Origin of the sequence: Terrabacter ginsenosidimutans, from assembly GCF_039539425.1 — a bacterium.
GTDB classification, from domain to species: Bacteria; Actinomycetota; Actinomycetes; order Actinomycetales; family Dermatophilaceae; genus Terrabacter; species Terrabacter ginsenosidimutans.
Genome location: NZ_BAABDC010000004.1, coordinates 1 through 115,343 on the forward strand (window position 1 = coordinate 1; position 115,343 = coordinate 115,343).

The 115,343-nt window shown below is 71.7% G+C and carries 103 protein-coding genes, 1 tRNA gene, 1 pseudogene and 1 riboswitch (1 of these 106 running past the window's edge); of the genes and pseudogenes, 94 read left to right on the forward strand and 11 right to left on the reverse strand.

What is annotated here, in order from left to right:
* The 14 genes from ABD831_RS12830 to ABD831_RS12895 all read left to right on the forward strand — a co-directional run.
* A partial coding sequence (locus ABD831_RS12830) for a tetratricopeptide repeat protein (RefSeq protein ID WP_344946949.1) occupies positions 1-1,290 on the forward strand: 1,290 nt, incomplete at its 5' end.
* A 110-nt stretch (positions 1,291-1,400) separates the two neighbouring features.
* Positions 1,401-2,459, forward strand: coding sequence for an HAD-IIA family hydrolase (locus tag ABD831_RS12835; protein ID WP_344946952.1), 1,059 nt, complete (start codon positions 1,401-1,403; stop codon positions 2,457-2,459).
* Between the two features lie 63 nt (positions 2,460-2,522).
* On the forward strand, positions 2,523-2,831 hold the full coding sequence (locus ABD831_RS12840; RefSeq protein WP_344946955.1) for a hypothetical protein: 309 nt from the start codon (positions 2,523-2,525) through the stop codon (positions 2,829-2,831).
* The gene (locus ABD831_RS12845) at positions 2,828-3,628 is read left to right on the forward strand and encodes a TlyA family RNA methyltransferase (RefSeq protein ID WP_344946958.1); all 801 of its coding nucleotides are present in this window, start codon (positions 2,828-2,830) and stop codon (positions 3,626-3,628) included. Before ABD831_RS12840 ends, ABD831_RS12845 begins: the two co-directional genes overlap by 4 nt.
* Entirely contained in the window at positions 3,625-4,569 is a 945-nt protein-coding gene (locus ABD831_RS12850) for an NAD kinase (RefSeq protein ID WP_344946961.1), read from the forward strand. The genes ABD831_RS12845 and ABD831_RS12850 overlap by 4 nt, the downstream gene beginning before the upstream one ends.
* Before the next feature lie 9 nt (positions 4,570-4,578).
* A complete protein-coding gene (gene recN / locus ABD831_RS12855) occupies positions 4,579-6,351 on the forward strand; it encodes a DNA repair protein RecN (protein WP_344946964.1) in 1,773 nt (590 codons plus the stop codon).
* Positions 6,352-6,458: 107 nt separating this feature from the next.
* Positions 6,459-7,637 carry a putative cytokinetic ring protein SteA gene (steA, locus tag ABD831_RS12860; RefSeq protein ID WP_344946967.1) on the forward strand — a complete coding sequence of 393 codons (1,179 nt, stop codon included), beginning with the start codon at positions 6,459-6,461 and terminating at the stop codon, positions 7,635-7,637.
* Positions 7,634-8,584, forward strand: coding sequence for a copper transporter (locus ABD831_RS12865; protein ID WP_344946970.1), 951 nt, complete (start codon positions 7,634-7,636; stop codon positions 8,582-8,584). The genes steA and ABD831_RS12865 overlap by 4 nt, the downstream gene beginning before the upstream one ends.
* Positions 8,581-9,507 carry a hypothetical protein gene (locus tag ABD831_RS12870; RefSeq protein ID WP_344946973.1) on the forward strand — a complete coding sequence of 309 codons (927 nt, stop codon included), beginning with the start codon at positions 8,581-8,583 and terminating at the stop codon, positions 9,505-9,507. The genes ABD831_RS12865 and ABD831_RS12870 overlap by 4 nt, the downstream gene beginning before the upstream one ends.
* Positions 9,504-11,219, forward strand: a complete 1,716-nt coding sequence (murJ, locus tag ABD831_RS12875; protein WP_344946976.1) for a murein biosynthesis integral membrane protein MurJ — start codon at positions 9,504-9,506, stop codon at positions 11,217-11,219. The genes ABD831_RS12870 and murJ overlap by 4 nt, the downstream gene beginning before the upstream one ends.
* The gene (locus tag ABD831_RS12880; protein ID WP_344946979.1) at positions 11,216-12,403 is read left to right on the forward strand and encodes a glycosyltransferase family 4 protein; all 1,188 of its coding nucleotides are present in this window, start codon (positions 11,216-11,218) and stop codon (positions 12,401-12,403) included. The genes murJ and ABD831_RS12880 overlap by 4 nt, the downstream gene beginning before the upstream one ends.
* A complete protein-coding gene (gene pyrG, locus ABD831_RS12885) occupies positions 12,361-14,193 on the forward strand; it encodes a CTP synthase (protein ID WP_344946982.1) in 1,833 nt (610 codons plus the stop codon). The genes ABD831_RS12880 and pyrG overlap by 43 nt, the downstream gene beginning before the upstream one ends.
* 7 nt (positions 14,194-14,200) lie before the next feature.
* The gene (locus tag ABD831_RS12890; RefSeq protein ID WP_344946985.1) at positions 14,201-14,878 is read left to right on the forward strand and encodes an NUDIX domain-containing protein; all 678 of its coding nucleotides are present in this window, start codon (positions 14,201-14,203) and stop codon (positions 14,876-14,878) included.
* The gene (locus tag ABD831_RS12895; RefSeq protein ID WP_425582821.1) at positions 14,875-15,312 is read left to right on the forward strand and encodes a YchJ family protein; all 438 of its coding nucleotides are present in this window, start codon (positions 14,875-14,877) and stop codon (positions 15,310-15,312) included. Before ABD831_RS12890 ends, ABD831_RS12895 begins: the two co-directional genes overlap by 4 nt.
* Here the strand turns inward: ABD831_RS12895 and ABD831_RS12900 are convergent.
* Positions 15,214-16,251 (reverse strand): EamA family transporter, encoded by a 1,038-nt coding sequence (locus tag ABD831_RS12900; protein WP_344946988.1) that lies wholly within the window; start codon positions 16,249-16,251, stop codon positions 15,214-15,216. The two genes, ABD831_RS12895 and ABD831_RS12900, sit on opposite strands and share 99 nt — an antisense overlap.
* Positions 16,252-16,324: 73 nt before the next feature.
* Here ABD831_RS12900 and ABD831_RS12905 point away from each other — a divergent pair, with 73 nt between their 5' ends.
* Positions 16,325-17,233, forward strand: a complete 909-nt coding sequence (locus ABD831_RS12905; RefSeq protein ID WP_344946990.1) for a LysR family transcriptional regulator — start codon at positions 16,325-16,327, stop codon at positions 17,231-17,233.
* On the opposite strand, the gene ABD831_RS12910 is transcribed toward ABD831_RS12905, so the two are convergent.
* The gene (locus tag ABD831_RS12910; RefSeq protein ID WP_344946993.1) at positions 17,226-18,299 is read right to left on the reverse strand and encodes an acyltransferase family protein; all 1,074 of its coding nucleotides are present in this window, start codon (positions 18,297-18,299) and stop codon (positions 17,226-17,228) included. The genes ABD831_RS12905 and ABD831_RS12910 overlap by 8 nt on opposite strands.
* 127 nt (positions 18,300-18,426) lie before the next feature.
* Between ABD831_RS12910 and aspS the strand changes: the two genes are divergently transcribed.
* The 4 genes from aspS to ABD831_RS12930 all read left to right on the forward strand — a co-directional run bounded on the left by aspS (position 18,427) and on the right by ABD831_RS12930 (position 23,008).
* Entirely contained in the window at positions 18,427-20,256 is a 1,830-nt protein-coding gene (aspS, locus tag ABD831_RS12915; protein ID WP_344946996.1) for an aspartate--tRNA ligase, read from the forward strand.
* Between the two features lie 145 nt (positions 20,257-20,401).
* Complete coding sequence (locus tag ABD831_RS12920) at positions 20,402-22,087, forward strand: peptide-N4-asparagine amidase (protein WP_344946999.1); 1,686 nt, start codon at positions 20,402-20,404, stop codon at positions 22,085-22,087.
* 24 nt (positions 22,088-22,111) lie between these two features.
* On the forward strand, positions 22,112-22,564 hold the full coding sequence (locus ABD831_RS12925; protein ID WP_344947002.1) for a helix-turn-helix domain-containing protein: 453 nt from the start codon (positions 22,112-22,114) through the stop codon (positions 22,562-22,564).
* A 9-nt stretch (positions 22,565-22,573) separates the two neighbouring features.
* Positions 22,574-23,008 (forward strand): VOC family protein, encoded by a 435-nt coding sequence (locus ABD831_RS12930; protein WP_344947005.1) that lies wholly within the window; start codon positions 22,574-22,576, stop codon positions 23,006-23,008.
* Between the two features lie 18 nt (positions 23,009-23,026).
* On the opposite strand, the gene ABD831_RS12935 is transcribed toward ABD831_RS12930, so the two are convergent.
* Both ABD831_RS12935 and ABD831_RS12940 read right to left on the reverse strand, forming a co-directional pair.
* On the reverse strand, positions 23,027-23,791 hold the full coding sequence (locus tag ABD831_RS12935; protein ID WP_344947008.1) for a GNAT family N-acetyltransferase: 765 nt from the start codon (positions 23,789-23,791) through the stop codon (positions 23,027-23,029).
* Positions 23,788-25,983 (reverse strand): MMPL family transporter, encoded by a 2,196-nt coding sequence (locus ABD831_RS12940; protein ID WP_344947011.1) that lies wholly within the window; start codon positions 25,981-25,983, stop codon positions 23,788-23,790. The genes ABD831_RS12935 and ABD831_RS12940 overlap by 4 nt, the downstream gene beginning before the upstream one ends.
* Before the next feature lie 20 nt (positions 25,984-26,003).
* Here ABD831_RS12940 and ABD831_RS12945 point away from each other — a divergent pair, with 20 nt between their 5' ends.
* The 15 genes from ABD831_RS12945 (at position 26,004) to aroQ (ending at position 43,582) form a co-directional block, all read left to right on the forward strand.
* On the forward strand, positions 26,004-27,404 hold the full coding sequence (locus tag ABD831_RS12945; RefSeq protein WP_142178580.1) for an AAA family ATPase: 1,401 nt from the start codon (positions 26,004-26,006) through the stop codon (positions 27,402-27,404).
* A gap of 338 nt (positions 27,405-27,742) precedes the next feature.
* Positions 27,743-28,774 (forward strand): ABC transporter permease, encoded by a 1,032-nt coding sequence (locus tag ABD831_RS12950; protein ID WP_344948206.1) that lies wholly within the window; start codon positions 27,743-27,745, stop codon positions 28,772-28,774.
* A gap of 94 nt (positions 28,775-28,868) precedes the next feature.
* The gene (locus ABD831_RS12955; RefSeq protein WP_344947014.1) at positions 28,869-30,620 is read left to right on the forward strand and encodes an ABC transporter substrate-binding protein; all 1,752 of its coding nucleotides are present in this window, start codon (positions 28,869-28,871) and stop codon (positions 30,618-30,620) included.
* A 115-nt stretch (positions 30,621-30,735) separates the two neighbouring features.
* Entirely contained in the window at positions 30,736-31,722 is a 987-nt protein-coding gene (locus ABD831_RS12960; protein ID WP_344947017.1) for an ABC transporter permease, read from the forward strand.
* Complete coding sequence (locus ABD831_RS12965; RefSeq protein WP_344947020.1) at positions 31,719-32,789, forward strand: ABC transporter ATP-binding protein; 1,071 nt, start codon at positions 31,719-31,721, stop codon at positions 32,787-32,789. The genes ABD831_RS12960 and ABD831_RS12965 overlap by 4 nt, the downstream gene beginning before the upstream one ends.
* Complete coding sequence (locus tag ABD831_RS12970; RefSeq protein ID WP_344947023.1) at positions 32,786-33,832, forward strand: ABC transporter ATP-binding protein; 1,047 nt, start codon at positions 32,786-32,788, stop codon at positions 33,830-33,832. The genes ABD831_RS12965 and ABD831_RS12970 overlap by 4 nt, the downstream gene beginning before the upstream one ends.
* Positions 33,833-34,208: 376 nt before the next feature.
* Positions 34,209-36,881, forward strand: coding sequence for an alanine--tRNA ligase (gene alaS / locus ABD831_RS12975; RefSeq protein ID WP_344947026.1), 2,673 nt, complete (start codon positions 34,209-34,211; stop codon positions 36,879-36,881).
* Between the two features lie 2 nt (positions 36,882-36,883).
* On the forward strand, positions 36,884-37,390 hold the full coding sequence (gene ruvX, locus ABD831_RS12980; RefSeq protein WP_344947029.1) for a Holliday junction resolvase RuvX: 507 nt from the start codon (positions 36,884-36,886) through the stop codon (positions 37,388-37,390).
* Positions 37,387-38,622: an endolytic transglycosylase MltG gene (mltG, locus tag ABD831_RS12985; RefSeq protein ID WP_344947032.1), complete on the forward strand. Its 1,236-nt coding sequence runs from the start codon at positions 37,387-37,389 to the stop codon at positions 38,620-38,622. The genes ruvX and mltG overlap by 4 nt, the downstream gene beginning before the upstream one ends.
* Positions 38,623-38,636: 14 nt before the next feature.
* The gene (locus ABD831_RS12990; RefSeq protein ID WP_344947035.1) at positions 38,637-39,479 is read left to right on the forward strand and encodes a shikimate dehydrogenase; all 843 of its coding nucleotides are present in this window, start codon (positions 38,637-38,639) and stop codon (positions 39,477-39,479) included.
* On the forward strand, positions 39,476-40,177 hold the full coding sequence (locus ABD831_RS12995; protein WP_344947038.1) for a prepilin peptidase: 702 nt from the start codon (positions 39,476-39,478) through the stop codon (positions 40,175-40,177). Before ABD831_RS12990 ends, ABD831_RS12995 begins: the two co-directional genes overlap by 4 nt.
* An 88-nt stretch (positions 40,178-40,265) precedes the next feature.
* On the forward strand, positions 40,266-41,486 hold the full coding sequence (aroC, locus tag ABD831_RS13000) for a chorismate synthase (protein WP_142178278.1): 1,221 nt from the start codon (positions 40,266-40,268) through the stop codon (positions 41,484-41,486).
* Entirely contained in the window at positions 41,480-42,010 is a 531-nt protein-coding gene (locus tag ABD831_RS13005) for a shikimate kinase (RefSeq protein WP_142178277.1), read from the forward strand. Before aroC ends, ABD831_RS13005 begins: the two co-directional genes overlap by 7 nt.
* Positions 42,007-43,134 carry a 3-dehydroquinate synthase gene (aroB, locus tag ABD831_RS13010; RefSeq protein WP_344947047.1) on the forward strand — a complete coding sequence of 376 codons (1,128 nt, stop codon included), beginning with the start codon at positions 42,007-42,009 and terminating at the stop codon, positions 43,132-43,134. The genes ABD831_RS13005 and aroB overlap by 4 nt, the downstream gene beginning before the upstream one ends.
* 10 nt (positions 43,135-43,144) lie before the next feature.
* On the forward strand, positions 43,145-43,582 hold the full coding sequence (gene aroQ / locus ABD831_RS13015; RefSeq protein WP_142178275.1) for a type II 3-dehydroquinate dehydratase: 438 nt from the start codon (positions 43,145-43,147) through the stop codon (positions 43,580-43,582).
* A 180-nt stretch (positions 43,583-43,762) separates the two neighbouring features.
* Here aroQ and ABD831_RS22245 read toward each other — a convergent pair.
* Positions 43,763-44,242: pseudogene (locus tag ABD831_RS22245) on the reverse strand (GNAT family N-acetyltransferase); the annotation flags it as partial.
* A 113-nt stretch (positions 44,243-44,355) separates the two neighbouring features.
* On the opposite strand from ABD831_RS22245, the gene ABD831_RS13020 reads away from it, so the two are divergent.
* The gene (locus ABD831_RS13020) at positions 44,356-44,649 is read left to right on the forward strand and encodes a hypothetical protein (RefSeq protein WP_344947051.1); all 294 of its coding nucleotides are present in this window, start codon (positions 44,356-44,358) and stop codon (positions 44,647-44,649) included.
* A 34-nt stretch (positions 44,650-44,683) separates the two neighbouring features.
* Here ABD831_RS13020 and ABD831_RS13025 read toward each other — a convergent pair whose 3' ends face one another.
* Positions 44,684-46,798 (reverse strand): HelD family protein, encoded by a 2,115-nt coding sequence (locus tag ABD831_RS13025; RefSeq protein ID WP_344947054.1) that lies wholly within the window; start codon positions 46,796-46,798, stop codon positions 44,684-44,686.
* A 197-nt stretch (positions 46,799-46,995) separates the two neighbouring features.
* Here ABD831_RS13025 and efp point away from each other — a divergent pair, with 197 nt between their 5' ends.
* The 36 genes from efp (at position 46,996) to ABD831_RS13205 (ending at position 81,240) form a co-directional block, all read left to right on the forward strand.
* Positions 46,996-47,559, forward strand: a complete 564-nt coding sequence (gene efp / locus ABD831_RS13030) for an elongation factor P (RefSeq protein ID WP_344947057.1) — start codon at positions 46,996-46,998, stop codon at positions 47,557-47,559.
* Between the two features lie 16 nt (positions 47,560-47,575).
* Positions 47,576-47,989 (forward strand): transcription antitermination factor NusB, encoded by a 414-nt coding sequence (nusB, locus tag ABD831_RS13035; RefSeq protein WP_142178269.1) that lies wholly within the window; start codon positions 47,576-47,578, stop codon positions 47,987-47,989.
* Between the two features lie 244 nt (positions 47,990-48,233).
* A complete protein-coding gene (gene pyrR, locus ABD831_RS13040) occupies positions 48,234-48,836 on the forward strand; it encodes a bifunctional pyr operon transcriptional regulator/uracil phosphoribosyltransferase PyrR (protein ID WP_344947063.1) in 603 nt (200 codons plus the stop codon).
* Entirely contained in the window at positions 48,833-49,843 is a 1,011-nt protein-coding gene (locus ABD831_RS13045; protein WP_344947066.1) for an aspartate carbamoyltransferase catalytic subunit, read from the forward strand. The genes pyrR and ABD831_RS13045 overlap by 4 nt, the downstream gene beginning before the upstream one ends.
* On the forward strand, positions 49,840-51,177 hold the full coding sequence (locus ABD831_RS13050; RefSeq protein ID WP_344947069.1) for a dihydroorotase: 1,338 nt from the start codon (positions 49,840-49,842) through the stop codon (positions 51,175-51,177). Before ABD831_RS13045 ends, ABD831_RS13050 begins: the two co-directional genes overlap by 4 nt.
* Positions 51,174-52,385, forward strand: coding sequence for a glutamine-hydrolyzing carbamoyl-phosphate synthase small subunit (carA, locus tag ABD831_RS13055; protein ID WP_425582822.1), 1,212 nt, complete (start codon positions 51,174-51,176; stop codon positions 52,383-52,385). The genes ABD831_RS13050 and carA overlap by 4 nt, the downstream gene beginning before the upstream one ends.
* Entirely contained in the window at positions 52,385-55,717 is a 3,333-nt protein-coding gene (gene carB, locus ABD831_RS13060; RefSeq protein WP_344947072.1) for a carbamoyl-phosphate synthase large subunit, read from the forward strand. Before carA ends, carB begins: the two co-directional genes overlap by 1 nt.
* Positions 55,714-56,604, forward strand: coding sequence for a dihydroorotate dehydrogenase electron transfer subunit (locus ABD831_RS13065; protein ID WP_344947075.1), 891 nt, complete (start codon positions 55,714-55,716; stop codon positions 56,602-56,604). Before carB ends, ABD831_RS13065 begins: the two co-directional genes overlap by 4 nt.
* Positions 56,604-57,590 carry a dihydroorotate dehydrogenase gene (locus tag ABD831_RS13070; RefSeq protein WP_344947077.1) on the forward strand — a complete coding sequence of 329 codons (987 nt, stop codon included), beginning with the start codon at positions 56,604-56,606 and terminating at the stop codon, positions 57,588-57,590. Before ABD831_RS13065 ends, ABD831_RS13070 begins: the two co-directional genes overlap by 1 nt.
* Positions 57,591-57,623: 33 nt before the next feature.
* The gene (gene pyrF, locus ABD831_RS13075; protein ID WP_344948212.1) at positions 57,624-58,466 is read left to right on the forward strand and encodes an orotidine-5'-phosphate decarboxylase; all 843 of its coding nucleotides are present in this window, start codon (positions 57,624-57,626) and stop codon (positions 58,464-58,466) included.
* Between the two features lie 82 nt (positions 58,467-58,548).
* Positions 58,549-58,935, forward strand: coding sequence for a hypothetical protein (locus tag ABD831_RS13080; protein ID WP_344947080.1), 387 nt, complete (start codon positions 58,549-58,551; stop codon positions 58,933-58,935).
* 185 nt (positions 58,936-59,120) lie between these two features.
* Entirely contained in the window at positions 59,121-59,438 is a 318-nt protein-coding gene (gene mihF, locus ABD831_RS13085; RefSeq protein ID WP_030201881.1) for an integration host factor, actinobacterial type, read from the forward strand.
* Positions 59,438-60,061: a guanylate kinase gene (gene gmk, locus ABD831_RS13090; protein ID WP_344947084.1), complete on the forward strand. Its 624-nt coding sequence runs from the start codon at positions 59,438-59,440 to the stop codon at positions 60,059-60,061. The genes mihF and gmk overlap by 1 nt, the downstream gene beginning before the upstream one ends.
* Before the next feature lie 101 nt (positions 60,062-60,162).
* Positions 60,163-60,426 (forward strand): DNA-directed RNA polymerase subunit omega, encoded by a 264-nt coding sequence (rpoZ, locus tag ABD831_RS13095; RefSeq protein WP_030201887.1) that lies wholly within the window; start codon positions 60,163-60,165, stop codon positions 60,424-60,426.
* 26 nt (positions 60,427-60,452) lie between these two features.
* Complete coding sequence (gene coaBC / locus ABD831_RS13100) at positions 60,453-61,691, forward strand: bifunctional phosphopantothenoylcysteine decarboxylase/phosphopantothenate--cysteine ligase CoaBC (protein WP_344947088.1); 1,239 nt, start codon at positions 60,453-60,455, stop codon at positions 61,689-61,691.
* An 80-nt stretch (positions 61,692-61,771) separates the two neighbouring features.
* Positions 61,772-62,995, forward strand: a complete 1,224-nt coding sequence (metK, locus tag ABD831_RS13105; RefSeq protein WP_344947091.1) for a methionine adenosyltransferase — start codon at positions 61,772-61,774, stop codon at positions 62,993-62,995.
* 16 nt (positions 62,996-63,011) lie between these two features.
* Positions 63,012-65,054, forward strand: a complete 2,043-nt coding sequence (locus ABD831_RS13110; protein ID WP_344947094.1) for a primosomal protein N' — start codon at positions 63,012-63,014, stop codon at positions 65,052-65,054.
* A gap of 42 nt (positions 65,055-65,096) precedes the next feature.
* Entirely contained in the window at positions 65,097-66,410 is a 1,314-nt protein-coding gene (locus ABD831_RS13115) for a saccharopine dehydrogenase family protein (RefSeq protein ID WP_344947097.1), read from the forward strand.
* Positions 66,411-66,443: 33 nt separating this feature from the next.
* Positions 66,444-66,983 carry an ArsR/SmtB family transcription factor gene (locus tag ABD831_RS13120; protein ID WP_344947100.1) on the forward strand — a complete coding sequence of 180 codons (540 nt, stop codon included), beginning with the start codon at positions 66,444-66,446 and terminating at the stop codon, positions 66,981-66,983.
* Positions 66,980-68,254: an MFS transporter gene (locus tag ABD831_RS13125; protein ID WP_344947103.1), complete on the forward strand. Its 1,275-nt coding sequence runs from the start codon at positions 66,980-66,982 to the stop codon at positions 68,252-68,254. The genes ABD831_RS13120 and ABD831_RS13125 overlap by 4 nt, the downstream gene beginning before the upstream one ends.
* A gap of 41 nt (positions 68,255-68,295) precedes the next feature.
* Positions 68,296-68,841, forward strand: coding sequence for a peptide deformylase (gene def, locus ABD831_RS13130; RefSeq protein ID WP_142178254.1), 546 nt, complete (start codon positions 68,296-68,298; stop codon positions 68,839-68,841).
* Between the two features lies 1 nt (position 68,842).
* Positions 68,843-69,799 carry a methionyl-tRNA formyltransferase gene (gene fmt / locus ABD831_RS13135; protein ID WP_344947108.1) on the forward strand — a complete coding sequence of 319 codons (957 nt, stop codon included), beginning with the start codon at positions 68,843-68,845 and terminating at the stop codon, positions 69,797-69,799.
* A complete protein-coding gene (locus ABD831_RS13140; RefSeq protein WP_344947122.1) occupies positions 69,792-71,357 on the forward strand; it encodes an RsmB/NOP family class I SAM-dependent RNA methyltransferase in 1,566 nt (521 codons plus the stop codon). Before fmt ends, ABD831_RS13140 begins: the two co-directional genes overlap by 8 nt.
* Before the next feature lie 61 nt (positions 71,358-71,418).
* Positions 71,419-72,198, forward strand: a complete 780-nt coding sequence (locus tag ABD831_RS13145) for a class I SAM-dependent DNA methyltransferase (RefSeq protein ID WP_344947125.1) — start codon at positions 71,419-71,421, stop codon at positions 72,196-72,198.
* A 30-nt stretch (positions 72,199-72,228) separates the two neighbouring features.
* Positions 72,229-72,885, forward strand: coding sequence for a ribulose-phosphate 3-epimerase (gene rpe / locus ABD831_RS13150; RefSeq protein WP_344947130.1), 657 nt, complete (start codon positions 72,229-72,231; stop codon positions 72,883-72,885).
* Between the two features lie 120 nt (positions 72,886-73,005).
* Entirely contained in the window at positions 73,006-73,908 is a 903-nt protein-coding gene (locus tag ABD831_RS13155) for a GNAT family N-acetyltransferase (RefSeq protein WP_344947133.1), read from the forward strand.
* A 62-nt stretch (positions 73,909-73,970) separates the two neighbouring features.
* Positions 73,971-74,483 carry a P-loop nucleotide/nucleoside kinase family protein gene (locus ABD831_RS13160; RefSeq protein ID WP_344948215.1) on the forward strand — a complete coding sequence of 171 codons (513 nt, stop codon included), beginning with the start codon at positions 73,971-73,973 and terminating at the stop codon, positions 74,481-74,483.
* A gap of 119 nt (positions 74,484-74,602) precedes the next feature.
* Positions 74,603-74,731: riboswitch (FMN riboswitch) on the forward strand.
* Positions 74,732-74,848: 117 nt separating this feature from the next.
* On the forward strand, positions 74,849-75,607 hold the full coding sequence (pnuC, locus tag ABD831_RS13165; protein ID WP_344947136.1) for a nicotinamide riboside transporter PnuC: 759 nt from the start codon (positions 74,849-74,851) through the stop codon (positions 75,605-75,607).
* A gap of 3 nt (positions 75,608-75,610) precedes the next feature.
* Positions 75,611-76,675, forward strand: a complete 1,065-nt coding sequence (gene ribD / locus ABD831_RS13170) for a bifunctional diaminohydroxyphosphoribosylaminopyrimidine deaminase/5-amino-6-(5-phosphoribosylamino)uracil reductase RibD (RefSeq protein ID WP_344947139.1) — start codon at positions 75,611-75,613, stop codon at positions 76,673-76,675.
* An 8-nt stretch (positions 76,676-76,683) separates the two neighbouring features.
* On the forward strand, positions 76,684-77,289 hold the full coding sequence (locus tag ABD831_RS13175; RefSeq protein ID WP_142178245.1) for a riboflavin synthase: 606 nt from the start codon (positions 76,684-76,686) through the stop codon (positions 77,287-77,289).
* Positions 77,286-78,530 carry a 3,4-dihydroxy-2-butanone-4-phosphate synthase gene (ribB, locus tag ABD831_RS13180; RefSeq protein ID WP_344947149.1) on the forward strand — a complete coding sequence of 415 codons (1,245 nt, stop codon included), beginning with the start codon at positions 77,286-77,288 and terminating at the stop codon, positions 78,528-78,530. The genes ABD831_RS13175 and ribB overlap by 4 nt, the downstream gene beginning before the upstream one ends.
* Positions 78,527-78,994 (forward strand): 6,7-dimethyl-8-ribityllumazine synthase, encoded by a 468-nt coding sequence (gene ribH, locus ABD831_RS13185; RefSeq protein ID WP_142178243.1) that lies wholly within the window; start codon positions 78,527-78,529, stop codon positions 78,992-78,994. The genes ribB and ribH overlap by 4 nt, the downstream gene beginning before the upstream one ends.
* A 44-nt stretch (positions 78,995-79,038) precedes the next feature.
* A complete protein-coding gene (locus ABD831_RS13190) occupies positions 79,039-79,302 on the forward strand; it encodes a phosphoribosyl-ATP diphosphatase (protein WP_028785574.1) in 264 nt (87 codons plus the stop codon).
* Between the two features lie 14 nt (positions 79,303-79,316).
* Positions 79,317-80,162 carry an ATP phosphoribosyltransferase gene (gene hisG / locus ABD831_RS13195; RefSeq protein WP_142178242.1) on the forward strand — a complete coding sequence of 282 codons (846 nt, stop codon included), beginning with the start codon at positions 79,317-79,319 and terminating at the stop codon, positions 80,160-80,162.
* Positions 80,163-80,185: 23 nt separating this feature from the next.
* The gene (locus tag ABD831_RS13200; RefSeq protein ID WP_344947186.1) at positions 80,186-80,698 is read left to right on the forward strand and encodes a PH domain-containing protein; all 513 of its coding nucleotides are present in this window, start codon (positions 80,186-80,188) and stop codon (positions 80,696-80,698) included.
* Complete coding sequence (locus ABD831_RS13205; RefSeq protein WP_344947189.1) at positions 80,695-81,240, forward strand: flavin reductase family protein; 546 nt, start codon at positions 80,695-80,697, stop codon at positions 81,238-81,240. The genes ABD831_RS13200 and ABD831_RS13205 overlap by 4 nt, the downstream gene beginning before the upstream one ends.
* On the opposite strand, the gene ABD831_RS13210 is transcribed toward ABD831_RS13205, so the two are convergent.
* The 4 genes from ABD831_RS13210 to ABD831_RS13225 all read right to left on the reverse strand — a co-directional run bounded on the left by ABD831_RS13210 (position 81,228) and on the right by ABD831_RS13225 (position 87,597).
* On the reverse strand, positions 81,228-81,719 hold the full coding sequence (locus ABD831_RS13210; protein WP_344947192.1) for a globin domain-containing protein: 492 nt from the start codon (positions 81,717-81,719) through the stop codon (positions 81,228-81,230). The two genes, ABD831_RS13205 and ABD831_RS13210, sit on opposite strands and share 13 nt — an antisense overlap.
* A gap of 76 nt (positions 81,720-81,795) precedes the next feature.
* Positions 81,796-85,656 carry an IPT/TIG domain-containing protein gene (locus ABD831_RS13215; RefSeq protein ID WP_344947195.1) on the reverse strand — a complete coding sequence of 1,287 codons (3,861 nt, stop codon included), beginning with the start codon at positions 85,654-85,656 and terminating at the stop codon, positions 81,796-81,798.
* Positions 85,657-85,810: 154 nt separating this feature from the next.
* Positions 85,811-87,010, reverse strand: coding sequence for an MFS transporter (locus tag ABD831_RS13220; RefSeq protein WP_344947198.1), 1,200 nt, complete (start codon positions 87,008-87,010; stop codon positions 85,811-85,813).
* Positions 87,010-87,597, reverse strand: coding sequence for a uridine kinase family protein (locus ABD831_RS13225; RefSeq protein ID WP_344947201.1), 588 nt, complete (start codon positions 87,595-87,597; stop codon positions 87,010-87,012). Before ABD831_RS13225 ends, ABD831_RS13220 begins: the two co-directional genes overlap by 1 nt.
* A gap of 44 nt (positions 87,598-87,641) precedes the next feature.
* On the opposite strand from ABD831_RS13225, the gene hisF reads away from it, so the two are divergent.
* The gene (gene hisF, locus ABD831_RS13230) at positions 87,642-88,415 is read left to right on the forward strand and encodes an imidazole glycerol phosphate synthase subunit HisF (RefSeq protein ID WP_142178237.1); all 774 of its coding nucleotides are present in this window, start codon (positions 87,642-87,644) and stop codon (positions 88,413-88,415) included.
* 24 nt (positions 88,416-88,439) lie between these two features.
* On the opposite strand, the gene ABD831_RS13235 is transcribed toward hisF, so the two are convergent.
* A complete protein-coding gene (locus ABD831_RS13235; RefSeq protein ID WP_142178236.1) occupies positions 88,440-89,081 on the reverse strand; it encodes a TIGR03085 family metal-binding protein in 642 nt (213 codons plus the stop codon).
* A 76-nt stretch (positions 89,082-89,157) separates the two neighbouring features.
* On the opposite strand from ABD831_RS13235, the gene ABD831_RS13240 reads away from it, so the two are divergent.
* The 22 genes from ABD831_RS13240 to ABD831_RS13345 all read left to right on the forward strand — a co-directional run.
* A complete protein-coding gene (locus tag ABD831_RS13240; RefSeq protein ID WP_344947208.1) occupies positions 89,158-90,189 on the forward strand; it encodes a GNAT family N-acetyltransferase in 1,032 nt (343 codons plus the stop codon).
* A gap of 37 nt (positions 90,190-90,226) precedes the next feature.
* Positions 90,227-92,119: an ABC transporter ATP-binding protein gene (locus ABD831_RS13245; RefSeq protein ID WP_425582823.1), complete on the forward strand. Its 1,893-nt coding sequence runs from the start codon at positions 90,227-90,229 to the stop codon at positions 92,117-92,119.
* Complete coding sequence (locus tag ABD831_RS13250; protein ID WP_344947213.1) at positions 92,116-93,927, forward strand: ABC transporter ATP-binding protein; 1,812 nt, start codon at positions 92,116-92,118, stop codon at positions 93,925-93,927. Before ABD831_RS13245 ends, ABD831_RS13250 begins: the two co-directional genes overlap by 4 nt.
* Positions 93,928-94,048: 121 nt before the next feature.
* Positions 94,049-94,456, forward strand: a complete 408-nt coding sequence (gene hisI / locus ABD831_RS13255; protein WP_344947216.1) for a phosphoribosyl-AMP cyclohydrolase — start codon at positions 94,049-94,051, stop codon at positions 94,454-94,456.
* A 78-nt stretch (positions 94,457-94,534) separates the two neighbouring features.
* The gene (locus ABD831_RS13260; protein ID WP_344947219.1) at positions 94,535-96,118 is read left to right on the forward strand and encodes an anthranilate synthase component I; all 1,584 of its coding nucleotides are present in this window, start codon (positions 94,535-94,537) and stop codon (positions 96,116-96,118) included.
* Complete coding sequence (locus ABD831_RS13265) at positions 96,115-96,729, forward strand: Trp biosynthesis-associated membrane protein (protein WP_344947221.1); 615 nt, start codon at positions 96,115-96,117, stop codon at positions 96,727-96,729. Before ABD831_RS13260 ends, ABD831_RS13265 begins: the two co-directional genes overlap by 4 nt.
* Before the next feature lie 71 nt (positions 96,730-96,800).
* Positions 96,801-97,070, forward strand: a complete 270-nt coding sequence (locus ABD831_RS13270; RefSeq protein WP_344947224.1) for an HGxxPAAW family protein — start codon at positions 96,801-96,803, stop codon at positions 97,068-97,070.
* Between the two features lie 5 nt (positions 97,071-97,075).
* Positions 97,076-97,903 (forward strand): indole-3-glycerol phosphate synthase TrpC, encoded by an 828-nt coding sequence (gene trpC, locus ABD831_RS13275; protein WP_344947227.1) that lies wholly within the window; start codon positions 97,076-97,078, stop codon positions 97,901-97,903.
* A gap of 2 nt (positions 97,904-97,905) precedes the next feature.
* Positions 97,906-99,168, forward strand: a complete 1,263-nt coding sequence (gene trpB, locus ABD831_RS13280) for a tryptophan synthase subunit beta (RefSeq protein WP_344947230.1) — start codon at positions 97,906-97,908, stop codon at positions 99,166-99,168.
* Positions 99,165-99,965 (forward strand): tryptophan synthase subunit alpha, encoded by an 801-nt coding sequence (trpA, locus tag ABD831_RS13285; protein WP_344947233.1) that lies wholly within the window; start codon positions 99,165-99,167, stop codon positions 99,963-99,965. Before trpB ends, trpA begins: the two co-directional genes overlap by 4 nt.
* Complete coding sequence (gene lgt / locus ABD831_RS13290; protein WP_344947236.1) at positions 99,962-101,017, forward strand: prolipoprotein diacylglyceryl transferase; 1,056 nt, start codon at positions 99,962-99,964, stop codon at positions 101,015-101,017. Before trpA ends, lgt begins: the two co-directional genes overlap by 4 nt.
* 199 nt (positions 101,018-101,216) lie before the next feature.
* Positions 101,217-105,782 carry a glutamate synthase large subunit gene (gene gltB, locus ABD831_RS13295; protein WP_344947239.1) on the forward strand — a complete coding sequence of 1,522 codons (4,566 nt, stop codon included), beginning with the start codon at positions 101,217-101,219 and terminating at the stop codon, positions 105,780-105,782.
* Complete coding sequence (locus ABD831_RS13300; protein ID WP_344947242.1) at positions 105,775-107,232, forward strand: glutamate synthase subunit beta; 1,458 nt, start codon at positions 105,775-105,777, stop codon at positions 107,230-107,232. The genes gltB and ABD831_RS13300 overlap by 8 nt, the downstream gene beginning before the upstream one ends.
* A gap of 176 nt (positions 107,233-107,408) precedes the next feature.
* Positions 107,409-108,866 carry a pyruvate kinase gene (pyk, locus tag ABD831_RS13305; protein WP_142178223.1) on the forward strand — a complete coding sequence of 486 codons (1,458 nt, stop codon included), beginning with the start codon at positions 107,409-107,411 and terminating at the stop codon, positions 108,864-108,866.
* A 158-nt stretch (positions 108,867-109,024) separates the two neighbouring features.
* Positions 109,025-109,107, forward strand: a tRNA-Leu gene (locus ABD831_RS13310).
* A gap of 122 nt (positions 109,108-109,229) precedes the next feature.
* Entirely contained in the window at positions 109,230-109,916 is a 687-nt protein-coding gene (locus ABD831_RS13315) for an ANTAR domain-containing response regulator (protein ID WP_425582824.1), read from the forward strand.
* A gap of 153 nt (positions 109,917-110,069) precedes the next feature.
* On the forward strand, positions 110,070-111,212 hold the full coding sequence (locus ABD831_RS13320; RefSeq protein ID WP_344947245.1) for a branched-chain amino acid ABC transporter substrate-binding protein: 1,143 nt from the start codon (positions 110,070-110,072) through the stop codon (positions 111,210-111,212).
* Positions 111,213-111,322: 110 nt separating this feature from the next.
* Positions 111,323-112,312, forward strand: a complete 990-nt coding sequence (locus ABD831_RS13325; protein WP_344947248.1) for a branched-chain amino acid ABC transporter permease — start codon at positions 111,323-111,325, stop codon at positions 112,310-112,312.
* Positions 112,309-113,457, forward strand: a complete 1,149-nt coding sequence (locus ABD831_RS13330) for a branched-chain amino acid ABC transporter permease (protein ID WP_344947252.1) — start codon at positions 112,309-112,311, stop codon at positions 113,455-113,457. The genes ABD831_RS13325 and ABD831_RS13330 overlap by 4 nt, the downstream gene beginning before the upstream one ends.
* A 166-nt stretch (positions 113,458-113,623) precedes the next feature.
* Positions 113,624-114,457, forward strand: coding sequence for an ABC transporter ATP-binding protein (locus ABD831_RS13335; protein ID WP_425582828.1), 834 nt, complete (start codon positions 113,624-113,626; stop codon positions 114,455-114,457).
* Positions 114,447-115,166, forward strand: coding sequence for an ATP-binding cassette domain-containing protein (locus ABD831_RS13340; RefSeq protein WP_142178567.1), 720 nt, complete (start codon positions 114,447-114,449; stop codon positions 115,164-115,166). Before ABD831_RS13335 ends, ABD831_RS13340 begins: the two co-directional genes overlap by 11 nt.
* A 172-nt stretch (positions 115,167-115,338) precedes the next feature.
* Positions 115,339-115,343: the 5' portion of a GNAT family N-acetyltransferase gene (locus tag ABD831_RS13345; protein ID WP_344947255.1), read on the forward strand. Its footprint extends 577 nt past the window's final position; only the first 5 of its 582 coding nucleotides appear in the window; the start codon lies at positions 115,339-115,341; its stop codon lies beyond the right edge, outside the window.

Consider the following 115,343-nt stretch of genomic DNA (forward strand, 5'->3'; position numbering starts at 1 on the left):
GATGACCGCAGCAGTTCCCGTTCCGATGACCGCCGCTCCAGCGGTGGCAGCGATCGTGGCGGCTACCGCTCCGATGACCGCCGCTCCAGCGGTGGCAGCGATCGTGGCGGCTACCGCTCGGACGACCGCCGCTCCAGCGGTGGCAGCAGCGACCGTGGCGGCTACCGCTCCGATGACCGCCGCTCCAGCGGTGGCAGCAGCGACCGTGGCGGCTACCGCTCGGACGACCGCCGCTCCAGCGGTGGCAGCAGCGACCGTGGCGGCTACCGCCCTTCGGGCACCGGCCGCGATGACCGCAGCAGTTCCCGTTCCGATGACCGCCGCTCCAGCGGTGGCAGCAGCGACCGTGGCGGCTACCGCTCGGACGACCGCCGCTCCAGCGGTGGCAGCAGCGACCGTGGCGGCTACCGCGCCGATGACCGCCGCTCCAGCGGCGGCCGTGATGACCGTGGTCCCCGACGTTCGGACGACCGGCCCCGTGGTGGCGCCGGCCGTCCTCAGGACGACGACCGTCGTGGGGGTCCCCGACTGACGCCGAAGTCCCCCCGCAAGCCCGAGCCCGCGATCCGTGAGGGCGTCACCGGCCAAGAGGTCGACCGTGGCGTCAAGAACCAGCTGCGCACCCTGTCCAAGGAGAACGCGGAGGGCGTCGCTCAGCACCTCGTCATGGTGGCCGAGCTGCTCGATGTCGAGCCCGAGGCGGCCCTGGCGCACGCCGAGACCGCTGTGCGCCGCGCCGGACGCGTTCCGGCTGCGCGGGAGTCCCTGGGTCTGGTCGCCTACCGCCTCGGCGACTGGGCGCGTGCGCTGGGCGAGTTCCGCACGGTGCGCCGGCTGTCCGGATCGAGCCATCTCCTGCCGCTCATGGTCGACTGCGAGCGGGCGCTCGGACGCCATGACAAGGCGCTCGAGCTCGCTCAGTCGGACGACGCCAACACCCTGGCCATCGACGACCGGGTGGAGCTCGCGATCGTCGTCTCCGGCATCCGCCGCGACCTCGGACAGCTCGATGCCGCGGCCGCCGGCCTCAGCGACCTCGTCAAGCGGATCAACCCGAACCGCCCGTCGGCGGCGCGCCTCTACTACGCCTTCGCGGACGCCAAGCTCGCAGCCGGCGACCTCGAGGTCGCGCGTGACTGGTTCGCCCGTGCCGCCGATGCGGACCACGAGCTGACCACGGACGCGGCCGAGCGGCTCGAGGAGCTCGACGGCGTCGATGTCACCGACCTGCTGGGCGACGAGGACGATGACGAGGCCATGTCGGCCGAGGACGCGGACGACAGGAACTGAACGCCAGCACGCGAATCGGGCCCGACCGGCAAGGTCGGGCCCGTTCTGCGTTCCGGACGAGCGGCGCCGGGGTCGTGCCGTGACCGTAGGGTCGTGGCAAGGAAGGTGACATGGACGTGCACGAGAGCGACGAGCCCCTGATCGCGGGCTATGACTCAGTGGTCTGCGACCTGGACGGTGTCGTCTATCGCGGCGCCGACGCGGTGCCCGACGCCGCCGAGTCCCTCCAAGGCCTGGTGGCTCGTGGGGTACGGGTCGTCTACGCCACGAACAACGCGTCGCGCGTCCCGGCCGAGGTGGCCGAGCAGATCGCCGGCGTAGGAGCGCCGGCCACCCCTTCTGACGTCGTGTCGAGCGCCCAGGCCGGAGCGGCCCGGCTCGCCGAGGTGCTCGACCCCGGAGCTTCGGTGCTCGCTCTCGGCGGTGACGGAGTCGACGCTGCCCTGCGGGACGCTGGCCTCCTGCCCGTCTCCCCGGGAGCCTCGGACCGCGAGCTCGAGGGCGTCTCGGCCGTGCTCCAGGGGTACGGCAGACAGCTGCGGGTGCGTGACTTCGAGACGGCGGCCCGGCTGCTGACGACGGGGCTCGTCTGGGTCGCCAGCAACGACGACGCGACCTTGCCGCTGCCCTGGGGGCAGTCGCCGGGCAACGGTGCCTACATCGACCTGTTGGCCACTGCTGTGCAGCGGCGCCCAGACGTCGTCGGCAAGCCGCATCCTCCGCTCTACCGGCTCGCGCTCGAGCGCCTCGGCACGGACCCCGCCAGGACGCTCGCGGTCGGGGACCGCCTGGGCACCGACATCGTCGGCGCGCAGGCGGCCGGTCTCGACTCGGCGTGGGTCCTGACGGGTGTCGACCGCCCCACCGACCTCGTGGCGGGCTCGGCGTCCCCGACCTACGTCCTTTCCTCGCTCGCCGACCTCCTGCGTCCGTATGCCGTGCCGACTCCGGACGCGGACGGGTGGCGGTGCGGGGGCGCCCGGGTCTCACCCGGCGCCGACGGGCTGCGCATCGAGCAGGACGGCGCGGCCGCCATCGAGGTGGTCCGAGCCGGCCTGGCCGCCCTGCGGGTCCTGCGCGACGAAGGTGGCACGGCGGAGCAGCTGCGCAGGGGAGCCGAGATGCTCGAGAGAGTGCTCGACGATGCCGGACCGACTCCTCTCCGTTGAGGTGTCGGCGCCGCCCACCCGGTAGCGTGACCGCAGCAGACCAACCACGGGCACGGAGGCAGCATGTTCGGCGACAGCGACGCTCGACGCGAGGACCTCGTGACAGGCGAGCCGTCCGCGCCTGAGAACGAGCCTGAGAACGAGCCTGAGAACGCGTCCTGGTCGGACGCCGGGGACCTCGGCCACGGCGGAGACGACGACGTTGCCTCCGCTGAGATCCCCACGCCGCCGGTCACCGGCGACGAGGCCGTCGACGAGGCGATGATGCGCCTGGCCGAGTCTCAGGCCGGGTCCTTCGCCGAGCGCATCGAGGCGGGGGAGCACGCCCACCGCAGCCTGCAGGGCCGCCTCGGCGGTCTCGGTGGGGCGTGACGCGTCGTCTCGACGTCGAGCTCGTTGCGCGCGGTCTGGCCAGGTCACGCACCCAGGCCCATGAGCTCGTCACCGGGGGAGCGGTCCTCGTCGACGGCAAGCCGGCCCGCAAGCCCGCTCTCCCCGTCGAGGAGTCGTCGACGGTCGAGCTGACCCGGGAGCCGGACCGGTGGGTGGGGCGCGCCGCTCTCAAGCTGCTGCACGCCCTGGAGACGTGGCCGGTCCGCGTCGAGGGGCGACGCTGCCTCGACGTCGGCGCGAGCACGGGCGGCTTCACCCAGGTGCTCCTCGAGCGAGGTGCCGCGCACGTCACGGCCCTCGACGTGGGCCACGACCAGCTCGTCCACTCGATCGCCACGGACCCGCGCGTGCGCGACCTGCCCGGCACCAACATCCGCGACGCCGACGTATCGGGTATCGGTGGCCCCTTCGACCTCGTGGTCTCCGACCTCAGCTTCATCTCCCTCCGGATCGCCCTGCCGGCCATGCGTCCCCTCGTCACCGACGACGGCGACCTGGTCGTGCTCGTGAAGCCACAGTTCGAGGTCGGTCGTGAGCGGCTCGGTCGCTCCGGCGTGGTCACCTCGGCGCACGAGCGCCGGCGGGTGCTGAGGGAGGTGGCTGGTGTCGTCGCCGACCAGGGCCTGCACCTGCACGGCGCCACTGCCAGCCCGATCGCCGGTGGTGACGGCAACCGCGAGTTCCTCTTCTGGCTGGCACCGAGACCCGTCCCGGGGGCATCCGTGACGGCCGTGGATGACATGCTGGGGGCCATCGACCTGGAAGGAGCCCCGTGACGCGCCGGATCCTGCTCGTGGCCCACCCGAGGCGCCCCGAGGCGCTGACGGTCGCCAAGGGCGTCGTCCAGCGTCTCACCCACCTCGGCATCGACGTGTCCCTGCAGGCCGACGAGGCGAAGGCCCTGGACCTCAAGGACAGCTCGCGCGTGCACATCGGCGCCGAGGAGCAGGTGGCCGAGGGGTGCGACCTCGTCGTGGTCCTCGGCGGTGACGGCACGATCCTGCGAGGCGCCGAGTTCGCCCGCAGCGTGGACGTGCCGCTGCTCGGCGTCAACCTCGGGCACGTGGGCTTCCTCGCCGAGGCGGAGCGCGACGACCTCGACGCCACGGTCGAGCACATCGCGAGCAACAACTACGCCGTCGAGGAGCGCATGACGCTCCATGTCGACGCCAAGCTGCACGGTGACCTCATCGCGACCAGCTGGGCCCTCAACGAGGTGAGCGTCGAGAAGGCCTCACGCGAGCGCATGCTCGAGGTCACCATCGAGGTCGACGGCCGGCCGCTGTCGAGCTGGGGCTGCGACGGCGTCATCGTGTCGACGCCCACGGGCTCGACGGCATACGCCTTCTCGGCCGGTGGACCGGTCGTGTGGCCGCAGGTCGAGGCGATGCTCCTCGTGCCGAGCGCTGCTCACGCGCTCTTCGCCCGGCCGCTCGTGCTCGGGCCCGACACGCATCTCGCCGTGGAGATCAAGGCGGCCACCGAAGGGGCCGGCGTCATGTGGTGCGACGGTCGGCGACACGTCGACCTGCCCCCGGGGGCCCGCATCGAGGTGCGCCGAGGGTTGCGACCCCTGCGCCTCGCCCGCCTGACCAGCGCACCGTTCACCGACCGGCTCGTCGCCAAGTTCGACCTGTCGGTCGCGGGCTGGCGCGGCAACGGCGACGGCGTCGCCCCCGTGGACGACGTCGCCGGCGGTGAGGGTGCTCGGCCCTAAGGTGGTCCCGTGTTCAGCCAGATGAGGATCCGTGGGGTCGGCGTCATCGACGACGCCGTCCTCGACCTGAGCCCGGGGCTCAACGTCCTCACCGGCGAGACCGGCGCCGGCAAGACCATGGTCGTTTCGGGCCTCGGCCTGCTGCTGGGCGAGCGCGCCGACTCCGGGCTCGTGCGCAACGGCTCGTCCTCGGCGCTCGTCGAGGGCGTCGTCCAGCTGCCCCTCGGCCACCCGGCCCTCGTCCGGGCCGATGAGGCGGGCGCGGACCACGAGGACGGCGAGCTCGTCATCGCCCGCACGATCGCTGCTGCCGGGCGCTCGCGCGCCCACGTCGGCGGACGCACCGCCCCCGTCTCGGTGCTCGCCGAGCTCGGGCAGATGCTCGTCGCCGTGCACGGCCAGGCTGACCAGTGGCGGCTCAAGCAGGGTGACGCCCACCGGGAGGTCCTCGACGACTTCGGCGGCCCGGAGGTCACCGTCCTGCGCGAGCGCGTCGCCGACCTCTACGACGGCTGGCGCGACTCCGCCCGCGAGCACGCCCGACTCGTGTCAGAGGCCCGCGAGCGCGCCCGCGAGATCGACTCGCTCACGGCGTCGCTCGAGGAGATCGAGGCAGTCGACCCCCAGCCCGGCGAGGACACGATGCTGCGGGCCGAGGACGAGCGGCTCGCGCACGCCGACACGCTTCGGCTGGCTGCCGCGCAGGCCCTCGCCGACCTCAGCGGCGACGAGTACGCCGCCGACCCGGCTCCCAACGTGCGCGACCTCATCGGGGCGGCGCGGGGGGCGCTCGCCCCGGCGACCTCCCACGACCTCGCACTGGCAGGTCTCGACGAGCGGCTCCACGAGGTGGGCACGCTGGTCACGGACCTCTCGGCCGACCTGACGGCATACCTCCAGGACGTCGACCTCGACCCCGAGCGCCTCGGCTACGTGCAGGAGCGCCGGGCGGCCCTCGGGGTGCTCACGCGCAAGTACGGCGAGACCGTCGACGAGGTGCTCGAATGGTCCGGTCGCGCCGCCGCCCGTCTCGACGAGCTCGTGACCGCCGACGACCGGGTCGAGCGGTTGGGCGCGGAGGTGGCCGAGCTCGAGGCTGCCGTCGTGGCCGCGGCCGTGGCCCTGTCCGAGGCCCGTCGCGCGGCTGGGGAGGACTTCGGGGTCAGGGTGTCCGAGGAGCTGGCCCACCTGGCCATGGGCAAGGCCGTCGTGCACGTCGAGCTCGGCCGTCGCGCCGACCCCGACGGCATCGCGCTTCCCGGCGGGGAGCGTGTCCGGCTCTCGCGGCACGGCATCGACGACGTCGAGATCCTGCTCGCTGCCAACCCCGGTGCCACGCCGCGCAGCGTGGCCCGTGCGGCATCCGGCGGGGAGCTGTCGCGCGTCATGCTCGCTCTCGAGGTGGTGGGCTCGCGAGGCGCGTCCGGCGAGACCGCGAGCGGTCCGCCCACGTTCGTCTTCGACGAGGTCGACGCCGGCGTCGGAGGTCGTGCGGCTCTCGACGTCGGCGCGCGCCTGGCGGCTCTCGCCGAGCATGCCCAGGTCATCGTCGTCACGCACCTGGCTCAGGTCGCCGCGTTCGCCGACCGACACCTCGTGGTGCACAAGGCCGACGACGGGCGCATCACCTCCAGCAGCGTCTCCGTCGTCGACGGGGACGCCCGGTTGCGCGAGCTCTCGCGAATGATGGGCGGTGACCCGGACTCCGAGGCCGGTCTGGCGCATGCCGGTGACCTGCTCGAACAGACCGGTGGCGCGCGGACCGGCCAGCGCCGGCGCTGAGACGTGCCGGGCTTCACGGTGTCCGGCCCCGGGGTCGGGGTCGTGCTCGTCGCGCACGCGGACCGATGGGCTCGGGCAAGCGAGGGCGTGGCACGATTGGGGCCATCATGGCCCTCTCCATCCGTCGTCCCCGTGCGCGGGACTCCGGTCCCGGCGTCAACGGCAGCGCACGCGTCGACCGCCGGACCAAGACGCTGACCAAGCGCCTGCAGCCCGGTGACATCGCCGTCATCGACCACTCGGACCTCGACAAGGTCAGCGCCGACGCGCTCGTCGCGGCGCGTCCTGCCGCGGTGGTCAACGCCAGTGCCTCGATCAGTGGTCGCTACCCCAACCTCGGCCCGCAGATCCTCGTCGAGGCCGGCATCCCGGTGCTGGACGCGGCCGGTTCCGAGGTGATGGCTCTTTCCGACGGCCAGGCGCTCCGCCTCGACGGTCCCGACCTGTGGTCGGGCGAGACCAAGGTGGCGACGGGCACGCCGCTCGACGCCCAGGCCGTGCAGGCCCAGATGCACGAGGCGCGCGCCGGTCTCGCCGTCCAGATCGAGGCGTTCGCGACCAACACGATGGAGTTCATCCGCAAGGAGCGCGACCTGCTCCTCGACGGCATCGGCGTGCCACCGATCACCACCGAGATCGACGGGAGGCACTGCCTCATCGTGGTGCGCGGCTACCACTACCGCGAGGACCTCGAGGCGCTGCGACCCTACATCCGCGAGTACCGTCCCATCCTCGTCGGCGTCGACGGCGGGGCCGACGCCATCCTCGAGTCCGGTCACAAGCCCGACCTCATCGTCGGCGACATGGACTCGGTCTCCGACAAGGCACTGCGCTGCGGCGCCGAGATCGTCGTTCACGCCTACCGGGACGGGAGGGCCCCGGGGCTGGCCCGCGTCGAGGCGCTCGGGATCGCTCCGGTCGTCTTCCCTGCCGCGGGCACGAGCGAGGACGTCGCGATGCTCCTCGCGGACGACTCCGGGGCCGAGCTCATCGTCGCCGTCGGCACCCACGTGACCCTCGTCGAGTTCCTCGACAAGGGCCGTGACGGCCAGGCCTCGACCTTCCTGACCCGCCTGCGCGTCGGCGGCAAGCTCGTGGACGCCAAGGGCGTCAGCCAGCTCTACCGCGCCAGGATCCCCGGTCGCCTGCTCGTGACCATGCTGCTCGTCGGCATGTTCGCCTTCGTCGCGGCCCTCGCGTCGACCCCTGCGGGCCAGGCATGGCTGCAGGTGCTCGCCGCGCGGTGGGACGACCTCTGGACCGCCATCGTTGGGATCTTCACGTGATCGACTTCCGCTACCACCTCGTCTCGATCATCTCGGTGTTCCTCGCGCTCGCCGTGGGCATCGTCCTCGGAGCCGGTCCGCTGCAGGCCAACCTCGGTGACCAGCTCAGCGACCAGGTCGCGGCGCTGCGCACCGAGAAGCAGGCCCTCAACGACAAGCTCACGGTGAGCGAGAAGCTCGTCGATTCCTCCGACGAGTACGCAGCAGCCGTCCAGCCGCGAGTCGTCCGTGGCCGCCTGACGGGCCACCGCGTCGTCGTGCTCGTCATGCCGTCCGCCGACGGCACCATGGTGAGCAACCTCGAGGCGGTCGTGCCGCAGAGCGGGGCGGCTCTCGCCTCGACCGTGACGATCAGCCCCGACTGGTTCGACCCGAGCCAGACAGCCGACCGGGGCCAGGCGGCCCGTGAGGCGGCGACCGCGCTCGGGCTCAGCTCCACCGCCACCGGCGACTCCCTCCTGCTCGAGGTGCTCACCGAGCTCACGGTCTCGACGACCGCGACCGTGACCGGCACCTCGGCGCAGCGCTCCGCCGCGCTCAAGGTGCTCGTCGACGCGAGCCTGCTCGACAGCACGGTGGCCGACTTCGCGCCCGGGGACCTCGCCATCGTCGTGTCCGGCGACTACGCCGGCACGGACTCCGTCGTCACCGCACGGTCCGACGCCATCCGGTCCCTCGTCACGTCCCTCGCCGGGTCGTCCCGGGCCACCGTCGTGGCCGGGGGCGAGACGCTGGCCGCAGCAGGCCAGGCCGCCACCTCCAACGCGGTGCAGGCGGTCCGCGAGAAGTCCGAGACCGCCCAGCTCGTCTCCACGGTGGACCATGCCCGGGCCGGCGAAGGTCCAGCGACGGTGGTGCTCGCGATCGAGGGCGCCCTCGACGAGAAGGTCGGTCACTACGGTGTGTCCGCGGGGGCGACCGCCAAGGTGCCCCGGGTGCTTCCGTGACGCACCACCCCCGCCCTGCGGGGTCCGCCGCCGCGACGGTCGCCTCCCTCGTCGGCTCCGCAGCGACGTCCTGGGCGCTGCTGCGGCTCGGGCGACGCCTGCCGCCACGGGTGCGGGACCCGTGGGAGCGCACGAACCACGCAGGAGCCGCCGTCACCCTCCTCGAGGGTCCGGCCTGGGTCGGAGGAGCTGTGGCGGGAGCCGCTATGGGTGCCGCCGTCGCGCGCGCCGCGTCTCGTCCTGCTGGCGTGCACGCCCGGGGATCCGCCAGTGCCACGGCGGTCGTCGCTCTTGCGGCCGGGGCGCTGGGGGCTCTCGACGACCTCGTCGGGGGAGCGGCGGACAAGGGGCTCAGGGGCCATCTGCGCGCGCTGGGCCGGGGTGAGGTCACCACCGGAGCCGTGAAGATCGTCGGCCTCGCCGCGGCCGGGCTCGTCGGTGCGGCTCTCGTCGACGTGCGCGGCATCCAGCGACTCGGGACGTCCAGGACGGCCGGGCGATCCGACGCCGCCCGCGTGGTGTCCACGATGGTCGGCGGTGCGGTCGTCGCGGGAGCGGCCAACGCCGTCAACCTCTTCGACCTGCGGCCGGGACGAGCGCTCAAGGTCACCGTCGCCGCGGGACTCCCGATGGTGAGCGGTGCGGCCGGTGGGCTGGCGGCGGCCGCGGCGGTCGGGTCCGGCCTCGGCGTCGCCCGTGACGACCTGGCCGCATCCTCGATGCTCGGCGACACCGGCGCCAACGCGGCGGGCGCCCTCCTGGGGCTGGCCCTCCTCGAACGCACCGGCCTCGTCGGGCGCACGGTCGCCCTCGCGGCCCTCGCCGCGCTGACCCTGGCGTCCGAGCGGGTCAGCTTCACCCGGGTCATCGAGGCCCACCCGGTGCTGCGCCGTATCGACGAGTGGGGCCGGGAGTCCCGATGAGCGCCTCTGGGACAACGAGCCGATCCCCTTCCCGCCGTGGGCTGTTCGCCGCTGCGGGCACCATCGCCGTCATCACGCTCGTCGCACGGGTCGTCGGTTTCGGACGATGGTTCGTCTTCTCGCACTCCGTCGGCGCCACCTGTGTCGGGAGCGTCTACCAGTCGGTCAACGCCGTCCCCAACGTCCTCTTCGAGATCGCGGCCGGGGGCGTGCTCGCTGCCGTCGCCGTGCCCCTCGTCGCCGGCGCCCTCGCGCGTGGCGACCGGGGAGGTGCCGACGCGACCGCGTCCGCGCTGCTCACCTGGGCGGTCGCGGTGCTCGTGCCGCTCGGCGTCGTCGTCGCGCTCGCAGCACGTCCGATCGCCGGCGCGCTGCTGGGGACCGGGTGCGCGGGAGAGGTCGCTCTCGGCGCCGACCTGCTGAGGATCTTCGCGGTCCAGGTCCCGCTCTACGGCGTGGCGATCGTCATGGCAGGCGTGCTGCAGGCCCACCACCGGTTCGTCGGCGCCGCGCTGGCGCCGCTGTTGTCGAGCGTCGTCGTCATCGCGACCTACCTCGCCTACCGCACGCTCGCCGTCGATCCTGCAGCCACGATCGACGAGATCCCGCCCAGCGCCCTCGTCGTGCTCGGCGTCGGCACCACTCTGGGCGTCGTCGCCCTCGCGCTCCCGCTCCTCGTGCCGGTGCACCGCGCCGGCGTGCGGCTGCGTCCGCGCCTGCGCTTCCCGGACGGTGTCGGCAGCCGGGTGCGTGTGCTGGCCGCCTCGGGCCTCGTCGCCGTCGCTGGGCAACAGGTCGCCACCCTCGTCGTCATCCGCCTGGCGAACGACCGCGGCGGCGCCGGCACCCTCAACGTCTACACCTACGCCCAGGCCGTCACGCTGCTGCCGTATGCCGTCCTCGCCGTCCCGCTCGCGACCGCCGCGTTCCCGTCGTTGGCCGGCGCGCACGCTGCGCGAGCGGAAGAGGCTGCGAGAGGCCACGAGCCCTCGCACGGGCAGGACGCCCGTGACCTCGCGGGCTCCACGCTGCGACGGGCGTGGCTCGCGACCCTGGTCGTGACGCTCATGGGTGCCGCGACGCTCGTCGCGGTCGCCGTCCCCGTCGGCACGTTCTTCAGCGCGCTCGACGTCGGTGCCGGGAATGACGCCTCGCTCGAGACCCTGGCCGCGATGGGCGACGCGGTGACGCTCTTCGCCCCGTCCGTCATCGCCCTCGGCGTCATAGGGCTCCTCTCGAGGGCGTCCTACGTGCGTGGGTCGCCCCTCGTGGCGGGTGGCCTCGCGGCGGCGGGCTGGGTCGGCACCGTCGTCGTGCCGCTCATCGTGCTCGACTCCTCCGGCGCCGGCGGCCCCGACACCCTGCGAGCGCTGGCCATCGGCTCCAGCACCGGTCTCGCCGTCGGGGCCTCGCTGCTCGTCGTCCTCGTCGGACGCACCTGGGGTTGGCACGCCCTCGCCCTGCCGGTCCGTCCGCTCGCCGCGGCGCTCGTCGGAGCTGTCGCCGGCGCCGCGGCCGGACGCGGGATCGCGTCGTGGCTGTCGATGCGTGGGGTCGGGCAGTCCGTCGGCTCGAGCATCGCCTCAGGGTTCGGCGCCGGCGTGGTGGCCCTGCTCGTCATGGTGGGGCTGGCCGTCGCGATCGACCCGTCCGTCGTGAAGCGGGTGAGGCGGCAGCGACGAGCTCCCGCCGCAGCGGACGTGGTCGCATGAAGGTCCTCATGGTGCTCGGCCGGTCGGCCGGCGGGATCGGTGCGCACGTCGACAGCCTCGTGACCGGCCTGCGCGAGCTCGGCCACGACGTCCAGATCGTCACGGCGGACTCCACGGCGCAGACCTTCGGCTGGCCCGACGCGCACCGCCTGTGGCCCGTCCACCACGGCTCACGCGCCCCTCGTGGGCTCGTGGACTGGCACCGCGTCATGCAGCTCGCGGGCGCGGTCGACGTCGTGCACGCCCATGGACACCAGGCGGCCGTCGTCGCCGCCGTGGCCGTCGCTCGGGCCCGGCCGCGGCCGCGGCTCGTCGTGTCGCTCCACAACGACCTGCCACGGACGTCACCGAGCCCGTCCAGCCCGTCCAGCGCGCCGTCCCGGTCGAAGGCCTCCTCCTCGGTCTCGCGGGCGCAGGCGGCGGTCGCACGCCACCTGCTCGCCAGGTCCCTCCGTCGCGCCGACCTCGTGACGGGGGCGAGCGCCGACCTCGTCGAGCTCGCGGAGTCGCTCGGCGCCCGCAGGACCGAGCTGGCCCTGGTGCCGTCGGCGGCCGTCGTCGACCTCCTGGCGTCCGAGCGCCTGACGCCGCCCGAGCGCGACGCACTCCTCCGCGAAGCCGGCGTGCCGACGGACCGACCCCTCGTGCTCACCGTCTCGCGGATCGCGCCGCAGAAGGACCTGCCGACGCTCGTGGAGGCCGCCCGGCTCTCGCGCGTGCCTGCGACGTGGCTCGTCGTCGGTGACGGTGACGAGCGGTTGCGCGCCCGCCTCGAGCAGGAGGCGGACGGCATACGCCGGCGTGGTGGGGACGGCCCGGTCGTCCGGTTCGTGGGAGCCCGCACCGACGTGAGCGCGTGGCTGCGGGCCGCCGACCTCTTCGTGCTGACGAGCCGTTGGGAGGCTCGTGCGCTCGTCGTCCAGGAGGCCATGGCAGCCGGTCTCCCCGTCGTGGCCACCCGGACCGGTGGCCTGCCCGACCTCGTCCGCGACGCGGGCTCCCTTGTCGCCGTGCGCGATCCATCCGCCGTCTCCGCCGAGGTGGATCGCCTCCTCACCGACCCCGAGGCGAGGGCCAGGTTGGGTGCCACCGCGCGTACCGTCGCCGCCGGCTGGCCCACTCCCGACGACGAGACGCGCCGATGGGTGGACCGCTACGCCACGGACGCCTCCGGGATGACGTAGACTCGAAGCCCGTGGTGGAAACGACGAAGCACATCTTTGTGACCGGGGGCGTTGCCTCCTCTCTCGGCAAGGGCCTGACGGCCTCGAGCCTCGGACGACTTCTCAGATCGCGTGGCCTGCGGGTCACGATGCAGAAGCTCGACCCTTACATCAACGTCGATCCTGGGACGATGAACCCGTTCCAGCACGGCGAGGTCTTCGTGACCGACGACGGGGCGGAGACCGACCTCGACATCGGTCACTACGAACGCTTCCTCGACGTGAACCTCGTCGGCAGCGCGAACGTGACGACCGGGCAGGTGTACAACCACGTCATCGCCAAGGAGCGTCGTGGTGAGTACCTCGGCGACACCGTCCAGGTCATCCCGCACATCACCAACGAGATCGTCGCCCGCATGCGCGCCCTCGCCACCGGAGGTCCGGACGCCCCGGACGTCATCATCACCGAGATCGGCGGCACGGTCGGCGACATCGAGTCGCTGCCCTTCCTCGAGGCCGCGCGTCAGGTGCGCCACCTCATCGGCCGCGACAACAGCTTCTTCCTGCACGTCTCGCTCGTGCCCTACCTCGCGCCGAGCGGTGAGCTCAAGACGAAGCCGACCCAGCACTCCGTCGCCGCGCTGCGGCAGGTGGGCATCCAGCCGGATGGCCTCGTGCTGCGGGCCGACCGCGACATCCCCGACCCGATCAAGCGCAAGATCTCGCTCATGTGCGACGTCGACGTGACCGCGGTCGCCGCGTGCGTCGACGCGCCCAGCATCTACGACATCCCGAAGGTGCTGCACCGCGAGGGTCTCGACGCCTACGTCATCCGGCGCCTCGGCCTCGGCTTCCGCGACGTCGACTGGACCGAGTGGGACCAGCTCCTCGAGCGGGTCCACGACCCGGAGCACGACATCGAGATCGCGCTCGTCGGCAAGTACATCGACCTGCCCGACGCCTACCTCTCGGTCACCGAGGCCCTCCGGGCCGGCGGCTTCCACCACGACGCCAAGGTCAACATCCGCTGGGTCGCCAGCGACGAGTGCCAGACCCCGGCAGGGGCCCAGAGGGCGCTGGGCGGCGTCGACGCCGTCCTGGTCCCCGGCGGCTTCGGCGTGCGTGGCATCGAGGGCAAGCTCGGGGCCCTCACGTGGGCCCGCGTGAAGCAGGTGCCGACTCTCGGCATCTGCCTCGGGCTGCAGTGCATGGTCATCGAGTACGCCCGGACGGTGCTCGGCAACGAGGACGCCAGCTCGACCGAGTTCGACCCCGACACCGAGCACCCCGTCATCGCCACGATGGAGGAGCAGAAGGCCTTCGTCGAGGGCGCCGGCGACCTCGGCGGCACGATGCGCCTCGGTCTCTACCCCGCCGCCCTCAAGGACGGCAGCGTCATCCGCGCGGCCTACGGCGAGGCCGAGGTGCAGGAGCGCCACCGCCACCGCTACGAGGTCAACAACTCCTACCGCGCCGACCTAGAGAAGGCGGGCCTCGTCTTCTCCGGCACCTCGCCCGACGGCAGCCTCGTCGAGTTCGTCGAGCTGCCGCGCGACGTCCACCCCTACTACGTGTCGACGCAGGCGCACCCCGAGTTCCTCTCGCGCCCCAACCGCGCCCACCCGCTCTTCGCGGGACTGGTCGGGGCCGCCCTCGAGCGCCAGCGCAGCGAACGCCTCGTCGAGGTGGAGCGCCACCGTGCAGCAGTCGACGCCGGGCAGTCGACGGACGGCCGGGACCCCGCCGAGCGCGACGCGGGCGACGCGTACGCCACGGTGTCCTCGTCCGGTGCCGGCACGGACGTCGACTGAGCCGCGGGTGAGCCTGGACGCACCGCGCGGCACGGGGGCCGACCTCGTCGAGGAGTGGACCGCGGAGCCGGTCCTCGAGTCGACGACCCCCTTTCGGGGGATCATCTTCGACGTCGTGCGCGAGCGCGTCGATCTCGGCGCCGGGGGAGTCGTCACGCGTGACCTCGTGACGCACCCCGGCGCCGTCGCCGTGCTCGCCCTCCGCGAGCTCGACGACGAACCTCACGTGCTGATGATCCGGCAGTACCGCCACGCGAGTGGCGGACACGTGTGGGAGCTGCCCGCCGGGCTGCTCGACGTCGACAGCGAGCCTCCGTGGGAGGCAGCCGCGCGCGAGCTGGCCGAGGAGGTCGACCTGACGGCCGACACGTGGCACGTGCTGGCCGACGACGTCACGTCCCCGGGCGCCTTCCCCGAGACCGTGCGCATCTTCCTGGCCCGGGGCCTGCACGAGGTCCCAGCCGCGGACGCGCACCAGCGCACGGCTGAGGAGCTGACGATCCGTCCCCTCTGGGTGCCGCTCGACGACGCCGTCGACGCCGCCCTCGCGGGCCGGATCAGCAACTCCGCGACCCTGGTCGGGCTGCTGTCCGCCGGACTGTCCCGCACCCGCGGCTGGTCGACGCTGCGGCCCCACGATGCACCGTGGCCCGCCCGCGCCGCCCAACGGGCAGCGAGGTCGTGAGCACGGCCTTCGGGACGAGCGTCTCGGGTCCCTGCCCGTGCGGAGGCGGTCCCGAGATGCTGCCGTATGCCGTGTGCTGCGGGGCGCTTCACCGCGCGGAGCGCTCGGCAGCCACGGCGGAGGAGCTCATGCGGTCGCGCTACGCGGCGTTCGCCGTGGGCGACGACGCCTACCTGGTGCGCACGTGGCATCCCCGCACGAGACCCCCGCGTCTCGATCTCGACTCCGCGACCCGCTGGACCGGGCTCACCGTGCTGCGCACCGAGCGCGGCGCCGTCGACGACGAGGACGGCCTGGTCGAGTTCGTCGCGCGGTGGACCGAACCCGCGGCGCCGTCAACGAGCACCGGGCGACGTCGGGGCCAGCTCCACGAGGTCAGTCGCTTCGCCCGTCGAGCCGGCCGGTGGTTCTACCTCGACGGCGAGCAGCGCTGACGCCTCCGTCGGCGCCGGGGGAGCAGCGGGCTCTGCGGCACGCGGCTTCGTGGACGCCACCGCACCCGCCTGTGCACGTCGGCGCGTGACCGCGACAGCCACACCGACGAGCAGCACGAGACCACCGGCCAGCTCCAGCGGGTGTGGCCGCTCGTCGAACGCCACCGCGGCTGCAGCCATGCCGAAGACCGGCACGAGCATCGCGAACGGCGTCACCTTCGCCACCGGGTAGCGACCGAGCAGCGTGTTCCAGATCCCATAGCCCACGAGCGACGACAGGTACGCCGTGTAGGCGGTGGAGGCGAGGGCCTGCCACTGGAGGTGGCTCAGGGCCTCGCCGACGGCGGCGGGCCCCTCGAAGGCGAGGGAGAGTGCGAGGGCAGGCACGGGCACGACGAGCCCCGACCAGACGGTCACCCCGAGGCCCGCGCCCGGTCCGGTGAGAGCTCCCGACCTCCGCGTCAGCACGTTTCCGACGGCCCACGACACCGCCGCCAGGACAAGGACAACGAGGGGCAGCAGGGGCGCGCTCAGCCCACGCCCGACGGCGATCGTGACGAGTCCGGCGCCGCCGAGGGCCACGCCTGCGCGCTGCAGAACGGACGGGCGCTCCCGTAGCCAGACGGCCGCGATGACGACGGTGAGCAGCACCTGGGCCTGCAGGACGAGCGACGAGAGACCCGGCGGCATGCCCAGGTGCAAGGAGAGGTACAGGAGGGCGAACTGCCCCAGGCTCGTGAAGAGCCCGATGAGTGCGAGGTCGCGCCACGGCAGGGCGGGTCGGCGCACGAGGAACACCGCCGGGAGGCACACGACGGTGAAGCGCACTGCGAGGAAGAGCAGCGGCGGGACCGAGTCCAGCCCGGTGCGGATGGCGACGAAGTTCGTGCCCCAGAGCAGGGCGACGAGGACGGCGAGGGCGGTGTCACGGCGGCGCATGACGCCATCCTCATGGCGCACGACCGTTCACGTCCATCGAACTGTCGTTGCCCTGACTGTGTAGCATCGCTGCATGATCGACCCGGTCGCGCTCCGTTCGCTCGTCGCCGTCGAGGCCCACGGCTCCGTCGGCGCCGCGGCGGCCGCGCTCGACTACACGCCGAGCGCCGTCTCCCAGCAGATCAAGCGCCTCGAGACCCAGACGGGAGTCCAGCTGCTCGAGCGGCAGGGCCGCGGCGTCCTGCTCACCGAGGCGGGCCGCACGCTCTCGGAGTCGGCGCGGGACCTGCTCGCCCACATGGAGCGCCTCGAGTCACGGATCCACGGCGCGAGCGGCGAGACGGTCGGCACCGTGCGGCTCGCCACGTTCGCCACGGCCTACCGAGGCGTCGTCGTGGGCGCGATCGGGAGGCTGCGCGCGGTCGCACCGGACGTGACCCTGCGGCCCGACGAGATCGACCCGTGGGACGCGGTGGACGCGGTCGCGGCCGGCACGCACGACCTGGCCCTGGTGCACAACTGGGAGCCGCTGCCCCTCGCCATCCCGGACCATCTCGAGGTGCGCGACCTCGGCCGGGACCGGGCCGACGTCCTCGTGCACGAGGACCACCCGCTCGCCACGCGTGACAGCATCGGCGTCACCGACGTGCTTGACGAGGCCTGGGCCAGCGTCGCCCCCGGCTCGATCTGTCACCAGTGGCTCCAGAAGATGTACTTCGACGTCGGCCGGGCGCCCCGGATCGCCCACGTGGCCCTCGAGTTCGCCACCCACGTCGCGCTCGTCGCGCAGGGTGAGGCCATCGCCCTCGTGCCACGCCTCGGGCGGGGACCGCTGCCCCCGGGCGTCGTCGCGGTCCCCATCGTCGAGCCGGTGTCCGAGCGGACCGTGAGCCTGGTCTGGCGCCGCACCATGACCGACCGTCCGGCGCTCGCGGCGACCGTCGAGGCGCTCGCCGCCGAGGCCGCCCTCGACCTCAGCTGACCGACGCTGGAGCGGCCTGCCGCTCGGCGAACTCCTGCTGTCGGCGCGAGGGCTGGTCGAGACGGAGGCGTCCGCGCAGTCGACCCACCGGCCGCTCGACGAGGACCCACGACAGCCAGGACACGAGGACGGCTGCCGCGATGAGCGTGAGGTTGCGCGGCGTCGAGTGCTCGCCGAGCAGCCGGCTGTTGATGAACGTCTGGTGCCACAGGTAGAGCGCGTAGCTGACGGTGCCGAAGAAGACCATGACGCGGGAACCCACGACGCGCGAGTGACCCGACACCGCGGCATACACCAGCCACACACCGAGCACGGCGTAGACGGCACCCAGAGGGCGGAAGAGCGGGTGGTCCACGGCGAGGCCGTGCCCGGGGAAGGCCGACACGGCGACCATGACGACGAAGGGCACGAGCGGGCTCGCCGACGGCAGGTCCCAGCCGCGGGCGCGGACCCCCGCCAGGGCAAAGGCCAGGGCCACGCCGAGCAGCAGGGCGAAGGCGTTCGTCTCCGTCGAGATGTCGAGGCGGATCGCCGTCCCCTGCGTCCAGACCGAGTAGAAGGTCGCGAGCGCTGCGAGGCTGAGCACCACCGCCAGCGCGCGGCTGCGCAGCCACGTCATGAGGACGATGAAGATCACCGGCCAGACGACGTAGAACTGCTCCTCGACGGAGAGCGACCACAGGTGGTTGAGCACGCCGAGGTCCGTGCCGGCGATCCGCACCCAGTTGCCGACGTAGAAGAGCGAGGCCAGCGCAGCGGTCGGGTAGCTCGACAGCTGGTCGTCCCCGGTGGCCCAGAGCAGCACGGGAGCGAGCGCCAGCAGCAGCACGAGCGCGGGCAACAGGCGCAGCGCCCGGCGGCCCCAGAAGCGCCACAGGCTGATCGAGCCCCACCGGCCCCACTCGCGGATGAGCAGGCTCGTGATGAGGTAGCCCGACAGCACGAAGAAGAGCGTCACGCCTGACAGGCCGCCCCACCGGACCGGGAGTCCCGAGTGGGCTGCGACGACGAGGAGGATCGCGAGGCCTCGAACGCCGTCGAGGTCGCGGTTGCGGGAGTGCTGCACGGCGAAGAGCCTAGGTGCAGGCGGTCTAGGATTGGTCCTCGGTGCCCGCTGCCGCCTCGTGCGACAGGGCACCTGCCTCGACTCGGTGGCCCCGCGCCGCCCGACCCCCGTCCCGGAAGGACCCTCCGTGCTCCGCACTCACGAGGCCGGCACACTCCGTGCCGACCACGCAGGCCAGACCGTCACCCTCACCGGTTGGGTGGCGCGGCGTCGAGACCACGGCGGGGTCGCCTTCCTCGACCTTCGCGACGCGTCCGGCGTCGCCCAGGTGGTCGCGCGCGACGAGGTGCTGGCGCAGGGCGGCGCCCACGACGTGCGCAACGAGTTCTGCGTCAAGGTCACCGGCGAGGTGCGCGAGCGCCCCGAGGGCAACGCCAACCCCGACCTGCCCACCGGCGACATCGAGGTCATCGTCAGCGACCTCGAGGTGCTCAACCCCGCGGCGCCGCTGCCCTTCCAGATCGACGAGCGTGTCACCGTCGGCGAGGAGGCCCGCCTCAAGCACCGCTACCTCGACCTCCGCCGCCCGGGTGCCAGCTCCGCCGGCGCCGCGATCCGCCTGCGCTCGAAGGTGAACGCCGCTGCCCGCGCCGTGCTCGGCGCCCGCGACTTCGTCGAGATCGAGACCCCGACCCTGACGCGTTCGACCCCCGAGGGCGCCCGCGACTTCCTCGTGCCCGCCCGCCTGGCGCCGGGCTCGTGGTACGCCCTGCCGCAGAGCCCGCAGCTGTTCAAGCAGCTGCTCATGGTCGCCGGCATGGAGCGCTACTACCAGATCGCGAGGTGCTACCGCGACGAGGACTTCCGCGCCGACCGCCAGCCGGAGTTCACCCAGCTCGACATCGAGATGAGCTTCGTCGACCAGGACGACATCATCGAGCTCGGCGAGTCCATCATCGCGGCGCTGTGGCGCCTCATCGGTGTCGAGCTCGACGCGCCCTTCCAGCGGATGACCTACCACGAGGCGATGGCCCGCTACGGCTCCGACAAGCCCGACCTGCGCTTCGGCAACGAGCTCGTCGAGTGCACCGAGTACTTCAAGGACACGACGTTCCGTGTCTTCCAGTCCGACTACGTCGGCGCCGTGGTCATGCCGGGCGGCGCGAGCCAGCCGCGCAAGCAGCTCGACGCCTGGCAGGAGTGGGCCAAGCAGCGCGGTGCCCGAGGTCTCGCCTACGTCCTCGTCCAGGAGGACGGCGAGCTCGGCGGCCCGGTGGCCAAGAACCTCACCGACGGCGAGCGAGCCGGCCTCGCCGCACACGTCGGCGCGCAGCCGGGGGACTGCATCTTCTTCGCGGCCGGCGCGGCCAAGGCCTCTCGGGCCCTCCTCGGCGCGGCCCGGCTCGAGATCGGCCGTCGCTGCGGCCTCATCGACGAGGACGCGTGGAGCTTCCTCTGGGTCGTCGACGCGCCGCTCTTCGAGTCGGCCGCCGACGCGACGGCCTCCGGTGACGTCGCCCTCGGGTACAGCGCCTGGACGGCCGTGCACCACGCCTTCACCTCGCCCAAGCCCGAGTTCCTCGACACCTTCGACACCGATCCCGGCCCGGCGCTCGCCTACGCCTACGACATCGTCTGCAACGGCAACGAGATCGGCGGCGGCTCGATCCGTATCCACCAGCGCGAGGTCCAGGAGCGCGTCTTCAAGGTCATGGGGATCTCCGACGAGGAGGCCCAGGAGAAGTTCGGCTTCCTGCTCGACGCCTTCGCCTTCGGCGCCCCGCCGCACGGCGGCATCGCCCTCGGCTGGGACCGCATCGTCTCGCTCCTCGCGCACACCGACTCGATCCGCGACGTCATCGCCTTCCCGAAGTCCGGTGGTGGCTACGACCCGCTGACCGCTGCGCCGGCGCCGATCACGCCCGAGCAGCGCAAGGAGGCCGGTGTCGACGCGAAGCCGGCCGCCTCGACCCCCGCCCCGCAGGGCGCCCCCGAGGTCAGCCCGTCGCGGAGCTGACCACCGGGACTCCCGTCCGTGGAGGGTTGTCGTCTCCGTCTTCCCGGTGACGACGACCCTTCACGCGTATCCAGCTGCCGGTCGTATGCCGTCAGCAGCCGTGCGCTTTGCCCTACCTTGACCGGCCCCGCCCTAGCGTGCGGTCATGCGCATCCCACGCCTGCTTCCCCTGACCACGGCGTTGCTCGGCGCCGTCCTCGCCCTGACCGGCGCGAGTGCGGCCGCGGCCGTTCCCCCGACGGGTCTGGCGGCCGGCCCGCCGGCGGAGTTCGGCAGCGACTGGGACGACCCCCGGACCCCGGAGCCACCCGTCTCCGTGCCGGGAACGCGCCACTGCACCGTGCGGGTCGTCGACGACGCGTTCGACGACTTCGACGTGCACGCGCGGGGGTACACCCCGCCGACGGGCTGCGCAGGTCCGTGGTCGAAGGTGGTCATGAGGCTCGAGGGCTCGGTGGCCGGGCGACAGTTCGACCGTCTCGGTCACGTCGACGTCGGCGGAGTCCGGATGCTCACGCTCTCGACGCCCGAGCCGAGCGTCGACGGAATCAGCTGGCACGTCGAGAAGGACGTCACCGACCTCGCACCGCTCCTCGCCCGCCCGCAGCAGGTCGAGGCCGTCATCGGCAACGTCGTCGACTCGACGTACACCGGAGTCATCCACGTGACGGTCGATCTCGACTTCTACACCACCGGACGCGGCGCCCCTGCGGCGCAGACGTCCGACGCCGTCCTCCCGCTCGCCGGCACCCACCGCGACGGCACCGACCTCGTCGGCTCGCTGACCGTGCCGCGCAACTCGACCCGACTGGTCGCCGACGTCTTCGCCACCGGGTCCGGCGGTGGTTGCGAGGAGTTCTGGGACACGAGCGCCCCTGCGAGCACGGGCTACTCGTGCCCGGACGGTCTGCCCTACCGGGAGGTCGACGTGCGCATCGACGGCCGGCTCGCCGGTATCGCGGCGCCCTACCCGGTGGTCTACACGGGCGGCTGGAGCAACCCCTTCCTCTGGTACGCGATCCCCTCACCGAAGGCGTTCGACATCCCGCCGCTCGGCTACGACCTGACGCCGTTCCTGGCCCGTCTCAACGACGGCGAGCCGCACGACGTGCGCCTCTCGGTCGTGGGCCTGCCCTCTGGGCAGGGCGGCTGGACCATCGCGCCTCGCTTCCGCGTCTGGCGCGACGCGGGCCGCAGCGTGGTGTCAGGGACGACCGGGACGGCATACGCACCCGAGCCGGTCGTCACGAGCTCGGTCGCCGGGACCGGGGACCGGGCAGGTCACGTCGACCTCGACGCGACCCGCGAGTTCCGGGTCAGCGGAACGCTGTCCACCTCGCGTGGACCCGTCACCACCACGGTCACGCGGATCCTGGGCAACACCTCGACGCACTCGTGGACCGACGACGAGGCCGACGACACGCTCAAGGCGTCGTGGACCGACTCCCAGGCGGTGGCGACCGGCCCCGGGAACGGGACCCCGACCGTCGAGCGCACGGAGCACCGTTGGGACAAGGACGACGTGCTCGGCTTCCACCCCCGCACCGACACCGCGGGTGCCTACGACGTGACCGGTGACCTCGAGATCTCCTGGGAGCGCACGACGTCGACCTCCCGCGGCGGGGCGGCGTTGTCGAGCCGTACCGAGAGCTCGACCTTCGACGGCCGCGCCGCGTGGATCTACGGCGTGCCCCGCGACCAGCGGCACGCGACGGCCGACACCCGTGCCCGCGCCACCGCCACCGAGCGGATCCTCGGCAGGGTGGCGACGTCGTGGGACCACCGTCTCCGCGCGGTCAACGGCACGTTCGTCACCGACTCGGTCGGCTGACGGCCCGGGGGCGACAATGTGGGAGTGACCACCGTGGACCGACGTGCGCCCGACGACGTCCTGGTCCACCTGCGTCGCGCTCGAGACCACGCGGACCGCCACTACGCGGAGCCCGTCGACCTCGATGAGCTCGCCGCGGAGGCGCGGCTCTCGAAGTACCACTTCCTCCGGCTCTTCCGGGCGACCTACGGCGTGACGCCGCTCGATTACGTCTCGAAGCGGCGGATCGAGCGGGCCCAGGACCTGCTGCGTTCCTCGAACCTCACGGTCACCGAGGTGTGCCACGCCGTGGGCTTCACGAGCCTCGGGTCGTTCAGCAGCCGCTTCCGCGCGGTCGTGGGGGAGACGCCGAGCAGCTTCCAGGCCAGGTATGCCGTGTCGGGGGGACCGCACATCCCCGGCTGCGTCATCTTCATGTGGGGCCTGGCCGAGCGCTGCGCAACCGAGGAGAAGCCCTCCGGGACGGACGCGTCCTAACGTGGCTGCATGATCACGAACATCTCCATCGTCAGTGTCTTCGTCAAGGACATCGACGAGTCCAAGCGCTTCTACGTCGACGTCCTCGGGTTCGAGGAGAAGGACGACATCACCCTCGGGGACGGCTACCGCTGGTGCACCGTCGTGCACCCCAACCAGCCCGAGCTGCAGGTCAGCCTCGCGATCCCCGGTCCGCCCTTCCCGGACGAGCTCGTCACCGCGATGAAGCGGGCCCTGGACGCCGGCGGTCTCAACGGTCTCGGACTCTCGGTCGACGACTGCGAGAAGACCTACGCCGACCTGACGGCCAAGGGCGTGGAGTTCCTCCAGCCACCCTCGGCGAGGCCCTACGGCACCGAGGCCGTGTGCCGCGACAACTCGGGCAACTGGGTGGTCCTCGTGCAGGAGGCCGACCGGAAGGTCGTGGCCGCGGACTTCGCCTGAGACCCGCTGAGCGGCACCTCAGCGGTCGATGACGACCGGCCGGCTCGACCACGCGCACAGGCGGTCGTAGCCCAGTGAGAGGTACAGGTTGCGCGCCGCGACGTTGTGGGAGTACATCCCGAGGGTGCACACCCCGCGCTCGAGCACCGCGCGCCGGGTGACGGCACCGACGATGGTGCGGCCCAGCCCGTGCCCTCGCAGGCTGGTGTGGACGGCGACCGACGACAGGTGTGGCGCTCCGGCGCGAGTCGTGCCCCACGCGGCGACCGCGCGGAGCGTCCCGTCGTCGTCCTCGACCGCGAACCAGTGATCGCCCTGACCCGGTTCGGTGTCGGCCGTGGGGGAGTGCGCCTCGAGGAACGCGCGCACCTCGGCGGCGCGGTGGACGTCGTCGAGGGGCCGCACGCGCTCGTGGGACGCGTGCTCGTCGGGGGCCGTCGTCGTGTGGAACCACTCCCAGTCGCCCCCGTCCAGCACGCGGTACCGTTCGCGCAGCCGGGGCTCCAGGTGCTGGGGCACGCTGACCGAGAAGGCCCGTCGTTCGGGTGAGACCGTCGCCGCGATCTCCGGGAGGTGGTCGAGCAACGCCGTGACCCCGGCGTCGCCGCCGAGGACGTTGACGGTGCGGCGCACCGCCTTGCGGGTGCGCTGGAAGGCGACGGCGTCGGCCGACCTCCACCACGTCTCGGCGAGCCCGTCCGTCACCTCCCACCTGACGAAGGGGTGCCCACCGGTCGCCGCCAGCAGGTCCTCGATCCCGTGCCCGGTGACGACCGCCGTCACTCGGTGATCCCGAACCGGTCGTGGAGGCGCCGCAGGGGCGCGGGCGCCCACCAGTTCCAGCGCCCGAGAACGGTCATCGTCGCCGGGACCAGGAGCATGCGGACCAACGTCGCGTCGATGGCGACGGCGGCCACGAGCGCTACTCCCATCTCCTTGATGATGAGGATGTCGCCGGCGACGAAGCCGCCGAAGACGATGATGATGAGCAGGGCCGCCGAGGTGATGATCCGACCGGTGCGCTGCAGGCCCAGGGAGACAGCACGGTCGCTCTCCACGCCGTGCCGGTGGAACTCGACGATGCGCGACAGCAGGAAGACCTCGTAGTCCATCGACAGTCCGAAGCCGAAGGCGAGCACGAGGAAGGGCACCATCGACTCGACCGCCCCGACCGACGAGAAGCCGAGCAGTCCCTCGAGATGTCCCTCCTGGAAGATCCAGACGACGACGCCGAGGGCTGCTCCGAGAGAGATGACGTTGAGCAGCAACGCCTTGACGGGAAGGACGACCGAGCCCGTCATGAGGAAGAGCAGGACGAACGTGCCGAGCACGACGAGCCCCACGGCATACGGCGCCCGGGCGGACATGGAGTCGAGGAAGTCGATCTGGCCCGCAGCCTGACCGGTCGTCAGGGTCTCGAACGGCGCGTCCGTGGCGCGGATCGTCGTCACGAGGTCCTGCGCCTCGTCGGACGTCGGCCGGCCGGCGACCCGGATGTTGACCCGCTGGTGCTCGGTGCCCAGCGGTTGCACCGTGAGTGCCTCGACGCCCGGCCGACTGCGGAACTGCTGGGCCCACGAGGTCACGGCAGCGGTGTCGGTCGAGCCCGCGACGACGGTGACCTCAGGGGCGGAGAGGGCCGGGTAGTCGCGGTCGAGCTGCTCGAAGAAGACCCGCTGCGGAGCGTCCGTCGGGAGCAGCTCGGTGCCTGACGACGTGAGCTTCATCGACAAGGTCGGCAGGGCGAGCGTCACGAGGACGACGACGACACCGACGATGACGACGACCGGGCGCCGCTGCACCCCGACGGCAAGGCGTGAGAAGACACCCACGTCGGAGGTCTGCTCGACTGCCTTGCGGGACAAGCGTTTTGCGCCGACGACACAAAGGGCGGGAACGAGCGTGATCGCCACGACCATCGCCACGAGCACGACGCTGACTCCGGCCACACCGATGGCCCGCATGATCGAGGCCTCGAAGACGAGCAGGCCGGCCAGGGCGATCGCGACCGTGAGCCCGGAGAAGAGGACGGTGCGCCCGGCCGTGGCCACCGTGCGCTCGGTGGCACGCTCGACCTCCTCCCGTGTCGGCACGTCGTGCTTGCGGTGCGCGAGCTCCTCACGGAAGCGGCTGACCGTGAGCAGTCCGTAGTCGATGGACAGGCCGAGGCCGAGCAGGGTCACGATGTTGACGACGGTGGCGTCGAGCTCGACGACGTGCGAGGAGCCGAAGAGCGAGAGCAGGGCCCCGCCGATCGAGACGACGGCGCCGACGATCGGCATGCCTGCCGCGACGAAGCCGCCGAAGACGAAGAACATGACGAGGAAGGTGAGCGGCAGGGCGATGCCCTCGCCGCGGAGCAGGTCGCGCTCGACGGTGCTCGTGATCGCCTTGATGACCTTGCTCGTGCTGCCCACGGACCCCTGGGCATCCATCGCCGTCGCCACGGCGAGCAGGCGGGCCTCGGCCTGGGACTCGGCGGTGCCCTGCGCGGCCTTGTCGAGACCGGGCACGAAGTCGACCACCGTGACGAAGCCGCCCGCGGCCGGGGTGCCGCCCTTGAGCAGCGGCGCCACCGACGGGTCGGTGACACCCTTCGGCGCGAGCAGGGGAGACCGGACGGTCTTGACGCCGGGGACCTTCCCGACCTCATGGGTCGCTGTCGCGCCGTCCTGGAGGGTGGTCGCATCCGTGAGGTCGGCGCCGGTCACCTGCATCGTCAGCGTCTCGAGGGCGGGCTGGCTCTCGGAGATGACGTCCTGCGCGCGCGAGGACTCGGACTCGACGGTCGGGGCTCCGGAGTGGAGGCGCTCGAAGAGGGACTCACCGGTGACCCCTCCGACCGCGACGGCGAAGCACGCGACCGCGATGACGGCCCACACCCCCACCCAGCGGAGCGGGTGGCGCGCGATGAGGGCTCCGAGACGAGCCAGACGAGTGCGGGGCGCCGGGCCCGCGGCTGAGGGGTTCTGCACGCGGATAGCCTTCCACAGTGATGTCGAACAGCCCGGAGGACCTCTTCGGCGCGGCCTCCGCCGCCGACCGCGGTGAGCAGCCGGCCTCGGCCGGGGTCGCCCCGCTCGCCGTACGGATGCGCCCGCGCTCCCTGGACGAGGTGCGCGGGCAGGCCAAGGTGCTGCGACCCGGCAGCCCGTTGCGGCGCCTCATCGAGGGATCCGGCGGCGCCGCCGGCCCCTTGTCCGCGATCCTCTGGGGGCCGCCCGGCACGGGGAAGACGACGCTCGCGCACCTCGTGGCGACGGCTGCCGAGCGACGCTTCGTCGAGCTGTCCGCCGTCACCGCCGGGGTCAAGGACGTCCGGTCCGTCATGGAGTCAGCGGTCCGTGAACGCGATCTCTACTCACGCCAGACCGTGCTCTTCCTCGACGAGATCCACCGGTTCACCAAGGCCCAGCAGGACGCCCTGCTCCCCGGCGTCGAGAACCGCACCGTGATCCTGGTGGCGGCCACGACCGAGAACCCGTCCTTCAGCATCATCTCGCCCCTGCTCTCGCGCTCGGTGCTCGTCACCCTCGAGTCGCTGTCGGACGAGGAGATCGCGCAGCTGGTCGGCGCCGCCCTGACCGACGAACGGGGCTTCGACGGCGAGCACACCCTGGCGGACGACGCCACCGACCACCTGGTGCGGATCGCCGGTGGGGACGCCCGGCGGGCCCTGACCTCGCTGGAGGCCGCGGCCGGTGTCGCCCTGGACGCCCAGCCGGCCGGACGCCTCTCCGACGACCCCGTCGAGATCACGCTCGCCCACGTCGAACAGGCCGTCGCGCAGGCGGCCGTCCGCTACGACCGCGCCGGCGACCAGCACTACGACGTGGCCAGCGCCCTCATCAAGTCGATGCGCGGAAGCGATGTCGACGCCGCCCTGCACTACCTCGCCCGGATGCTCGAGGCCGGGGAGGACCCCCGCTTCATCGCGCGCCGCATCGTCATCTCCGCGAGCGAGGACGTGGGCATGGGCGACCCGACGGCCTTGCAGACCGCCGTCGCCGCGATGCACGCCGTGGCCCAGATCGGTATGCCCGAGGCGCGGATCATCCTCGCCCAGGCGGTCGTGCACAACGCCATGGCACCCAAGTCCAACGCGGCATACCTCGGCATCAACGAGGCGATCGCAGACGTGCGAGCGGGGCGCGGTGGCGTCGTACCGGCGCACCTGCGGGGGAGCGGCTACGCCGGCGCCGAACGGCTCGGCCACGGCAAGGGCTACGTCTACGCCCACGACGAGCCCGACGGGGTCGCCGCGCAGCAGTACCTCCCGGACGACCTCCACGACGCCGTCAGCTACTACCGCCCCACCGACCGCGGCTTCGAGGAACGCCTCCGGACCCGCTGGGAGTGGCTCTCGGGGCGGCTGGGACGCACGCGTCGGCAGTGACCGGACGTCGGTCGGAGGACGGCCGGAGGACCGCCGGAGGACCGTCGGAGGACGGCCGGAGGACCGCGCGAGGACGCCTGTCGGAGCTCGCGGACGCGGATTGTTTCGGGGCTCGCGGGGCGTGGACGGACATTGTGTCGCGTACGTGGTGCTCGGTAACGATTTGTCATCCATGCACGTCTCGACGCTTGGACACCGCTGGACTCTGTGGCAGGCTCACGACGTCCCGGCGGGGGTGGCATCCGGAAGATCTGGTGTGCCCCCCGAGGGCGGCTCGGGTGACGCAGACCCCGGGTCGGATGTGATCCCCCAAGGATGGAGACAACGCGTTGAACGCAATGCCGGAGCCCTCAGCAGGAACGCTGACCGAGGTATCCGAGGAGAAGTCTGCGACGACCGCCCCTGAGCACAAGGACGTCCGCACCGGCCGGTCTCCCGGCCAGGTCGCCTGGGCTCGGCTCAAGCGGGACAAGGTCGCGATCGTCTGCTCCGTCATCATCCTGTTCTTCCTGCTCGTCGCGATCTTCGCGCCGCTGCTCGTCTCGCTCGAGGCCGTCGACCCCATCACGGGGGCCAAGGCCGACGTCGGCACCGTGCACACCGAGCTCGTCGACTTCAACGGTCTGCCCACCGTCGGTGCCAGCGCGGCGCACTGGCTCGGTGTCGAGCCGCGACTCGGGCGCGACCTCTTCGCCCGCTGGGCCTACGGCGCCCGCCCGTCGCTCGTCATCGGCTTCGTCGCCGCGTTCGCCTCGACGCTCATCGGCGTCACGCTCGGCCTCGTCGCCGGCTACCTCGGCGGAGTGGCCGACAAGATCATCTCGTGGATCATCGACTTCTTCCTGTCGCTGCCGATCCTGCTGCTGGTGCTCGCGATCATCCCGATCATGCAGAAGCGCCTCGCGGCCGGCGGCGACCTCTCCGCCGAGGAGACCTCGACGGTCCGGTTCTGGGTGCTCATCGTCATCCTCGTCATCTTCGGGTGGATGGGTCTGGCCCGCCTCGTGCGCGGTGAGGTCAAGAGCCTGCGCGAGCGGGAGTTCGTCCAGGCAGCGCGCGCCATCGGCGTGCCGACGCGCTCGATCCTCTTCCGCGAGATCCTGCCCAACCTCGTCGGCCCGATCATCGTCTCGGCCTCGATCGCGGTGCCCGCCTACATCACCTACGAGGCGACGCTGAGCTACCTCGGCGCCGGACTCGTGGAGCCCACCGCGTCGTGGGGTCGCACCATCGCCGACGCGCAGAACCTCTTCGCCACGTATCCGCTGTGGCTCTGGCCCTCGGTCATCGGCCTCTCGCTGCTCGTCCTCGCCCTGAGCCTGCTCGGCGACTCGATCCGCGACGCGTTCGACCCCACCAGCCGCCGCTGACCCCACACGGGTCTCGGCCACCAGATGTTCCCGGCAAAACGCCGGGACAAGCACAAGGGAGCAAACAACAATGCGCTGGACCAAAGTCCTGACCGTGGGAGCCGCGGCTTCCCTCGGCTTCGTCGCTGCCTGCGGCGCCCCGGCCGCCAACAACGGCACGCCGGGCGGCACCAACGGCAACGGTGGAAAGGTCGACCAGGCGGGCGCCGCCCTCGACCCGAACGCCAAGGGCCCGGCCCCGGAGATCCCCGGAGCGAAGAAGGGCGGCATCCTCACGGTGCCGTACGCCTCGACGCCGGCCAACATGGACCCGAGCGACCAGTTCTACCAGGACACGGCCGTCATCTTCTCGCTGACGAACCGCGCGCTGACGACCTACGTCAGCCGCAACGGCAAGCAGGTGCTCGTTCCGGACCTCGCCACCGACCTGGGCAAGCAGTCCGAGGACGGTCTGACGTGGACCTTCACGCTCAAGGACGGCATCAAGTACGAGGACGGCACCCCGGTCAAGGCCCAGGACATCGTCTTCGCGGCCAAGCGCTCGTTCGACCCCGACCTCGCAGCCAACGGTCCGACGTACCAGAAGGAGTTCTTCAAGGGCGGCGCCGACTACACGGGCCCCTACAAGGGCGACAAGAACTGGAAGGGTGTCGAGGCCACCGACGACAAGACAGTCGTCTTCCACCTCGAGAAGCGCTTCGAGACGCTGCCGTACTTCGTCTCCTTCAACCAGTTCACGCCGATCCCCGAGGCGAAGGACAAGAAGGCCGACTACCAGCTGCACCCGCTCGCCACCGGCCCGTACATGTTCGACAAGTACACCCCGGGCACCGAGCTCGTCCTCAAGCGCAACCCCAACTGGGACCCCGCCACGGACGCGGCGCGTCACAACTACCCCGACGGCTTCCACTTCAAGTGGGGCGTCGACACCATCAAGACGCAGACCGCCATCCTCGCCTCCAACGGCGACGACGCGACGAGCCTCAACTGGGACCCGATCGACTCCTCGCTGATCCCCCAGATCGAGGGTGACAAGAAGGCCCAGTTCGAGGAGGGCCCCTCCTCGTGCGTGCTCATGGTCAACATGGACGCCCGCAAGATCCCGCTGCCGGTCCGCAAGGCGATCGCCGTGGCGTACCCCTTCGACTCCATCCACAAGGCCGGCGGTGAGACGACGCACTCGTTCTCGCCCGCCAGCACGATCATCCCGCCGCAGATCGCCGGTCACCTCGACTACACGGCCGAGGCTGCCCCGGGCTTCAAGATGAACGGCCAGGGCGACGGCAACGCCGACGAGGCCAAGAAGATGCTCGCCGCCGCCGGCTACGGCGCCGACAAGCCCTTCGAGCTCATCTACTACTACACGAACGACGACGACATCGCGCAGAAGGTCAACCAGGTCCGTAAGCAGAAGCTCGAGGCCGCCGGCTTCAAGGTTCAGGACATCGGTGTGCCGGCTGCCGAGCGTCGCAAGCTCGTCGGTGACCCGAAGGGCAAGTACAACATGCTCCAGTCGCCGCGTGGCTGGTGCTTCGACTGGCCGTCCGCCGACTCGATCATCCCGCCCACCTTCGGCACGATCGCCCTCTCGCAGGGTGGTACGACCTTCGGCAACTTCTCCGACGCCAAGATCGACGCCGAGATCAAGCGCATCCAGCAGCTCTCGATCACGGAGCAGGGCCCGGAGTGGGGCAAGATGGACAAGTGGCTGACGGAGAACTACCTCCTGGCCATCCCGGACAACAACGACAAGGGCAACTCGGTCTTCGGTACGAAGGTCAAGAACATCCACAACAACCCGAACAAGGGCATGCCGGACCTCACGGACGTGTGGCTCGACTCCTGAGTCGGCAGTGACGGCTCCCCCTCGGGTGAGCAGGACCTGATCTGACAGCCGTGGTGGGGGTCCGGGATTTCCCGGGCCCCCACCACCGGCGCCCACCCCGTTTGGAAGGCAAAACGTGCTCACGTACATCCTCAGGCGGTTGGCTCTCGCCCTGAGCGTCATCCTGGCCACGCTGGTCTCGGCGTTCCTGCTGTTCTTCGCAGGGCCGTCCGACCCCGCCCAGGCCATGTGTCCAGAGACCCGCTGCAACGCCACTCGACTCGCCGCCATCACGACGAGCCTCGGACTCGACAAGCCCCTGACCGTCCAGTTCTACGAGTACTTCAAGGGCTTGTTCGTCGGTCGGGACTTCGTCTACGCGGGCGACACCGTGCACTGCGGCGCCCCCTGCCTGGGCTTCTCCTTCGTGACGCGCCGTTCCGTCAACGAGGAGCTCTTCACACGCTTCCCGAACACCATCGTGCTGGCCCTCATGGCCGCCGTCGTGTTCGTCACGGTCGGCGTGACCCTCGGCGTCATCGCCGCCGTCCGTCGCGGCTCCGCGACCGATCGCGGGCTCGTCGGCTCCTCCCAGGTGCTCGGCTCGATCCCGTACTACGTGCTCGCGCTGCTCGTGGCTCTCTACCCCGTGATCCTCTGGAACGTGCTGCCGCAGTACTCCGCCTTCTCGGCAGGGGTCGGCCCGTACTTCATGGGCATGCTCGCCCCGGCACTGATCCTCGGCCTCGTCACGTCGGCGTCCTACGTGCGCTACACGCGCAACTCGATGATCGAGACCCTCTCGATGGACTACATCCGCACGGCCCGCTCGAAGGGCATCAACGAGCGAACCGTCCTGTACAAGCACGGGTTCCGTGCCGCGATGAGCCCCATCGCGACCATCCTCGGCCTCGACATCGCCGCACTGCTGACCGGCACGCTCATCACCGAGCAGATCTTCGGTGTCGACGGCATCGGCCGGCGCGGTCTGGCCGCGCTGAAGTCCTTCGACCTGCCGGTCATCATGGGGACCGTGCTCATCGGAGCCGTCGTCGTCGTCGTCATGAACCTCGTCGTCGACATCGCGTACTCCTTCATCGACCCGCGAGTGAGGCTGTCGTGACCGCGATCCTGAACACCATCTCGACCCAGACCGCAGAGGCCAGCAACGCCGGTGACGTCGTCCTCGACGTCAGCGACCTGTCGGTGGCCTTCCCCACCGAGGAGGGCGTGGTCAAGGCGGTCTCCAACCTCAACTACCAGGCCCGCCTCGGACGCACCCTCGCGATCGTCGGGGAGTCCGGGTCCGGCAAGTCCGTCAGCAGCATGGCCGTGCTCGGCCTGCACAACCCGAAGCGGACGCAGATCACCGGCAGCATCAAGCTCGACGGCATCGAGCTCGTCGGTGCCCCGGCCTCGACGTTCCAGAAGATCCGCAGCACCAAGGCTGCGATGGTCTTCCAGGACCCGCAGAGCTCGCTCCACCCGTTCCACAAGGTGGGCAGCCAGATCGCCGAGGCCTACCGGGCCCACAACAAGGTGAGCAAGCAGGTTGCGCTCAAGCGGGCCGTCGAGATGCTCGACCTCGTCGGTATCCCGAACCCCCAGCGGCGGGCGAACTCCTATCCGCACGAGTTCTCGGGCGGCATGCGCCAGCGCGCGATGATCGCGCTCGGCCTGGTCAACAACCCGAAGCTGCTCATCGCCGACGAGCCGACGACCGCGCTGGACGTCACCGTGCAGGCCCAGATCCTCGACCTCGTCAACGACCTCCAGAAGGAGTTCGGCTCGGCGGTCATCCTCATCACGCACGACCTCGCCGTCGTCGCCGAGACGGCCGACGACATCCTCGTGATGTATGCCGGTCGCGGCGTCGAGAAGGGCAGCGCCAAGGAGGTGCTGGCCCAGCCGTCGCACCCCTACACCTACGGCCTGCTGCGCTCCCTTCCCTCGCACTCCGAGGACCTCGAGGAGCTCCGGGCGATCAAGGGCACGCCGCCGAGCCTGCTCAACCTGCCGTCGGGCTGTTCCTTCCACCCGCGCTGCGAGTTCAAGTCGCAGGTCGAGGGGGACACCTGCTGGACGGTGCTGCCCGAGTGGCGCCAGACGCCGGGACTGGTCAACCGCGAGATCCGCTGCCACCTGGCCGATCCCGTGACCACGCTGAAGCACGACGAGGGAGCCCGATGAGCGACAAGACCCTGCTCAAGGTCACCGACCTCCAGCGCCACTTCCCCTTCCGCGAGGTCCAGGGCCTGCGGATGGTGCGCGCGACGGTCAAGGCCGTCGACGGGATCAGCTTCACGGTCAAGGAGGGCCAGACCCTCGGCCTGGTCGGCGAGTCCGGCTGTGGCAAGTCGACGACGTCGCGTCTCGTGACCCGGCTCGACGAGCCCACCGCCGGAACCATCGAGTTCGGGGGGCGTGACATCACGCACCTGAAGGAGCACGAGCTGCGCGACATCCGCCGCGACGTGCAGATGATCTTCCAGGACCCGTACTCCTCGCTGAACCCGAGGCAGACGGTCGGTGCGATCCTCAGCACCCCGCTGCGCGTGCACGGTCTGCACGCCGGCAAGGAGAAGGCGCGCGTCCAGGAGCTGCTCGAGCTCGTCGGTCTCAACCCCGAGCACATCAACCGCTACCCCTCGGAGTTCTCCGGCGGGCAGCGCCAGCGCATCGGCATCGCCCGCGCGCTGGCGGTGGAGCCGAAGCTCATCATCGCCGACGAGCCGGTCTCGGCCCTCGACGTGTCGATCCAGGCGCAGGTGATGAACCTGCTGGCCAAGCTGCGCAACGAGCTCGGTCTCGCGTTCATCTTCGTCGCGCACGACCTCGGCGTCGTGCGGCACTTCTGCGACCAGGTCGCGGTCATGTACCTCGGCAAGATCGTGGAGTACGGCGACAAGAAGAAGATCTACGAGGCTCCCGAGCACCCGTACACCCAGGCACTGCTCTCGGCGGCTCCCGACATCAACGTCGCCCGCGGCATCGCCCCCAAGGAGCGCATCCGCCTCGTCGGAGACGTGCCGAGCCCCATCGACCCGCCGAGCGGCTGCCGTTTCCGCACACGGTGCTGGAAGGCGCAGGACATCTGCGCCCAGCAGGAGCCGCCGCTCCTCACCGCGACGGCCGACGCGTCGACCCGGACCTTCCGCGAGGGCGGCGTGCACCTGCAGGCCTGCCACTTCCCGGAGGTCAAGACCGACCTCGTGGCGGAGGTCCCGGCCTGACGGTCGCACCTTTCGCACCATCCGCACGAGCACGTATGCCGCTGGGCCGGCTCCCACACCGGGGGCCGGCCCGGCGGCATACGTGCTGTTTCGTGCCCAATGGGGTCAAAGGTGGTGGGCCGGGGCTCCCGGGGTCCGTTAGGGTTGAAGGACCTCGGCGTGAGCGTGCGCCGACGACCGAAGGACGATGAACGTGGCCCACAAGGGACCCAGGCCGAGCCGTCTCGGCGGCCTGCAGCCGGCGAGGCGAGCTCCCCGGGGGTCAGCCGCGCCCCAGTGAGGCGCGAGGCTGACCCCGCCCCGCCTGCCCGTCCTGCCTTTCCGCTCCGGAGGACGGGCCTCCCGCAGACCACACCGTCGACCCCAAGGACTCATCATGGAAACCGCTGAGATCAGGCGTCGCTGGCTCTCGTACTTCGGCAGCCGCGGCCACACCGTCGTGCCGAGCGCCCCGCTGGTGCACGAGGACCCGAACCTGCTGTTCGTCAACGCCGGCATGGTCCCGTTCAAGCCCTACTTCCTCGGCCAGGAGACCCCGCAGTTCAGTCGCGCCACGAGCGTGCAGAAGTGCGTGCGCACCCTCGACATCGAGGAGGTCGGCAAGACCACGCGGCACGGCACGTTCTTCCAGATGAACGGCAACTTCAGCTTCGGCGACTACTTCAAGGAAGGCGCCATCCAGCTCGCATGGGACCTCATCACGCGCAGCCAGTCCGAGGGCGGCCTGGGCTTCGACGAGAAGGACCTCTACGCGTCGGTCTACCACGAGGACGACGAGGCGATCGCGCTGTGGAAGAAGGTCGCGGGCCTGTCCGACGACCGCATCGTGCGTCTCGGCCGCAAGGACAACTACTGGAACATGGGCGTGGCCGGACCCGGCGGCCCGTGCTCCGAGATCCTCCTCGACCGTGGCCCGCAGTTCGGTGCCGACGGCGACTGGGAGGCGGGCGACCGCTACCTCGAGTTCTGGAACCTCGTGTTCATGCAGTACGAGCTCGAGAACGTCCGGTCCAAGGAGGACTTCGACATCGTCGGGGACCTTCCCAAGCGCAACATCGACACCGGCATGGGCCTCGAACGCGTCGCCTTCCTGCTCCAGGGCGTCGACAACATCTACGAGACCGACGAGGTCTTCCCCGTCATCGCGGCCGCCGAGGACCTGACGGGGCGCCGCTACGGCGCCGCCCACGACGACGACGTCCGCTTCCGGGTCGTCGCCGACCACGTGCGCTCCTCGCTCATGCTCATCGGTGACGGCGTGACACCCGGCAACGAGGGCCGCGGCTACGTCCTGCGTCGCCTGCTGCGCCGCGCGGTGCGCTCGATGCGCCTGCTCGGGGTCGACGCCCCGACCCTCGAGCAGCTGCTGCCCGTCAGCATGGAGCGGATGAAGGCGTCCTACCCCGAGCTCGAGACCGACTTCAGCCGGATCAGCCAGGTCGCGTATGCCGAGGAGGAGGCGTTCCGCCGCACGCTGAGCTCGGGCACGACGATCCTCGACACCGCGGTCGCACGCGCCAAGTCCTCCGGCGCGACGACCCTGGGCGGAGCCGAGGCGTTCGCGCTGCACGACACCTACGGCTTCCCCATCGACCTGACGCTCGAGATGGCGGCCGAGCAGGGCCTGCAGGTCGATGAGCCCGGCTTCCGCCGGCTCATGGGCGAGCAGCGCGACCGGGCCAAGGCCGACGCCCGCTCCAAGAAGTCGGCGCACGGCGACACGAGCGTCTACCGGCAGCTGTCCGACACCCTCGGGCACGACGTCGAGTTCACCGGCTACGACCAGACGCTCACCGACACGCGCATCCGCGGCCTCATCCGCGACGGCGTCGTCGTCGACCGCGTGGGCGCCGGCGACGAGGTCGAGATCGTCCTCGACCGCACCCCGCTCTATGCCGAGTCCGGCGGCCAGCAGGCCGACCACGGCCGCATCCGCCTCGCGAACGGCGCCCTCCTCGAGGTCACCGACGTGCAGCGCCCCATCACCGGTCTCGTCGTGCACCGGGCCACGGTGCTCGAGGGCGAGGCGGGTGTCGGGGCGGACGCCGAGGCCGAGGTCGACGTGGCGCGCCGCCGGTCGATCTCCCGCGCCCACACCGCGACCCACATGGTGCACCAGGCGCTGCGCGACGAGCTCGGGGACACGGCGACGCAGGCCGGCTCGGAGAACTCTCCCGGCCGGCTGCGCTTCGACTTCAAGTCGCTCCAGGCGGTCCCCGCCGCGGCGATGGGCGAGATCGAGGGCCGGATCAACGCCGTGCTCCTCGACGACCTGCCGGTCACCGCCGACATCATGAACATCGACGCGGCGAAGAAGCTCGGCGCCATGGCGCTCTTCGGCGAGAAGTACGGCGAGCGTGTGCGCGTCGTGTCCATCGGCGAGTGGTCGCGCGAGCTCTGCGTCGGCACGCACACGCCGCGCGTCGGCCAGATCGGCGTCGTCAAGCTGCTCGGCGAGAGCTCGATCGGTTCCGGCGTGCGACGCGTCGAGGCGCTCGTGGGAGCCGACGCGTACTCCCACCTGGCGCGCGAGGCCACGATCGTCAGCCAGCTCACCGACACCCTCGGCGTGCGCCGCGACGAGCTGCCCGACCGGATCGCGGCGATCCTGGGTCGCCTGCGCGACGCGGAGAAGGAGATCGCAGCAGTGCGCCAGAGCCAGGTGCTCGGCGCGGCTGCTGGTCTGGTGCAGTCGGCGCGCGACATCGGCGGCGTCACCTTCGTGAGCCACGACGCCGGAGACGGTGTCACCGGCGACGACCTGCGCAAGCTCGTCACCGACGTCCGCGGCCGCCTCGGCAACGACCGACCGGTGCTCGTGTCCATGGCCTCCGTCGCGGGCGGGCGTCCCGTCGTCATCGTCGCGACGAACGAACGCGCTCGCGAGGCCGGCCTCAGGGCCGGGGCCTTCGTCAAGGTCGCGGCCCAGGCGCTGGGTGGTGGCGGCGGCGGCAAGGACGACCTGGCCCAGGGCGGCGGCACCGACCCGACCCGGGTCTCGGCGGCGCTCGGCGCCGTCGAGGACCAGCTGCGCAACCGGGGCGCCTGACCTTGACCGACCCACGATCCCGCACCGGGGCACGTGTCGGCGTCGACGTGGGCAACGCCCGCGTCGGCGTCGCCGCGTCGGACGCCTCGGGCGTCTTCGCCCACCCGGTGCGCACGCTGCCGCGGGACGCCGAGGGCGACAGCGACGTCGAGGCGATCGTGGCCCTCGTGGACGAGCTCGCCGCGATCGAGGTCGTCGTGGGCCTGCCCCGCCTGCTCTCCGGCGAGGAGGGCGAGGCCGCGCGCATCGCGCGGGACTACGCCGGTCGGCTCGCAGCCCGACTGGGTACGGTGGAGGTGCGGATGGTCGATGAACGCTTGACCACCGTGGACGCGCACCGCAGACTACGCGACAGTGGCGTCCCGGGTCGGGGGCAACGGGCCGTCGTCGACCAGGCCGCCGCAGTGCTCATCCTGCAGTCGGCTCTCGACACGGAGTCGCTGTCGGGCCGCCCACCGGGGGAGACCGTCACGCCGGGGGGCAAACGGAAGAAGGAACGTCGTCGATGAAGGACCATCTCGAGTCATCCATCTTCGGCGACCACGAGGACACCGCCGAGCACGTCGAAGAGGTGCACGCCGCACCCCCGACGAGCCGGCGCGAGATCCGTGAGCTGGAGCTGGCGGCGCGCAGACGCGGTGGCCGGGGCAGCCGCAAGGGCCGGGGCGCCAAGGGCGGCCCCGGTACGCCGAAGGGTAAGCCCTCGATCTTCCGTCGCCTGCTCGTGATCGTCCTCGCGCTCGCGGTCATCGGTGGCGGCGTCGCCGTCGCCTACAAGGCCCTGCGACCCGTCGTCGAGGGGTTCCTCGAGTCCAACGACTACCCGGGCCCCGGCACGGGGGAGGTCCGCGTGACCATCGACAAGGGATCAGGCGGCACCTCGATCGCCAAGACCCTCGCCGAGCAGGACGTCGTCAAGTCGAGCAAGGCCTTCATCGAGGCCGCGAACAACGACCCGAAGAGTGCCGGCATCCAGCCCGGGATCTACACGATGAAGAAGCAGATGAAGGCCTCGGACGCCCTCGCGCTCCTCGTCGACCCCAAGAACCGCCTCATCACCCGCGTCACGATCCCCGAGGGCCTGTGGGCGGACGAGATCTACGCCAGGCTGTCGAAGTCCTCCGGCATCCCGGTGGACCAGTACGTCGCGGCAGCCAAGCAGGTGGACGAGCTCGGGCTGCCGCCGTCGGCCAAGGGCAACATCGAGGGCTACCTCTTCCCGGCCAGCTACGAGTTCGGCCCCACCGCGACGGCGCTCGACCAGCTGAAGCAGATGGTCGCCGAGTCGACGAAGCGGCTCGAGGCCCTCAACATCGCTCCCGACCAGATGGAGCGCGTCGTCACGGTCGCGAGCCTCGTCGAGGGGGAGGCCCAGAACGAGGCCGACCGCTCCAAGGTCGCCCGGGTCGTGGAGAACCGGCTCGCGACCAAGATGTCGCTCGGGTTCGACTCGACGGTCAACTACATCTTCAAGAAGCGTGGCGTGCCGACGCAGGAGATGCTCGACAGCAACAACCCCTACAACACGCGCCGCTTCCCCGGCCTGCCGCCCGGCCCCATCTCCAACCCGGGCGAGAGCGCGCTGAAGGCGGCCGCAGCCCCGGTCGCCGGTCCGTGGCTCTACTTCGTGACCGTCGACCTCGACACGGGCGAGACGAAGTTCGCCGCCACCTACCCGGAGCACCAGCGCAACGTGGCGCAGTTCCAGAAATGGTGTGCCGACAACAAGGGGAAGTGCTGAGCGAGGGGAGCGGGGTGGCCCGGCACTGTGCGGTGTGGGGCAGCCCGATCGGGCACTCGCTCTCACCTGTGCTGCACCGCGCTGCCTACGCGGCTCTCGGTCTGAGCGGCTGGTCCTACGACCGTCGCGAGGTCGACGTGGCCGCGTTCCCCGAGGCGCTCGCCGCTCTCGACGACAGCTGGCGAGGGCTGTCCCTGACGATGCCGCTCAAGGAGGCGGCCCTGGCTGCGGCCAGCGTCGTCGACGCGGCTGCACGGGACACCGGGTCGGCCAACACCCTGGTCGCCACTCCGGCCGGGTGGCACGCCCACAACACCGACATCCACGGCATCGAGATGGCTCTGCTCGTGGCGGGATGTGTCGACACCACCGAGGCGCTCGTGATCGGCAGCGGGGCGACGGCGCGCTCCGCCGTCGCCGCTCTCGCGGCGGCGGGCACACGGCAGGTGACCTTCATGGTGCGAGGGCGTCCGCGGCCGGAGACGGTCGCGCAGGCCGAGCGCGCCGGGCTCGTCGTCGAGACCGTTCCTCTCGGTGTCTGGCCCCGCGCCGACGTCGTCGTCAGCACCGTGCCCCCCGACGCGGTCACGGGCCTGGAGGCGTTCCCCGGGTCCGACCGTGACGAGAGTCCGCGGACGGTGCTCGACGTCGTCTACGGCCATGGCCCGACCCCGTTGCAGCGCCGCGCCCGGGTCCGGGGCTGGACCCTGGCCTTCGGCACGGACATGCTCGTGCACCAGGCGGCCGCACAGGTCGCGCTCATGACGGGGCAGCCCGCGCCGCTGGACGCGATGGCGTCCGCGCTCGCGGCCTTCGTCGACCCCGAGTGGGGCACGCCCCTCGGCACGACCTCATGACCTGGGTTCCGTTCCCCACCACCCCGTGGTGGTTCGTGGCCCTGCTCGGCGTCGCGGGCGCACTGGTCGGGGAGGTGCTCCGCCGCCGGCTCGCGACGGGGGGCTACCGTCTCGACGACGAGACGGGTCCGCTTCCTCGGGTGTCGTCGCGGATCGTGCCGGTCGCGCTGGCGCTGCTCTGGGCGCTGCTGGCCTGGCGCTTCGGACCCCTCGCGCAGTGGGCGCTCAGCCCCGCCTACCTCGGTTTCGCGTTCGTCGCGGTGGCGCTCGCCTGGATCGACGCCGACGTGCACCGGCTGCCCCGGGGGCTGACGCGCCCGGCCTACCCGCTGCTCGTCGCCCAGCTCGCCCTGGCCTCGCTCGCGTCGGGGGACTGGGAGGCGTTGCGTCGCGCGGCGATCGCCGGAGCCGTGCTGTGGACGATCTACTTCGTGCTCGCGCTGGTGGCCGCCCTGCTCGGCAGCGGCTTCGGCTACGGCGACGTGACGCTCGCCGGTCTCGTCGGCCTGGCGACGGGCTACGTCAGCGTGTCGACGACGCTCGTGGCGTCGTATGCCGCGTTCATCCTCGCGGGCGTCTACGGCGTGGCGCGTCTGGTGCTGCGTCGCGGCTCGCGCAAGGACGACATCGCCTTCGGGCCGTGGATGCTGCTCGGCCTGCTCCTCTCGCTCGTCGTGCAGGTCCGCCCGCTGTTCTGAGTCGCGCCCATCGCGCGCGGGGCGCCCCGGCGGTCCCGCGGAGCGGGCGGCGCGGGAGTCGCGCCGGACCGCGTGGGAGGATCGGGGCATGTTGCGTTGGTTGACGGCCGGTGAGTCGCACGGGCCCGCACTCGTCGCCATGATCGAGGGCCTCCCGGCGGGGGTCGAGGTCGGCGCCAAGGACCTGCAGGCCGCTCTGTCCCGCCGGCGCCTCGGCTACGGTCGCGGTGCGCGGATGAAGTTCGAGCAGGACGAGGTCGAGTTCCTCGGTGGCCTCCGACACGGGCTGACGCTCGGTTCGCCCGTCGCCGTCCGCATCGGCAACAGCGAGTGGCCCAAGTGGACCACCGTGATGAGCCCCGAGGCCGTCAGCGACGAGGCGTATGCCGCGTCCGACGACGTGAACGCGGAGAAGGAGGTCGCGCGCAACAAGCCGCTGACCCGCCCGCGGCCCGGGCACGCCGACCTCGTCGGCATGCAGAAGTACGGCCACGAGGACGCCCGCCCGGTGCTCGAGCGCGCCTCGGCCCGCGAGACCGCTGCGCGCGTCGCGCTCGGCGAGATCGCCGCCCGCTTCCTCGAGCAGGCCTACGGCATCCGCCTCGTCTCCCACACGGTCTCGATCGGCACGGCCGGCGTGCCGGAGGGTGCGGCGCTGCCGACGCCCGACGACGTCGAGCGACTCGACGCCGACCCGGTGCGCGCCTTCGACCCGTCCGGCTCCGCGGCCATGGTGGCAGAGGTCGACGCGGCCAGGAAGGACGGCGACACCCTCGGTGGCGTCGTCGAGGTCCTCGCCTACGGTGTGCCCCCGGGCCTGGGGTCGCACGTCCACTGGGACCGCAAGCTCGACGGCCAGCTCGCGCAGGCGCTGATGAGCATCCAGGCGATCAAGGGCGTCGAGGTCGGCGACGGCTTCGAGACCGCGCGCCGCCGTGGTTCCGAGGCGCACGACGAGATGGAGCTCGTCGACGGCGTCATCACCCGACGCACCGGTCGCGCCGGCGGCACCGAGGGCGGCATGTCGACCGGACAGGTGCTCCGCGTCCGTGCCGCCATGAAGCCGATCAGCACGGTGCCGCGGGCCCTGTCCACGGTCGACGTCGCCACGGGCCAGGCGGCCACCGCCATCCACCAGCGCTCCGACGTCTGCGCCGTGCCGGCTGCCGGCGTCGTCGCCGAGGCGATGGTGGCGCTCGTTCTCGCCGCATCGTGCCTCGAGAAGTTCGGCGGCGACTCGGTCACGGAGACGGCGCGCAACCACACGGCATACCTCGACGGCATCCGTAAGGGGCTGCGCACATGGTGAACGAGACCTCCCCGCGACCCGTGGCCGTCGTCGTCGGCCCGCCCGGAGCGGGCAAGACGACGGTCGGGCGAGCGCTGGCGACCCGGCTCGGCGTCCCGTTCCACGACGTGGACGCCGCCATCGAGGCGGCCCAGGGCAGGTCGATCTCCGACATCTTCGTCGACGACGGCGAGGCCGTCTTCCGCGACCTCGAGCGCGCTGAGGTCGTCCGCGCGCTCGCCGAGGAGCCGGGCGTGGTCTCGCTCGGTGGGGGAGCCGTCATGGACCCGCTCACCGAAGCGACGCTCTCCGGCCACGCGGTCGTCTTCCTCGACGTCGCCATCGCCGACGCCAGCAAGCGCATCGGCTTCGACCGCTCGCGTCCGCTGCTGTCGGTCAACCCGCGTGCGTCGTGGGTCCGGATGATGAACGAGCGCAGGCCCACCTACGAGCGCGTGGCGACCGTGCGGGTGGACACCGGGGGACGCACGCCCGAGCAGGTCGTGGACGTCGTCGTCGCCGAGCTCGCGGCGGCCCGGGCGTGAGCGGTCCGGACACTCCGACGACCATCTCCGTCGGGGGGGACTACGACGTCGTCATCGGGTCGGGTGTGCTGGGGAGGGTCGCCGACCTGCTCGGCGCCGACGTCCAGCGCGTGCTGGTCGTCCACCCACCGACGCTGCCGGAGCTGACGTCACGGCTGACCGGCGCCCTCGAGGCACAGGGTTACGCGGTGCACGTCGCCGAGGTCCCCGACGCCGAGGCCGCCAAGACGGCCGCCGTCGCAGCAGACCTCTGGTCGCTGCTGGGTCGGGCCGGCTTCACCCGCACCGATGCCGTCGTGGGGCTCGGCGGGGGCACCGTCACCGACCTCGCCGGGTTCGTCGCAGCGTCATGGCTGCGCGGGGTGGGCGTCGTCCAGGTGCCGACGACGCTGCTCGGCATGGTCGATGCGGCGGTCGGCGGCAAGACGGGCATCAACACCGCCGAGGGCAAGAACCTCGTCGGCGCGTTCCACCCGCCGGCCGGCGTCCTCTGCGACGTCGACGTGCTCTCGACCCTGCCGCAGGCAGACCTCGTGGCCGGGCTGGCCGAGGTCGTCAAGTGCGGCTTCATCGCGGACCCCGTCATCCTCGACCTCGTCGAGACCGCCGTCGCCGACGATGCGGCACGTGCCCGTAGCGCCGGGAACCCACACCTTCGCGAGCTCATCGAGCGAGCCGTCCGCGTCAAGGCGGAGGTCGTCGCAGCAGACCTCCGCGAGAGCTCGCTGCGCGAGATCCTCAACTACGGACACACCTTCGGGCACGCCATCGAGCAGGTCGAGCACTACACGTGGCGGCACGGCGAGGCGATCGGTGTCGGCATGGTCTACGTCGCGGAGCTCGCCCGCCTCACGGGTCACCTCGCCGGTCCGGAGGGAGATGCGCTCGTGGCCCGGCACCGTTCGGTCCTCGAGTCGCTCGGTCTCCCGACGACGTATGCCGCAGGCCGCTGGGACGAGCTGCTCACCGCGATGCGCCGCGACAAGAAGTCGCGCGGCTCGACGCTGCGTCTCGTCGTGCTCGAGGGACTGGCCCGGCCGACCCGTCTGGTCGGCCCGGACGACGCACTGCTGCAGGCGGCATACGGCCTCGTGTCGCGCCGCGCCGACGCCCCCGCTCACTAGACTCCCCGACATGACGGCACCCACGGTCTTCGTCCTGTCGGGCCCCAACCTGAACCGCCTCGGCACGCGTGAGCCGGAGGTCTACGGCTCCGACACGCTCGACGACGTGCACGCGGCGGTGCAGCGCGAGGCACGCGACCTCGGGCTCGTCGCCGACTGCCGCCAGACCAACCACGAGGGCGAGCTCATCGACTGGCTGCACGAGGCCGTCGACGTCGGCGCCGACGTCGTGCTCAACCCCGGTGCCTTCACGCACTACTCGTATGCCGTCCGCGACGCCTGCGCCATCGTGACGACGAGCGGTCGAAGCCTCGTCGAGGTGCACCTGAGCAACCCGGCCGCCCGCGAGGAGTTCCGGCACACGTCCGTCGTCGCGGGAGTGGCGACGGGCACGGTGGCGGGCTTCGGGCTCCAGTCCTACCTGCTCGCGCTGCGCGCGCTCGTCTGACCCGACGCGTGCCGCGTCAGACCAGGGGCAGCATGGCGTGGCACGCCGCGAGGCCGTGGAGCCCGATGTCGTCGCGGCGTCGCCCTTCCCAGGCGTCCCTGGTGAGCCGCCACCGGTCAGCAGGGCCGGCTCGCCCTGGCGCGTCGCCCAGTCGAACCCGTTGGGCTCGTAGCCCAGAGCTCGTGAGACGGCGTTGGAGCCCACGTTGTCGACGAACGCGTCGCTGCTCGCCTCCTTGGCCCCGAGGCCCGCGAACGCGAGGTGCAGGACGGCGGCCCGCATCTCGTGTCCGAGCCCACGGCGGCGCAGGTCGGTGGACAACCACGAGAAGGTCGTGACGGTGCCGAGCGCGGCGAAGTCCACCCCGGTCAAGGTCTGCTCGCCGACCGGCCGCCCGTCGACCATGACCACGAAGTAGAGCCGCCACATCCCGGGCTCGACCGTGCCGCGCCGGCGCCAGATGGCGCGGAGCCACCCGGCGACCCTCAGGTCGGGGTCGGGCTCGTAGAACGACATCGGGTCGTCGTACGGTGCGGGGTCGGCATGGGTCTTGCCGGCGCGCACGGTCTCAGCGAGCTCGTCGAGCAGTTCGTCTGTGGCCGCACGCAGCTCGAGGGTGGGGGTGCTCACGCGCAGGTCGAGCAGGGGGTAGCTCTTCATGGTCTCTCGTCACTCTGCTTCCACGGTCGAGGCTGCGGCGGATGGGCGGTCGGCGAGGCGGACCGCGGGGGCGTCTGACCGGTCCCGAGGCGGTCGCGTGGCAGTCTGCTGGGATGAGCGGAGACGAAGAGGTCGTCGTCAGCGCGCTGGCGATCAACGTGACCATTCCCGAGACGTTGCGGTGGACCGACGTGCGCCGCGGCCAGACGTTCCGGCTCGACACCCTCAACGTGCGGATGCTGCCCGACGGACACCTTGCTGCCAAGGCGTACGGCCGTCCGGTCGAGGGAGGCCGCGGAGCGTACGTGTCGTTCACGGTGCCGGACCGGCCCGAGCTCGCTGCGCTCATCGGCGCGGCCGCCGACCGCGCCGGAGCAGTCTGGGCCGCACACCGCGGGCTTCGGTGACGCCATCCTCGCCGCGCTGCCCGGACACACGGTTTCAGGCCGTGCCGACCTGAGCGGCGACCTCCGTGTCGACGTCTGCACCGAGGACCTCTGGCAGTGGCTCTGCGTGCACGATGGTCAGCTCGGACACCGCGCGGGTCAGCACGACGTAGAGACGGCGGAGCCCGGTGCGTTCGTCGGGCTCCGCCGCCGCGATGGCGGCCGGCTCGACGACGACGGTCCGGTCGAACTCGAGGCCCTTCGCGACGCTCGCCGGCACGACCTCGACCTGGTGGTCCTCGTCGTCACCGTGATCCCGGTCCAACCGGCCGTGGGCGACGCCGGCGGCGGCGAGCGCCGTCGAGACGCGCTCGACGTCGGCGTCGGGTGCGATGACGCCCACCGACCCGGGAGCTGCCGCCGTGCCCACCACCGCGCGCACGACCTCGAGATCGCGGTCGGCGGCATCGACGCGGCGGATGTCGAGCCGGCCGGGGTTGTCCCGAACCGACACGGGTGCTCCGAGACCGGGGGCCATGACGGGCAGCAGGCGCGCGGCGTACTCGATGACGACGGCCGGCACGCGGAAGCCGCGGTCGAGCACGACGAGGTCGTGGTCGTCCTTGCCGAGGTGGCGCATGGCCTCGTCCCAGGACGCGGTCGCCCACGGCGTCGTGCCCTGCGCGATGTCGCCGAGCACGGTCACCGACCCGGTCGAGCAGCGTCTGCCGACGGCCCGCAGCTGCATCGGTGAGAGGTCCTGCGCCTCGTCGAGCACGACGTGCCCGAGGCTGGGGACGCGTCGCAGCAGGTCGTCGACCTCGTCGAGCAGCGCCATGTCGGCCCGCGACCAGCGGGCCGCGCCCTTGGTGCGAGCGGGCCTGTCCCACAGCAGCGTCGCCTGCTCGTCGTCGTCGAGGTCGTCGCCCGCCGCCGCCCGGAGCGCGTCGGCGTCGGACCAGAGCCGGTGCAGGACCCCGGCGGGGTCGAGGGCGGGCCACACCGACGAGACGTACTTCTTCACCGCGGGGGACTTCGCCACGGCGTCCTGCACGCGGTCGTCGGGGGCGTCGCCGGCCCGCTCCATCTCGAGGAGCACGTGGTGCGCGAGCCGCTGGGGAAGCAGGTCGCGCGCGGCCGAGTAGCGCACGCCCCGCGCGGCCAGCTCGTCCATGATGTCGGCCACCTCGTATGCCGGCACGCGCCACTTGCGCACGCCGCGCGGGACCACGAGCGCCTCCGAGGGCCGCACGAGGCTCGACCACACGGCACGGCGCAGCACGGCGGCGAGCCGCGCGTCGCCCTTGAGGGTCGCGACGGCGGCCGGCTCGTCGGCCCGGACCCGGCCGTGGTCGAGGAGGGTCTCGATCGTCGCGTGGCCGACGCGCACCTCGCCAAGGGACGGGAGCACCGCGCCGATGTGGTCGAGGAAGGCCCGGTTGGGCCCGACGACGAGGACCCCGGAGCGGTCGAGGCGCTCGCGGAAGGAGTAGAGCAGCCACGCCGCGCGATGCAGACCGACCGCGGTCTTGCCGGTGCCGGGGGCGCCCTGCACGCAGACGCTGACGGCGACGTCGCTGCGGACGATCTCGTCCTGCTCGGGTTGGATCGTCGAGACGATGTCGCGCATCGGGCCGGTGCGAGGACGCTCGATCTCGGCGGCGAGGATCGAGCCCGGCGACCCGTCGCCTTCCTCAGCGGGAGCACCGTCACGCAGGTGTTCGTCCTCGAGAGCGGTCAGATGCCCGCGGTCGACGCCGAACCTGCGCCGCAGGACGACGTCCATCGGCTCGAGCCTCGAGGCCCGGTAGAACGCGGTCGAGATCGGGGCGCGCCAGTCGACGACGACGGGGTCTCCCGCCTCGTCCGACACGTGCCGACGCCCGATGTGGAACTGTTCTGCCGGGCCCTCCTCGGGCTCCACATCGATGCGACCGAAGAAGAGCGTCGTGCGCGGGTCGTCCTGCAGCGAGGCGATGCGCCGCGCCAGCACCCAGCCGAGCACCTCGCCGGAGACGGCGTCGCTCGCCTTGGACGCGTCGAGCGACTCCGCCAGCTCACGCATCCTGGTCAGCTGGTCGCGGGCGTCCTCGAGGTAGGCCTGCTCCCGTGCCAGCTCACGGGCCGGCTCACGGGCGAGCTCGGTGTCGAGCCGGTCGGGCGAGCGCACGCGGAGGCCTCTCTCGTCGGGGGAACGGGTCAGGGTACACCGGCCTGGGGGGCGGCGGTCACGCGCGATTCCGCGATCAGGTGGCTGCCCGGCTAGACTCGTGCGGCAACTCCCCAAGACAGATGAACGTCCGGGGCTCAGGTGTGCCCGAGGGGCGCCCGACCGAGCCGGCCGGCATACGAAAGTGGTTTGTGACGATGGCTTCGACCAACGACCTGAAGAACGGCATGGTGCTCAACATCGAGGGACAGCTCTGGTCCGTCGTCGAGTTCCAGCACGTGAAGCCCGGCAAGGGCCCCGCGTTCGTGCGCACCAAGCTCAAGGCCGTCCTGTCCGGCAAGGTCGTCGACAAGACGTTCAACGCCGGCACCAAGGTCGAGACCAGCAACGTCGACAAGCGCACGATGCAGTACCTCTACAAGGACGGTACCGACTTCGTCTTCATGGACACCGACACCTACGACCAGCTCAACGTGTCGGAGGCCGTCGTCGGAGACGCCGCCAACTACCTCCTCGAGAACCAGAACGCGCTCGTCGCCACCAACGAGGGCCTGCCGCTCTACGTCGAGCTGCCCGCGTCGGTCGTCCTCGAGATCACCCACACCGAGCCGGGCCTGCAGGGCGACCGCTCGACCGGTGGCACCAAGCCGGCCACGCTCGAGACGGGCGCACAGATCAACGTGCCGCTCTTCCTCGAGGCCGGCACGCGCGTCAAGGTCGACACCCGTGACGGGTCGTACCTCGGCCGCGTCAACGACTGAGCGGACGCGAACTCCCTTGGCAGCACGCAGCAAGGCCCGCACCCGGGCCCTCGACATCCTCTTCGAGGCGGACCAGCGCGGCCTCAACGCCGAGACCCTGCTCGACGAGCGCCTCGGCGACAGCGAGTCGCGGGCGGCCAACAACCCGTACACCGCCGACCTCGTGCGCGGCGTCGTGGGGCACTGGAACGACATCAACGCAGCGCTGACCGACTACAGCCAGGGCTGGACCCTCGAGCGGATGCCGGCCGTCGACCGTGCGATCCTGCGGCTCGGAGCCTGGGAGGTGCTCTGGAACGACGAGATCCCGGACGCCGTTGCGATCTCCGAGGCCGTGGCCCTCGCCACCGAGCTGTCGACCGACGAGTCGCCGTCGTTCGTCAACGGGCTGCTCGCCCGCCTGGCCGAGGTCAAGGCGACCATCGTCTGAACGACGCCCCTGACAGCACCGGCCGGCAAACCGCCAGCAACAGCGGGCACCGGTCACCGGCTCCGCACGAAGCCACCCGCAGGCGCGGGTGGCTTCGTCCGTCCCATGGCCTGGTGCACTCCCGAAGGCTCGCCGTGCCGAGGAACGGACCGGTGACAGGCCGGCGCCGGGGCCGGGTTAGACTCCCTCGCGAAGACATCCTTTAACCACCGTCCTGTGAGGCGGGGAAGGAGGTCCAGCGGCGATGTCCTGCCCTGACCTGAATGCATCTGCCCAGTCATCGACGGACCGCTCGAGCATCCCTGAGGACGCTCGCGACGTCATGAGCGAAGGCGACATCGCCCGGGCGCTGCGGCGCATCGGTCACGAGGTGATCGAGCGCAACAAGGGCAGCGAGGGGCTCGTGCTCCTCGGAATCCCTTCTCGCGGCGTGCCGCTCGCACGACGTCTCGCAGCCGGCATCGAACAGGTCGAGGGCAGTGCGGTGCCGGTCGGCGAGCTCGACATCACGCTCCACCGTGACGACCTGCGCCGCAACCCGGTGCGCACGGCGCACCGCTCACGCATCCCCGACGGCGGCATCGACGACAAGGTCGTCGTCCTCGTCGACGACGTGCTCTACTCCGGCCGCACCATCCGCGCGGCGCTGGACGCGCTGTCCGAGCTGGGCCGGCCGCGCGCCGTGCGTCTCGCGGTCCTCGTCGACCGCGGTCACCGCGAGCTGCCGATCCGCGCCGACCACGTCGGCAAGAACCTCCCCACCTCGCGCGACGAGCGGGTGCACGTCCGGGTCGCCGAGGTCGACGGGCTCGACGTCGTGCGCATCAGCGGGGGAGAGGCCCGATGACGAAGCACCTCATCTCCTCGGCGGACCTCAGCCGGGCCGAGGTCGAGGACATCCTCGAGACCGCGGCCTCGATGCACGACCTGCAGCGCCGGGAGGTCAAGAAGGTGCCGACCCTGCGCGGTCGCACCATCATCAACTTCTTCTTCGAGGACTCGACCCGCACCCGCAGCTCCTTCGAGATCGCGGGGAAGTGGATGTCGGCCGACACGATCAACCTCTCGGCCAAGGGCTCCTCGACCTCCAAGGGCGAGAGCCTGCGCGACACGGCCATGACCGTCGACGCCATGGCCGTCGACGCGCTCGTCATCCGTCACAACGCCTCGGGCGCCTGCCACCAGGTCGCGCAGTGGGTCCGGTGCAGCGTCATCAACGCGGGGGACGGCACCCACGAGCACCCCACCCAGGCCCTGCTCGACGCGTACACGTTGCGCACGCGCCTCGGTGACCTCGACGGCAAGCACGTGGTCATCGTCGGTGACCTGACCCACTCGAGGGTCTTCCGCAGCAACGTCATCACCCTCAAGACCCTCGGCGCCCGCGTCACGGTCGTCGCGCCGCCCACCCTCATGCCGAGCGGCATCGGCGCGTGGAGCGCGGCCGACGGCTTCGCGACGAGCTGGGACCTCGACCCGGTCCTCGACGGCGAGGGCGAGCACGGCCCCGTCGACGCCGTCATGATGCTGCGCGTCCAGCGCGAGCGGATGAGCGGCGGCTACTTCCCGACGGCTCGCGAGTACACGGTGGGCTACGGGCTGACCCGGGACCGGCTCGAGCGGCTCGTCGCCCGCAACGACGGCGTCCTCGTGCTGCACCCCGGCCCGATGAACCGCGGGCTCGAGATCGCCCCCGAGGCGGCCGACTCGCCGCAGTCCGTCGTCCTCGACCAGGTCTCTGCCGGGGTCGCGGTCCGGATGGCCGTGCTCTACCACCTGCTCGCGGGCGACGACACGCCCGCGCCCGTCCCCGCCGCAGTCCCGGCCGGTGCGACCGAAGGAGCCGTTCGATGAACCGCCTCGTGATCCGCGGCGCCCGCCTTCTCGGCGCACACGCGGCCGACCTGCTCGTCGAGGACGGGATCATCACCGACGTCGGCTCGGTCTCGGCACCTGCCGACGCCGAGGTGCTCGACGCTGACGGCCTCGTCGCCCTGCCCGGGCTCGTCGACCTCCACGTGCACCTGCGCGAGCCGGGCCGCGAGGACGCCGAGACGATCGCCACCGGCTCGGCAGCGGCGGCTGCCGGTGGCTTCACGGCCGTCTTCGCGATGGCCAACACGAGCCCCGTCACCGACACGGCCGAAGCCGCCGAGCGCGTGCTCGACCTGGGGCGTGCGTGTGGCCTGACCGAGGTGGTCCCCGTCGGGGCCGTCACCAAGGGACTCGAGGGCGCCGAGCTCGCCGAGCTCGGGCTCATGGCGCGCTCCCGGGCCCGGGTCCGCGTCTTCAGCGACGACGGACACTGCGTCCATGACGCCCGGATCATGCGGCGGGCGCTCGAGTACGTCAAGCCCTTCGGCGGCGTCATCAGCCAGCACGCCCAGGACCCGCGCCTCGCCGGCCGCGAGGCCTGCTGCCACGAGGGCGAGGTGTCGGGTCGTCTCGGGCTGCCGGGGTGGCCCGGCATCGCCGAGGAGTCGATCGTCGCGCGCGACGTCATGCTCGCCCGCCACACCGGCTCCCGCGTGCACGTCGCGCACGTCTCGACGGCCGGCACCGTCGAGGTCATCCGGTGGGCCAAGGCGCAGGGCATCGACGTCACCGCCGAGGTCACGCCGCACCACCTGGCGCTCACCACCGACCTGCTGCTCGGCTACGACCCCGTCTACAAGGTCAACCCGCCGCTGCGGCCGACCGAGGACGTCGAGGCGCTCCGCGCCGGTCTGGCCGACGGCACCATCGACGCCGTCGCGACCGACCACGCGCCGCACGCCCGTCACGACAAGGAGCACGCCTTCGTCGACGCGGCATTCGGCATGCTCGGCCTCGAGACGGCGCTGTCGGTCGTCAGCGAGGTCATGGTGCGCCCGGGCCTGCTCGGCTGGGCCGACGTCGCCCGCGTCATGTCGAGCGCACCGGCCCGCATCGGCGGACTGGCCCACCAGGGAAGGGAGCTCGCCATAGGCAGCCCCGCCCACATCACCCTCGTCGACCCCGACCGCGAGGTCACGGTCGACGCCGCCGCGAGCCGCAGCCGCTCGCGCAACAACCCGTGGCACGGGCACACCCTGCGCGGAGCCGTCCTCGCGACGGTCCACCGGGGCCGTGTCACCCACGACGTCCGCAACGACGCGGGCACCCGACGAGAACTGACGAACGCGACCACCTCGGGAGCAGACCTGTGACCACCCAGACACCCCTGACCGTGCCGAGCCGCGAGGGGAGGGAGCGTCGCGAGCGCTTCGCGGCGACCCTCGTCCTCGAGGACGGCCGCACCTTCCGTGGGGCGTCCTACGGCGCCCTCGGCGAGACGGTCGGCGAGGCGGTCTTCTCCACCGGCATGACCGGCTACCAGGAGACCCTGACCGACCCGAGCTACCACCGTCAGGTCATCGTCATGACGGCGCCGCACGTCGGCAACACCGGCGTCAACACCGAGGACGACGAGAGCACCCGGTTCTGGGTCGCCGGCTACGTCGTGCGTGACCCCGCGATCCGCGCGTCGAACTGGCGCGCGACCCGCGACCTCGAGGACGAGCTCGTCGACCAGGGCGTCGTCGGCATCTGCGAGATCGACACGCGCGCCCTGACCCGTCACCTGCGCGAGCGCGGCGCGATGCGGGCCGGCATCTTCAGCGGTGACGCGGCCGCCCGGCCCGAGGCGGAGCTGCTCGAGGCGGTGCGGACGAGTCCCCAGATGGCGGGCGCGGCACTGGCCGCCGAGGTCACCACCACCGAGCCGTATGCCGTCACGGCCGTCGGCGAGAGGCGCTTCACCGTCGCGGCGCTCGACCTCGGCATCAAGGCCATGACTCCGGCGCTCATGGCGCAGCGGGGCATCGAGGTGCACGTGCTGCCCGCCACCGCGACCATCGAGGACGTCCTCGCGGTGGGGGAGTCCGGCCCCGACGGGGTGTTCTTCTCCAACGGTCCCGGCGACCCGGCGAGCGCCGAGCACGAGGTGGCGCTGCTGCGCGAGGTACTCGACCGGCGGATCCCGTTCTTCGGCATCTGCTTCGGCAACCAGCTGCTGGGCCGGGCCCTCGGCTTCGGCACGTACAAGCTGAAGTACGGCCACCGCGGCATCAACCAGCCGGTCATGGACCGCACGACCGGCAAGGTGGAGGTGACGGCTCACAACCACGGCTTCGCGGTCGACGCGCCCCTCGACAAGGACAGCGACACGGCATACGGCCGCGTGCGCGTGTCGCACGTGTGCCTCAACGACCACGTGGTCGAAGGGCTGGAATGCCTTGACCTGCCTGCCTACTCGGTCCAGTACCACCCGGAGGCGGCGGCTGGCCCCCACGACGCTGCCTACCTCTTCGACCGCTTCCTCGAGCTGATGACCACCAGACAGACGACCAACGAGACCATGGAGGTCCACTCCTGATGCCCAGGAACGACAGCATCAAGAGCGTCCTCGTCATCGGCTCCGGCCCGATCGTCATCGGCCAGGCCTGCGAGTTCGACTACTCCGGCACCCAGGCCTGCCGCGTGCTGCGCGAGGAGGGCATCCGCGTCATCCTCGTCAACAGCAACCCGGCGACGATCATGACCGACCCCGAGTTCGCCGACGCGACCTACGTCGAGCCGATCACGCCGGAAGTCGTCGAGGCCATCATCGCCAAGGAGCGGCCCGACGCGGTGCTCGCGACCCTCGGCGGCCAGACGGCCCTCAACTGCGCGATCTCCTTGCACGACAACGGAGTTCTGGAGAAGTACGGCTGCCCGCTCATCGGCGCGAACGTCGACGCGATCAACCTCGGCGAGGACCGCGAGAAGTTCAAGGGCGTCGTGGAGCGCTGTGGCGCCGAGTCGGCCCGCTCGATCATCTGCCACACCATGGACGAGCTGCTCGCGGCCGCCGACGAGCTGAGCTACCCCGTCGTCGTCCGGCCCTCCTTCACCATGGGCGGCCTCGGCTCCGGCTTCGCCTACGACGAGGCCGACCTGCGCCGCATCGGCGGCCAGGGGCTGCAGTACTCCCCGACGACCGAGGTGCTCCTCGAGGAGTCGATCCTCGGCTGGAAGGAGTACGAGCTCGAGGTCATGCGCGACCACGCCGACAACGTCGTGGTCGTCTGCTCGATCGAGAACCTCGACCCGATGGGCGTGCACACCGGCGACTCGATCACCGTCGCTCCCGCGCTCACCCTCACCGACCGCGAGTACCAGCGGCTGCGCGACATCGGCATCGCGATCATCCGCGAGGTCGGCGTCGACACCGGCGGCTGCAACATCCAGTTCGCCGTCAACCCGCAGGACGGGCGAATCATCGTCATCGAGATGAACCCTCGCGTCTCGCGCTCGTCGGCCCTGGCGTCCAAGGCGACCGGCTTCCCCATCGCCAAGATCGCCGCGAAGATGGCCATCGGCTACACGCTCGACGAAGTGCCCAACGACATCACCCGCGAGACGCCGGCGAGCTTCGAGCCCTCGCTCGACTACGTCGTCGTCAAGGTGCCGCGTTTCGCGTTCGAGAAGTTCCCCGCCGCCGACCCGACGCTGACGACGACGATGAAGTCGGTCGGTGAGGCGATGGCGATCGGCCGCAACTTCACCGAGGCGATGCAGAAGGCACTGCGCTCCCTGGAGAAGAAGGGTGCGAGCTTCCACTGGGACGGTGAGCTGACCAAGCTCCACGCGGAGCGCGCCCTCGAGGAGGCCAGGGTCCCGACCGACGGCCGGATCGTCCTCGTGCAGCAGGCCCTCCGCGGTGGCTGCACCGTCGAGGAGGTCCACGAGGCCACCGGCATCGACCCGTGGTTCCTCGACCAGATCGCGCTCATCAACGACGTCGCGGCGATGCTCGCGGACGCCGACCAGCTGACGCCCGACCTGCTCCGCCTCGTCAAGCGCCACGGCTTCAGCGACGCCCAGGTGGCCTCCGTCCGGCGTATGCCGGAGGCCGTGGTCCGTGGTGTGCGCCACGCCCTCGGGGTGCGCCCGGTCTACAAGACCGTCGACACGTGCGCGGCGGAGTTCGCGGCCACGACGCCGTACCACTACAGCTCCTACGACGAGGAGACCGAGGTCGAGCCGCGCGAGCGGCCGGCCGTCATCATCCTCGGCTCCGGCCCCAACCGCATCGGGCAGGGCGTCGAGTTCGACTACTCCTGCGTCCATGCCTCGTTCTCCTTGCGCGACAAGGGTTTCGACACGGTCATGGTCAACTGCAACCCCGAGACGGTGTCGACCGACTACGACACGAGCAGCCGGCTCTACTTCGAGCCGCTGACTCTCGAGGACGTGCTCGAGGTGATCCACGCCGAGAGCCAGGCCGGCCCCATCGCCGGTGTCATCGTGCAGCTGGGTGGCCAGACCCCGCTCGGCCTCGCGCAGGCCCTCGAGGACGAGGGAGTGCCGATCGTCGGCACGTCACCGAGCGCCATCCACCTCGCGGAGGACCGCGGTGCCTTCGGTCAGGTCCTCGCCAAGTCCGGCCTCATCGCGCCCAAGCACGGCACGGCCTACAGCTCCGACGAGGCGCTCGTCGTGGCCCGCGAGATCGGCTACCCCGTGCTCGTCCGCCCGTCCTACGTCCTGGGCGGCCGCGGCATGGTCATCGTCTACGACGACGACACGCTCGTGACCTACGTCGAGAAGGCCACCGAAGCCTCTTCCGACCACCCGATCCTCATCGACCGCTTCCTCGACGACGCGATCGAGATCGACGTCGACGCGCTCTTCGACGGCGAGGACATGTATCTCGGCGGGATCATGGAGCACGTCGAGGAGGCCGGCATCCACTCGGGCGACAGCTCGTGCACCCTGCCGCCCGCCACGCTCGGCGACGGTGAGCTCGAGCGGGTCCGGGTCGCCACGCGCAAGCTCGCCGAGGGCATCGGCGTCCGGGGCCTGATGAACGTGCAGTTCGCCCTGGCCCAGGACATCCTCTACGTCATCGAGGCCAACCCCCGCGCCTCGCGCACGGTGCCGTTCGTCGCCAAGGCCACCGGCGTGCCGATCGCCAGCGCCGCGGCCCGGGTCATGCTCGGCGCCACGATCAAGGAGCTGCGCGAGGAGGGCATGCTGCCCCCGACCGGTGACGGTGGCCGGATGCCCGACCACGCCCCCGTCTCGTGCAAGGAGGCGGTGCTGCCGTTCAAGCGCTTCCGCACCAAGGAGGGCCTCGCGGTCGACTCGCTCCTCGGTCCGGAGATGCGCTCGACGGGCGAGGTCATGGGCATCGACGTCGACTTCGGGTCGGCGTTCTCCAAGGCCCAGCAGGGTGGCGGCTCGGCCCTGCCGCGCTCCGGCGCGATCTTCGTGTCGGTCGCCAACCGCGACAAGCGCGCCATGCTCTTCCCGGTCAAGCGCCTCGTCGACCTCGGTTTCACGATCCTCGCCACCCGGGGGACGGCGGCGGTGCTCAAGCGCAACGGCATCGAGGCCACCCTGGTCCGCAAGATCACCGAGCGCGACGGGGACGCCCCGGGGGAGAAGTCGATCGTCGACCTCATCCTCGACGGCACGGTGCAGATGGTCGTCAACACACCGTCGGGCCAGGACGCCCGCGCCGACGGCTACGCCATCCGCGCCGCGACGACGAGCGCCGACAAGCCGATCATCACGACGATCGCGACGCTCGCCGCGGCCGTCCTCGGCATCGAGGCGGGGCTGACCGAGGAGATCCGGGTCAAGTCCCTGCAGGACCACGCCCGTGACCTCGACCTCTACGGTCGGCGTGAGGCCCTCGCCGGGACGGGGGCCTCGGCATGAGCGAGCGCACGCTGCGGGCCCGCGTCGCCCAGGAGGTGGCGGAGGTCATCGCGACCCGCCGGGTCGGGGCCTACCAGCACCTCACCCTCGTCGCCCCGGGCGTCGCCGAGCTCGCCCGTCCGGGCCAGTTCGTCGCCCTCGCGGTCGGCGGTGAGACGTCCGGCACCCTGCTGCGCCGCTCGTTCTCGATCCACAAGGTCAGCCCGAGCGGCACCTACGGCGGCACGGTCGAGATCGTCGTGTCGGCCGTCGGTGTCGGCACGCGGTGGATCGCCGAGCGTGCGCCGCACGACACGATCGACGTGGTCGGCCCGCTCGGCAAGGCGTTCCCGCTGCCGACCTCCCCGGTCGCCTGCGTCCTCGTGGGCGGTGGCTACGGCAGCGCACCCCTCTTCTGGCTCGCGAGCGAGCTGCGCGAGCGCGGGTGCCACGTCGAGATGGTCCTCGGCGCCGCGAGCGAGGACCGGCTCTTCGGCGTCGTCGAGGCCCGGCGCAGCTGCGACGGCGTCACGGTGACGACCGACGACGGCTCTGCCGGTCAACGGGGGTGGGTCAGCGACCCGCTCCCCGAGATCATCGACCGCACCGGGGCCGGCGTCGTCTACGGCTGCGGCCCCATGGGCATGCTCGAGTCGATCACCCGGGTCGCCCAGGCCCACGGCGCGGTGGCCCAGGTCGCCGTCGAGGAGTCGATGGCGTGCGGCGTCGGGGTCTGCATGACGTGTGTCATGCCGGTGGTCGGCTCCGACGGCAGGACCCGGATGGTGCGCTCCTGCGTCGAGGGGCCGGTCTTCCGGGGCGACGCCGTCCGCTGGGACGCCTTCGACGGAGGTCACGCGCGGGTCCCGGACGACGCCGTCGGAGCCCCGAAGGTGGGTGGCCACTGATGGTGGACCTCTCCGTCGACCTTCCCGTCGACCTGTCCGTCGACCTCTCGGTCGACCTCGGGGGCGGCCGCCGCCTCCCCAACCCGCTCATGACCGCCTCGGGCTGTGCGGCGAACGGCAAGGAGCTGCACCGCTTCTTCGACGTCGCCGACCTCGGCGCGTTCGTCACGAAGTCCGTCATGGCCGACCCGCGGTCGGGCCGCGGGACGCCCCGCATGGCCGAGACGCCCTCGGGCATGCTCAACTCCATCGGCCTGCAGGGGCCCGGCATCGACGCGTTCGTCGACGAGGACCTGCCGTGGCTCAAGTCGGTCGGGGCCCGGGTGCTGCCCTCGATCGCCGGCAGCTCGAGCACCGAGTACGCGCACGTCGCGGCGACCCTGCGGGAGAGCCGGGCCTTCGACGCCGTGGTGGGCGTCGAGGTCAACATCTCGTGCCCCAACGTCGCCAACCGCGGCCTCGTCTTCGCCTGCGACCCGATGGCCTCGGCCAAGGTCATCGCCCTCGTGCGCGAGCAGCTCCCGCGTGACATCCCCGTCTTCGCCAAGCTCAGCCCGGACGTCACGGACATCACGGCCATCGCCGCGGCCTGCGTCAAGGCCGGCGCCGACGGCCTGACGATGATCAACACGCTGCTCGGCATGGTCATCGACACCGACCGCATGCGCCCGCAGCTCGGCGGTGTCACGGGTGGCCTCTCCGGACCGGGCATCCGCCCCGTCGCGGTGCGGGCCGTCTGGCAGGTGCGCCAGGCGATGTTCGAGGGTCGTATGCCGACCGTCCCGATCATCGGCGTCGGGGGAGTCCGCACGGGGCGCGACGCGCTCGAGCTCGTCGCGGCCGGGGCGAGCGCCATCCAGGTCGGCACGGCGGTCTTCAACGACCCGTCCGCTCCCGTCCGGGTGCTGCGTGAGCTGGGAGAGCTGCTCCGGGCCAAGGGCTTCGACCGGTTCACCGACGCCGTCGGCGTCGCGCACGGACGCTGACGTGCCCACCGAGACGACGAACGGAGACCGATGATGGGCAAGGCCTTCGGGGCCCGCCTCCAGGACGCCATGCGCACCCGGGGGCCCTTGTGCGTCGGGATCGACCCGCACCGGGCGCTCGTCGAGTCGTGGGGGCTCACCTACGACCTCGCGGGGCTGGAGCGGTTCGCGCTGACGTGCGTCGAGGCCTTCGCCGGCCGGGTCGCCGTGGTCAAGCCGCAGTCGGCCTTCTTCGAGGTGTTCGGCAGCCGCGGGCTCGCCGTCCTCGAGCGGGTGCTCACCGATCTGCGCGACGCCGGGACGTTGACGATCCTCGATGCGAAGCGCGGCGACATCGGGTCGACGATGGCGGCCTACGCCGAGGCCTACCTGGGATCCGGTGCCGTCGCCCCGCCGGACGCACTGACCGTGAGCCCCTACCTGGGCTACGAGTCGCTGCGTCCTGCGATCGACCTCGCCGAGCAGTCCGGGCGTGGTCTCTTCGTCCTCGCCCTCACCTCCAACCCTGAGGGTGCCACCGTCCAGCACGCCGTCCGGGACGGCGAGTCCGTCGCCGCGTCGATCGTGCACGGGGCCCGGCGCGACAACGCTCCTGCGCGGGCGCGTGGCGACCTCGGGAGCATCGGACTCGTCATCGGCGCGACGGTGGGCGGCGCCGTCGACGATCTCGGGCTCGACCTCGTCGAGGCCGCGACGCCCGTTCTCGCCCCCGGCTTCGGCGCCCAGGGCGGCACCGTCGAGTCCCTCGCCGCGACGTTCGGTGCGGCCCGGGGACAGGTCCTGGCGTCGTCGAGCCGCGAGATCCTCAGCGCCGGACCCGACCCGAGCCGCCTCGTCGCACAGACGCAGCGCGTGCTCGAGTCCCTGCGCGGCTGACGCGGCGGCGGGACGCCGGGCCACCCGGGAGCATTCGGTGAAGTCGCGCGACGGGGCCGGCGACACGGCATACGGTGTGGGCATGTCGAAGACCGCCCGGGTCCGAGGAGTGCAGGCGGCCCTCGGGCTGGTGCTCGCCTCCACCGCGCTCTCGGGCTGCTCCGCGTCGTCCACCGGGTCCTACTGCGACGTGCTCCGGTCGGTGCAGGCCGACTGGAAGGGCAGCAGCGCCACCCTCCAGGACCCGGCAGCCGCGGCTCGTCTGGCCTCCGCGATCACGCAGGTCGAGGCCAGCGCGCCCGAGGAGGTGAAGGCCGACTGGGAGTCGCTGCACACCCTCGTGCAGAAGTTCACGGTGGCCGACCCGGACCTGGCTGCCCTGACGAAGCAGCTGCAGGGCTTCGAGTCCTCGGCGAAGCGGGTCGAGGTGCACGCCAGGGAGACCTGCCAGGTCGACCTCACCCGCTGAGGCCGCCCGAGACGGGTCCACGGCGACGATGCTCCAGGCACCCTCGACCCCCCGGATGCCCCGGACGCCCGGCCCCGCGTTGCGGCGGCCGCTGCCCGATCGCTAGGTTCGGCGGAGACAAGACGAGACGTGAAGACGACCGGGGGCGCGGGGCGCACCCGAAGGCAGCAAGGAGACCGAAGACCGTGGCGCTACCACCGCTCACCCCCGAGCAACGGGCCGCAGCACTCGAGAAGGCTGCCGCCGCACGACGGGAGCGGGCCGCGGTCAAGAACCGGCTCAAGTACTCCAGCGGCTCGCTCGCCGAGGTCCTCGAGGACGGCAAGGTCGACGCGGTCATCGGCAAGATGAAGGTCACCGAGCTGCTCGAGTCGATGCCCGGCGTCGGGCGAGTGCGGGCCAAGGCCATCATGGCCGAGGTCGGGATCGCCGAGTCGCGCCGCGTGCGTGGCCTCGGCGCCAACCAGGTCGCAGCCCTGCTGCACCGCTTCGAGAAGCCGTGATGGCGGCAGCAGACACGACCGCCACCCCACCGACCCCGCACGACGCGACCGATCGCGGGCGTGGGCGGCTCATCGTCCTCGCCGGTCCCACGGCTGTCGGCAAGGGCACCATCGCCGAGTACGTGCGCACCCACTTCCCGGCCGTGTGGTTCTCGGTCTCGATGACGACCCGGCGGCCACGCCCCGGCGAGGTCGACGGCGTGCACTACCACTTCGTCGAGGACCACGAGTTCGACCGGCTCGTCGAGGCCGGCCAGTTCCTCGAGCACGCCGTCGTGCACGGCGCGGCGAAGTACGGCACGCCCCGCGGTCCGGTCGAGCGGGTCATCAGCAGCGGGCGCGACGCCCTCCTCGAGATCGACCTGCAGGGAGCCCGCCAGGTGCGCGAGACCTGGCCGGACGCCCTCTTCGTCTTCCTCGCTCCGCCGAGCTGGGACGAGCTGGTGCGCCGCCTCGTCGGCCGGGGCACCGAGGGCGAGGCAGAGCGGGAGCGCCGGCTGGCCACCGCCCGGGCCGAGCTGGCCGCCCAGAGCGAGTTCGACGAGGTCGTCGTGAACGACGACGTTCGTCGAGCCAGCGAAGAACTCGTATCATTGATGAGATCGGGACGCGCCGACCGGTGAGTCCCGCCTGATGCGTGCCAGCCGACGGCATACGACCGCGTGGTCGTCGACGCCCCGGCGCACACCTCACGCCCGCTGAACCCCAACGAAACGAGATCACTGTGTCCGGTACCCAGGCTGCTCCCATCGGCATCACCAACCCGCCGATCGACGACCTCCTGACCGTTGCCGACTCGAAGTACGCGCTCGTCATCTACTCCGCCAAGCGCGCGCGCCAGATCAACGCCTACTACTCCCAGCTGCAGGAGGGCCTGCTCGACTACGTCGGCCCGCTGGTCGAGACCGAGGTCCACGAGAAGCCGCTGTCGATCGCGCTGCGCGAGATCAACGAGGGCCTGCTGACCTCGACGCCCACCGAGGCCTGAGCACCTCGTCGGGGTCGGAGCAGCCGATGCGCGTCGTGCTGGGGGTGAGTGGCGGCATCGCCGCCTACAAGGCGTGCTCGCTGCTCCGGCTCTTCACCGAGGCGGGGCACGACGTCACGGTCGTCCCCACGGCGGCGGCGCTGAAGTTCGTCGGCGCTCCGACCTGGTCGGCCCTGTCGGGCAAGCCGGTGAGCACCGACGTGTGGACCTCGGTCCACGAGGTGCCGCACGTGCGCATCGGCCAGTCGGCCGACCTCGTCGTCGTGGCCCCGGCCACGGCTGACGTGCTCGCGAAGGCCGCACACGGCCTCGCGGACGACCTCCTGACGAACACCCTGCTCACGGCGCGGTGCCCCGTCGCGTTCGCGCCGGCGATGCACACGGAGATGTGGGAGCACCCCGCCACGCAGGCCAACGTCGCCACCCTCCGCTCGCGTGGCGCGCACGTCATCGACCCGGCCGTCGGTCGTCTCACGGGCAAGGACACCGGGGCGGGCCGCCTCCCCGAGCCCGAGGCGTTGTATGCCGCGTGCCTCGCGATCGTGTCGGGTGACGGCGCCGACGTGGCGCGGCCGGTGGTGCGTGACCTCGAGGGGAGACGCGTCGTCGTCTCCGCCGGTGGCACGCGCGAGCCGCTCGACCCCGTGCGCTACCTCGGCAACCGCTCCTCGGGCAAGCAGGGTGTGGCCATCGCCCGCTCCGCCGCCGGGCGCGGCGCCAAGGTCACGCTCGTGGCCGCCAACGTGTCGATCCCGGTGCCCGAGGGCATCGACGTCGTGCGCGTCGAGACCACCCTCGAGCTCCAGCGCGCGGTCGTGGAGGCCGCGGACGCTGCCGACGTGGTCGTCATGGCCGCGGCTCCCGCCGACTTCCGGCCCGCGGCGGTGAGCGACAGCAAGATCAAGAAGTCCGCCGACCCCGAGGCCGGCCTGAGGGTCGAGCTCGTCGAGAACCCCGACATCGTCCGGGGGCTCGTGGCCGCCCGCGAGGCCCGGGGAGCGGCCGTCCCCTTCATCGTCAGCTTCGCGGCCGAGACCGGCGACGCCCGGGGTTCGGTCATGGACCACGCGCGCGCCAAGTTCGCCCGCAAGGGCAGCGACCTGCAGGTCGTCAACGAGGTCGGCACCGACCTGACCTTCGGCAAGGACGACACGACGGTGCACGTGCTGCGACGCGGCAGCGACGCGGTCACGACGGTCGGCCCGACCTCCAAGGACGCCGTCGCCGACGCGCTGTGGGACACCATCTCGCCCCTGCTGGGCTGAGCACTAGACTCTCGCCCCAGACGCGGGAGCCCCACCGGTGCGACCCGCCCACCGCCACGAACCCGACCGAGGGAGAGCAAGTGTCCGCACGTCTGTTCACGTCCGAGTCCGTCACCGAGGGACACCCGGACAAGATCTGCGACCAGATCAGCGACTCGATCCTCGACGCCCTCCTCGCCGACGACCCGCAGGCTCGCGTCGCGGTCGAGACGATGGTCACGACCGGCCTCGTCCACGTCGCCGGTGAGGTGTCGACGACCGCCTACGTCGAGATCCCGCGCATCGTGCGCGAGACGATCCTCGAGGTCGGCTACGACGGCTCGCAGAAGGGCTTCGACGGTCGCACCTGTGGCGTCTCCATCTCCATCGGTGCGCAGTCGCCCGACATCGCCCAGGGCGTCGACACCGCCCACGAGCACCGCACCGGTGACATCGACGACCTCCTCGACAAGCAGGGCGCCGGCGACCAGGGCCTGATGTTCGGCTACGCCTGCGACGACACCGCCGAGCTCATGCCGCTGCCGATCCACCTGGCGCACCGTCTCTCGGAGCGCCTGACGCAGGTCCGCAAGAGCGAGGAGCTCGCCTATCTGCGCCCCGACGGCAAGACGCAGGTCACCATCGCCTACGAGGGCGACAAGGCCGTGTCGCTCGACACCGTCGTCCTGTCGACGCAGCACGCGCCGGACGTCTCGCTCGACGGCATGCTCGAGCCCGACATCCGTGCCCACGTCATCGAGCCCGTGCTCGCCGAGCTCCGCGAGAGCGGCACCGACCTCGACGTCAGCAGCTACCGGGCGCTCATCAACCCGACCGGGCGCTTCGAGATCGGCGGCCCGATGGGTGACGCGGGCCTGACGGGCCGCAAGATCATCGTCGACACCTATGGCGGCATGGCGCGCCACGGTGGCGGTGCCTTCTCCGGCAAGGACCCGAGCAAGGTCGACCGCTCGGGCGCCTACGCGATGCGCTGGGTCGCCAAGAACATCGTCGCGGCGGGCCTCGCGCGACGCTGCGAGGTGCAGATCGCGTACGCCATCGGCAAGGCCCAGCCCGTCGGCCTCTACGTCGAGACCTTCGGCACCGAGACGGTGCCCGTCGACAAGATCCAGCAGGCCATCGGCGACGTCTTCGACCTGCGCCCGGCCGCCATCGTCGACGCGCTCGACCTGCTGCGCCCGATCTACAAGCCGACCGCGGCCTACGGCCACTTCGGCCGCACCAAGGCAGACGGTGTCGAGAACCCCTTCACGTGGGAGCGCACCGACCGCGTCGAGGCCCTGCGCAACGCCGTCTCCGGCTGAGGATAGGTTCGCCCCCGTGGGCGACGAGAACGACGAGAGCAGGCAGCGACCGGCCGCAGGGCCGGTCGCTGCCGTCGTCGTGGAGACCCCGCTCGCGCACCTCGACCGCGTCTTCGAGTACTCCGTCCCCGACGAGCTCGACGCCGACGCCGTGCCGGGGGCGCGGGTGCGGGTGCGCTTCTCCGGACGCGAGCTCGACGGCTTCGTCGTCGAGCGGCGCGACCAGCCCCAGCACGACGGTCGGCTGACCCCGCTGCGCCGGGTCGTCAGTGCCGAGCCCGTGTTGACGCCCGAGGTGCTCGCGCTCTGCCGTGCCGTCGCCGAGCGGTATGCCGGCACGCTCAGCGACGTGCTGCGCCTCGCCGTCCCGAAGCGCCACGCCACGGCCGAGCGCAACCTGGTGATGGACTGCGCGGTGCCCGACGAGCTCCCGGCCCCCGACCCCGGTCCGTGGGCGGCCTACCCCGCGGGTCCGGCGTGGCTGCGGCGGGTCGCATCAGGGGAGGGCCCTGCCGCGGCGTGGGCCGCGCTGCCGGGACGCCGGGGCGAGGCGGACTGGCCGGCGGCGCTCGCCGTCGCGGCCGCCACGGCGCTGTCCGCCGGTCGGGGCGCCCTTGTCGTCGTGCCCGACCACCGTGACGTCGACCGCCTCGATGCCGCCCTGACCGCCGTGCTCGGCAAGGGACGCCACGTGCGGCTCACGGCCGACCAGGGGCCGCAGGCGAGGTACACCGCCTGGCTCAAGGTGCTGCGCGGGCACGTGAAGGTCGTCATCGGCACTCGGGCCGCCGCCTTCGCGCCGGTCCACGACCTGGGTCTCGTCGCGTGGTGGGACGACGGCGACGATCTGCTCGCCGAGCCCCGGGCGCCCTACCACCACGTCGGTGTCGTCCTCGGCCTGCGGGCCGGCGCGACCGGGGCAGCGCTGCTCACCGGCGGTTTCGGGCGCAGCCTGCGCGTGCAGGTGGAGGTCGAGGCCGGTGCGCTGGTGCCCGTCGAGGCCGACGCGCCGACCCTGCGCTCGGCCGCACCCCGCGTCACGATCGCCGGCGAGGGCCTCGACGAGGAGCGCGACGGCCCCGCGGCCCGGGCCCACATCCCGTCCCGGGCCTGGCGCGTCGCCAAGGACGCCCTCGTCGACGGTCCGGTGCTCGTGCAGGTGCCCCGCCGCGGCTACCTCCCGTCGCTCAGCTGCGCCGAATGCCGTACGCCGGTCCGCTGCGCTCGCTGCCAGGGGCCCGTGGCGCTCGGCGCGCCAGGGACGGCGCCGGCCTGCCGCTGGTGCGGGCTGACCCTCGCCGGGCACGGTTTCGCGTGCGAGCACTGCGGCTCGCAGCGTCTCCGGTCGTCCGTCACCGGTGCCCGGCGCACGGCCGAGGAGATCGGCCGTGCCTTTCCGGGCTTCCCGGTCCACACCTCCGGTTCCGGTGAGGTGCTCGCCGCCGTCGGTCGTGAGCCGTCGCTCGTCATCGCCACGCCCGGGGCCGAGCCGGTTGCCGACGGTGGCTACACCGCGGTGCTCCTGCTCGACGCGTGGGCGAGTCTCGACCTGCCCACGCTCGACGCCCCGCTCGAGGCGCTGCGCCGCTGGATGGCCGCTGCAGCCCTCGCGCGGGAGGGGCGCGCGGTGGTGCTGAGCGGCGCCCCCGAGGCGGTGGCGCTGCCGGCTGTCGAGGCGCTCGTCCGATGGGACCCGGCGTGGCTCGCCGCGCGCGAGCTGGCCGAGCGGCGCGAGCTCGGCCTGCCGCCGGCCGTACGCATGGCGCAGCTGACGGGAGGTCGGCGCGCCCTCGAGGAGGCGCTCGAACAGGCCGACCTGCCGCCGGCCGCGCAGGTGCTCGGACCGGTCCGGCTCTCGTCCACGGGAGGTCCGCCGCGGCGGCCACCCGTCGACGGCGAGCCGGAGCGGACTGCCGCCGACCACCACGCCCTCGTGCGGGTCCCGGTGTCCGAGACCGAGTCCCTGACCCGGGCCCTGCTGGCGCTCAAGGCGTTCCGTTCGGCTCGCAAGGAGCCCGAGGCCGTCGCCGTCCGGGTCGACCCGCTCGACATGTTCTGATCGTGTCGGATCCCGTGGGGACCGGCGTGGCAGAGTGACGGCATGCCCGATCGCGAGCTCGACATCGTCCTCTACGGCGCCACCGGCTTCGTCGGGGCCCTGACCGCCGCCCACCTCTCCCGGCACGCCGGGACCGACGTGCGGATCGCCCTCGCGGGGCGCTCGCGGCCCAAGCTCGAGGCGCTCCGGGTCGAGCTCGGCCCGTCGGCGTCGTCCTGGGAGCTCGTCGCCGTCGACGCGACCGACGCGCCGGGTCTGCGCGCCCTGGCCGAGCGCACGCGGGTCCTTGCCACGACCGTCGGTCCCTACGCCACCCACGGCAAGGACGTCGCGCGTGCGTGTGCGGAGTCGGGGACCCACTACGCCGACCTGACCGGTGAGGTGCTCTTCGTCCGGTGGTCCCTCGACGAGCTGGACGCCACGGCCCGCGAGACCGGGGCGGCCATCGTCCATGCGTGCGGCTTCGACTCCATCCCGTCCGACCTGGGCGTCCTCACCACGGCACAGCGGGTCGCGGCGGACGGAGAGGGCGCCCTCGCGGAGACGACCCTGCTCGTCCGGTCGCTCAGGGGTGGCTTCTCCGGAGGCACCATCGACTCCGCACGGCAACAGGCGATCACGGCCCGCGCCGACGCCGGTGCGCGCCGGGTGCTCAGCGACCCCTACGCCCTCAGCCCGCGCCGTGCCGAGGAGCCGTCGTCGGGTCGGAAGCGTGCGACGGGCGCCCTCGACCGGTTGCGGCGACTCGTGCCGGTCGAGCGCGACGGTGCCACGGGGCGCTGGACCGGGCCCTTCGTCATGGCCTCGTTCAACACGCGCATCGTTCGCCTGTCCAACACCCTGACCGACTGGTCCTACGGGCGGGACCTCCGTTACCGGGAGGCCACCGACTTCGGCTCGGGGCCCATGTCTCCCGTGCTGGCCGGCGGCATGGCCGTCGGCCTCGGCGGTGTCCTGGCCGGGATGGCCTTCCGGCCGACCCGCGCCCTGATCGACCGCTTCCTGCCCAAGCCGGGGGAGGGGCCCAGCCCGGAGACGCAGGCGGCCGGGCGCTTCCGCCTCGACATCCGCTCGACGACGACGACCGGCGCGCGCTACCGGACCACGGTCGGTGCCGACTACGACCCGGGCTACGGCGCCACGGCCATCATGCTCGGTCAGACGGCCCTCGCCCTCGCCCTCGACGAGGGGCTGCCCCGACGAGCCGGGGTGTGCACGCCGGCGACCGCGCTCGGTGAGGTCCTCGTCGAGCGGCTCCGAGCGCAGGGATTCGTCTTCGACGTCGAGCGCAACGAGCCCGGACCGCACGAAGACGCCCGGGTCGGCGCGGGAACCGACTCCCAAAGGAATGCTTGACGGTTGAGCCGGCCGGACGGCATACTCCCAAACATGTCTTTGGAGGAAGGGCGGATCAGCGAGCTCCGCGCCACGGCCCACCCGCTGCGACTGCAGATGCTCTCGCTCCTGACAGGAGCCGAGCTGAGCGCCGCCGAGGTCGCCCGCGAGCTCGGCGTCACCCAGGCCAACGCCAGCTACCACCTGCGGCTGCTCCACGCGGCAGGGCTCCTCGTCATCGCAGGCGAGGAGACCGTGCGTGGCGGGCGGGCCAAGAAGTACCGGCACCCCTGGGATGCCGAGCGCCCGAAGGACGACCCACCGGCCAGCGAGGAGGACAGGCTCGCCTACGCGCGGGTGCTGGCCGACGCGATCCCTCGCCGCTTCGCCGTCCGTCAGCAGGGGGAGAGGGCGCAGTTCACCGACGCCGACCTGTGGGTCGAGCCCGAGGTGTGGGAGCGCGTCCTCGACCTCGCGACCCAGGCCAGCCGGCTGCTCCACGCGAGCGCCCGGCCGCCGCGCACCGAGGGCACCGTGCGGGCCAACCTGTCCATCGCAGCGTTCCGGCTCACCGGGGAGGAGCGACCGTCATGAGGCTCCAGCAGTCGATGGGCGCACTGGCCGACCGCCGGTTCGCGTGGTACTTCACGGCCCGCACGGTCTCGACCGCAGGGTCGGTGATGGTGCCCGTCGCGCTCGCCTTCGCCGTCCTGCACATCGACCGGTCCGCCGGAGCCCTCGCGCAGGTTCTCGGCGTGCGGACCCTGACCATGGTCGTCTTCCTCCTCGTCGGAGGCGTCGTCGCCGACCGCTTCTCACGGATCGTCGTGCTCCAGGTGTCGCACGTGCTCACGTGCCTCACCCAGGCGCTGGCGGCCTACCTCATCATCAGCGGCGACGCGACGCTGACCCAGCTGACCGCCATCGAGGGCGTCAACGGCGCCGTGTCGGCCTTCACGATGCCCGCGATGATGGGCGTCGTCCCCCTCGTCGTCGACCGGGGGCGGCTGCAGCAGGCCAACGCCCTGCTGTCGTTCAGCCGCAGCGGTCTCGCCATCATCGGCCCCGCCGTCGCGGGCCTGCTCGTCGTCGGCGTGGGGCCCGGCTGGGCGCTCGCCGTCGACGCGCTGACGTATGCCGTCGCCATCGTCTGCCTGACCCGCGTCGGTCTGCCACGTCGTTCGCAGGAGGCCGGCGCACCGCGTCACTCGATGGTGCGGGAGCTGCGGGAGGGCTGGAGCGAGTTCACCCGACGCGAGTGGCTGTGGGTCGTCGTCCTCGCGTTCGGGCTGACCAACGCCATCCACACCGGGGTCATCGGGGTGCTCGGCCCGCTCGTCGCCACGTCGGCCCCGTCGATCGGTGAGGCCGGATGGGGTCTCGTGCTCAGCGCGGAGGCCGTGGGCACGGTGCTCATGACGCTGGTCATGCTGCGGCTGCGGCTCCGGCACCCTCTGCGTGCGGGCATGCTCGCGATCTGCGTGCTCGCCGTCCCCATGGTGCTGCTCGGCGTGGCGCCGGCCATCGTGCCCGTCGCCGTCGGCTTCTTCCTCGCGGGTGCGGCGGTCGAGGTCTTCGGGGTCGGGTGGAACACCGCGCTGCACGAGCACGTCCCGGTCTCGGTGCTCTCCCGGGTATCGAGCTACGACGCGCTCGGGTCCTTCGTCGCCATGCCCATCGGCACCTTCCTCTACGGCTGGCTCGCGGTCTCCGTCGACGTCGAGACGCTCATGCTCGTCAGCGCCGGCGTCTACGTCCTCGTCTCCCTCTCCGCGCTGCTGTCGCGCTCGGTGCGCGAGCTCGGCCGCAGCAGCGAGGACCCCGCGAGCACCGGCGCCGCGGTCAGTGAGCCGTCACGGTCCTAGACTGGCGGCGCCCCACCGCCTTTCACGACCCCTGGAGACCTGTGTCGATCAAGGACATCCGACTCTTCGGTGACCCGGTCCTGCGGACCGAGGCCGCCGAGGTCACCGACTTCGACAAGCAGCTGCGCGTCCTCGTCAAGGACCTCGAGGACACCATGCTCGACGCGCCCGGCGCCGGGCTCGCCGCACCGCAGATCGGCGTCGGGCTGCGGGTCTTCACGTACTGGGTCGACGGGGTCCTCGGTCACCTCGTCAACCCCGTCCTCGACCTGTCCGACGACGAGCAGGACGGCCCCGAGGGCTGCCTCTCCATCCCGGGACTGGCGTTCGACACCAAGCGCGCCCTGTCCGTCGTCGCCAAGGGTCAGAACATGTGGGGCGAGCCCGTCGTGCTCGAGGGCACCCAGCTGCTCGCCCGGTGCGTCCAGCACGAGACGGACCACCTCGACGGCATCCTCTTCGTGGACCGGCTCGACCCGGAGGCGCGTCGCGAGGCGATGCGCGCCATCCGCGAGGCCGAGTGGTTCGCCGACAACCCGCCCGAGGTGCGGATCAGCCCGCACTCCACCTTCGGCCGGGCGATGTGACATGAGGGTCGTCTTCGCAGGCACCCCCGACGCGGCGGTGCCCAGCCTCGATGCCGTCGCGGCCTCGAACCACGAGCTCGTCGGCGTCGTCACCCGCCCCGATGCCCCCGCCGGACGCGGCCGGCGCCTCGAGGCCTCTCCCGTGCGGCGCCGGGCCGAGGAGCTCGGTGTGCCGGTGCTGACCCCGACCCGCGTCAAGGACCCCGACTTCCTCGCGGCCCTCACGGCGCTCGCACCCGACGCCTGCCCCGTCGTGGCGTACGGCAACCTCATCCCGGTGGAGGCGCTCGCGATCCCGCGACTCGGCTGGATCAACCTGCACTTCTCGCTCCTGCCGGCGTGGCGAGGGGCTGCTCCCGTGCAGCACGCGATCATGGCCGGCGACGAGGTGACCGGGGCGTCGACCTTCGTCATCGAGCGCGGCCTCGACACCGGGCCGGTGCTCGGGGTGATGACCGAGACGATCCGCCCGACCGACACGGCCGGCGACCTGCTCGACCGGCTCTCGACGGCCGGGGCGGGGCTGCTCGTCGCCACGCTCGACGGGCTGGAGTCGGGTGACCTCGTGGCGGTGCCGCAACCGGCCGAGGGAGTCTCGCTGGCCCCGAAGATCGAGGTCGAGGACGCCCGGATCCTCTGGTCTCGTCCGGCGACCGCGGTGGACCGGCTCGTGCGAGGCTGCACTCCGGCTCCCGGGGCGTGGACCACGTTCCGCGGCGAGCGGCTCAAGGTCTCGCCCGTGACCGTGGTGTCGGCCGACGACGTGCCGGTCGGCCCGGACGGTGTGACGCTGCGCGCCGGGGACCTCCGCGTCACGAAGAAGGCCGTCTTCGTCGGCACCGGCACCGGCCCGGTCCGGCTGGGCACGGTGCAGCCGCACGGCAAGAAGCCGATGGCGGCCGCCGACTGGGCGCGCGGCACACGGATCGAGATGGGGGAGCGGGTCGGCGATGAGTGACGAGCGACGAGGACACGGCCCGAGGGGAGGAGACCCTCGCGGCGACGGTCGAGGTGGTGACGGTCGACGGGGTGATCGCCAGCGTCCGCAGGCCCGTGAGCGCTCTGCCGGGCACCGTTCCGAGCAGCGACCCTCCGAGCGGGCGCGTCGCACCGACGCGCCGCGTCTCGCCGCCTACACGGCGATGCGTGAGATCGCCGACGGCGCCTACGCCAACCTCGCACTGCCGAAGCTGTTGCGCGACAAGGGGATCAGCGGCCGCGACGCGGGTTTCGCCACCGAGCTGGTCTACGGCGCGACGCGCCTCTCCGGCCTCTACGACGCCATCATCGCCTCGGCCGCGGGTCGGCCCGTCGACAAGATCGACGCCAACGTGCTCGACACCCTGAGGCTCGGGGCGCACCAGCTGCTCGGCATGCGCGTGCCCACCCACGCAGCGGTCGACGAGACCGTCGCCCTCGCCCGCCAGGTCAACGGCGCCGGGGCAGCCGGCTTCGTCAACGCCGTCATGCGGCGCATCAGCGAGCGCGAGCCCGACGCATGGACCGACCTCGTCACCGAAGGCGTCGGCGACCCCGTCGAGCGCCTCGCCCTGCGCACCTCGCACCCCGTCTGGATCGCCAAGGCCCTGCGGGCCGCGCTGATCGGGCACGGAGCGGCAGGACCGGCTGACGTCGAGGAGTCGCTGAGCGCGCTGCTCGAGAGCGACAACGCCCCCGCCAAGGTGTCACTCGTCGCGCGGCCCGGACTGGCCTCTCTCGACGAGCTCGAGGACGCCGGCGCCGATCGCTCGGGGCTCAGCCCGGTCGGGGCGATCCTGCCCGAGGGGGACCCCGGCGCCATCGCGGCTGTCCGTGACGGCCGTGCCGCCGTGCAGGACGAGGGATCGCAGCTGCTCGTCCTCGCGCTCGCCGCCGCCGAGGTCGAGGGGGAGGCTGCTGAGCACGAGCGCTGGCTCGACCTCTGTGCCGGTCCCGGCGGCAAGGCAGGGTTGCTCGCCGCCCTGGCGATCGAGCGACGGATCCCGTTCGTGGCCAACGAGATCAGCGAGCACCGGGCCGACCTCGTGTGGCAGACCCTCGCGGCGGCGCGGGTCGCGGCCCGGGATGCCGACACGAGTCTCAAGGTGCGGCACGGCGACGGCCGCGACCTCGGCGAGCTGGAGCCCGGCGGCTTCAGCCGGGTCCTCATCGACGCGCCGTGCACCGGGTTGGGGGCACTGCGCCGCCGCCCCGAGGCACGGTGGCGCCGGACCGCGGGCGACGTCGCAGCCTTGGCGGAGCTGCAGCGCGAGCTGCTCGTCGCCGGCGTCGACGCGACGGCGACCGGCGGGCTCGTCGGCTATGCCACGTGCAGCCCGCACCTCAACGAGACGCGGTTCGTCGTGTCCGACATCCTCAAGCGCCGCGACGACGTCGAGCTCGTCGACGCCCGCCCGTTCTTCGTCGACGCGTCCGGCCGGGAGGTCCCGGGCCTGGGCGAGGGGCCCTACGTCCAGCTCTGGCCGCACGTCCACGGCACCGACGCGATGTTCTTCGCACTGCTGCGCAAGCGGTAGGCAGGGCCGGCGGCTCGAAAAGGACTCGCGCAGCAGACGATTCGCTGGGCAGGGTGGGGGCGTGACGGCATACGCGATCGACGACCTCCAGCCCAGCCCCTTCGACGAGCGGGTCGCCCCGACGTACGACGCCGGTTCGGCCCACATGTTCGGCGCTGACGTGCTGGGCCCGGCCGTCGACGTGCTGCAGGAGCTCGCCGGAGACGGCGCGGCCCTCGAGCTCGCCATCGGCACCGGGCGGGTGGCGCTGCCGCTCGCGGAGCGTGGCGTCGAGGTGCACGGCATCGACTTCTCCGAGGCCATGGTCGCCGAGCTGCGACGCAAGCCCGGCGGCGACCGGCTCCCGGTGACGATCGGGGACATGGCGACGACGCGCGTCGGCAGCGACTACCGCGTGGCCTACCTCGTCTACAACACGATCACCAACCTGCTCACCCAGGACGAGCAGGTCGAGTGCTTCCGCACCGTCGCCGCGCAGCTCGCGCCCGGTGGGGCCTTCGTCGTCGAGGTGTTCGTGCCGCAGCTGCGACGGATGCCGCCCGGGCAGACCGCGGTGCCCTTCCACGTCGGCCGGCGGCACGTCGGCTTCGACACCGTCGACGTCGTGTCGCAGCTGTCGGTCTCGCACCACTACGTCCGGGAGGGGCAGCAGGACGGGCTGGGGCGGGAGCTGGCGAGGTATGCCGCCTCGGCGCACCGCTACGTGTGGCCGTCGGAGCTCGACCTCATGGCGCGGATCGCCGGCCTGCGCCTGCGGGACCGCTGGTCCGACTGGGACCGCTCACCCTTCACCGCGGACTCCGAGTCGCACGTGTCGGTCTGGACCAAGGTCGTCGACTGAGGGGGAGCGCGCGGCCCCTAGGCTGTGCGCGTGCAGATCTCACCGAGCATCCTCTCCGCCGACTTCGCCAACCTCGAGGCCGAGCTGGGGCGCATCGCGAGCGCCGACTGGGCGCACGTCGACGTCATGGACGCCCACTTCGTGCCGAACCTCACCCTCGGGCTGCCGGTCGTGGAGGCCCTGCTCAAGGTGAGCCCGATCCCGATCGACGCGCACCTCATGATCGAGGACCCCGACCGGTGGGCACCGCTCTATGCCGAGGCGGGGTGCCAGTCGGTGACCTTCCACATCGAGGCGGCGCGCGACCCGCGTGCGTTGGCGCGGACGTTGCGGGCAGCCGGCGCGCGTGCGTCGATGGCACTCAAGCCCGGCACCGGGTTCGCGCCCTACGAGGACCTGTTGCCCGACCTCGACATGGTGCTCGTCATGACCGTCGAGCCGGGGTTCGGCGGTCAGTCCTTCATGGCCGACCAGATGCCCAAGGTGCGCCAGGTCCGTGAGGCCGTGCGGCGCCACGGCGGCGAGGTCTGGATCCAGGTGGACGGGGGAGTCAGCGCCGACACCATCGAGCAGTGCGCCGAGGCCGGGGCGGACGTGTTCGTCGCGGGCTCCGCGGTCTACGGGGCCGAGGACGCCGCTGCGGCCGTGGACGAGCTGCGTGCACTGGCGGCCGGTCACCAGCACTGACGACTCCAGCGGCGCCGGCGGCGGCGACCGTCGGGGCGCGAAAACCGCTGTCGTGCCGTCGCGGACATCGAGTTGAATGGCCGGATGCCCGTGAGTTTGGAGCCCGCGACCGTCGCCTCGTTGACCGAGGTCACTGACGCGGTGGCGTCCTGGCAGCATGACGGCGGTCCGGTGCAGCTCCATCCCGGTGACCTCGGGTGGGCCTGGAGGCTCGGCGGCCCGGACCTGGCCAGGGACGTCCGGGTGTGGCGTGACGACGGGCAGGTCGTGGCGGTCGGGCTCGTGGACGGCGACGGACTGATCCGCATGGGCGTCGCCCCGAGCGTCGACGAGGACGAGCAGCTCGCCTCGCGGCTGCTGGCAGACCTGTCGGATCCGGCGCGGGGTGTGCTGCCCACGGGGAACGCGTGCGTCGAAGCCCGGGCCGGCAGTGCCCTCCGAGGACTCCTCACCGCCCGTGGCTGGCTCGAGGACGAGTCGTGGACGCCCCTGAGCCGTGACCTCACCGACGCGGTGGAGGCGTGCGAGCTCAGGGTCGAGGTGGGCAGCGCGCACGATGCGGCGACTTTGGCGTCCGACCATGCGTCCGAACACGAGTCCGACCGCGAGTCCGACCGCGTGTCCGACTGGGTCTCGGACCGGGTCGAGGTGCAGCGGGCGTCGTTCGAGACCTCGACGTTCACCGGGAGCCGCTGGCACCTGATGGCCGCCGCGTCGCCGTACAAGCGGGCCCGATGCCTCGTCGGCTACGACCGCGACGGGACCGCGGTCGCGACGGTGACGGTCTGGTCCGCGGGACCGGGACGCCCCGGGCTCCTCGAACCACTCGGTGTGCACCGAGACCACCGGGGGCGCCGGTACGGCACGGCCATCTCGCTCGCGGCGGCCGCAGCGCTCAGGGAGATGGGCGCGTCCAGCGCGACCGTGTGCACGCCCAGCAGCAACGTGGTCGGCGTCGCGACCTACGTCTCCGCGGGATTCCGAGCGCTCCCGGCCGTGACCGACTTCCGGCGGCCGAGCTGACCGGCGTCACGGATGCTGAGCTCGAGGGAGGGGCGAGGATGCGGCAGCCGATGCTGTTCCTGATGGTGGGTCTCCCGTGCACCGGGAAGACCACGGCTGCGCGGCGTATCGAGAGTGAGCACAGAGCACTCCGCCTGACGAAGGACGAATGGGTGAAAGCTCTGTACGGACAGGAGAATCCGCCGTCGGCCCAGGACGTCATCGAGGGTCGGCTCATCCAGGTCGGGCTACGCGCGCTCGAGCTCGGCAACAACGTCGTCATCGACTACGGGCTCTGGTCCCGGGACGAGCGCTCCGCCCTGCGGCAGGCCGCCGCCGACCTCGGCGCGAGGGTGGAGATGCACTACTTCGAGCTGACGCCGACCGAGCAGCGGGTGCGGCTCGACCGACGCCAGGCCGAAGCGCCCCACACGACCTGGCCCATGTCCGATGCGGAGCTCGCCGAGTGGGCCGACGCCATCGACATCCCCACGCCGGGTGAGCTCGACGGCAGCGAACCCGTCGACGACGCGCCGGTCGGGTTCGCGACGTGGGACGAGTGGCGGCACCATCGCTGGCCACCATCGGTGTCCTGAGCGGTCGAACGCTGGCTCTCGAGCCCACGCGCAGACGGGGGCGTGCGCGTCAGCCCTTCGTGGTGGCCGTCACGCGGGCACGGTGTGCCCCCTGCGCTGCTCCGGGTGCATACTGGCTGTACGTGCTCCGGGGTCGGTGTAATTCCGAGCCGGCGGTTACAGTCCGCGACCCGACCGCATCCAGCGGCCGGTTGACCTGGTGAAATTCCGGGACCGACGGTGAAAGTCCGGATGGGAGGCAGCACGAAACAGGCCGTCGTGGCCTGGGCCGTCGGCGTCGTCCGTACGGGCCCCGACCACGTGGGCGTGTGGAGTTACCCCGGAGTTCGTCCGTGCCACGACGAACCATCAAGGACGAACACCACATGCAGGCTCTTGCTCTGGCCGACCAGACGAAGAACGTCTTCCAACAGGCCATCGACGCCACGATCCCCATCGGTCCCTACCAGCTGCACTGGCTCGAGCTGATCGGCGTCCTCATCGGACTCGCGTCCGCCTACCTCGGCATGCGCCGCTGGGTCTGGGCGTGGCCCGTGGGGATCCTCGCCAACATCATGCTGTTCTTCGTCTACCTCGGTGCCGTCTTCGGTGCCGACGAGCGCATCCCGCTCTTCGGGCAGGCCGGCCGCCAGGTCTTCTTCATCGTGACGAGCATCTACGGCTGGTGGCGCTGGTCGCAGGTGCGCCGGCTCAACCACGCGGGCGACGCGAGCGGCGTCGCCATCACCCCGCGGTGGGCCACGAGCCGGGAACGCGTCGCCGTGGTCGTCTTCTGGCTCGTCGGCACCGTCGTCGTCCACCAGGCCTTCGTGTGGCTGTGGAACCTCTCGCCGAACCCCTTCTTCACGCCGCAGTGGTGGTTCTACTGGTGCGACGCGTGGATCTTCGTCGGCTCGATCGTCGCGACGTACGCCATGGCCCGCGGCTGGAACGAGTTCTGGCTCGCCTGGATCGCGGTCGACCTCGTCGGCGTCCCGTTCGCCTTCGCGACCGACTACGTGCCGACCGGCGTGCTCTACACCTTCTACGGCCTCTTCGTCCTCTACGGCTTCACGCAGTGGGTCAAGGCGTCCCGGGTCAGCGTGCCCGACGTCGAGCCCCAGCTGACCGGGACGTCGAGCTGACCCATGGGTGACACGGCAGCCCGCGCCTGGATGCGACGAGCCCTCCAGCTCGCCGCGGCCGGGCCGTGGCCCGACCCCAACCCGCGGGTGGGCTGCGTCATCGTCGCACCGGACGGCGCCGTCGTCGGCGAGGGGTTCCACCACGGTGCGGGGACGCCGCACGCGGAGATCGAGGCCCTGCGCGAGGCGGCGGACGCCGCGCGCGGGGCGACGGCCTACGTCACGCTCGAACCGTGCTCGCACACGGGACGCACCGGGCCGTGCTCGGACGCGCTCGCCGACGCCGGGGTCTCTCGGGTCGTCTTCGCCCAGTCCGACCCCAACCCGGACGCCGCGGGCGGCGCCGAGCGCTTGCACGCCGCGGGCGTGCACGTCACGGGAGGCGTCCTCGCCGACGAGGCCGCGGGGATCAACGAGCGCTGGGCCCGCACCGTGGACCTCGGGCGCCCCTTGGTGACGTGGAAGCTCGCCACCACCCTCGACGGGCGCAGCGCCGCCGCCGACGGCAGCAGCCAGTGGATCACCGGGGAGGCCGCCCGGGCCGACGTCCACCTGCTTCGGGCGACCCGTGACGCGGTCCTCGTCGGCACCGGCACCCTCCTCGCCGACGACCCGCGACTGACGGTGCGTATGCCGGGTGGCGCGCCCGCGCTGCAGCAGCCACTTCGCGCGGTGATGGGTCTGCGCGAGGTGCCGTCGAGGGCACGTGTCCATGACGCGCCGGGTGCCGTCATGCACCTCGAGACCCGAGACCCCCGTGAGGCGCTGGATCTGTTGTGGTGCAGAGGGGTCCGCGACGTCTGGCTCGAGGGCGGCCCGACCCTTGCTGCTGCCTTCCTCGGTGCCGGTCTCGTCGACGACGTCTATGCCTACGTCGCCCCGGCACTCCTCGGTTCCGGTGCGGCCGCGGTCGACGACCTCGGCATCCGGTCCATCTCCGAGGTCCGACGCCTCGACCTCGTCGACGTCGTCGTCATCGGGGGAGACGTGCGGATCCATGCGGTCCCTGCCGGCACCGTCCCCGCCGCACCACTCACGGCACCCCTTCGAGCTCACGCAGAACCCTGAGGAGACACATGTTCACCGGAATCGTCGAGGAGCTGGGCACCGTCGGCGGAGTCGAGCACGGCGCCGAGTCGGCCGTCCTGCGCATCGAGGGTCCCCTGGTCGTCAGCGATGCGACCCGCGGTGCGTCGATCGCCGTCAACGGCGTCTGCCTCACCGTGACCGAGCACGACGCTACGGGCTTCACCGTCGACGTGATGGCCGAGACCCTCGACCGCAGCAGCCTGGGCGCCCTCGCACCGGGTGACCGCGTCAACCTCGAGCGGGCCATGCCCGCCGACGGGCGGTTCGGCGGCCACGTCGTCCAGGGGCACGTGGACGGCACGGCGACCATCACTGCACGTACGCCCGGGGATCGTTGGGAGACGGTCGACTTCACGCTCCCACCCGGCCTCGCGGCATACGTCGTCGAGAAGGGCTCGATCACCGTCGACGGGGTGTCGCTCACCGTCGCCCACGTCGGCGACGACACCTTCGGCGTATCGCTGATTCCCACCACGCTCGAGCTGACCACGTTGGGGCACAAGGGAGTCGGCGACGTCGTCAACCTCGAGGTCGACGTCATCGCCAAGTACGTCGAGCGACTGCTCACCCATCGGCAGGAGGCCGTGTCATGACCGGGCTCTCGACCGTCGAGGAGGCGCTGGAAGCCCTCCAGGCCGGCCGGCCCGTGCTCGTCCTCGACGACGAGGACCGCGAGAACGAGGGCGACCTCGTCCTCGCGGCCGAGACCGCCTCCGAGGACTGGATGGCGTGGACGATCCGCCACTCGTCCGGCTACCTCTGCGCACCGATGCCCGGTGAGATCGCCGACCGGCTCGAGCTGCCGCTCATGGTCGCCGACAATCGCGACCCCCTGCGCACCGCCTACACCGTGTCGGTCGACGCGGCCGAGGGCGTCACGACGGGGATCAGTGCGGCCGACCGGCTGCGCACCGTCCAGGTGCTCGCCGACGTGGACGCGACGCCCTCCGACCTGATCCGCCCCGGGCACGTCCTGCCGCTCCGCGCCCGACCCGGTGGCGTGCTGACGCGCCCCGGCCACACCGAGGCGGCCGTCGACCTGACCAGGCTCGCCGGCCTCTCACCCGTCGGCGTCATCGGCGAGCTCGTGCACGACGACGGCACGATGATGCGGTTCGACGCGGTCGTCGAGCTCGGCCGCGAGTTCGGTCTCCCGGTCATCACCATCGAGCAGCTCGTCGACCACCGTCAGCGCCTCGACCGGGTCGAGCGGCTCGCGACGACCCGCATCCCGACGGTCCACGGCACGTTCACCGCGCACGGCTACCGGGACACCCTCACCGGCGACGAGCACGTCGCCCTCGTCAGTCCTCGCGGGCTGCGAGGGCTGCGCCAGGCTGGTCCGGTCCTCACCCGGCTGCACTCCGAGTGCCTGACCGGCGACGCCTTCGGGTCGCTGCGCTGCGACTGCGGGCCCCAGCTGCAGGCGGCCCTGGCGCGGGTCGGTAGCGAGGGCGGCGTCGTCGTCTACCTCGGCGGGCACGAGGGGCGCGGCGTCGGGTTGGTCGACAAGCTGCGGGCCTACGCCCAGCAGGACCGCGGGGCCGACACCGTCGACGCGCAGACCGCGCTCGGGCTGCCCGTCGACGCGCGGGAGTACGCCGCCGGTGCGGCGATCCTGCACGACCTGGGTGCGCCGCAGGTCGTGCTCCTGACGAACAACCCGAGCAAGGTCACGGCCCTGCGCCACCTCGGCGTCGACGTCGTCGCCGTCGAGCGTCTGCACGGACCGATGGGCGAGGACAACGAGAACTACCTCATCACCAAGCGCGAGCGACTGGGGCACGACATCCCGGTCCGCAGCGACCGGCACGGCGGCAAGGAGACAGCATGAAGGACGGCGCCCCCAGCCTCACCACCGACGGCAGCGGCCTGCGGGTCGCGGTCGTCGCGGCGAGCTGGCACGAGCAGGTCATGGACGGGCTCCTCGACGGGGCGCGACGCGGTCTGGCCGATGCCGGCGTCACGGCGGTCGACGTCGTCCGCGTGCCGGGCACCTTCGAGCTGCCGGTCGCGTGCGCGTCGCTCGCCGAACGGTACGACGCGCTCGTCGCCCTCGGGGTCGTCATCCGTGGCGGCACCCCGCACTTCGACTACGTCTGCCAGGCCGCGACGGTCGGGATCACCGACGTGTCGGTCCGCTCGTCGACGCCGATCGGCTTCGGCGTGCTCACGTGCGACAACGAGGCGCAGGCCCTGGACCGTGCCGGGCTGCCCGGGTCCGCCGAGGACAAGGGCCACGAGGCCGCGACGGCCGCCGTCGCGACCGTCGTGGCGCTGCGCGGCCTCGCCACGTGAGCACCGTCGGGACGACGGGTCGCCGGCCCGTAGGCTGGGGGACCGTGAAGAGCTTTGAGCAGCTGTATGCCGAGCTGGCCGAGAAGGCGCAGACGCGACCCGAGGGTTCGGGCACCGTCGCGCAGCTCGACGCCGGCGTCCACGCGATCGGGAAGAAGATCGTCGAGGAGGCGGCCGAGGTGTGGATGGCCGCCGAGTACCAGTCGAACGACGAGGCCGCCGAGGAGATCAGCCAGCTCCTCTACCATCTGCAGGTCCTCATGCTCGCCAAGGGCATCTCGCTCGACGACGTCTACTCCCACCTCTGAGGACCGCCACAGCCATGCTGCGAATCGCCGTGCCCAACAAGGGCTCCCTGTCCGACGCGACCGTCGAGCTGCTGCGCGAGGCGGGCTACCGCACGCGTCGTGACAGCAAGGAGCTCGTCGTCTCCGACGCCGAGAACGACGTCGAGTTCTTCTACCTGCGCCCGCGCGACATCGCCGTCTACGTCGGCTCCGGCACCGTCGACGCCGGCGTCACCGGCCGCGACCTGCTGCTCGACTCGGGCTCCGACGCCGTCGAGGTCATGCCGCTCGGTTTCGGCGCCTCGACGTTTCGGTATGCCGGCAAGCCGGGTCAGGTCGCCACCGTCGAGGACATCCAGGGCAAGCGCGTCGCGACGTCGTATGCCGGCCTGGTCCGCTCCGACCTCGCGTCGCGGGGGTTGTCGGCGGAGGTGGTGCGCCTGGACGGGGCCGTCGAGACGGCCATCACCCTCGGGGTGGCCGACTGCATCGCCGACGTCGTCGAGACCGGGACCACCCTGCGGCAGCAGGGTCTCGAGGTCTTCGGCGAGCCGATCCTCCGGTCCGAGGCCGTCCTGATCCGGGGCGACCGGCCCGGCGAGGACCAGGCCATCGAGATCGTCCAGCGCCGGATCGCCGGCGTCATCACGGCCCGCACCTACGTCATGCTCGACTACGACTGCCCCAAGGACCTCGTCGAGCGCGCCTGCGAGCTGACGCCGGGACTGGAGTCGCCCACGGTGTCGTCGCTGCAGGACGACGCCTGGGTGGCCGTGCGCGCCATGGTGCCGCGCCTCGGGCGCAACCGGCTCATGGACGAGCTCTACGACCTCGGGGCTCGAGCCATCCTCGTCACCGACATCGCCGCCTGCCGGCTGTGACGCGTGACCGCGGGAGGGACCGCATGACACCGCCCCCGGGGCCCCCGCAGGGGGCGCAGCCGGAACCCGGCTCCGACGCGTGGGCGCCGTTCCGGCCCAGACGTGGTCGCACCGTCGCGCTCGGAGTGGTGTGGTCCTCGCTCGTCGTCTTCGGGGTCATCGCCGTGGTCATGCCGAGCCAGGTCGACGGCCGCTGGGGTCTGGGCGACCGGCTGATGTTCTTCGGGCTCGGCGTGGCCGTCGCGCTCATCGCCTGGCGCTACGCCTCGATCCGTGCCGTGCCGAGCAGGGCCGGGCTCGTCGTGCGCAACCTCATGCTGACACGCACCCTCGACTGGCCCGAGATCGTCGGCATCCAGTTCGGCGGCGGCGAGCCGTGGGTGACGCTCGACCTGGAGGACGGGGACTCCGTCGCGGTCATGGCGATCCAGAAGGCCGACGGGCCGGTGGCGGGCCGGGAGGCCTCTCGCCTGGCCGCCCTCATCCAGGCGTTCGGCGAGGCTCCCGAGCCGAAGCGCCCGCTGGAACCGTCGTGACGGGCGCCCCGACCCCGGAGCGCATGCGGCACGCGCTCGGCCACTTCGCGACAGGTGTCACCATCGTGACCGGCTTCGCCGAGGACGGCGCGCCGGTCGGGTTCGCCTGCCAGTCCTTCGCCTCGGTCTCGCTCCACCCGCCGCTCGTGCTGTTCTGTGCCGACCACCGCGGGCGCTCGTGGCCACGGATGCGCGGCCAGGGCCGCTTCACCGTCAACGTGCTCGGTCACGACCAGCGCGACCTCATCGCGCGGTTCGGCTCGCCCGACGGTGCACGCTTCGAGGGTCTGGACTGGGCCCGGTCCGAGCACGGCGGCCCCAGCCTGCCCGGCGTGCTCATGCGTGTGCACTGCTCGGTCGAGCAGGTCCACGTCGCCGGCGACCACGACGTCGTCGTCGGTCGGGTGCTGGACCTCGAGGACGGTGAGTCCGGTCGACCGATGCTGTTCTACCGAGGCCGTCTGACGGTGACGGAGCGTCGCACGTCGGTGAGTGACGAGACCGCCGAGACCGCCGAGGCCATGGACGACTACTGGGGCTGAGACCCTTCCGCGGTGCCGCGGGCATCGGTGCCGCCCACGAGTCCGTCCCAGGACCACTGGGGGACGGTGAGGCCGTCGGGGACCTCGTCGGGCGACCGGTGGTAGGTGGCCATGTAGTCCGTGGCCCACGCGAAGTACGCGACGAGCGCATCGCGTAGGGCAGGGTCGCCCGCGAGGCCCACGTCGTCCACCGCTGCCGCGAAGCTGCCGACCGCCCGCTCGTCCATCTCGCGGTGCTCGCCGTTGCCGGAGTGCAGCCGCACGACCTCGGTCTCGCTCGCGACCGACGCCGTGTAGGTCCGTGGCCCGCCGAGCGCCTCGGCCCAGTAGGCGGCGAGGCGCTTCGTGTGGTCCGGGTGGTAGCCCTGCGAGAAGGCGTGCGACACGACCGGATAGGCGAGGCATCGCTCGTGCCACGCGTGCGCGAGGCTGACGAGCGCGGGCATCCCACCGACGGCGTCGTAGAGGGTCCGGTCCACCGTGGCAGGCTCCCACCCGTGGTGCGCCGCGACAAGCCCCGCCCCCAGCCCGCCTCCAGCCTGGCGGAGTGGCCCGTCAGCGGAAGTGGATGAAGTTCGAGGGCCAGGAGTAGCTGCCGCGCGCGATGATCCGGCGGCCGCTCATCGAGGTGTACGTCGCTCCGAGCACGGTGCCCCCGTACCCGCTCTCCGAGATGGCGACGGTGTCGCCGTCGGCGCTGACCCAGTCGACATAGGCGACGTGGTTGGAGTTCCACTGGGCGATGTCGCCCACACGCGGCCTCTGGTCGACGGCGAACCCCTTGGCGCGGGCGCTGGTGTCCCAGTTCGTCGCGTTGCCGAGGTTGCCCGGGTTCCTCACACCGTCGAGGGAGAGACGGTAGGCGGAGAAGTTCGTGCAGTTGTTGCCCCACGGGTCGACGGGGTAGTTCCAGGCGCGCTGGCCGTGGTAGCCGAAGCGCTGGATGCAGTCCTGGGTCGCCCGGGAGTAGCACGCCCAGCCGGCCGGGGCCGGCCCACCGGTGACGGCCCACGCCATGGTCGCGCCGCGGTAGACGGCGGCGTTCCCGGTGCCGAGGACTCGCACGAGCGACCCCGCACCGCTCGTACGGGTCGACCACTGGGTGACCCCTCGGGTGTTGCGGATGACGAAGTTGCCGTCGGTCTGCATCGTGGCGGTGTTGCCGGCACCGGTCGTGAACGCCGCCCACTGGCGAAGCCCCGTGGCCGAGGCGAGCACGAGGTTGCCATCGGTGCGCATGACGAGGCTCCATGCCCCGTTCGTGGAGACGACCGACTCACCCGAACGCAGCACCTGTCCGGGGAGCAGCCGGTCGTAGCGGAGGCCGCGGTGGTCCCACACCGTCGTCGCGCCCTGGCGGACCTGGAGCAGGCCGCCGTCGCTCAGGGTGAGCAGGCCACCGGTCCACCCGTTGGTGCCGCTCGACCAGGCCACCGTCCCGTTGGGGCGCACGATGACGACGTTGCCGTCGCTTCGCACCTGCAGGCGGTTGCCGGGGCCGCTGGTGGCGCTCGTCCAGCGGCGGGTGCCTGCCGCCGTCGTGATGACGAGGTTGCCGTCGGCCTGCATCGTCGCGACGTACCCACCGGACGGGGAGCGCAGGGCCGTGGACGGGGAGAGCACCTCTCCGGTCCGGAGGGTGGCGCCGGCCACGTAGGCGAAGCCGTCGGCGCGCAGGACGGTGCCGGCGCGCGTTGTGACCCGGACGGTGACCGGCCCGCTCGACGGGCGGGCGGGGACGACGACGATCATCATCGTCGCGGAGATGCGTCTCCACGACGTCGCCGGGACGTCGCCGACCTGGACGGCACTGACGCCGGTGAACGACGAGCCGCGCAGGGTCACTACGCTGCCGCTGCTCAACGGACCGGAGGCGGGTGACACCGAACGCACCACCGGGGGGTTCAGGTAGGTGAAGCGGCCGCCGCGCCCGACCGGTGACGTGCCTCCGGGTGTCGTGACGCGCACGTCGACATCGCCCTCGGCATGCGCCGGGACCGTGACGCGGAGCTGCGTGGCGGACAGTCGAGTGATCGCCGTGGCGGCCAGACCGTCGAACGTCACGGACGAGACCCGGTCGTATGCCGTCCCGGTCAGCGTGACGACGCTGCCACCCTTCGTGGGAGCGGGGGCCGGTGAGACCGACGAGACGGTCGGCACGGCCTGGTAGGTGAACTGTGCCGCCGGGACGACGGGGGACACGCCGCCCGGGGTGGTGACGCGCACGTCCACGGTGCCCGGCTTGCGTGGCGGCGCCACGACCTGCAGCTGGGTGTCGGACACGCGGACGAGCGAGGTGCCGGGCACGCCGCCGAAGTCGACCCCGGTGGCGAGCCCGAGCCGGGTGCCGGTGATGACGACGACCCTTCCGACCAGTGGGCCGGCTGGTGTCGACAGGCTCGAGACCGCGGGCACGCCGACGTAGGTGAAGGTGCTCCGCTCGGTGTCGGGGCTCGTTCCGTTGACGTTGACGACGCGGACCCGAACCGCGCCCTCGGGCTGGGCGGGTGACGTGATGCGCAGGGTGGTGTCGGAGACGCGGACGAGACCGGTGCCGGCGACGGAGCCGAAGCGGACGGCAGTGGCCTCCCCGAGATGGGTCCCGGTGATCGTCACGACGGTGCCGCCCTGCAGCGGGCCCGCCGTGGCGGAGAGGGACGTGACGGCCGGCGGCGAGCCGTAGACGTACCGGGCTCCCGAGCCGGCTACGGACTGGCCGCCCGGACTGGTGACGAGGACGTCGACCGGTCCGGGGACATGCGCCGGTGTCGTCACGCGCACGCTGGTGTCCGAGACCCTGACGAGGTTGGTCGCGGCGCTCGTGCCGAAGCGGACCGCCGTGACCCGCGTCAGTCCGGTGCCGGTCAGCGTCACCACGGTGCCCCCGGCCGGGGGCCCGGTCTGTGGCGACACTCCCGTGACGACCGGCACCGGGTCGAAGGCGAACGTGGCCGACGCGCTCGCCGCGGACGTGCCGAAGGGGGTCGTGACGGTGACGCTGACGAGGCCCGCTGCGTGGGCGGGGGTGGTGGCCCGGATCGTCGTGGGGGAGACCACCGTGAACGCTGCGTCGGTGCCACCGAAGCTGACGCGGGTCGCCCCGTCGAGGCGCACTCCGGTGACGGTGACGGCGGTGCCCCCACGGAGGGGCCCGGCCGTGGTCGACAGGGACGTCACGGCAGGCGGCGCCTGGTACGTGAAGCGGGCGCGCGTCGTCACGGCCGAGGTGCCACCCGGGGTCGTGACGCGAACGTCCACGGTGCCGACGGCTCGCGCCGGGCTCGTGACGCGCAGGGTCGTCGCGGAGACCCGGACGACGTTGCTGGTGGTCGTGGGGCCGAACTGCACTGCTGTGGCACGGGTGAGGCCCGTGCCGGTCAGCGTGACGGTGGACCCCCCGGCAGTCGGCCCGGACGCGGGGGAGATGCCGGTGACCACCGGCACCGCATCGTAGGAGTAGGCACTGGCGGCGGATGCCACCGAGGTGCCGGAAGGCGTGCGCACCTGGACGTGGACGAGCCCCGCCGCGTGGGCGGGTGTCGTGACGCGCAGCTGGGTGCTCGACAGCACGGTGGGGCGAACGGTCGTCGATCCGAAGAGGACGCTCGTCGCCCCGGTGAAGTCGGACCCCGACACGACGAGGACCGTGCCGCCGAGCACCGGCCCGGCCGGGACGGACAGTCCGGTGACCGTCGGGGCCGGGGTCGTGGGGAGCGCCGTGTAGGTGAAGCGGCCGGCCGCCGCGGCGACCGACGTACCGCCGGGTGTCGTGACCCGCACGTCGACGGTGCCGACGACGTGCGCCGGGACGGTCACCTGGAGCTGGGTGGGCGAGACGCGCGTGAGCGCGGTCGCGGCCGTGTCCCCGAAGCGCACGGCGCCGGCGCGTGCCAGGCCGGTCCCGGTGATGGTGACCGTCGTGCCCCCGCGTGTGGACGAGCCGCGCGAGGACAGCGACGAGATCGTCGGCACGGGGTCGAAGGCGAACGTGGAGCGGGCCGACACGGGCGACGTGCCGGTCGGAGTCGTGATGCGCACGGTGGTGATGCCGGCCGGGTGGGCGGGAGTGACGACCCGGACGCGCGTGCTCGACACCTTCGTGACGCGCGTGACGGCAGTCGTGCCGAACAGGACCCGTGTCGTTGCGCCGACGCCGACGCCGGAGAGGTCGACGGTCGTGCCACCGCCGGTCGGACCTGCCACGACCGACAGGCTGAGGGCCGGCGGAGGGGCGACGACGACGTTCCTGCTCGCCGGAGCTGCCGGGACCGACGATGCCGCGGCCGGGGTCGCGCCGAGCAGCCCGGGCAGACCGGCGACCAGACCCACCGCGAGGAGCACGGACACCACACGTGCCGAGGTGCGGGTGCCGGTGCGGCCGTCACGGCGCGTTCGCTTGGTGGGCCCAGGCAACATATGGCGGTCTCCTTGCAGTCAGCACGTCCGGCGAGCATTCTGCACAGGCATTTCGTCCGTTGTAAGCGGTTTGGCCCTAATTGGGTCGCACCAGGCGCCCCGTCAGCCCCAGATGTAGGGGTGGGGACGGGTGGCCGGCAACGCGCTGGGAGGGTCAGTCGACGCGTCTCAGGTCGGGACGCAGCCGCAGCACCACGAGGCCCTGGACGACGCCGACGGCCGCGAGGACGGCCCAGACGACCGACAGGCCGCCCGTGACGTCGCGGACGAGTCCCATCGCGAGGGGGCCGATCGAGGCGATGCCGTAGGAGATGAGGAAGGCCATGCCGGTGAGGCGCCCGCTGGCCTCGGGCGTGCGGGCGTAGCGCACGAGCAGGACGAGCGCGAGGGAGAACGCCGCGCCCTGGCCGAGCCCGGTGACGACGGCCCACAGCCACGGCGCCGTGAGGGGCGCGAGCCAGATGCCGACTGACCCGGCGACCCCGAGGGCCGCGGCGGGCAGCAGGAGCCGGCGCATGTCGTGGGTGCGGTCGCTGAGGACGGGGCCCAGCAGACCCGAGACGATCTGGGCACCGCTGAAGGCGGCTGCGAGGTAGCCGGCGGACTGGCGGGACCAGCCGTGCTCGACATACGTCGGGGCGAGCCACGTGACGGCGGAGTAGAAGCACCAGGACTGCAGCGCGAGGTAGCCGGCGACGAGCCACGCCGTGGGATGGCGCCACGGGAGGCGGCCGGGACCTTCCTCGTCGGGGGTGTGGTGAGGGTTGGCCCGCACCGTGAACGGCGCCCACGCCACGGCGCCCACGAGGGCGACGACCGACCAGGACCCGAGGGACGCCTGCCAGCTCCCGAGCCGGTCGGCGAGCGGCACGGCCATCGCCGAGCTCGCCGCGGCGCCGCCCATCATGGCCAGCATGTAGAGGCCCGTGACGAGGCCGACCCGCTCCGGAGGGAAGTAGGTCTTGACGAGCCGGGGCAGCAGGGTGCCGGCCACGGCGATCCCCACGCCGCAGAGGAACGTCCCCGCGTAGAGCACGACGACGTGGTCGCCGGCGAAGCGGCTGGCCGTGCCGGCGAGGATGCCGAGGACGGCTCCGAGGACCGCGCCGGCGGCTCCGGTGTGGTGGGCGATCCGGCTCGCCACCGGGGCGAAGACCCCCATGCACAGCACGGGCAGGGTCGTCAGGGCGCCGGCCGCGGCGTGGCTGAGGCCGAGGTCCGAGGAGATCGCGTCGAGCAGCGGCGGGATGCTCGTGATGGCGATCCGCAGGTTGGCCGCGACCGCGACGAGCGCGACGGCCATGACCCAGACGGGCGGCAGGGGGCGGATCGCTCGGTCTCGTCGCAGCACCATCAGAGACTAGATGTGTCGAGGACGAGGTCCGCGCGCTGCCTCGTGGCGTCGGCGGTGAAGAGCGCCCGCTCCTGGTCCGCCCACCGCTGCCACTGCGGGCGGTAGTCCTCGCCGTCCCGCTCGATGCCGCGTCGCATCCGGAGCGCGACGTCGGCGTCGACGAAGACGGACACGGCGGCATACGCTCCCGCCGGCTGAACGCTGGAGCCGCACCCCTCGACGACGAGGAAGCGGCACGGGGGCACCTCGCGGGTGCCGGCCCACTCTTCGCGCACCCAGCTCCAGAGCCGGTATGCCGCCCGCTCTCCGCGGGCGAGCGGCTCGAGCACCTGCGTGGTGAGCAGCTCGGGGGCCTGGGCCAGTCCGTCCCACCCGGGGTAGAGGTGGTCCATGTGCACGACCGCGACCGGGGCGCTCGCCTCGAGGGCGAGCTCGACGCCCCGCGCCAGGGTCGTCTTGCCGGCCCCGCTCGGGCCGTCGAGGGCGATGACGACGACGTGGCCGCACCGGGCCGCTGCCCCGCGGGCGAGGGACACCACGGCGCGGACGTGCTCCTCGCGCGGCGGCCGCGTCACCTCGTCCCACATGGGCGCGAGACTACCCAGTTCTGGTCCTGGCCTAGATTTGTGCCATGCCGGTCGCCACGAGAGTCATCGCCTGCCTGGACGTCGACGCGGGCCGGGTCGTCAAGGGCGTCAACTTCGAGAACCTCCGCGACGCCGGTGACCCCGTCGAGCTCGCCAAGCTCTACGACGACCAGGGCGTCGACGAGCTGACCTTCCTCGACGTCACGGCGAGCAGCGGCGACCGGGAGACCACCTACGACGTGGTGCGCCGGACGGCCGAGCAGGTCTTCATCCCGCTCACGGTCGGCGGCGGGGTGCGCACCGTCGACGACGTCGACCGCCTGCTGCGCGCCGGGGCCGACAAGGTCGGGGTCAACACCGCAGCGATCGCCCGGCCCGAGCTGATCGCCGAGATCGCGAGCCGGTTCGGCGCGCAGGTGCTCGTCCTGTCGGCCGATGTCCGCCGCCGTCTCGGCGACGACGGACGGCCCACCGACGACTTCGTCATGACGACGCACGGGGGGCGCACACCCGTCGACCTCGACGCCGTCGAGTGGTGTGCCCGGGCCGCCGAGCTCGGCGCGGGCGAGATCCTGCTCAACTCGATGGACGCCGACGGCACGAAGGAGGGTTTCGACCTCGAGCTCATCCGCCGCGTCCGGGCCGCCGTGTCGGTGCCCGTCATCGCGAGCGGCGGCGCCGGACGGGTCGAGCACTTCGCGCCGGCCGTCGAGGCAGGCGCCGACGCGGTGCTCGCCGCCAGCGTCTTCCACTTCCGCGAGCTCACGGTCGGTGAGGTCAAGGACGCCCTGCGCGCGGCCGGCCTGACCGTCCGCTGACCGTCTGCCGTCCTTCGGTGAGCCTCAGCTGATGCCGAGCTCGGCCCTCTGCAGCGCCGCGATGTCGTCGGCGTCGCCCTCGAGCTCGACCCGCGCCACGTCCTTGCGGCCGTACGCGTAGAGCACGAGCTCGGCAGGCGTCCCCCGGAGCACGACGGTGCCGTGCTGGTCGGGCAGCTTGGCGGCATACCGGCCCTGGCCCTCGCCGATGAGGACGATCCCGGTCGCGGACCTGCGGAACATCAGGCGGGCCGAGCGCTTCAGCGCCGACCACAGCTTGCCCTGCAGCGCCGCGGGCAGGTCGCGGGGCTGCCAGTCGGGCTGGGCCCGACGCACGTCCTCGTGGTGCACGAAGAACTCGACGAGGTTGGTCAGCTCGTCGACCTTGGGGTGTGCCATCGGGTTCCACCCGGGCGCCCCGCGACGGATCCGCTCGACGAGGCCGGCGTAGTCGCCCTGCGCCATGCGGCGCTGCTCGCGCTCGAGGCGACCGTGGAGGAACGGGACGACGTTGCCGACGGCGAGGTCGGGGCGTCCCTCGCGGATGACGAGGTGCGCGGCGAGGTCCCGGGTGTCCCAGCCCTCGCACAGGGTCGGCCGGTCGGGCCCGAGCCGGTCGAGCTCGTCGCAGAGCTGGAGGCGTTCGGACTGTGCGTGGCGGGTCATGCGCCTATCCTCTCAGGGCACGCGGGCGGTCCAAATCCGGTGGCCGCCGGGGACGGCCGCTGCCTAGGGTCGGACCGTGATCGAGCTCGTGCGCCCCACCGTGGACCTTGCCGACTCGTGGTGGGAGATGGTCGACGACTTCGCCGGCGGGACCATCCACGGCTCCAGCTACCGGTCGGGCGACCGGGAGGTGCTGCGCGACCCCGCGGTGTTCGAGGAGTGGGTCGACTGGCTCGGCCGGATGGAGCGCACCGACGAGGCGCTCCCGGAGGGACGGGTGCCGTCGTCGAACCGTTGGATCGTCCGCGACGGACGCGTCGTCGGCACGATCGCGGTGCGCCACGCGCTGACCCCGTCGCTGCTCGTCGAGGGAGGACACATCGGGTATGCCGTCGCGCCGGGTGCGCGCCGTCAGGGCGTCGCCCGCGCGGCGCTGGGTCTGGCGCTGCGCCTCGCCGCGGCCCGGGGCATCGACCCCGTCCTCGTCACGTGCGACGTGGCCAACACGGCCTCGGCGCGGACCATCATCTCCTGCGGCGGCATCCTCGAGGACGAGCGCGACGGGGTGCTGCGCCACTGGGTGCGCACCGGCGCACCGGCCCGGGCCATCGACAGCGGCCCGATCGAGGCGCGTGACGCGCGCCTCGTACCGATCACCGCCGAGGAGGCCTCGGCGATGCGGGCGGGGGAGCGCCTGACGTGGTGGGCCGACGGCTACCCGCGTCAGGACGACCTCGACGCGATCGGGATGCTGCCCTCGGGGCCGGACCCCTGGTCCCCTCGTCACATCGTCCGGCGGTCCGACGGGCTCGCCGTCGGCTCGATCGGCTGCTTCGGACCGCCCGCGGACGGGATCGTCGAGATCGGCTACGGCCTCGTGCCGCAGGCCCGCGGCGGCGGTCTGATGACCGACGTCCTGTCCGCGATGGTGCGCTCGCTCGAGGCAGCCGGTCTCCGTGTCGTGGCGCACACCGAGCCCGACAACGTCGCGAGCCAGCGCGTGCTCGCGAGGCTCGGATTCCGGCGCGTCGAGGAGCCCGACCGGGCGGCAGACGCCGAATGGCTCTGGGCCGGGCGTGCTGGTGCCGGGGAGGTCGGCGACGCGTGAGAGGCTGGGGGGTCGTCCAGAGAGCACGCACGCGCGCATGTCACCAGGGGAGCAGCACACCGTGAACGTCCCGACCACCTCGACCCTGCGGGAGGGTCTCGCCGTCATCGGCCGGGGCATCAAGGGCCAGCCGCGCTGGTTCTCCCTCGCCGTCCTCGGCAGCGTCGTCTACGGCGTCATGACGAGCCTCACGGCCGCCGCCATCGGCTACGTCGTCAAGCACGCGGTCGCCCCCGCCATCGAGGCGCAGCACGTCACCGCCTCCCAGCTGTGGTTCATCGGCGGGGTGATGGCGGCCGTCGTGCTGACGACCATCGTCGGCGTCATCGGCCGGCGCATCGCCGGCGGTGTCACGATGTACAACCTCGGCGCGATCTACCGCCGCCAGGTCACGCGCCAGTACCTCCGGCTGCCGCTCAGCTGGCACCACAGGCACCCGTCCGGGCAGCTGCTCTCCAACGCGAACGCCGACGTCGAGGCGACGTGGAACATCTTCGCGCCGCTGCCGATGGCCCTCGGCGTCGTCGTCATGCTCGTCTTCGGCATCGTCCAGATGCTCGTCGTCGACCCGTGGCTGGCCCTCGTCGGGCTCACCGTCTTCCCGATGCTCTTCCTCGCCAACGTGGCGTTCCAGCGCGCGATGTCCCCGCGCGTGACCCGGGCGCAGCAGTTGCGCGCCGACGTCTCCGAGGTAGCCCACGAGAGCTTCGAGGCGGCCCTCATCGTCAAGTCCCTCGGTCGCGAGGACCATGAGGCCGAGCGCTTCCGGGCCGTGACGCACGAGCTGCGCGACGCCAACATCGAGGTCGGGCGCACCCGCGGTCGCTTCGACCCGGCGATCGAGGCCATCCCCACGGTCGGCACGCTCGCCGTCCTCTTCGTGGGCACGCTGCGGGTGCGCAGCGGCCTGCTCACCGCCGCCGAGGTCGTCCAGATCGCCTACCTCTTCTCGATCCTCGCCTTCCCCGTCCGAGCGCTGGGCTGGGTGCTGGCCGAGCTGCCGCGCGCCGTCGTGGGATGGAACCGCGTCTCGGCCGTGCTCGACGCGACGGGCAGCATGACCTACGGCGAGCGCTCCCTGCCGTCGGGTCGGGCCAGTCACCTGCAGGCCGACCACATCTCCTACGCCTACGAGATCGAGTCCGAGACCGGTGAGGCGGACCGCAACCCTGCAGTCGTCGACGTCACCCTCGACGTCGCGCCCGGTGCGACGGTGGCGCTCGTCGGGCCCACCGGCAGCGGCAAGTCGACGCTGACCAACCTCGTCATGCGCCTCGTGGACCCGGACAGCGGTGCCGTGCTCGTCGACGACGTCGACCTCCGGGAGGTGCGTCGCGGCGGTGTCAGCGATGTCGCGGCCCTCGTCGCCCAGCAGACCTTCATGTTCGACGACAGCGTGCGCGGCAACATCACGCTCGGGGCCCGGCACGACGACGAGAGCGTCTGGCACGCGCTCAACGTCGCGCAGGCAGCTGCCTTCGTCGAGAAGCTGCCCGACGGGCTCGAGACCCACGTCGGCGAGCGCGGCGCCAGCCTCTCCGGTGGACAGCGTCAGCGAATTGCGTTGGCACGCGCAGTGATCCGCGAGCCACAGCTGCTCATTCTCGACGACGCCACCTCGGCGGTCGACCCCAGCGTCGAGCAGGCCATCCTCGCCCGGCTGCGCGAGGCGAGCTCCGGCACGACGGTCCTCGTCGTCGCCTACCGCATGGCCACGATCCTGCTCGCCGACGAGGTGGTCTACATGGAGGGCGGTCACGTCGTGGACCACGGCTCCCACGACCAGCTGCTCGGGCGGTGCGTCGGCTACGAACGGCTCGTCACGGCATACGCCCGCGAAGCCGCCGAGCGCGAGGCCATCGCCGCCGCCGAGGAGCTCGTCGACGGCGACGCGCACGGCAGCGACGCGGCCCAGGAGGTCTCCCGATGAGCATGCGGTCCCAGGTCCTCGTCGAGCACCACGGTGTGGCGACGGGCAAGGAGATGACGACGTGGCAGACGCTGCGTCGCGGTGTCGAGCTCTCGCCCGAGCTGCGCAAGGGCATCTGGGTCACGGTGATGCTCGCCGTGCTGTCGACGCTCGGCCGGGTGCTCGTGCCGTTCGTGGTCCAGCGGATCACCGACAACGGCCTCCTCGCGCCCGGCGGCCCCGACCTGGCGGTGGTGGCCGTCTACATCGGCGTCGCGCTCGTCGGTGTCGTCGTCACGGCGTTCTCGGCCTACTTCGTCAACATCCGCCTCTTCAGGTCGTCGGAGAACGGCTTGGCGACGTTGCGTCTCAAGGCGTTCCGGCACATCCACGACCTCGCGATGCTGACCCAGAACACGGAGCGCCGAGGCTCCCTCGTCTCCCGCGTGACGTCCGACGTCGACACGATCTCGATGTTCGTGCAGTTCGGCGGCCTGATGCTGATGATCAACATCGCGCAGATCACGCTCGCCACCGTGCTGATGGTCGTCTACAGCCCCCTGCTCGGCCTGGTCGTGTGGCTCTGCTTCGTCCCGTTGTTCGTCATCATCCGCAAGTTCCAGGGCATCGTCGGCCGCGCCTACACGCAGGTGCGCGAGCGCGTCGGCGACATGCTCGGCGCCATCTCCGAGGCCGTCGTCGGTGCCCAGGCGATCCGCGCCTACGGCGTCGAGGACCGCACCGCGGAGCGCATCGACGCCGCGGTGGAGGCGCACCGCAAGGCAGCCATCGGGGCCCAGGCCCGCTCGGTCGTCGCGTTCACGTCCGGACAGCTCGTCTCCGGACTCACGACCGCCGTCGTCCTCGTGGTCGGCACGATCCTCGCCTCCCGGGGGAGCCTCACGCTCGGCGAGCTGCTCGCGTTCCTCTTTCTCGTCAACCTCTTCACCCAGCCCGTGCAGCAGGCCACCGAGATCCTCAACGAGATGCAGAACGCCGTCGCGGGCTGGCGCCGCGTCATCGGCATCATCGACACCCCGGCCGACGTCTCCGACCCCGGCGAGGCCGGCGTGACGCTGCCCCGCGGGCCGATCACCGTGCAGTTCAACGAGGTCGGGTTCGCCTACCCCGGCGGCGAGCCGGTGCTCCACGACATCGACCTGACCATCGCGCCGCGCAGCCGGGTCGCCATCGTCGGCGAGACCGGCTCGGGCAAGTCGACGCTGGCCAAGCTGTTGACCCGGCTCATGGACTCGAGCAGCGGACAGGTGCTCCTCGACGGTGTCGACCTGCGCACGATCCGCTTCTCCTCGCTCCGCTCGCGCGTCGTGCTCGTGCCGCAGGAGGGCTTCCTCTTCGACGGCACGCTGCTCGACAACATCCGCTTTGGCCGGCCCGACGCGAGCGAAGAGGACGTCCGGCTCACCCTCACCGAGCTCGGTCTCGACCCCTGGGTGTCGACCCTGCCACTCGGCCTCGGCACCGACGTCGGTCAGCGCGGAGAGTCGCTGTCCGCGGGCGAGCGCCAGCTCGTGGCCCTCGCCCGCGCCTACCTCGCGGACCCGGACCTGCTCGTGCTCGACGAGGCCACCTCCGCCGTCGACCCGAGCACCGAGGTGCGTCTCCAGCGGGCCCTCGACTCGCTGACGAGGGGCCGCACGTCCATCGCCATCGCGCACCGGCTCTCCACGGCTCAGGCCGCCGACGAGGTGATCGTCGTCGACGCCGGCCGCATCGTCGAGCGTGGGCACCACAGCGAGCTCGTGCGTCTCGGCGGCGTCTACTCCCGGCTGCACGAGTCCTGGGTCGCCCAGCAGCAAGCCGTCTGAGCCGTCTGGGCCCTGAGTCTGGGCCACCCGGCCCGAACGCGGGGTTCGTGCCGACCTCCGAGTCCTGCCGGCTTTCGAGACCGAGCGCAGCGTTGGGGCTCGGGGCGGGCAGAATGTCCGGGTGAGTGACGCCATCGACTCCGTGCCCGACCCGACGACCCTCGACCCCCGCATCGCCGCCCTGCTCAAGCGCGACGAGCAGGGGCTCGTCGCGGCCGTGGTGCAGCAGCACGACACCGGGGACGTCCTCATGGTCGGCTGGATGGACGACGAGGCACTGCGCCGCACACTCGGCGAGGGGCGTGTGACGTTCTGGTCGCGCAGCCGGCAGGAGTACTGGCGCAAGGGCGACACGAGCGGGCACGCCCAGTGGGTCAAGGGCGTACGCCTCGACTGCGACGGGGACGCCCTGCTCGTCAGCGTCGACCAGGTCGGCGCGGCCTGCCACACCGGCGACCGCACGTGCTTCGACGCCCGCGTCCTGCCCGCCACCATCGGCACCCCCGACCCGGAGCTCGAAACCCCCTGACCGTCAGGGGGCCACTCGTGGCCTCTCGACGGGTGAGGCGGGGACGCGGCATACGACCGGGTGGGCCAGAATGGCACGGTGCCCGACTCGAACACCTCGCTCGCCCCCGCGCCCGCGCCGCACGCCGACCTCGCGTGGGGTCGCACGTGGCCGAGCCTCGAGGTCTTCACCGAGCTCGCTCTCGAGCACCGTCGCGTCATCCCCGTCGTACGCCGTGTGCTGGCCGACGCCGAGACCCCCGTCGGCGTCTACCGCAAGCTCGCGAAGGACGCCCCGGGCACGTTCCTGCTCGAGTCCGCCGAGCACGGGGGAGTGTGGTCGCGCTACTCGATCGTCGGAGCGCGGAGCGCAGCGACGCTGACCGAGAAGGACGGCCGCGCCCACTGGATCGGCGAGCCGCCGGTCGGCCTGCCCACCGACGGTGACCCGACCGAAGCGGTCCGCGAGACGGTCGCCGCACTGGCCACACCACGCACCCCCGGGCTGCCGCCGTTGACGGGCGGACTCGTCGGCGCCATCACCTACGACGCCGTGCGCCGTTGGGAGAACGTGCCCGACGCCGGGCGCGACGAGCTCGACCTGCCCGAGGTGGCGATGATGCTCGCCACGGACCTCGCTGTCTTCGACCACAGCGACGGCTCGCTGCTGCTCGTCGCCAACGCCGTCAACCACGACGCCACCGACGAGCGCATCGAGGACGCGTGGGCCGACGCGGTCAGCCGGCTCGACCGGATGACCGACGAGCTCGCGGCTCCGGCGCCGAGCACCGTCGCGACCATCGAGCCCATCGAGAGCCGGCCGACGAGCAGCCACACGCAGCCCGAGTTCGAGGAGATGGTGGAGGAGGCCAAGGAGGCCATCCGCGCCGGCGAGGCCTTCCAGATCGTCGTCAGCCAACGCTTCACCCTGCCGTGCCGGGCCGACGCCCTCGACGTCTACCGGGCGCTCCGGGTCAGCAACCCCAGCCCCTACATGTACCTCCTGCGGCTCCCGCACCCCGACGGCACGGCCTACGACATCGTCGGCTCGAGCCCCGAGGCGCTCATCAAGGTGACCGGACGCCAGGCCATCACCCACCCGATCGCCGGCTCGCGCCCACGGGGCAAGAGCCCCGACCACGACGCGCACCTGGCCGAGGAGCTCCTCGGCGACGCCAAGGAGCGGGCCGAGCACCTCATGCTCGTCGACCTCGCACGCAACGACCTCCAGCGCATCTGCCGCGCGGGCACCGTCGACACCGTGGACTTCATGTCGATCCGGCGCTACAGCCACATCATGCACATCGAGTCGACGGTCGTCGGCGACCTGCGCGAGGACCAGAGCGCCTACGACGCGCTCGTCGCGACGTTTCCCGCGGGCACGCTGAGCGGCGCGCCGAAGCCACGCGCCATGGCGCTCATCGACGCCTACGAGGGACTCCGTCGAGGCCTCTACGGCGGCGTCGTCGGCTACCTCGACTTCGCCGGTGACCTCGACATGGCCATCGCGATCCGGACGGCCCTCATCAAGGACGGCCTCGCCCACGTCCAGGCCGGGGCCGGCATCGTCGCCGACTCGGTGCCGCACCTCGAGTACGAGGAGACGGTCAACAAGGCCGCCGCCGCCCTGCGCGCCGTCGCCGCGGCGGCCGGGCTGCGGCCGCTCGGGGACCACCGCGCATGACCGTCACGGAGTCCACCCGCAGGCCGCGCGCCCTCGACAAGAAGCGTGCAGCCCTCGTCGTCCTCGTCCCGGCAGCCCTGCTCCTCGGCCTCACCACACGCATCTGGGCGCGCGGAGAGTCGCGGGACGTCCTCAGCCAGGCGGTGACCGAGGTGACGGGCGGGGCGGCTGCGCCCGGTGTCGTGGGACTCACCGCCGTCTGCGTCGTCGCCCTGCTCGGGCTCATGACCGGAGGACGCGTCATCCGTGCGGTGGCCGCGGTCGTCATCGTGCTGGCATCGCTCGGCGCCCTGGCGATGACCCTGCTCGTCGCACTGCGCCCGGTCGGCACGGTGGCCGACGCGGTCGCGCGCGAGCTCGCCCGGACGACCGCACCCGCCGCCACCGGCTCCAGCACCGCGTGGGTCTGGTCGGCCGTCGTCGTCGCCGCGCTGCTGGCCCTCGGTGCGGTGCTCGCTGCCGTGTCGAGCCGTTCGTGGGCCGGCCTCTCGGGACGCTACGAGCGCGGCGACAAACCGGCCGGCGGGCCCCGCGGCGAGGTCCGCACGACGTGGGACGAGCTGTCCGAGGGCGGGGACCCCACCCTGCGTGATGCCCCCGACGAGACCTGACCGCGAGACCTGACAGAATGGACGCCGTCGGCCCGCACGGGCGTGGAGCCGATCGGACCAGAGAGGACGCCATGGAAGAGCAGCACGAGGACCACGGTCACAGCACCGCCGCCTGGACCGGGGTCGGGATCATCCTGGTCGGCACGGCCATCGCGTCGGTCGCCGTCGTCATCCCCAGCCTGTTCCTCGGCATCATCGGTGCCGCGGTCATCGTGGCGGGTGTCGCAGCGGGCAAGACCATGTCCATGGCCGGCTACGGCAGCAACGGTCACCATGCGCAGGGTGGCTCGATCGTCGACGCCCCCGACGAGTCGGGCGCCGGCACCGTCGGCAAGAGCTGAGCGCGGTGCCGACGGTTCTCGACGGGATCATCAGCGGCGTCCGCGAGGATCTCGGGCGCCGTCGTGCCGCCCTGCCGCTGACCGAGCTCGAGGCGCGGCTCGGGGCCGTGGGCCCCGCCCTCGACCCGATGCCCGGCATCCGCTCCGCCGAGGGCGTCGCCGTCATCGCCGAGGTCAAGCGGTCGAGTCCGAGCAAGGGAGCCCTCGCCGACATCCCCGAGCCCGGCGTGCTGGCGAGGTCGTATGCCGCCGGCGGGGCGAGCGCCATCAGCGTCCTCACCGAGGAACGCCGGTTCTCAGGCAGCCTCGCCGACCTCGATGACGTGCGAGCGGCCGTGCGAACCCCCTTGCTGCGCAAGGACTTCATGGTCGACGCCTACCAGGTGACCGAGGCGCGTGCGCACGGCGCCGACCTGGTCCTGCTCATCGTCGCGGCTCTCGACGACGCCCTGATGCGAGACCTCCACGAGCAGGCCCGCGACCTCGGCATGACGGCCCTCGTCGAGGTGCACGACGCGGCCGAGCTCGACCGGGCCCTCGCGCTCGACCCCGTCCTCGTGGGCGTCAACGCCCGCAACCTCAAGACGCTCGAGGTCGACCCCCGCACCGTCACCGCCCTGCTGCCACGCGTGCCGGAGGGCGTGGTCGGCGTGGCCGAGTCCGGGGTGAGCGGACCGGCCGACGTCGCCACCTACGTCCGCGCCGGCGCCGGCGCGGTCCTCGTCGGTGAGGCGCTCGTCAAGGACGGTCACCCCGAGGCCGCGATCCGCAGCTTCATCGACGTCGCGACCGCGGTCCGGGCCTCGGCCCGCCTCGGCGCGGCAGGAGAGTGAGCATGACCACGACATCCAACGTGCCGGCATACGGCCGCTTCGGAGGCTTCGGCGGACGCTACGTCCCCGAGGCCCTCATCCCCGCGCTCGAGCAGCTCGAGGAGGTCTGGCGCAAGGCCGTCGTGGACCCGGAGTTCGTCGGCGAGCTCGAGCGCCTGCAGCGCACGTACACCGGCCGGCCCAGCATCATCACCGAGGTGCCCCGGTTCGCAGAGCACTGCGGTCGCGCCCGCGTCATCCTCAAGCGCGAGGACCTCAACCACACGGGCTCGCACAAGATCAACAACGTCCTCGGCCAGGCCCTGCTGACCAAGCGCATGGGCAAGACCCGCGTCATCGCCGAGACCGGCGCGGGCCAGCACGGGGTGGCCACCGCCACCGCCGCGGCCCTGCTCGGCCTCGAGTGCGTCGTCTACATGGGCCGCAAGGACACCGAGCGCCAGGCGCTCAACGTGGCGCGGATGCGCCTGCTGGGGGCCACCGTCGTCCCCGTCGACAACGGCAGTAGGACGCTCAAGGACGCGGTCAACGAGGCGTTCCGCGACTGGGTGGCCAACGTCGCGACGACCCACTACGTCCTCGGGACCGTGACCGGGCCGCACCCGTTCCCCGAGATGGTCCGCGACTTCCACCGCGTCATCGGGGTCGAGGCGCGCCAGCAGGTGCTCGACCTCGTCGGGCGCCTGCCCGACGCCGTGCTCGCCTGCGTCGGTGGCGGTTCCAACGCGATCGGCATCTTCCACCGCTTCATCGACGACCGGTCGGTGCGGCTCATCGGCTTCGAGGCGGGTGGAGAGGGCGTCGAGTCCGGCAAGCACGCCGCGCGCTTCTCCGCCGGCATCCCGGGCGTGCTCCACGGCGCCTTCACCTACGTCATGCAGGACGAGGACGGCCAGACCGTCGAGTCGCACAGCGTGTCGGCGGGTCTCGACTACCCCAGCGTCGGCCCGGAGCACGCCCACCTGCTCGAGTCGGGTCGGGCGGAGTACCGCCCGGTCTCCGACGACGAGGCCATGGAGGCCTTCTCGCTGCTGTCGCGCACGGAGGGCATCCTGCCGGCCATCGAGAGCGCGCACGCCCTCGCCGGGGCGATGAAGGTCGGGCGCGAGCTCGGCCCCGATGCCGTCCTGCTCGTCAACCTCTCGGGTCGCGGCGACAAGGACGTCCACACGGCGGCCGAGTGGTTCGGTCTCATCGGCGACGACGGGTCGACCCGTCTGCCGGCCGAGGACGACGGCGCCAAGGGCATGGGGGTCCAGCAGTGAGTGTCGAGGCCATCCTCGAGAAGTGCCGCGCCGACAACCGGGCAGCCCTCATCGGCTACCTCCCTGTCGGCTTCCCGTCGGTCGAGGGCTCGATCGCCGCGATGAAGGTCCTCGTCGACTCGGGCGTCGACATCGTCGAGATCGGCGTGCCCTACAGCGACCCCGTGATGGACGGTCCGGTCATCCAGGACGCCGCCGTGCGGGCCCTGGCCGCCGGCGTGCACCTGAGCGACATCTTCACGGCCGCCCGCGAGGTCTCGGACGCCGGTGCCGGCGCGCTCGTGATGACGTACTGGAACCCCGTCCTGCGCTACGGCGTCGAGCGCTTCGCCGCCGACCTCGCCGCCGCCGGGGGAGCCGGTCTCATCACCCCCGACCTCATCCCCGACGAGGCGGGCGACTGGATCGCCGCGGCCGACGCCCACGACCTCGACAAGGTCTTCCTCGTCGCGCCGAGCTCGACGCCCGAGCGGCTCGCCGCCGTGACGTCGCAGTGCCGCGGCTTCGTCTACGCCACCGCCGTCATGGGCGTCACCGGTGCACGCGCCAGCGTCGGCGACGCCGCCGACGCCCTCGTGTCGCGCACCCGTGAGCACACCGACCTGCCCGTCTGCGTCGGGCTCGGTGTCTCGACCGGCGACCAGGCGGCCGAGGTCGGCCGCTACGCCGACGGTGTCATCGTCGGCTCCGCCCTGGTGCGCTGCCTCACCGAGGCCGACTCCGAGGCGCAGGGGCTCGAAGCCCTTGGGGCCCTGGCCCGCGAGCTGGCCGACGGCGTGCGACGGAGCCGCTCATGAGCCTGCTCGCCAACGTGCCCGCCGCCCTGGGCGCCGCCCTGCCGGCCGAGATCCCGTCGCCGAGCGTCGGCGTCTGGCACCTCGGCCCGCTGCCGATCCGGGGGTATGCCCTGTGCATCCTCGCCGGCATCGTCGTCGCGGTGTGGCTCACGCAGAAGCGCCTCGAGGCCCGCGGGCACCGCAAGGGCATCGCCATCGACATCTCCGCCTGGGCCGTGCCGTTCGGCATCGTCGGCGGACGCCTCTACCACCTCATCACCACGCCCCAGCCGTACTTCGGCGAGAACGGCGACCCGTGGAAGGCCTTCGCCATCTACGAGGGCGGCCTCGGCATCTGGGGCGCCGTCGCGCTCGGAGCGGTGGGCGCCTGGATCGGGTGCCGCAAGAACGGCGTCGCCTTCCGCGACTTCGTCGACGCCGCCGCACCCGGCCTCGCCATCGCCCAGGCGATGGGCCGTTTCGGCAACTGGTTCAACAACGAGATCTACGGCGCGCCCACGGACCTGCCGTGGAGGCTGCGGATCTACGAGTGGGACACCTCCCTCGGCCGGGCCGTCGTCGACGCCCAGGGCAACCCGATCGTCAAGGGCTACTTCCACCCGACGTTCCTCTACGAGGCCCTGTGGTGCCTGCTGCTCGCGGCCTTCCTCATCTGGCTGGGCCGGCGTCGTCCGCTCAAGGCAGGCCAGGTCTTCGCTGCCTACGTCATGGGCTACCCGGTGGGGCGCATCGTCATCGAGAACATGCGCACCGACTCGGCCAACCTCATCCTCGGCCAGCGGGTCAACACGTGGGTCTCCATCCTCGTCTTCATCCTCGGCGTCGTCCTGTGGCGGCGGTTCGGCCGGATGGAGCAGCCGGTCGCTCCGACGGCACCGAAGGGCATCGACGGCGCCGACGGGACGGACGGCACCGACGCCACGGACGGCACTGACGGCGCGGAGGACGGGCAGACCGCGGCGCCCGAAGATTCTTCGGTGGAGGGTCCTGCCGACGGGTCGAACGACACGTCTCCCGGTGTCGCGAAGGTGGACCGTTCGACACAGTCCTGATGTCGCCCTCGTCACGTCTCCTCCGTGGACGTGAGCACGGCGTCTCAGGATGCGGAATCCGCCGTATCAACAGGTAGGACGAGCGGTCCCTCCGATATCGTCGTCAGCAACGCCTGTGGCCAGTGCCGTCCACATGCCCTTTTCATGTCGCGTGGCCCCGTGCGGTCGCCGCCTGGGACCCAGCAGAAGGACGGTGAAGATGCCGCCGCACACCCGCACCCGTGCCCTCTTCAGTGCACACCCGGAGAACTCCGGTCTCTACCGACGCGAGCACGAGCACGACGCCTGCGGTGTCGCCCTCATCGCGACGATGCGGGGGACCGCCGGCCACGACATCGTCGACCACGCCCTGACGGCGCTGCGCAACCTCGACCATCGTGGAGCGACCGGCGCCGACCCGCTCGTCGGTGACGGTGCCGGCATCCTGACGCAGATCCCGGACGAGTTCTTCCGGGCCACCGTCCCCTTCACGCTCCCCAACAGCGGGGCGTATGCCGCGGGCATCGCCTTCCTGCCGCAGAACCCCATCGAGCGGGCCGCGGCCAAGGCCCGCATCGAGGAGCTCGCGGTCGCCGAGAACCTCAAGGTGCTCGGGTGGCGTGAGGTGCCCGTCGAGGGCGACCTCGTCGGCACGGTGGCCCGCCAGTGCATGCCGTTCTTCGAGCAGCTCTTCGTCAGCAGCGCGATCGGCCGGCAGGTGGCCCTGGGCCTCGACCGGCTCGCCTTCTGCCTGCGCAAGCGCGCCGAGCACGAGGTCGACGTCTACTTCTCCTCGCTCAGCTCCCGCACCATCGTCTACAAGGGCATGCTGACCACCGGCCAGCTCGAGCCGTTCTTCCCTGACCTGTCCGACCCGCGCTTCGCCAGCGAGCTGGCCCTCGTGCACTCGCGCTTCTCGACCAACACGTTCCCGTCCTGGCCGCTCGCGCACCCGTACCGCTTCATCGCGCACAACGGCGAGATCAACACCGTCAAGGGCAACCGCAACTGGATGCACGCCCGTGAGAGCCTGCTGACGTCGGACATCATCCCGGGCGACCTCGAGCGCGTCTTCCCCATCTGCACCCCCGAGGCCTCCGACTCGGCGAGCTTCGACGAGGTGCTCGAGCTGCTCCACCTCGGTGGCCGCTCACTCCCGCACGCGGTGCTCATGATGATCCCCGAGGCGTGGGAGAACCACGCCACGATGGACCCGGCGCGCAAGGCGTTCTACGAGTTCCACTCGACCTTCATGGAGCCGTGGGACGGTCCCGCCAACGTCTGCTTCAGCGACGGCACGCTCGTCGGCGCGGTCCTCGACCGCAACGGCCTGCGCCCGGGTCGCTACACGGTGACCGACGACGGCCTCGTCGTGCTGGCCTCGGAGTCGGGCGTGCTCGAGCTCGACCCCGAGACCATCGTCCAGCGCGGTCGCCTGCAGCCCGGCAAGATGTTCCTCGTCGACACCGAGCACGGCCGGATCGTCAGCGACGAGGAGATCAAGTCCCAGCTCGCCGCGGCCAAGCCGTATGCCGAGTGGCTGCACGCCGGCCTCATCCGCCTCGAGGACCTGCCGGAGCGTGAGCACATCGTGCACACGGCCGCCTCGGTCGCCCGTCGCCAGCAGACGTTCGGCTACACCGCCGAGGAGCTGCGCATCCTGCTGACGCCGATGGCCCGCTCCGGCGGGGAGGCGCTCGGCTCGATGGGAACCGACACCCCCATCGCCGTCCTGTCCTCGCGGCCGCGCCTGCTCTTCGACTACTTCACCCAGCTCTTCGCGCAGGTGACCAACCCGCCGCTCGACGCGATCCGCGAGGAGCTCGTCACCTCGCTCGGCACCTACATGGGTCCCGAGGGCAACGCCCTGTCGGCCTCGCCGTCGCACGCGCGCCAGCTCGTCCTCGACTTCCCGGTCATCGACAACGACGAGCTCGCCAAGATCGTGCACATCAACGCCGACGGCGACCTGCCCGGCTACGCGACCCACGTCGTGCGTGGGCTCTACGACGTCACCGGGGGAGCGGCTGCCATGCGCGACCGCCTCGAGGAGATCTTCGCGGAGGTGTCGCAGGCCATCTCCCGCGGTGCGCGCTTCGTCGTGCTCTCGGACCGCGACTCCGGCCGCGACCTGGCCCCGATCCCGTCCCTGCTGCTCACCGCGGCCGTGCACCACCACCTCATCCGTGAGAAGACCCGCACCCAGGTGGGTCTGCTCGTCGAGGCCGGCGACGTGCGCGAGGTCCACCACGTCGCGCTGCTCATCGGATTCGGTGCGGCCGCCGTCAACCCCTACCTCGCCATGGAGACCGTCGAGGACCTCGTCCGGGCCGGCGAGATCGAGGGCGTGACCTCGGAGAAGGCCGTCGCCAACCTCATCAAGGCGCTCGGCAAGGGCGTGCTCAAGGTGATGTCCAAGATGGGCATCTCGACCGTCGCGTCCTACCGCGGCGCCCAGGTCTTCGAGGCCATCGGCCTGTCGCAGGCTCTCGTCGAGCGCTACTTCACCGGCACGGTGAGCCAGCTCGGCGGTGTCGGCCTGGACGTCATCGCCCGGGAGACGGCCGAGCGCCACGCCCGCGCCTACCCGCCGGACGGCGTCCACCAGCCGCACCGCACCCTCGAGGTCGGCGGCGAGTACCAGTGGCGCCGCGAGGGTGAGCCGCACCTCTTCGACCCCGAGACGGTCTTCCGCCTGCAGCACTCGACGCGGCAGCGCCGCTACGACGTCTTCAAGCAGTACACGGGTCGTGTCGACGACCAGACGTCGCGCCTGATGACGCTGCGCGGCCTCATGGGCTTCCGCCCGACCGGCGTCACCGGACGACTCCCCGTGCCGATCGAGGAGGTCGAGCCGGTCAGCGAGATCGTCAAGCGCTTCAACACCGGCGCGATGAGCTACGGCTCGATCTCCAAGGAGGCGCACGAGACGCTCGCGATCGCCATGAACCACCTCGGCGGCCGCTCCAACACCGGTGAGGGCGGCGAGGACGTCGACCGACTGCTCGACCCCGAGCGCCGTTCTGCCGTCAAGCAGGTCGCGTCCGGACGGTTCGGCGTGACGAGCCTCTACCTCACGCACTCCGACGACATCCAGATCAAGATGGCCCAGGGCGCCAAGCCGGGCGAGGGCGGTCAGCTGCCGGGCCACAAGGTCTACCCGTGGGTGGCCAAGACGCGTCACTCGACGCCCGGTGTGGGCCTCATCTCCCCGCCGCCGCACCACGACATCTACTCCATCGAGGACCTGGCGCAGCTGATCCACGACCTCAAGAACGCCAACCCTGCGGCCCGCATCCACGTCAAGCTCGTCTCCGAGATCGGGGTCGGCACGGTGGCCGCCGGTGTGTCCAAGGCGCACGCCGACGTCGTGCTCATCTCGGGTCACGACGGTGGCACGGGCGCCTCTCCGCTGACCTCCCTCAAGCACGCCGGCGCGCCGTGGGAGCTCGGTCTCGCCGAGGCCCAGCAGACCCTGGTGCTCAACGGTCTGCGCGACCGCATCGTCGTCCAGGTCGACGGTCAGCTGAAGACCGGCCGCGACGTCGTCGTGGCCGCCTTGCTCGGCGCCGAGGAGTTCGGTTTCGCGACGGCTCCGCTCGTCGTGTCGGGCTGCGTCATGATGCGCGTCTGCCACCTCGACACCTGTCCGGTCGGCATCGCGACCCAGAACCCCGAGCTGCGGTCGCGGTTCTCCGGCAAGCCGGAGTTCGTCGAGACCTTCTTCGAGTACATCGCCGAGGAGGTCCGAGAGCACCTGGCCTCGCTCGGCTTCCGCTCCATCGAGGAGGCCGTCGGCCAGGTCGGGAGCCTCGACCTCGACAAGGCGATCGCCCACTGGAAGGCCTCCGGCCTCGACCTCAGCCCGATCCTCGCCGTCGCCGACAACCCCACCGGCGGCACGCTGCACCAGTCGGCCACGCAGGACCACGGGCTCGACAAGGCGCTCGACAACGAGCTCCTGAGCCGCGCCCTGTCGGCCATCGAGACGGGCGAGCCGGTGCGCACCGAGATCGCCGTGCGCAACGTCAACCGCACCGTCGGCACCATGCTCGGTCACCACGTGACCAAGGCGCACCCCCACGGGCTCGCGGACAACACGATCGAGCTCACGATGACCGGCTCGGGTGGGCAGTCCTTCGGTGCCTTCCTACCTGCGGGCGTCACGATGCAGCTCTTCGGCGACGCCAACGACTACGTCGGCAAGGGGCTCTCCGGCGGCCGGGTCGTCGTGCGACCCCACCGCGACGCGACCCTCGTGGCCGAGGAGAACGTCATCGCCGGCAACGTCATCGCCTACGGCGCCACGACCGGCCAGATCTTCCTGCGCGGCATCGTCGGTGAGCGCTTCTGCGTGCGCAACTCCGGCGCCCACGCCGTCGTCGAGGGCGTCGGCGACCACGGCTGCGAGTACATGACCGGTGGTGCCGCGGTCGTCCTCGGCCAGACCGGCCGCAACTTCGCGGCCGGCATGTCGGGCGGCGTGGCCTACGTCCTCGACCTCGACCGCGATCTCGTCAACCGCGAGATGGTCGACCTGCTCGCCCTGCGGGACGACGACGACGGCCCGCTCCGCGAGCTGCTCGAGGCCCACGTGAGGTGGACCGAGTCGCCGGTCGCACAGGCGCTGCTCGCCGACTGGGCGGCCGCCCGTGAGCGCTTCACGCTCGTGCTGCCACGCGACTACCAGCGTGTCCTCGACGTCAGGGCCGAGGCGCAGGAGCAGGGCCTCGACCTCGACGGACCCGAAGTGTGGAACCGGATCATGGAGGCTTCCCGTGGCTGACCCCCAAGGCTTTCTCACCACCCGCGAGCGCGAGCTCCCGGCCCGCCGTCCCGTCCCGGTGCGCATCCGGGACTGGAAGGAGGTCTACGAGGAGCAGGAGCTCGGGCAGCTCCAGCGCCAGGCGGGCCGCTGCATGGACTGCGGCATCCCGTTCTGCCACTCCGGCTGCCCGCTCGGCAACCTCATCCCGGAGTGGAACAACTTCGCCTGGAAGGGCGACTGGTCCGACGCGATCGAGCGCCTGCACGCGACGAACAACTTCCCGGAGTTCACCGGGCGGCTCTGTCCGGCGCCGTGCGAGACCGCGTGCGTCCTGGGGATCAACCAGCCGGCCGTGACGATCAAGCAGGTCGAGGTCACGACGATCGAGCGCGCCTTCGACGAGGGGCTCGTGACGCCGCTGCCGCCCGAGCGCCTGTCGGGCAAGACCGTCGCCGTCGTGGGGTCCGGCCCCGCGGGTCTGGCCGCGGCCCAGCAGCTGACCCGCGCCGGTCACACCGTCGCCGTCTTCGAGCGCGCCGACAAGCCCGGTGGCCTGCTGCGCTATGGCATCCCCGAGTTCAAGATGGAGAAGTCGGTGCTCGACCGCCGGCTCGACCAGATGACCGCGGAGGGCACCCGCTTCCGCAACGGCATGGACGTCGGTGTCGACATCACAGGTCGCCAGCTGCGTGACCGCTACGACGCCGTCGTCCTCGCCCTCGGTGCGACCGTCCCGCGCGACCTCGACGTCCCGGGCCGGCAGCTCGGTGGCATCCACCAGGCGATGGACTTCCTCCCGCAGGGCAACCGCGCCGCTCTCGGCGAGCACGTCGAGGACCAGATCCTCGCGACCGACAAGCACGTCGTCGTCATCGGTGGCGGTGACACCGGCGCCGACTGCATCGGCACGTCGCACCGTCAGGGCGCGGCCTCGGTGACGAGCCTCGAGATCATGCCGCAGCCGGGCGAGGACCGCCCGGGCAGCCAGCCGTGGCCCACCTATCCGATGCTCTACCGCGTCGCGAGCGCGCACGAGGAGGGCGGTGACCGCATCTACGCCGTCAGCACGACGGAGTTCATCGGTGACGACGACGGCAACGTCGCGGCGCTGCGCCTGACCGAGGTCGAGTTCGTCGACGGCCGCCCCACCGCCAAGGCGGGCACCGAGCGCGAGATCCCTGCGCAGCTCGTGCTCTTCGCGATGGGCTTCCTCGGACCCCAGGGGAGCGGTGTGCTCGAGCAGCTCGGGGTCGACCTCGACGAGCGCAGCAACGTCCGCCGTGACAAGAACTTCATGAGCTCGGTCCCCGGCGTCTTCGTGGCCGGCGACGCCGGTCGCGGACAGTCGCTCATCGTCTGGGCCATCGCCGAGGGACGCGCCGCGGCCGCCGGAGTCGACGCCTGGCTCACGGGGTCGAGCTCCCTCCCGAGGCCCATCGCGCCGACCGACCGGCCGCTCACCGCCTGACCGGTCGCTCGTCACCCGGGCACCCCCTCCCGTATGCCGTGTCGCCACCTCGGCGACACGGCATACGGGCATGATCGTCAATCGTGGCAGGGCAGCTCACGCCCCTACCGACGTCGTCCGTCCCACAGGTCGAACCCGCTCGGTGACCCACGTCACAGCACCCCTAAGGTTGAAGCATGCGTCGCGCCAAGATCGTCTGCACCATCGGCCCCAAGACCTCATCGCCCTCCCAGCTCCGCGCCCTCGTCGACGCCGGCATGGACGTCGCCCGGCTCAACCTCTCCCACGGTGACCACACCGTGCACGAGCAGGTCTACCGGGACGTCCGTGCGGCCGGCGACGCCTCCGGCCGCGCCGTCGGCATCCTCGTGGACCTCCAGGGCCCGAAGATCCGCACGGGCCGCTTCTCCCGCGGCCCGGTGACGCTGAGCCCCGGACAGCGGTTCACCATCACGACCCGTGAGGTCGACGGCGACGACTCCATCGTCGGCACGACGTACGCCGGCCTGCCCGGGGACGTCAGCCCCGGCGACGTGCTGCTCATCGACGACGGCAAGGTCATGCTGCGCGCGGTCGAGGTGAACGACACCGACGTGCTCACCGAGACCGTGATCGGTGGTCAGGTCAGCAACAACAAGGGCATCAACCTGCCCGGCGTGGCCGTCAGCGTGCCCGCGCTCTCGGACAAGGACCGTGAGGACCTCCGCTTCGCCATGCGCCTGGGCGTCGACATGATCGCGCTGTCCTTCGTGCGCTCGGCCGACGACATCGTCGACGTCCACGCGATCATGGACGAGTTCGGCGACCGCATCCCAGTCATCGCCAAGATCGAGAAGCCGCAGGCCGTCGACAACCTCGAGGGCATCGTCGCGGCCTTCGACGGCATCATGGTCGCCCGCGGCGACCTCGGCGTGGAGATGCCGCTCGAGGACGTGCCCCTCGTGCAGAAGCGCGCCATCGAGCTAGCCCGCCGCGAGGCCAAGCCGGTCATCGTCGCCACGCAGGTGCTCGAGTCCATGATCGAGAACCCCCGCCCGACGCGAGCCGAGGCCTCGGACGCCGCCAACGCCGTGCTCGACGGAGCCGACGCGCTCATGCTCTCCGGTGAGACGTCGGTCGGCGCGTGGCCCATCGACTCGGTGCGCACCATGGCGCGCATCATCGAGTCGACCGAGGAGAAGGGCTTCGACAAGATCGTCCGGATGCCGACCAACCCCAAGACGGTCGGCGGCGCGGTGACCAAGGCCGCCGTGGAGATCGGCGAGGTCGTGGGCTCGAAGTTCCTCATCGTCTTCACCGAGACGGGAGGCTCGGCCACCCGGATGGCGCGCATCCGCCCCCGCCTGCCCATGCTGGCCTTCACGTCCGAGCCCCGCGTCCGATCGCGGCTGGCCCTGGTCTGGGGCATCGAGACCTACCTCGTGCCCCGCATGCACCACACCGACCAGTTCGCCATGCAGGTCGACCTCAAGCTCATTCCCGAGGGCCGCGTGACCGAGGGCGACCGCGTCGTCATCGTCGCAGGCTCGCCTCCCGGCATCCCCGGCTCGACCAACGCGCTGCGCGTGCACCGGGTCGGCGACGCGGTCAACCGGGCAGCCCCGGCCTACCGACCGGAAGAGGTCACCAGCTGACCGCAGCCGCTCGCGTGCCCCCGGCACGACACGAGTGACCACGTATGCCGTCGGGCCCGCCCGACGGCACACGTGCACCTTCGCCGGGGTCGCGGCGCGCCCCTCCGGTCACCGACCGCCGGCCCCGGTGATCGTGGGTATGCTGGCTCGGCACTCCGGCCGGGGTGGTGGAATGGCAGACACGGGGCACTCAAAATGCTCTGGCCGCAAGGCCGTGCGGGTTCGAGTCCCGCCCTCGGCACCGACGTCCGATCGGTCGTCCCTCGGCGATCGCCCACCTCGAGACGCAGGCTCCGGCGAGGGGTCGTGCAGCGTGACGGTCCCGAAACACGCCGGAAACCTGGCCCCGGATAGGATTTGCCCGTGAGCACCGACGAGAGCACGACGCCCAAGCCGACCCCTGCCAGTGTCACCGTCCCCACGGAGGGCGCCGAGGCTGCCGAGGTCGCCGACACCACCGCGGCGCCGGCCTCGGGTGCGACCCGGATCCTCGTCGCCGAGGACGAGGCCCTGATCCGCCTCGACCTCGCCGAGATGCTCGGCGAGCAGGGCTACGACGTCGTCGGTCAGGCCAGCAACGGCGAGCAGGCCGTCGAGCTCGCCAAGGAGCTGAAGCCCGACCTCGTCATCATGGACGTCAAGATGCCCGTCCTCGACGGGCTCTCCGCCGCGGAGCAGCTGCACGAGTCCAAGCTGTGCCCCGTCATCATGCTCACGGCGTTCTCGCAGACCGAGCTCGTCGAGCGGGCCCGCGACGCCGGCGTCATGGCCTACATCGTCAAGCCGTTCACGGCCGACGACCTGCGCCCGGCGATCGACATCGCCACGTCGCGCTGGCAGGAGCTCAAGGCGCTCGAGTCGGAGATCGCCGACCTCGGCGAGCGGCTCGAGACCCGCAAGCTCGTCGACCGCGCGAAGGGCGTCCTCATGACCCAGCTGAAGCTCAGCGAGTCCGACGCGTTCCGGTGGATCCAGAAGACCGCGATGGACCGCCGCCTCGGGATGAAAGAGGTCGCCGAGGCCGTCATCAACGGCTTCCCCGCGGCCTGAGACGGGCCCTGCCGCAGATCCTGCGGCCACGGGCACTCGCACAGGTCACGACACGGTCACCGATCGCCGTTTTCTAATGACCGCAGCAGGGGTTTCGGCTTAGTCTCCGATTCAGCCCTCGACTGAGGGATGAGTGACATCAGGAGGACACCCGTGCGTTCCACCCTCAAGTTCGCCGTGCCGCTCGCGGTCGCGGCGCTTGCCCTCGGTGCGTGTGGCACCAAGGGCGGCGACACCACGACCCCGGCGGCCAGCGGTGGCGCCGCGGCCTGCGGCAACTACAAGATCGGCATGTTCGGCGCGCTGACCGGCCCGAACGCCAACTTGGGCATCTACATCCAGAACGGTGTCAACCTGGCCCTGGACGACTACAACAAGAAGCACCCCGACTGCAAGGTCACCCTCGAGAACTATGACTCCCAGGGCGACCCGACGCAGGCGCCGGCCCTGGCCAAGAAGGCCATCGACGACAAGAAGGTCGTCGGCATCGTCGGCCCCGCGTTCTCGGGTGAGTCCAAGGCCGCCGACCCGGCGTTCAACGAGGCCGGCCTCGTCACCATCACGCCTTCCGCGACGAACCCCAAGCTCGCCGACAACGGCTGGAAGACCTTCTTCCGCGCCCTCGGCAACGACGCGACCCAGGGTCCCGCGGCCGCCAAGTACATCAAGGACACCCTCAAGGCGACGAAGACCTTCGTCATCGACGACGCGTCCGAGTACGGCAAGGGCCTGGCCGACATCGTCCGTCAGGACCTCGGCAGCCAGGTCGTCGGCAACGACACGATCCAGCAGAAGCAGACCGACTTCAGCGCCTCCGTCACCAAGGTGACGAGCTCGGGCGCCGACTCCCTCTTCTTCGGTGGCTACTCGCCCGAGGCTGCTCCGCTCATCAAGCAGCTGCGCGACGCGGGCTGGAAGGGCACGTTCGTCGTGGCCGACGGTGTGAAGGACCAGTCCTTCATCGACAACGCCAAGGACGCCGCCGAGGGCACCATCATCACCTGCCCGTGCGTCCCGGCGGACGTGGCACCTGCCTTCCAGACGGCCTACAAGGCGAAGTACAACGAGGACCCCAACACCTACTCCGGTGAGGGCTACGACTCCGCCACGATCCTGCTCGACGGCATCGCCGCCGGCAAGGACCGCTCGAGCATGGTCGACTTCGTCAAGTCCTACGACAAGAAGGGCGTGACGAAGCAGCTGAAGTTCGACGCCAAGGGCGAGTCGGCCGACATCAAGGTCTTCGCGTACAAGGTCGAGAACGGCAAGATCGTCTCCGTCGGCGAGATCAAGTAGCACAGACGTCAACGAAGGGGGGCGGTCGGAGCAGTACGCTCCGACCGCCCCTCGTTCGGTTGGCGCACCCCCCTGATCCCGCCCACCGCACCCGGCCCAGGAGGTCTTGGATGCAGAACCTCATCGACAACTTCTTCTCGTACACCATCACCGGGCTGACGATCGGCGCGGTCTACGCGCTCGTCGCCCTCGGCTACACGCTCGTCTACGGCGTCCTGCGCCTCATCAACTTCGCCCACTCCGAGGTGTTCATGTACGGCACCTTCGCCTCGCTGTGGGTGGTCATGATCCTCGGCGGGCACCCCGGTGCCGGCGTGGGTCAGGTCATCTTCTGGGTCGCGATGATGTTCGTCGCGGCCATGGCGATGTCGGGCTTCATCGCCGTGCTGCTCGAACGGGTGGCCTACCGGCCGCTGCGCAAGCGCAACGCCCCACCGCTCATCGCGCTCATCTCCGCCATCGGCGCCTCCTTCGTCCTCGCGGAGATCATGGGCCTGCGCAGCCGCATCGCCGGCTGGGTCGGTCTGGACGACAACCTGCGCGAGTACGTCCGCAACTCCCGCAACAACGCCGGTCTGCCGACGATCATCCAGCCGCAGCCGGTCTTCACCGTCGGCGGCTACCACGTGACGAACGTCGACATCTTCGTCATCGTCGGCGCCATCGCGATCATGGTGATCCTCGACCAGTTCGTGAAGCGCTCACGCCTCGGTCGCGGCATTCGCGCCGTCGCGATGGACCCCGAGTCGGCCGCCCTCATGGGCGTCAACCGCGACCGGGTCATCCAGGTGACGTTCCTCGTCGGTGGTGTGATGGCCGGCGCCGCGGCCGTCTTCTACATGCTGAAGATCGGCATCACCCGCTACGACGCCGGCTTCATCCTCGGCGTCAAGGCGTTCACGGCTGCCGTCCTCGGCGGCATCGGCAACCTGCGCGGCGCGCTCCTCGGTGGCTTCGTCCTCGGCCTGGCCGAGAACTACGGCTCCGCGGTCGTCGGCTCGCAGTGGAAGGACGTCGTGGCCTTCGTGCTCCTCGTCCTCATCCTGCTCTTCCGACCCACCGGCCTGCTCGGTGAGTCCCTCGGAAAGGCGCGCGCATGAGCACCACGACGTCGGCACCGGCCGGCCGCAAGTCCTCCTCCACCGGCTTCAGGGAGCGGGTCAACAACCTGCCGAAGGCCGTCAAGATAGTCCTCTGGGTGCTCTTCGCGCTCTTCCTGTTCCTCCTGCCGGTGCTCAACATCCCGTTCATCACCACCGAGGGCTCCGACTTCGGTGGGGTGCTCTTCACCGTCGCGACCTACGTCCTCGTCGCACTGGGCCTCAACATCGTCGTCGGCTACGCAGGCCTGCTCGACCTCGGCTACGTCGGCTTCTACGCCGTCGGCGCCTACACGGTCGGTGTGCTGACCTCGGAGCACGCGCACCTCTCGTGGGTCGTCGTCGTGCCGATCGCGATCGTCGTCGCGATGATCTCGGGCGTCATCCTCGGTGCCCCGACCCTGCGCGTGCGCGGCGACTACCTCGCCATCGTGACGCTCGGCTTCGGTGAGATCGTCCGTCTGACGCTCGTCAACTCCGAGTGGCTCGGTGGTGCCCAGGGCATCAGCGACATCCCGAAGCCGCCCGGTGTCGAGCTGTTCAAGGTGCCGAGCCTCGACTGGAGCAGCGGTGCGCCGGTCGTCGACCTCGACACGACGTCGACGTTCCTCAAGTTCGGGATCAACGACTTCGTGCCCTACTACTGGCTCGCTCTGGGCATCATCGGTCTCGTCCTGCTCTTCGACATCCTCGTCAAGAGCAGCCGGGTCGGTCGTGCCTGGGAGGCCACGCGTGAGGACGAGGACGCCGCCGAGCTCATGGGCGTCCCGACCTTCCGCTTCAAGCTGCTCGCGTTCGCCCTGGGCGCCGCCATCGGTGGCCTCTCCGGCGCGCTCTTCGCGACCAAGGCCGGCTTCATCTCGCCGGACAGCTTCATCCTGCTGCTCTCGATCCTGTTCCTGGCCGCCGTCGTCGTCGGTGGCGCCGGCAACCGCTGGGGTGTGATCGTCGGTGCGATCGTCGTCGGCTACTTCCCGGAGCGCTTCCGTGAGTTCGCGGACTTCCGCGTGCTCGTCTTCGGTCTCGCGCTGATGCTGCTCGCGATCTTCCGCCCCCAGGGCCTGCTGCCGCCGCGACGGACGGTCCGTGCCAAGCGCGCGGACGAGAGACAGGCCGTCCTCGAGGAAGGAGAAGCCAGTGCCTGACCCGACCCGGCCCGCCACGGGCGACGACGACACGACCACCCCGGCAACCCCGGCAACCCCGGCAACCCCGGCAACCCAAGACTCCGCAACCGGCAGCCACGGCAGCACGGACCCGGAGCACCCGGGAGAGCGCACGCTCGCCGACCCGGCCGAGGAGGTCACCGAGATCAACCCCGACGTCGACATCGCGCCCGAGGACATCGGCGTCCCCGTCGTGTCCGAGGGCGAGCGACTGCTGGAGGTGGACGAGGTCACCCTCCGCTTCGGTGGTGTCGTGGCCCTCAACGAGGTGAGCTTCCACATCAACAAGGGCGAGATCCTCGGCCTCATCGGGCCCAACGGTGCCGGCAAGACGACGTGCTTCAACGTCATGACCGGCGTCTACCAGCCCACGTCGGGCGCCGTGCGCTACCTCGGCAAGCCGCTGGGCAAGCGCAAGAAGTTCCAGATCACCAAGCTGGGCATCGCGCGCACGTTCCAGAACATCCGCCTCTTCGCCAACATGACGGCTCTCGAGAACGTCCTCGTCGGCGTGGACGCGCACCACTCCACCGGTGTGGTCTCGGCGATGTTCCGCCTGCCGAAGCACCGCAGGGAGGAGTCGCAGGGCTACGCCCGGGCGATGGAGCTGCTGACGTTCATGGGGCTCGACGGCAAGGCCGACGAGCTGGCACGCAACCTCCCGTACGGCGACCAGCGCCGTCTCGAGATCGCGCGCGCCCTGGCCACGAGCCCGCAGCTGCTCTGCCTCGACGAGCCGGCGGCCGGCTTCAACCCGGCCGAGAAGGCCAAGCTGATGGAGCTGATCCGCACGATCCGCGACCAGGGCTACACCGTGCTGCTCATCGAGCACGACATGAAGCTCGTCATGGGCGTGACCGACCGGATCGTCGTGCTCGAGTTCGGCCGGAAGATCGCCGAGGGCTCGCCCGCGGAGATCCGCGACAACCCGGCGGTCATCGCCGCCTACCTGGGAGTTGATGAGGAAGATGCTTCTTGAGGTCAACGGCCTGTGCGTCAACTACGGACGCATCGAGGCCATCCGCGACATCAGCTTCACGGTCGACGAGGGCGAGATCGTCACCCTCATCGGTGCCAACGGTGCCGGCAAGACGACGACCATGAAGACCGTCTCGGGCCTGCGCCCGGTGCGGGCAGGGTCGGTCGTGTTCAACGGCAAGGACATCACGCACCTGCCGGCGCACGAGCGGCCGATCCTCGGCATCTCGCAGTCGCCGGAAGGCCGTGGGTGCTTCGTCGGCATGACGGTCATGGAGAACCTCGACATGGGCACCTACGCGCGCCCGGACCGCAAGAGCAAGGCCGTCAAGGCCGACCTCGAGCGCGTCTTCGAGCTCTTCCCGCGCCTGAAGGAACGCAGCAACCAGGCAGCCGGCTCGATGTCGGGCGGTGAGCAGCAGATGCTGGCGATGGGGCGCGCCCTCATGGCCAAGCCGAAGCTGCTGCTGCTCGACGAGCCCTCGATGGGCTTGGCACCCAAGCTGATCCAGCAGATCTTCGACATCGTCACGGAGATCAACAGCCAGGGCACCACCGTGCTGCTCGTCGAGCAGAACGCGGCCCAGGCGCTCAAGCGGTCGCACCGCGCCTACATCCTCGAGACGGGTGAGATCGTCCGTGAGGGCACGGGCAAGGACCTCGCCGACGACCCGGCCGTCAAGGCCGCCTACCTCGGCGGCGACGTCTAGGTCAGCGTCACGTCCGACGCGGCCGCACGGCCTACGGAATCCGAAGCGGGGCACCACGACAACGGTCGCGGTGCCCCGCGTCGCACCTGTCCGGTGGAGACCCGCTCTTCCGCCGCGTCGCCGTTGGTCGTAGTGTCTGCCGGGTGGCCTCGGGGCTGGGACAGGAGGAATGATGGG

What these genes read in the sequence shown, in the direction of transcription:
- ABD831_RS12835 (WP_344946952.1), top strand. Translation starts at nt 1,401, where the DNA reads ATGGACGTGCACGAGAGCGACGAGCCCCTGATCGCGGGCTATGACTCA.
- ABD831_RS12840 (WP_344946955.1), top strand. Translation starts at nt 2,523, where the DNA reads ATGTTCGGCGACAGCGACGCTCGACGCGAGGACCTCGTGACAGGCGAG.
- steA (WP_344946967.1), top strand. Translation starts at nt 6,459, where the DNA reads ATGGCCCTCTCCATCCGTCGTCCCCGTGCGCGGGACTCCGGTCCCGGC.
- murJ (WP_344946976.1), top strand. Translation starts at nt 9,504, where the DNA reads ATGAGCGCCTCTGGGACAACGAGCCGATCCCCTTCCCGCCGTGGGCTG.
- ABD831_RS12880 (WP_344946979.1), top strand. Translation starts at nt 11,216, where the DNA reads ATGAAGGTCCTCATGGTGCTCGGCCGGTCGGCCGGCGGGATCGGTGCG.
- pyrG (WP_344946982.1), top strand. Translation starts at nt 12,361, where the DNA reads ATGGGTGGACCGCTACGCCACGGACGCCTCCGGGATGACGTAGACTCG.
- ABD831_RS12900 (WP_344946988.1), bottom strand. Translation starts at nt 16,251, where the DNA reads ATGCGCCGCCGTGACACCGCCCTCGCCGTCCTCGTCGCCCTGCTCTGG.
- ABD831_RS12905 (WP_344946990.1), top strand. Translation starts at nt 16,325, where the DNA reads ATGATCGACCCGGTCGCGCTCCGTTCGCTCGTCGCCGTCGAGGCCCAC.
- ABD831_RS12920 (WP_344946999.1), top strand. Translation starts at nt 20,402, where the DNA reads ATGCGCATCCCACGCCTGCTTCCCCTGACCACGGCGTTGCTCGGCGCC.
- ABD831_RS12930 (WP_344947005.1), top strand. Translation starts at nt 22,574, where the DNA reads ATGATCACGAACATCTCCATCGTCAGTGTCTTCGTCAAGGACATCGAC.
- ABD831_RS12945 (WP_142178580.1), top strand. Translation starts at nt 26,004, where the DNA reads ATGTCGAACAGCCCGGAGGACCTCTTCGGCGCGGCCTCCGCCGCCGAC.
- ABD831_RS12950 (WP_344948206.1), top strand. Translation starts at nt 27,743, where the DNA reads ATGCCGGAGCCCTCAGCAGGAACGCTGACCGAGGTATCCGAGGAGAAG.
- ABD831_RS12970 (WP_344947023.1), top strand. Translation starts at nt 32,786, where the DNA reads ATGAGCGACAAGACCCTGCTCAAGGTCACCGACCTCCAGCGCCACTTC.
- alaS (WP_344947026.1), top strand. Translation starts at nt 34,209, where the DNA reads ATGGAAACCGCTGAGATCAGGCGTCGCTGGCTCTCGTACTTCGGCAGC.
- mltG (WP_344947032.1), top strand. Translation starts at nt 37,387, where the DNA reads ATGAAGGACCATCTCGAGTCATCCATCTTCGGCGACCACGAGGACACC.
- ABD831_RS12995 (WP_344947038.1), top strand. Translation starts at nt 39,476, where the DNA reads ATGACCTGGGTTCCGTTCCCCACCACCCCGTGGTGGTTCGTGGCCCTG.
- aroC (WP_142178278.1), top strand. Translation starts at nt 40,266, where the DNA reads ATGTTGCGTTGGTTGACGGCCGGTGAGTCGCACGGGCCCGCACTCGTC.
- ABD831_RS13005 (WP_142178277.1), top strand. Translation starts at nt 41,480, where the DNA reads ATGGTGAACGAGACCTCCCCGCGACCCGTGGCCGTCGTCGTCGGCCCG.
- aroQ (WP_142178275.1), top strand. Translation starts at nt 43,145, where the DNA reads ATGACGGCACCCACGGTCTTCGTCCTGTCGGGCCCCAACCTGAACCGC.
- ABD831_RS13020 (WP_344947051.1), top strand. Translation starts at nt 44,356, where the DNA reads ATGAGCGGAGACGAAGAGGTCGTCGTCAGCGCGCTGGCGATCAACGTG.
- efp (WP_344947057.1), top strand. Translation starts at nt 46,996, where the DNA reads ATGGCTTCGACCAACGACCTGAAGAACGGCATGGTGCTCAACATCGAG.
- pyrR (WP_344947063.1), top strand. Translation starts at nt 48,234, where the DNA reads ATGTCCTGCCCTGACCTGAATGCATCTGCCCAGTCATCGACGGACCGC.
- ABD831_RS13045 (WP_344947066.1), top strand. Translation starts at nt 48,833, where the DNA reads ATGACGAAGCACCTCATCTCCTCGGCGGACCTCAGCCGGGCCGAGGTC.
- ABD831_RS13050 (WP_344947069.1), top strand. Translation starts at nt 49,840, where the DNA reads ATGAACCGCCTCGTGATCCGCGGCGCCCGCCTTCTCGGCGCACACGCG.
- carB (WP_344947072.1), top strand. Translation starts at nt 52,385, where the DNA reads ATGCCCAGGAACGACAGCATCAAGAGCGTCCTCGTCATCGGCTCCGGC.
- ABD831_RS13065 (WP_344947075.1), top strand. Translation starts at nt 55,714, where the DNA reads ATGAGCGAGCGCACGCTGCGGGCCCGCGTCGCCCAGGAGGTGGCGGAG.
- ABD831_RS13070 (WP_344947077.1), top strand. Translation starts at nt 56,604, where the DNA reads ATGGTGGACCTCTCCGTCGACCTTCCCGTCGACCTGTCCGTCGACCTC.
- pyrF (WP_344948212.1), top strand. Translation starts at nt 57,624, where the DNA reads ATGGGCAAGGCCTTCGGGGCCCGCCTCCAGGACGCCATGCGCACCCGG.
- ABD831_RS13080 (WP_344947080.1), top strand. Translation starts at nt 58,549, where the DNA reads ATGTCGAAGACCGCCCGGGTCCGAGGAGTGCAGGCGGCCCTCGGGCTG.
- gmk (WP_344947084.1), top strand. Translation starts at nt 59,438, where the DNA reads ATGGCGGCAGCAGACACGACCGCCACCCCACCGACCCCGCACGACGCG.
- coaBC (WP_344947088.1), top strand. Translation starts at nt 60,453, where the DNA reads ATGCGCGTCGTGCTGGGGGTGAGTGGCGGCATCGCCGCCTACAAGGCG.
- ABD831_RS13115 (WP_344947097.1), top strand. Translation starts at nt 65,097, where the DNA reads ATGCCCGATCGCGAGCTCGACATCGTCCTCTACGGCGCCACCGGCTTC.
- ABD831_RS13120 (WP_344947100.1), top strand. Translation starts at nt 66,444, where the DNA reads ATGTCTTTGGAGGAAGGGCGGATCAGCGAGCTCCGCGCCACGGCCCAC.
- ABD831_RS13125 (WP_344947103.1), top strand. Translation starts at nt 66,980, where the DNA reads ATGAGGCTCCAGCAGTCGATGGGCGCACTGGCCGACCGCCGGTTCGCG.
- fmt (WP_344947108.1), top strand. Translation starts at nt 68,843, where the DNA reads ATGAGGGTCGTCTTCGCAGGCACCCCCGACGCGGCGGTGCCCAGCCTC.
- ABD831_RS13140 (WP_344947122.1), top strand. Translation starts at nt 69,792, where the DNA reads ATGAGTGACGAGCGACGAGGACACGGCCCGAGGGGAGGAGACCCTCGC.
- ABD831_RS13160 (WP_344948215.1), top strand. Translation starts at nt 73,971, where the DNA reads ATGGTGGGTCTCCCGTGCACCGGGAAGACCACGGCTGCGCGGCGTATC.
- pnuC (WP_344947136.1), top strand. Translation starts at nt 74,849, where the DNA reads ATGCAGGCTCTTGCTCTGGCCGACCAGACGAAGAACGTCTTCCAACAG.
- ribD (WP_344947139.1), top strand. Translation starts at nt 75,611, where the DNA reads ATGGGTGACACGGCAGCCCGCGCCTGGATGCGACGAGCCCTCCAGCTC.
- ABD831_RS13175 (WP_142178245.1), top strand. Translation starts at nt 76,684, where the DNA reads ATGTTCACCGGAATCGTCGAGGAGCTGGGCACCGTCGGCGGAGTCGAG.
- ribB (WP_344947149.1), top strand. Translation starts at nt 77,286, where the DNA reads ATGACCGGGCTCTCGACCGTCGAGGAGGCGCTGGAAGCCCTCCAGGCC.
- ribH (WP_142178243.1), top strand. Translation starts at nt 78,527, where the DNA reads ATGAAGGACGGCGCCCCCAGCCTCACCACCGACGGCAGCGGCCTGCGG.
- hisG (WP_142178242.1), top strand. Translation starts at nt 79,317, where the DNA reads ATGCTGCGAATCGCCGTGCCCAACAAGGGCTCCCTGTCCGACGCGACC.
- ABD831_RS13200 (WP_344947186.1), top strand. Translation starts at nt 80,186, where the DNA reads ATGACACCGCCCCCGGGGCCCCCGCAGGGGGCGCAGCCGGAACCCGGC.
- ABD831_RS13215 (WP_344947195.1), bottom strand. Translation starts at nt 85,656, where the DNA reads ATGTTGCCTGGGCCCACCAAGCGAACGCGCCGTGACGGCCGCACCGGC.
- ABD831_RS13220 (WP_344947198.1), bottom strand. Translation starts at nt 87,010, where the DNA reads ATGGTGCTGCGACGAGACCGAGCGATCCGCCCCCTGCCGCCCGTCTGG.
- ABD831_RS13225 (WP_344947201.1), bottom strand. Translation starts at nt 87,597, where the DNA reads ATGTGGGACGAGGTGACGCGGCCGCCGCGCGAGGAGCACGTCCGCGCC.
- hisF (WP_142178237.1), top strand. Translation starts at nt 87,642, where the DNA reads ATGCCGGTCGCCACGAGAGTCATCGCCTGCCTGGACGTCGACGCGGGC.
- ABD831_RS13235 (WP_142178236.1), bottom strand. Translation starts at nt 89,081, where the DNA reads ATGACCCGCCACGCACAGTCCGAACGCCTCCAGCTCTGCGACGAGCTC.
- ABD831_RS13245 (WP_425582823.1), top strand. Translation starts at nt 90,227, where the DNA reads ATGTCACCAGGGGAGCAGCACACCGTGAACGTCCCGACCACCTCGACC.
- ABD831_RS13250 (WP_344947213.1), top strand. Translation starts at nt 92,116, where the DNA reads ATGAGCATGCGGTCCCAGGTCCTCGTCGAGCACCACGGTGTGGCGACG.
- ABD831_RS13265 (WP_344947221.1), top strand. Translation starts at nt 96,115, where the DNA reads ATGACCGTCACGGAGTCCACCCGCAGGCCGCGCGCCCTCGACAAGAAG.
- ABD831_RS13270 (WP_344947224.1), top strand. Translation starts at nt 96,801, where the DNA reads ATGGAAGAGCAGCACGAGGACCACGGTCACAGCACCGCCGCCTGGACC.
- trpB (WP_344947230.1), top strand. Translation starts at nt 97,906, where the DNA reads ATGACCACGACATCCAACGTGCCGGCATACGGCCGCTTCGGAGGCTTC.
- lgt (WP_344947236.1), top strand. Translation starts at nt 99,962, where the DNA reads ATGAGCCTGCTCGCCAACGTGCCCGCCGCCCTGGGCGCCGCCCTGCCG.
- gltB (WP_344947239.1), top strand. Translation starts at nt 101,217, where the DNA reads ATGCCGCCGCACACCCGCACCCGTGCCCTCTTCAGTGCACACCCGGAG.
- pyk (WP_142178223.1), top strand. Translation starts at nt 107,409, where the DNA reads ATGCGTCGCGCCAAGATCGTCTGCACCATCGGCCCCAAGACCTCATCG.
- ABD831_RS13325 (WP_344947248.1), top strand. Translation starts at nt 111,323, where the DNA reads ATGCAGAACCTCATCGACAACTTCTTCTCGTACACCATCACCGGGCTG.
- ABD831_RS13330 (WP_344947252.1), top strand. Translation starts at nt 112,309, where the DNA reads ATGAGCACCACGACGTCGGCACCGGCCGGCCGCAAGTCCTCCTCCACC.
- ABD831_RS13340 (WP_142178567.1), top strand. Translation starts at nt 114,447, where the DNA reads ATGCTTCTTGAGGTCAACGGCCTGTGCGTCAACTACGGACGCATCGAG.